At 37.3% G+C, this 115,343-nt stretch carries 95 protein-coding genes, 5 tRNA genes and 1 riboswitch (2 of these 101 cut by a window edge); of the genes, 67 read left to right on the top strand and 33 right to left on the bottom strand.

What is annotated here, in order from left to right; genetic code table 11:
• Nucleotides 1–581: the 3' end of a hypothetical protein gene (locus tag EO244_RS06310; RefSeq protein ID WP_129253807.1), read on the top strand. The gene continues 643 nt to the left of window position 1, outside the view; the window shows 581 of its 1,224 coding nt (coding positions 644–1,224); its start codon lies off the left edge, out of view; its stop codon occupies nt 579–581.
• 7 nt (nt 582–588) lie between these two features.
• On the opposite strand, the gene EO244_RS06305 is transcribed toward EO244_RS06310, so the two are convergent.
• From EO244_RS06305 to EO244_RS06295, 3 genes are all read right to left on the bottom strand, one after another.
• Complete coding sequence (locus tag EO244_RS06305; protein ID WP_129253806.1) at nt 589–1,053, bottom strand: RNA methyltransferase; 465 nt, start codon at nt 1,051–1,053, stop codon at nt 589–591.
• Nucleotides 1,054–1,183: 130 nt separating this feature from the next.
• Nucleotides 1,184–2,038, bottom strand: a complete 855-nt coding sequence (locus EO244_RS06300; RefSeq protein WP_129253805.1) for a restriction endonuclease — start codon at nt 2,036–2,038, stop codon at nt 1,184–1,186.
• 209 nt (nt 2,039–2,247) lie between these two features.
• On the bottom strand, nt 2,248–3,912 hold the full coding sequence (locus tag EO244_RS06295; RefSeq protein ID WP_129253804.1) for an NAD(P)H-binding protein: 1,665 nt from the start codon (nt 3,910–3,912) through the stop codon (nt 2,248–2,250).
• A gap of 322 nt (nt 3,913–4,234) precedes the next feature.
• Here EO244_RS06295 and EO244_RS06290 point away from each other — a divergent pair, with 322 nt between their 5' ends.
• Nucleotides 4,235–4,705 carry a PPC domain-containing DNA-binding protein gene (locus EO244_RS06290; RefSeq protein ID WP_129253803.1) on the top strand — a complete coding sequence of 157 codons (471 nt, stop codon included), beginning with the start codon at nt 4,235–4,237 and terminating at the stop codon, nt 4,703–4,705.
• Nucleotides 4,702–5,091 carry an FKBP-type peptidyl-prolyl cis-trans isomerase gene (locus tag EO244_RS06285; RefSeq protein ID WP_129253802.1) on the top strand — a complete coding sequence of 130 codons (390 nt, stop codon included), beginning with the start codon at nt 4,702–4,704 and terminating at the stop codon, nt 5,089–5,091. Before EO244_RS06290 ends, EO244_RS06285 begins: the two co-directional genes overlap by 4 nt.
• 87 nt (nt 5,092–5,178) lie before the next feature.
• Here EO244_RS06285 and EO244_RS06280 read toward each other — a convergent pair whose 3' ends face one another.
• Complete coding sequence (locus EO244_RS06280; protein WP_129253801.1) at nt 5,179–5,694, bottom strand: tetratricopeptide repeat protein; 516 nt, start codon at nt 5,692–5,694, stop codon at nt 5,179–5,181.
• A 738-nt stretch (nt 5,695–6,432) separates the two neighbouring features.
• Between EO244_RS06280 and EO244_RS06275 the strand changes: the two genes are divergently transcribed.
• The 6 genes from EO244_RS06275 (at nt 6,433) to EO244_RS06245 (ending at nt 10,889) form a co-directional block, all read left to right on the top strand.
• A complete protein-coding gene (locus EO244_RS06275) occupies nt 6,433–7,374 on the top strand; it encodes a pyridoxal-phosphate dependent enzyme (RefSeq protein WP_129253800.1) in 942 nt (313 codons plus the stop codon).
• Between the two features lie 73 nt (nt 7,375–7,447).
• A complete protein-coding gene (locus tag EO244_RS06270; protein ID WP_129253799.1) occupies nt 7,448–8,350 on the top strand; it encodes a PhzF family isomerase in 903 nt (300 codons plus the stop codon).
• Nucleotides 8,351–8,386: 36 nt separating this feature from the next.
• Nucleotides 8,387–8,644 (top strand): DUF202 domain-containing protein, encoded by a 258-nt coding sequence (locus EO244_RS06265; RefSeq protein WP_129253798.1) that lies wholly within the window; start codon nt 8,387–8,389, stop codon nt 8,642–8,644.
• 59 nt (nt 8,645–8,703) lie between these two features.
• Complete coding sequence (locus EO244_RS06260; protein ID WP_129253797.1) at nt 8,704–9,147, top strand: NUDIX hydrolase; 444 nt, start codon at nt 8,704–8,706, stop codon at nt 9,145–9,147.
• Between the two features lie 118 nt (nt 9,148–9,265).
• Nucleotides 9,266–10,138 carry an RluA family pseudouridine synthase gene (locus EO244_RS06255; RefSeq protein ID WP_129253796.1) on the top strand — a complete coding sequence of 291 codons (873 nt, stop codon included), beginning with the start codon at nt 9,266–9,268 and terminating at the stop codon, nt 10,136–10,138.
• Nucleotides 10,139–10,379: 241 nt separating this feature from the next.
• Nucleotides 10,380–10,889: a hypothetical protein gene (locus tag EO244_RS06245; RefSeq protein WP_129253794.1), complete on the top strand. Its 510-nt coding sequence runs from the start codon at nt 10,380–10,382 to the stop codon at nt 10,887–10,889.
• Here EO244_RS06245 and EO244_RS06240 read toward each other — a convergent pair.
• The 4 genes from EO244_RS06240 to EO244_RS06225 are packed head-to-tail and all read right to left on the bottom strand — an operon-like array spanning nt 10,886 to nt 14,161.
• The gene (locus EO244_RS06240) at nt 10,886–12,238 is read right to left on the bottom strand and encodes a peroxiredoxin family protein (protein ID WP_129253793.1); all 1,353 of its coding nucleotides are present in this window, start codon (nt 12,236–12,238) and stop codon (nt 10,886–10,888) included. The genes EO244_RS06245 and EO244_RS06240 overlap by 4 nt on opposite strands.
• Before the next feature lie 59 nt (nt 12,239–12,297).
• Nucleotides 12,298–13,071 (bottom strand): nucleoside triphosphate pyrophosphohydrolase, encoded by a 774-nt coding sequence (mazG, locus tag EO244_RS06235; protein ID WP_129253792.1) that lies wholly within the window; start codon nt 13,069–13,071, stop codon nt 12,298–12,300.
• A 30-nt stretch (nt 13,072–13,101) separates the two neighbouring features.
• Nucleotides 13,102–13,383, bottom strand: coding sequence for a putative quinol monooxygenase (locus EO244_RS06230; protein WP_129253791.1), 282 nt, complete (start codon nt 13,381–13,383; stop codon nt 13,102–13,104).
• Entirely contained in the window at nt 13,373–14,161 is a 789-nt protein-coding gene (locus tag EO244_RS06225) for an SAM hydrolase/SAM-dependent halogenase family protein (protein ID WP_129253790.1), read from the bottom strand. The genes EO244_RS06230 and EO244_RS06225 overlap by 11 nt, the downstream gene beginning before the upstream one ends.
• A 171-nt stretch (nt 14,162–14,332) precedes the next feature.
• Here EO244_RS06225 and EO244_RS06220 point away from each other — a divergent pair, with 171 nt between their 5' ends.
• From EO244_RS06220 to EO244_RS06205, 4 genes are all read left to right on the top strand, one after another.
• Nucleotides 14,333–15,307: a PhoH family protein gene (locus EO244_RS06220; protein ID WP_129253789.1), complete on the top strand. Its 975-nt coding sequence runs from the start codon at nt 14,333–14,335 to the stop codon at nt 15,305–15,307.
• Between the two features lie 87 nt (nt 15,308–15,394).
• Nucleotides 15,395–16,342 (top strand): phosphoribosylaminoimidazolesuccinocarboxamide synthase, encoded by a 948-nt coding sequence (locus tag EO244_RS06215; protein WP_129253788.1) that lies wholly within the window; start codon nt 15,395–15,397, stop codon nt 16,340–16,342.
• Between the two features lie 231 nt (nt 16,343–16,573).
• Nucleotides 16,574–18,979 carry an outer membrane beta-barrel family protein gene (locus tag EO244_RS06210; RefSeq protein WP_164977424.1) on the top strand — a complete coding sequence of 802 codons (2,406 nt, stop codon included), beginning with the start codon at nt 16,574–16,576 and terminating at the stop codon, nt 18,977–18,979.
• Between the two features lie 213 nt (nt 18,980–19,192).
• Nucleotides 19,193–20,203 (top strand): YitT family protein, encoded by a 1,011-nt coding sequence (locus EO244_RS06205; protein WP_129253786.1) that lies wholly within the window; start codon nt 19,193–19,195, stop codon nt 20,201–20,203.
• Between the two features lie 69 nt (nt 20,204–20,272).
• Here EO244_RS06205 and EO244_RS06200 read toward each other — a convergent pair whose 3' ends face one another.
• Both EO244_RS06200 and EO244_RS06195 read right to left on the bottom strand, forming a co-directional pair.
• Nucleotides 20,273–20,980 (bottom strand): YebC/PmpR family DNA-binding transcriptional regulator, encoded by a 708-nt coding sequence (locus EO244_RS06200; RefSeq protein ID WP_129253785.1) that lies wholly within the window; start codon nt 20,978–20,980, stop codon nt 20,273–20,275.
• A 138-nt stretch (nt 20,981–21,118) separates the two neighbouring features.
• Entirely contained in the window at nt 21,119–21,928 is an 810-nt protein-coding gene (locus EO244_RS06195; RefSeq protein WP_129253784.1) for an SDR family oxidoreductase, read from the bottom strand.
• Nucleotides 21,929–22,447: 519 nt separating this feature from the next.
• On the opposite strand from EO244_RS06195, the gene EO244_RS06190 reads away from it, so the two are divergent.
• From EO244_RS06190 to EO244_RS06170, 5 genes are all read left to right on the top strand, one after another.
• Nucleotides 22,448–22,520, top strand: a tRNA-Lys gene (locus EO244_RS06190).
• A gap of 39 nt (nt 22,521–22,559) precedes the next feature.
• A tRNA-Lys gene (locus EO244_RS06185) sits at nt 22,560–22,632 on the top strand.
• Nucleotides 22,633–22,671: 39 nt separating this feature from the next.
• Nucleotides 22,672–22,744 (top strand) — tRNA-Lys (locus EO244_RS06180).
• 41 nt (nt 22,745–22,785) lie between these two features.
• Nucleotides 22,786–22,858: transfer RNA gene (locus tag EO244_RS06175), tRNA-Lys, on the top strand.
• A 39-nt stretch (nt 22,859–22,897) separates the two neighbouring features.
• Nucleotides 22,898–22,970: transfer RNA gene (locus EO244_RS06170), tRNA-Lys, on the top strand.
• Nucleotides 22,971–23,025: 55 nt separating this feature from the next.
• Here EO244_RS06170 and EO244_RS06165 read toward each other — a convergent pair.
• Together EO244_RS06165 and EO244_RS06160 are read right to left on the bottom strand one after the other, a co-directional pair.
• A complete protein-coding gene (locus tag EO244_RS06165; protein ID WP_164977423.1) occupies nt 23,026–25,359 on the bottom strand; it encodes a TonB-dependent receptor domain-containing protein in 2,334 nt (777 codons plus the stop codon).
• 169 nt (nt 25,360–25,528) lie between these two features.
• Nucleotides 25,529–26,416, bottom strand: coding sequence for a LytTR family DNA-binding domain-containing protein (locus tag EO244_RS06160; RefSeq protein ID WP_164977422.1), 888 nt, complete (start codon nt 26,414–26,416; stop codon nt 25,529–25,531).
• Nucleotides 26,417–26,649: 233 nt separating this feature from the next.
• Between EO244_RS06160 and EO244_RS06155 the strand changes: the two genes are divergently transcribed.
• The gene (locus EO244_RS06155; RefSeq protein ID WP_129253781.1) at nt 26,650–27,693 is read left to right on the top strand and encodes a quinone-dependent dihydroorotate dehydrogenase; all 1,044 of its coding nucleotides are present in this window, start codon (nt 26,650–26,652) and stop codon (nt 27,691–27,693) included.
• Between the two features lie 94 nt (nt 27,694–27,787).
• Here the strand turns inward: EO244_RS06155 and EO244_RS06150 are convergent, their stop codons facing one another.
• Nucleotides 27,788–28,447 (bottom strand): hypothetical protein, encoded by a 660-nt coding sequence (locus tag EO244_RS06150; RefSeq protein ID WP_129253780.1) that lies wholly within the window; start codon nt 28,445–28,447, stop codon nt 27,788–27,790.
• Nucleotides 28,448–28,868: 421 nt separating this feature from the next.
• Between EO244_RS06150 and EO244_RS06145 the strand changes: the two genes are divergently transcribed.
• The 3 genes from EO244_RS06145 to EO244_RS06135 are packed head-to-tail and all read left to right on the top strand — an operon-like array spanning nt 28,869 to nt 30,778.
• Nucleotides 28,869–29,084 carry a hypothetical protein gene (locus EO244_RS06145; protein WP_129253779.1) on the top strand — a complete coding sequence of 72 codons (216 nt, stop codon included), beginning with the start codon at nt 28,869–28,871 and terminating at the stop codon, nt 29,082–29,084.
• A complete protein-coding gene (locus tag EO244_RS06140) occupies nt 29,068–30,522 on the top strand; it encodes a bifunctional metallophosphatase/5'-nucleotidase (protein ID WP_129253778.1) in 1,455 nt (484 codons plus the stop codon). Before EO244_RS06145 ends, EO244_RS06140 begins: the two co-directional genes overlap by 17 nt.
• Nucleotides 30,523–30,577: 55 nt before the next feature.
• Entirely contained in the window at nt 30,578–30,778 is a 201-nt protein-coding gene (locus EO244_RS06135; RefSeq protein WP_129253777.1) for a DUF3185 family protein, read from the top strand.
• Nucleotides 30,779–30,850: 72 nt separating this feature from the next.
• On the opposite strand, the gene EO244_RS06130 is transcribed toward EO244_RS06135, so the two are convergent.
• From EO244_RS06130 to EO244_RS06115, 4 genes are all read right to left on the bottom strand, one after another.
• The gene (locus EO244_RS06130; RefSeq protein WP_129253776.1) at nt 30,851–34,330 is read right to left on the bottom strand and encodes a hypothetical protein; all 3,480 of its coding nucleotides are present in this window, start codon (nt 34,328–34,330) and stop codon (nt 30,851–30,853) included.
• A 273-nt stretch (nt 34,331–34,603) separates the two neighbouring features.
• The gene (locus EO244_RS06125; protein ID WP_129253775.1) at nt 34,604–35,002 is read right to left on the bottom strand and encodes a hypothetical protein; all 399 of its coding nucleotides are present in this window, start codon (nt 35,000–35,002) and stop codon (nt 34,604–34,606) included.
• 25 nt (nt 35,003–35,027) lie between these two features.
• The gene (locus EO244_RS06120; protein ID WP_129253774.1) at nt 35,028–35,747 is read right to left on the bottom strand and encodes a M48 family metallopeptidase; all 720 of its coding nucleotides are present in this window, start codon (nt 35,745–35,747) and stop codon (nt 35,028–35,030) included.
• A gap of 60 nt (nt 35,748–35,807) precedes the next feature.
• Nucleotides 35,808–36,092: a hypothetical protein gene (locus EO244_RS06115; RefSeq protein ID WP_129253773.1), complete on the bottom strand. Its 285-nt coding sequence runs from the start codon at nt 36,090–36,092 to the stop codon at nt 35,808–35,810.
• Between the two features lie 630 nt (nt 36,093–36,722).
• On the opposite strand from EO244_RS06115, the gene hisG reads away from it, so the two are divergent.
• From hisG to hisIE, 8 genes are all read left to right on the top strand, one after another.
• Nucleotides 36,723–37,583: an ATP phosphoribosyltransferase gene (gene hisG / locus EO244_RS06110; protein ID WP_129253772.1), complete on the top strand. Its 861-nt coding sequence runs from the start codon at nt 36,723–36,725 to the stop codon at nt 37,581–37,583.
• Nucleotides 37,584–37,602: 19 nt separating this feature from the next.
• Nucleotides 37,603–38,886 carry a histidinol dehydrogenase gene (gene hisD, locus EO244_RS06105; RefSeq protein WP_129253771.1) on the top strand — a complete coding sequence of 428 codons (1,284 nt, stop codon included), beginning with the start codon at nt 37,603–37,605 and terminating at the stop codon, nt 38,884–38,886.
• Nucleotides 38,887–38,910: 24 nt separating this feature from the next.
• Entirely contained in the window at nt 38,911–39,972 is a 1,062-nt protein-coding gene (gene hisC / locus EO244_RS06100) for a histidinol-phosphate transaminase (RefSeq protein WP_129253770.1), read from the top strand.
• Between the two features lie 8 nt (nt 39,973–39,980).
• Nucleotides 39,981–41,120 (top strand): bifunctional histidinol-phosphatase/imidazoleglycerol-phosphate dehydratase HisB, encoded by a 1,140-nt coding sequence (gene hisB, locus EO244_RS06095; protein WP_129253769.1) that lies wholly within the window; start codon nt 39,981–39,983, stop codon nt 41,118–41,120.
• A 10-nt stretch (nt 41,121–41,130) separates the two neighbouring features.
• Nucleotides 41,131–41,721: an imidazole glycerol phosphate synthase subunit HisH gene (hisH, locus tag EO244_RS06090; RefSeq protein WP_129253768.1), complete on the top strand. Its 591-nt coding sequence runs from the start codon at nt 41,131–41,133 to the stop codon at nt 41,719–41,721.
• Nucleotides 41,722–41,724: 3 nt separating this feature from the next.
• Nucleotides 41,725–42,456, top strand: coding sequence for a 1-(5-phosphoribosyl)-5-[(5-phosphoribosylamino)methylideneamino]imidazole-4-carboxamide isomerase (hisA, locus tag EO244_RS06085; RefSeq protein ID WP_129253767.1), 732 nt, complete (start codon nt 41,725–41,727; stop codon nt 42,454–42,456).
• Between the two features lie 3 nt (nt 42,457–42,459).
• Nucleotides 42,460–43,215: an imidazole glycerol phosphate synthase subunit HisF gene (gene hisF, locus EO244_RS06080; protein ID WP_129253766.1), complete on the top strand. Its 756-nt coding sequence runs from the start codon at nt 42,460–42,462 to the stop codon at nt 43,213–43,215.
• Between the two features lie 270 nt (nt 43,216–43,485).
• A complete protein-coding gene (hisIE, locus tag EO244_RS06075; protein WP_129253765.1) occupies nt 43,486–44,103 on the top strand; it encodes a bifunctional phosphoribosyl-AMP cyclohydrolase/phosphoribosyl-ATP diphosphatase HisIE in 618 nt (205 codons plus the stop codon).
• 160 nt (nt 44,104–44,263) lie between these two features.
• On the opposite strand, the gene EO244_RS06070 is transcribed toward hisIE, so the two are convergent.
• The 4 genes from EO244_RS06070 to EO244_RS06055 all read right to left on the bottom strand — a co-directional run bounded on the left by EO244_RS06070 (nt 44,264) and on the right by EO244_RS06055 (nt 48,761).
• Nucleotides 44,264–45,577: a dicarboxylate/amino acid:cation symporter gene (locus EO244_RS06070; RefSeq protein WP_129253764.1), complete on the bottom strand. Its 1,314-nt coding sequence runs from the start codon at nt 45,575–45,577 to the stop codon at nt 44,264–44,266.
• A 237-nt stretch (nt 45,578–45,814) separates the two neighbouring features.
• Nucleotides 45,815–46,342, bottom strand: coding sequence for an FKBP-type peptidyl-prolyl cis-trans isomerase (locus EO244_RS06065; protein ID WP_129253763.1), 528 nt, complete (start codon nt 46,340–46,342; stop codon nt 45,815–45,817).
• A 136-nt stretch (nt 46,343–46,478) separates the two neighbouring features.
• A complete protein-coding gene (locus EO244_RS06060; RefSeq protein ID WP_129253762.1) occupies nt 46,479–47,156 on the bottom strand; it encodes an MORN repeat-containing protein in 678 nt (225 codons plus the stop codon).
• 366 nt (nt 47,157–47,522) lie between these two features.
• Nucleotides 47,523–48,761, bottom strand: a complete 1,239-nt coding sequence (locus EO244_RS06055; protein WP_129253761.1) for a radical SAM protein — start codon at nt 48,759–48,761, stop codon at nt 47,523–47,525.
• Nucleotides 48,762–49,316: 555 nt separating this feature from the next.
• On the opposite strand from EO244_RS06055, the gene EO244_RS06050 reads away from it, so the two are divergent.
• From EO244_RS06050 to EO244_RS06030, 5 genes are all read left to right on the top strand, one after another.
• Nucleotides 49,317–50,021 (top strand): RluA family pseudouridine synthase, encoded by a 705-nt coding sequence (locus tag EO244_RS06050; protein WP_129253760.1) that lies wholly within the window; start codon nt 49,317–49,319, stop codon nt 50,019–50,021.
• Nucleotides 50,022–50,163: 142 nt separating this feature from the next.
• Nucleotides 50,164–50,712 (top strand): cyclase family protein, encoded by a 549-nt coding sequence (locus EO244_RS06045; RefSeq protein ID WP_129253759.1) that lies wholly within the window; start codon nt 50,164–50,166, stop codon nt 50,710–50,712.
• Nucleotides 50,713–51,237: 525 nt separating this feature from the next.
• Nucleotides 51,238–52,053, top strand: a complete 816-nt coding sequence (locus EO244_RS06040; RefSeq protein WP_206734504.1) for an oxidoreductase — start codon at nt 51,238–51,240, stop codon at nt 52,051–52,053.
• A gap of 42 nt (nt 52,054–52,095) precedes the next feature.
• Nucleotides 52,096–53,004: a helix-turn-helix domain-containing protein gene (locus tag EO244_RS06035; RefSeq protein ID WP_129253757.1), complete on the top strand. Its 909-nt coding sequence runs from the start codon at nt 52,096–52,098 to the stop codon at nt 53,002–53,004.
• 6 nt (nt 53,005–53,010) lie between these two features.
• Nucleotides 53,011–54,162 (top strand): MBL fold metallo-hydrolase, encoded by a 1,152-nt coding sequence (locus EO244_RS06030; protein ID WP_206734503.1) that lies wholly within the window; start codon nt 53,011–53,013, stop codon nt 54,160–54,162.
• 473 nt (nt 54,163–54,635) lie between these two features.
• On the opposite strand, the gene EO244_RS17000 is transcribed toward EO244_RS06030, so the two are convergent.
• Entirely contained in the window at nt 54,636–54,920 is a 285-nt protein-coding gene (locus tag EO244_RS17000; protein WP_206734502.1) for a reverse transcriptase domain-containing protein, read from the bottom strand.
• A 341-nt stretch (nt 54,921–55,261) separates the two neighbouring features.
• Here EO244_RS17000 and EO244_RS06020 point away from each other — a divergent pair, with 341 nt between their 5' ends.
• From EO244_RS06020 to EO244_RS06000, 5 genes are all read left to right on the top strand, one after another.
• A complete protein-coding gene (locus EO244_RS06020; RefSeq protein ID WP_129253756.1) occupies nt 55,262–57,598 on the top strand; it encodes an ABC transporter permease in 2,337 nt (778 codons plus the stop codon).
• Nucleotides 57,599–58,245: 647 nt separating this feature from the next.
• A complete protein-coding gene (locus EO244_RS06015) occupies nt 58,246–59,094 on the top strand; it encodes an AraC family transcriptional regulator (RefSeq protein ID WP_129253755.1) in 849 nt (282 codons plus the stop codon).
• Nucleotides 59,095–59,172: 78 nt separating this feature from the next.
• Nucleotides 59,173–59,664, top strand: a complete 492-nt coding sequence (locus tag EO244_RS06010; RefSeq protein WP_129253754.1) for a DUF2938 domain-containing protein — start codon at nt 59,173–59,175, stop codon at nt 59,662–59,664.
• A gap of 191 nt (nt 59,665–59,855) precedes the next feature.
• Complete coding sequence (locus tag EO244_RS06005) at nt 59,856–60,836, top strand: methyltransferase (RefSeq protein ID WP_129253753.1); 981 nt, start codon at nt 59,856–59,858, stop codon at nt 60,834–60,836.
• Nucleotides 60,837–61,253, top strand: a complete 417-nt coding sequence (locus EO244_RS06000) for a GFA family protein (RefSeq protein ID WP_241687949.1) — start codon at nt 60,837–60,839, stop codon at nt 61,251–61,253. It begins immediately after the preceding gene.
• Nucleotides 61,254–61,685: 432 nt separating this feature from the next.
• Here the strand turns inward: EO244_RS06000 and EO244_RS05990 are convergent, their stop codons facing one another.
• On the bottom strand, nt 61,686–62,072 hold the full coding sequence (locus tag EO244_RS05990) for a hypothetical protein (protein WP_129253751.1): 387 nt from the start codon (nt 62,070–62,072) through the stop codon (nt 61,686–61,688).
• A gap of 287 nt (nt 62,073–62,359) precedes the next feature.
• Here EO244_RS05990 and EO244_RS05985 point away from each other — a divergent pair, with 287 nt between their 5' ends.
• The 3 genes from EO244_RS05985 to EO244_RS05975 all read left to right on the top strand — a co-directional run bounded on the left by EO244_RS05985 (nt 62,360) and on the right by EO244_RS05975 (nt 65,025).
• On the top strand, nt 62,360–62,806 hold the full coding sequence (locus EO244_RS05985) for a GNAT family N-acetyltransferase (protein ID WP_129253750.1): 447 nt from the start codon (nt 62,360–62,362) through the stop codon (nt 62,804–62,806).
• Nucleotides 62,806–63,885 carry an alanine racemase gene (locus tag EO244_RS05980; RefSeq protein WP_129253749.1) on the top strand — a complete coding sequence of 360 codons (1,080 nt, stop codon included), beginning with the start codon at nt 62,806–62,808 and terminating at the stop codon, nt 63,883–63,885. Before EO244_RS05985 ends, EO244_RS05980 begins: the two co-directional genes overlap by 1 nt.
• 186 nt (nt 63,886–64,071) lie before the next feature.
• Complete coding sequence (locus EO244_RS05975) at nt 64,072–65,025, top strand: CorA family divalent cation transporter (protein WP_129253748.1); 954 nt, start codon at nt 64,072–64,074, stop codon at nt 65,023–65,025.
• 56 nt (nt 65,026–65,081) lie between these two features.
• Here EO244_RS05975 and EO244_RS05970 read toward each other — a convergent pair whose 3' ends face one another.
• A complete protein-coding gene (locus tag EO244_RS05970) occupies nt 65,082–65,660 on the bottom strand; it encodes a peptidylprolyl isomerase (protein WP_129253747.1) in 579 nt (192 codons plus the stop codon).
• A gap of 259 nt (nt 65,661–65,919) precedes the next feature.
• Between EO244_RS05970 and add the strand changes: the two genes are divergently transcribed.
• The 4 genes from add (at nt 65,920) to EO244_RS05950 (ending at nt 71,168) form a co-directional block, all read left to right on the top strand.
• Nucleotides 65,920–66,975: an adenosine deaminase gene (add, locus tag EO244_RS05965; protein ID WP_206734501.1), complete on the top strand. Its 1,056-nt coding sequence runs from the start codon at nt 65,920–65,922 to the stop codon at nt 66,973–66,975.
• A gap of 1,656 nt (nt 66,976–68,631) precedes the next feature.
• Entirely contained in the window at nt 68,632–69,135 is a 504-nt protein-coding gene (locus tag EO244_RS05960; RefSeq protein ID WP_129253746.1) for a hypothetical protein, read from the top strand.
• Between the two features lie 218 nt (nt 69,136–69,353).
• The gene (gene rsgA, locus EO244_RS05955) at nt 69,354–70,412 is read left to right on the top strand and encodes a ribosome small subunit-dependent GTPase A (protein WP_129253745.1); all 1,059 of its coding nucleotides are present in this window, start codon (nt 69,354–69,356) and stop codon (nt 70,410–70,412) included.
• Between the two features lie 105 nt (nt 70,413–70,517).
• Nucleotides 70,518–71,168, top strand: coding sequence for a hypothetical protein (locus EO244_RS05950; RefSeq protein WP_129253744.1), 651 nt, complete (start codon nt 70,518–70,520; stop codon nt 71,166–71,168).
• A gap of 208 nt (nt 71,169–71,376) precedes the next feature.
• On the opposite strand, the gene EO244_RS05945 is transcribed toward EO244_RS05950, so the two are convergent.
• Both EO244_RS05945 and EO244_RS05940 read right to left on the bottom strand, forming a co-directional pair.
• A complete protein-coding gene (locus EO244_RS05945) occupies nt 71,377–71,901 on the bottom strand; it encodes a hypothetical protein (protein ID WP_164977421.1) in 525 nt (174 codons plus the stop codon).
• A 276-nt stretch (nt 71,902–72,177) separates the two neighbouring features.
• Complete coding sequence (locus tag EO244_RS05940; RefSeq protein ID WP_129253742.1) at nt 72,178–74,175, bottom strand: urocanate hydratase; 1,998 nt, start codon at nt 74,173–74,175, stop codon at nt 72,178–72,180.
• A 146-nt stretch (nt 74,176–74,321) separates the two neighbouring features.
• Between EO244_RS05940 and EO244_RS05935 the strand changes: the two genes are divergently transcribed.
• The 11 genes from EO244_RS05935 to EO244_RS05885 all read left to right on the top strand — a co-directional run bounded on the left by EO244_RS05935 (nt 74,322) and on the right by EO244_RS05885 (nt 86,526).
• Nucleotides 74,322–75,215, top strand: coding sequence for a LysR family transcriptional regulator (locus EO244_RS05935; protein ID WP_129253741.1), 894 nt, complete (start codon nt 74,322–74,324; stop codon nt 75,213–75,215).
• A gap of 28 nt (nt 75,216–75,243) precedes the next feature.
• Complete coding sequence (locus EO244_RS05930) at nt 75,244–75,810, top strand: cysteine hydrolase family protein (protein ID WP_129253740.1); 567 nt, start codon at nt 75,244–75,246, stop codon at nt 75,808–75,810.
• Nucleotides 75,811–75,910: 100 nt separating this feature from the next.
• Nucleotides 75,911–76,333 carry an OsmC family protein gene (locus tag EO244_RS05925; protein WP_129253739.1) on the top strand — a complete coding sequence of 141 codons (423 nt, stop codon included), beginning with the start codon at nt 75,911–75,913 and terminating at the stop codon, nt 76,331–76,333.
• 256 nt (nt 76,334–76,589) lie between these two features.
• Nucleotides 76,590–79,103 (top strand): S9 family peptidase, encoded by a 2,514-nt coding sequence (locus EO244_RS05920; RefSeq protein WP_129253738.1) that lies wholly within the window; start codon nt 76,590–76,592, stop codon nt 79,101–79,103.
• A gap of 390 nt (nt 79,104–79,493) precedes the next feature.
• Entirely contained in the window at nt 79,494–80,639 is a 1,146-nt protein-coding gene (locus tag EO244_RS05915) for a N(5)-(carboxyethyl)ornithine synthase (protein WP_129253737.1), read from the top strand.
• 175 nt (nt 80,640–80,814) lie between these two features.
• Nucleotides 80,815–80,987, top strand: a riboswitch (cobalamin riboswitch).
• Between the two features lie 93 nt (nt 80,988–81,080).
• A complete protein-coding gene (locus tag EO244_RS05910; RefSeq protein WP_241687948.1) occupies nt 81,081–83,225 on the top strand; it encodes a ribonucleoside triphosphate reductase in 2,145 nt (714 codons plus the stop codon).
• Between the two features lie 12 nt (nt 83,226–83,237).
• Nucleotides 83,238–83,897 carry an anaerobic ribonucleoside-triphosphate reductase activating protein gene (locus EO244_RS05905; RefSeq protein WP_129253736.1) on the top strand — a complete coding sequence of 220 codons (660 nt, stop codon included), beginning with the start codon at nt 83,238–83,240 and terminating at the stop codon, nt 83,895–83,897.
• Between the two features lie 143 nt (nt 83,898–84,040).
• Nucleotides 84,041–84,508, top strand: coding sequence for a hypothetical protein (locus EO244_RS05900; RefSeq protein WP_164977420.1), 468 nt, complete (start codon nt 84,041–84,043; stop codon nt 84,506–84,508).
• 125 nt (nt 84,509–84,633) lie between these two features.
• A complete protein-coding gene (locus EO244_RS05895; protein WP_129253734.1) occupies nt 84,634–84,852 on the top strand; it encodes a hypothetical protein in 219 nt (72 codons plus the stop codon).
• A gap of 17 nt (nt 84,853–84,869) precedes the next feature.
• Nucleotides 84,870–85,427: a hypothetical protein gene (locus EO244_RS05890; protein ID WP_129253733.1), complete on the top strand. Its 558-nt coding sequence runs from the start codon at nt 84,870–84,872 to the stop codon at nt 85,425–85,427.
• Between the two features lie 172 nt (nt 85,428–85,599).
• Nucleotides 85,600–86,526, top strand: coding sequence for an MBL fold metallo-hydrolase (locus tag EO244_RS05885; RefSeq protein ID WP_129253732.1), 927 nt, complete (start codon nt 85,600–85,602; stop codon nt 86,524–86,526).
• 91 nt (nt 86,527–86,617) lie between these two features.
• Here the strand turns inward: EO244_RS05885 and EO244_RS05880 are convergent, their stop codons facing one another.
• Nucleotides 86,618–89,980, bottom strand: a complete 3,363-nt coding sequence (locus EO244_RS05880; protein ID WP_129253731.1) for a methylmalonyl-CoA mutase family protein — start codon at nt 89,978–89,980, stop codon at nt 86,618–86,620.
• A 227-nt stretch (nt 89,981–90,207) separates the two neighbouring features.
• Here EO244_RS05880 and EO244_RS05875 point away from each other — a divergent pair, with 227 nt between their 5' ends.
• The 5 genes from EO244_RS05875 (at nt 90,208) to EO244_RS05860 (ending at nt 99,402) form a co-directional block, all read left to right on the top strand.
• The gene (locus tag EO244_RS05875) at nt 90,208–90,759 is read left to right on the top strand and encodes a sigma-70 family RNA polymerase sigma factor (protein WP_129253730.1); all 552 of its coding nucleotides are present in this window, start codon (nt 90,208–90,210) and stop codon (nt 90,757–90,759) included.
• Nucleotides 90,760–90,762: 3 nt separating this feature from the next.
• Entirely contained in the window at nt 90,763–91,026 is a 264-nt protein-coding gene (locus EO244_RS16890) for a hypothetical protein (protein WP_164977419.1), read from the top strand.
• 454 nt (nt 91,027–91,480) lie between these two features.
• A complete protein-coding gene (locus EO244_RS05870; RefSeq protein ID WP_129253729.1) occupies nt 91,481–94,468 on the top strand; it encodes an insulinase family protein in 2,988 nt (995 codons plus the stop codon).
• A 338-nt stretch (nt 94,469–94,806) separates the two neighbouring features.
• Entirely contained in the window at nt 94,807–97,302 is a 2,496-nt protein-coding gene (locus EO244_RS05865; RefSeq protein WP_129253728.1) for an IPT/TIG domain-containing protein, read from the top strand.
• Nucleotides 97,303–97,527: 225 nt separating this feature from the next.
• Nucleotides 97,528–99,402 carry a metallophosphoesterase family protein gene (locus EO244_RS05860; RefSeq protein WP_129253727.1) on the top strand — a complete coding sequence of 625 codons (1,875 nt, stop codon included), beginning with the start codon at nt 97,528–97,530 and terminating at the stop codon, nt 99,400–99,402.
• Between the two features lie 15 nt (nt 99,403–99,417).
• On the opposite strand, the gene EO244_RS05855 is transcribed toward EO244_RS05860, so the two are convergent.
• The gene (locus EO244_RS05855; RefSeq protein WP_129253726.1) at nt 99,418–100,758 is read right to left on the bottom strand and encodes a B12-binding domain-containing radical SAM protein; all 1,341 of its coding nucleotides are present in this window, start codon (nt 100,756–100,758) and stop codon (nt 99,418–99,420) included.
• Between the two features lie 204 nt (nt 100,759–100,962).
• On the opposite strand from EO244_RS05855, the gene EO244_RS05850 reads away from it, so the two are divergent.
• The 3 genes from EO244_RS05850 (at nt 100,963) to EO244_RS05840 (ending at nt 102,647) form a co-directional block, all read left to right on the top strand.
• The gene (locus EO244_RS05850) at nt 100,963–101,367 is read left to right on the top strand and encodes a hypothetical protein (RefSeq protein WP_129253725.1); all 405 of its coding nucleotides are present in this window, start codon (nt 100,963–100,965) and stop codon (nt 101,365–101,367) included.
• 27 nt (nt 101,368–101,394) lie between these two features.
• Nucleotides 101,395–101,775 (top strand): hypothetical protein, encoded by a 381-nt coding sequence (locus tag EO244_RS05845; RefSeq protein WP_129253724.1) that lies wholly within the window; start codon nt 101,395–101,397, stop codon nt 101,773–101,775.
• 266 nt (nt 101,776–102,041) lie between these two features.
• Nucleotides 102,042–102,647: a lactoylglutathione lyase family protein gene (locus EO244_RS05840; protein WP_206734500.1), complete on the top strand. Its 606-nt coding sequence runs from the start codon at nt 102,042–102,044 to the stop codon at nt 102,645–102,647.
• Here the strand turns inward: EO244_RS05840 and EO244_RS05835 are convergent.
• The 3 genes from EO244_RS05835 to EO244_RS05825 all read right to left on the bottom strand — a co-directional run bounded on the left by EO244_RS05835 (nt 102,623) and on the right by EO244_RS05825 (nt 108,276).
• Nucleotides 102,623–102,991, bottom strand: coding sequence for a winged helix-turn-helix transcriptional regulator (locus tag EO244_RS05835; RefSeq protein WP_129253723.1), 369 nt, complete (start codon nt 102,989–102,991; stop codon nt 102,623–102,625). The two genes, EO244_RS05840 and EO244_RS05835, sit on opposite strands and share 25 nt — an antisense overlap.
• Before the next feature lie 349 nt (nt 102,992–103,340).
• Nucleotides 103,341–105,308 carry a GNAT family N-acetyltransferase gene (locus tag EO244_RS05830; protein ID WP_129253722.1) on the bottom strand — a complete coding sequence of 656 codons (1,968 nt, stop codon included), beginning with the start codon at nt 105,306–105,308 and terminating at the stop codon, nt 103,341–103,343.
• A 334-nt stretch (nt 105,309–105,642) separates the two neighbouring features.
• Nucleotides 105,643–108,276, bottom strand: coding sequence for a DUF5686 family protein (locus tag EO244_RS05825; RefSeq protein WP_129253721.1), 2,634 nt, complete (start codon nt 108,274–108,276; stop codon nt 105,643–105,645).
• A gap of 563 nt (nt 108,277–108,839) precedes the next feature.
• Here EO244_RS05825 and EO244_RS05820 point away from each other — a divergent pair.
• Nucleotides 108,840–110,753, top strand: a complete 1,914-nt coding sequence (locus EO244_RS05820) for an LTA synthase family protein (protein ID WP_129253720.1) — start codon at nt 108,840–108,842, stop codon at nt 110,751–110,753.
• A gap of 104 nt (nt 110,754–110,857) precedes the next feature.
• Here the strand turns inward: EO244_RS05820 and EO244_RS05815 are convergent, their stop codons facing one another.
• A complete protein-coding gene (locus EO244_RS05815; protein WP_129253719.1) occupies nt 110,858–112,114 on the bottom strand; it encodes a cation:proton antiporter in 1,257 nt (418 codons plus the stop codon).
• A 388-nt stretch (nt 112,115–112,502) separates the two neighbouring features.
• Nucleotides 112,503–115,343: the 3' portion of a S41 family peptidase gene (locus EO244_RS05810; RefSeq protein ID WP_129253718.1), read on the bottom strand. It continues 432 nt past the right edge of the window; 2,841 of the gene's 3,273 nt are visible here — the last part of the coding sequence; the start codon falls outside the window, past its right edge; the stop codon is at nt 112,503–112,505.

Below are 115,343 nucleotides of genomic sequence, written 5' to 3'. Positions count from 1 at the left end.
GTTTACTGGCCATACATCATGCTCAAACCACCAGCCTAAAATTAGTCAATCCCAAATCAAAACTTTCTGATGAAGAAAGCTTTCAGATAGCAATAGAAAAAGGAGCAACTTCAGTTATTGCAGATGGGTATCTGGTTTTGGGAAATCTGGACGAAAAACAATATCATTTTCTTTACGAATATGGAGCTTATCTTCAAATACTCGATGACCTGCAAGATGCCAGGGATGATTACAATGAAGGTATCATGACTCATTTTTCCAAAAATCTACCCCATACTAAACTGGATCAATTGCTTTGTAAAACGTATTATTTAGGTAAATCCTTCTATCAGGATATTAAAAATTGGTATCCTAACGAACTTTCTTTTCAAGGCTTGATTCAGCGCAGTTTTGGTTTTCTTATTTTGGCTTCAGTTTTTCAAAATCAAGATGATTTTAGCGATCAATTCATTCAAACTGCCGAAAGACATGCCCCTTTTCGGTTCTCTTTTATTCAATCAAAACAAACAGAACTGGCTCCCTTTCGTCAGCATCTAATTAAGATGGCCGAAGCCTATAAAAACAAGGAATTGGTTTTCTAAAGTTCTATTACAAGTTTCCAAACTTCTGTTTCAAGTTTCTGTCATACATGATAATACTGCCTGCAACCGACACATTCACACTCAAACGGGTATCGAATTTGACCAAATGATGCGATTTCTCAATGGCGTTTTTGGTCAAACCATTATCCTCTGCTCCCAATAAATAAACACAACGGCGCGGGTGCTTAAACTCTTCCAAAGCAACCGCCTTTTCGTCTAATTCTACCCCAACTAAAACAGCTCCTTTAGGTAAATGCTGATAAAAATCCTCGAAATTTTCATAATGAAAATAGGGCATAGCTCCCACTGCCTTATGCGTATCACAAGCTTGCTTGGCATATCGTTTACCCACCGTAAAGATGAAGCTGGCTCCCATATTCTGAGCCGATCGCCAAAGCACTCCTAAGTTTTCGGGTGTTTTCCCGTTCTGTATGCCTATACCAAAAAATCCCTGCTCCAATGTATCTATCATCACTTGCTTGTTTTTTTTATTTGAGACGCAAATATAAAGCTATTCGGGCTTGATGAAAAAATTAAAAGCTGCACATTTTAGTACAGCTCTCAATAATATTCTCAACAAACTCTGATCTTCTCAAAAAAACTCAACGACAAATCGACTTCAACTCTTCAACTAAGGCCATCTGTTTCTTTTTATTTAATTGCAAGGGATTTAATAAATCCAAATTATTCAAAACCTGCATACAGGTAACTGTTCCCAAACTCATCAACAAGTCTTTATCTTTCTTAGTTAACTTGTGAAGGATAGTTATAGGATACAATTTCAACTCTTCAACCAAATACTTGAGGCCCTTATTCTGTGGATAATCCCAAGCCAACAGATGCAGACCATTTACTTCACCATATTGTATGGAATCGGGTGAAAAACGCGTGTTGGTCACTACCCATCCCTCAAACGATAACGCTCTGTACTCCTCCATCTTTTCTCTCTTCCGAACAATATCATTTACTCTTGAACGCACATACAAAGGCACCTGAACACTCACCTGCTTACCCTGATCTTTATGGTATTTGCATTCAACCAAATATTGTATTTGATTCTTCGTAGCAATCACATCCATTTCGTGCGTTACAGAATAGCCGTCAACCACAACTCCCACTTCTGTAGCATAACCTTGCTTTTCGAACAATTGCCCAATAAACTGCTCAAACGGATACCCCGTAGGGCCCAATGAAAAAATGGCTTCTTTCAACCTGTAACGCATGGCAGTATGAGCCTTTTCGCGGCGTAAAATTTTAAAGGCTCGCGAATAAATTTGCTTGGTTGTAACGCCCGAATAAATCCAAGCCTCAATATCGGCAATGATCATTAAAACAGAATCATTATCTGCCCCGGCATTATGTAAGGAACGTTTCAATTTATCAAGAGCAAAAGGCTCAAGATCACCTGACGCTTTTCTAATAAGAATCGGCTTATTATTTGGATCTGTTTGACTCATATAAGTTTTATGGATAGGTTTAGATTTGTTTTGAAGATTTTAAAAGTCCTGATTTACCAACTTCCATCAATCCTGATATAAATCTAAACAATCTTCTGATAAATTGAGACTGTTGAACCTGTCAATTTATATATTAAACAAACTAAGCTTATGATTGGCTGTGAGCATATAAAGTTCCATTTCTCGCCCCTTTTTATACACACTCAAGATCACCTATTCTGGTTCACACCCTTTTTAAATTTTTCGAATCGCCATTCGCACAACTGTTTAAACCGATGCATCACATTTAAAGTCACTCTATCGTGGATTGCTTCCCACATTCTGTTAATCAGATTTCTGTTGGACCACTTTTCTTTGCCATAAAAATTAAACCCCACCATCAAAAACAATTGAGACTGCTCTATTTCGTTTTGATTTTCAATAGAAGATCGCACATACATAGAGAAAACGCCAATGGGGTAACCGCCTCGACACTTATACAACAAATACCGAGCATTGTCTGTTTCCACAGGATCAGGAATTTTCTTTATAATGATGGCATTAAGGCTGAACAAAGGAATAAATTTTGTCCACCCAAATAAAAATATTGATAGATTCTCCAAACTATTGTTCCTGTTCACAACCCTGGCTATATGATTGGGCCAGCAACTCGAATCGCCATCCCATTTAAGCAATTCTTCAAAAACATATTTTGCCGGTGCATTAATCCCTATTTTATGAACATTTAAAATCTTGAAGGCAGTGACCTCAACCCCAAGTCTTTGTAAAATTCGATAGGTGTAATTTTCCCTATCTGAAAGATTGTCGAAATGAATCAGAGTATCTTTATCAGGTTTTGACAATAAAAAATATTTGATGTCAGAAAAAAATCCCTTGCTTTTAAGAGGAGGTTTTAGCTCCATAGTATCTAAACACTTTTTTTCAGAACCAGATAATAAAGCGTCTTTAAGAGCTTTTTTATAAGGAAGTGTTTCAAAAGGAATCATCTTTCTGATATCTGCATTGAGACAAACCACATCATTCACACAACTTTCCAAAAGAACCCTTATCAAATCAGAATCAACAGGCGTTAAGGCATTAATTATCCGCATATAAATCGACATGAGCGAAAATCCCGAATTCAGAAACAATCTTTTCTTTCTTAAAATTTGAGCCTCTATTTTGATGATATCCCGATAAGTCAAAATATCCTGTCCTCCAATATCCAGAACTTTTCCTGAAGTTTCCTCATTTTCAAGACAACTCACCAAATACCTGATAACATCGCGAATGGCAATGGGTTGACACTTTGATTTTGCCCAAGCAGGAAATACAAAAACAGGGCAATTCAAAACCAAATGATGAATGATTTTATAAGAAGCACTTCCCGAACCAATGATAACAGCTGCTCTTAAAAATGTGATCGGCGTTTTGCCTTTTTGAAGCTCTTCGGCCACTTTTAATCTACTCCGAATGTGGTTTGAAAGCTTGGCTTCAGGATTGCCCAAACTCCCCAAATATATAATTCGTTTTAGATGATTCTCTTCAGCGGCCTGCCTAAAATTGGATGCAGCCTGACTATCCATTTCCTGAAATTGACCAGATGAATGTAAAGAATGAATTAAATAATAAGCACAATCAATACCCTCCAAAGCCTCTTTCAATTGTGAATAATCGAGTGCATCAGCCACAACAATTTCAACAGAAGGCCACCGTTTTTTATACTCGCCTAAATTAGACCGAACCATCAATCTAAGCTGATACCCCCTTGCTATTAACTCAGGAATCAGTTCCCCACCAATAAAACCACTTGCGCCAGTTACCAAAATTTTATTCTCAGTAGCTGGCACAGTGGGTAAATCAATGCAATATTGATCAGAACGAAATGCCATCATTTATCAGTCTTATTTGAGATCCACACAAGTATAAGGGCTTCCCGGAATAAATATAGATTTCGATTAAAAGGAAATCTCTCTTTATTACTAAAATAGAATTGACCCAATACCTTATTTGAAGATTATAAGTCTTAAGTTACGAAATCGCACCTAAGCATCCAATTCTCATAAAAAAGACAGGCTACCCCTTTCGGAACAGCCTGACCAAATTTTCATAAATTAAATTCATTTAAGTCGTCATTTCCATTTTAAAAGCTAAACTATAAACAATGAAAAAACTTTTTATTTTCTAATTTTGCTAGCTTAAACAAATCACTCCTTTATGCTAAAATTAAACACGTGCATTATATTCCTTATTTTAATAGGTTTTAGCTCCTGCAAACAAAATTTGGTTGACACTTATGCCCTGCGATTGAAACCAGGCATGGATCTGAAACAAGAGATGGCTAATTTTGTTGAAGCCAATCAACTTGAATCGGCTTCCGTTTCAACCTGTGTGGGAAGTTTAAGAGACTTGGTTATTCGACCAGCCAACCAAAAAGAACTTTTGCATTTAAAAGGGCATTTCGAAATTGTTTCCCTTACAGGCACATTTGCCGATAAAGGCAAACACAACCATATTCACATAGCGGTATCAGATAGCACAGGTCATACCCTTGGCGGCCATTTGGTTGACGGTAACATCATCTATACCACAGCCGAAATTGTCCTTCTCAACAATAAAAAGCTGAACTTTACCCGTGTTAAAGATCAGGAAACAACATTTTACGAATTGGAAGTCATCAAAAAATGAAAAAACAAAATTTCAAACAGAAAAACGAAGAGGAAATCAAGGCCTATATAGCCAGGCATCAACTAGAGGCGCAGAGAACTGAAACAGGCTTATATTACCTGATAAACAAGGAAGGTAAAGGCGCACAACCCAACATCAATTCATATATCAAGATTGCTTATATTGGTTATTTTATCAATGGGGATACTTTCGACCAAAATGACAAATTGGAGATTAATCTGACTGAGGTTATTACAGGATGGATCGAAGGTTTACAATATTTTAAAGAAGGTGGAGAGGGCGTTCTATTTGTACCTTCGCATTTGGCTTATGGAAATAAGGACAATGGCCCTATCCCTGCCGGCTCGGTTCTTATCTTCGACATTCAGCTCATTGCTGTTACTTAAGCCTATTGCCTTTCTCATATAAAAAAAGACCTGACTGATTATCAAAATCGGTCAGGTCTACTTATTTTATCCCATAAGATGAAAGCCTTAGATGCGTTTCATCATGGCTTCTATTTCCTTAATTTGAGCAGATAACATTTTTTGCTTATCCAGTTTCTTTGCTTCTTTTAAATAGTAGCTGGACAATTTCTTATTCCTTTGTGACAGATAGATACCCGACAAATTCAATTTCGCCACAGCCTGATCTGTTTTTAATCGAAGACCTGTATTTAATGCTTTCTTAAAGTGTTTCTCAGCTTTAGAGCTGTTATTGCTTTGTGCCTCAACCAAGCCTGACAGGTAGTAATAATAAGCTTCCTGGCTTTTTATCATTGCTTCCGGATGTTTTACTCTTGCCAATACTCCTGCAGCTTTTTCAAACTTATTTTTCCTAACAAAATAAAAAGCAAGCAGATTCTTTTCGTTCTTGAAATGAAGTAAAACAAACAAACCAGAAAGCAAAATTCCCCAAACGCCCAATCCAACTGAACCTTTAACAATCAGCACGATGCTTCCTACCAACAGGATTCCGGCAATAATCAGCCGCAAGTATTTTCTCACCATAATAGATATTTTAAAAATTTACTGTTACAAAACAAACCATTTTTTAATATAAACCAGCATATTTGGCCTGTATTTTTCCAATTATATTTAACGGTATCATTCAACACAATCAGGCATAAATAAACAAAATACCTGTATTTGCCTCTGTACAATCAACTTGACCTAAAAGGCAGACTGAGAGTTCGAACTTAGAAAGAAAACACTTCAAATAAAAAGCCTCTTTACACAAGCACTTGATCACAATTATCAACAAGTATATTGAGCAATAATTATTTTCCAAAAAAGAGAAAGTAACAGAAAATTATAGTCTTAATGTTATCTCCAGTTATTTCTCCTTTCTATTTACTAAATCGAACTATTTCATCTATCCTGAGACCTGTCTAACCTGTCCCGATGCTGTGTCTCTACTCAAATTCGGTGTGACTCACCTATCCAATCAGTATAACTCTTTCCCAAATCGAACTGTCTCATCTATCCAATCACTTTACTCTTGTCACCAGAGGGATGTCTATTCTTTAAAAACAGATACACTGATACATTAAATAACTTAAAGCTTTCATTCCAAAAAAAAAAAAGCTGTCCCACTCAGAACAGCCTCTCCGTATTTTAATATCACTAACTTGATTACTTACCGATACAGAAAATTAATTAGATAGTTGACCATCTTAAATTAACTCTTATTCAAATTTTGTAGATTTACAATTCCCTTAAATCAAATAACAAACTCAAACCAAAATTATGCACATCAGTAAAGAGAACCTTCTCGAAACTCACAACCGAATTAAACCATATATCCATCGCACTCCTATTTTAAGTTCAAACCTGATCAACGAAATTGCAGGCGCACAGCTCTATTTCAAATGTGAGAATTTTCAGAAAATGGGTGCGTTTAAAATGCGAGGGGCACTCAATGCCGTTCTGCAATTGAGCGATGAGCAAAAGAAATGTGGTGTAGCAACCCATTCGTCAGGGAATTTTGCCCAAGCACTGGCTTTGGCTGCAAAAATGCAGAATATTAAAGCCTATATTGTGATGCCGGAAAATGCACCTGAAGTGAAGAAAAAAGCGGTAAAAGGCTACGGTGGCAAAATCATCGAATGTGAAGCAAATCTTGAAGCCAGAGAAACGACCCTAAATAAAGTCGTTGAAGAAACAGGTGCGACATTCCTGCATCCCTACAACGACTATCAGGTGATTCAAGGACAAGGAACAGCTGCTATGGAACTGATTGAGGACTACGCTGATTTGGATTTTATCATTGCCCCTGTTGGTGGTGGCGGTTTACTTGCCGGAACAGCCTTGGCTGCCCGCCATTTTTCACCTAAAACCAAGGTGATCGCCGGTGAGCCTTTGGGTGCTGATGATGCCTGGCAATCGCTTGAAAAAGGAGAATTGATTCCACAAACCAATCCAAAAACCATTGCTGATGGGCTACTAACATCATTGGGGGACAAAACCTTTCCCCTTATTCAGGAGTTGGTTGAAAAAATCATCCGAGTAGAAGAAGACGAGATTGTTTCTGCCATGCGACTAATATGGGAACGAATGAAAATCATCGTTGAACCCTCAAGTGCTGTTGCTCTGGCTGCTGTTTTAAAAGAAAAGGACAAATTTAAAGGCAAAAAAATTGGCATCATACTATCCGGAGGGAATGTGGATTTGGGAAATTTGCCCTTTTGATCTCAATTACTTTATCTGGCTAAAAGAACATTTTAAAATGATGTAATAGGCCCAACGCTAAATTGAAAAGAAAATGACAAAACGAATCATATATCAAATTGACTCTTTTACAAAGGAACGATTTAAGGGAAATCCTGCAGGAGTTGTTTTAAATGCGGATGGCTTAAATGAAACGCAGATGCAAAATATTGCCAGAGAATTAAATAATTCAGAAACATCTTTTCTTTTTTCATCAAATGATAGCAGCCACGATGGGAAAATAAGATACTTCACTCCCCAAAAAGAAGTTCCAACATGCGGGCATGCAACCATTGCTGCCATGTATGCTAAAGCCATAAAAGAAAATCTGGATTCATGTATTTTAAACTATAAAACCCAGATTGGAATTCTCCCTTTTGAGATTATTAAAGACGAAGATGACTATCAGATAGCTATGACGCAGGGGAAATTTGAATTAAGCCCTGCTCTTGATCTGGGGAAAAGGCAAAAACTAATTACAGCACTTGGTCTTGAAACATCTGATTTAGATGATCGCTGCCCAATTCAAATTGCTTCAACAGGACACTCAAAAGTCATGATTGGAATTAAAAGCAGGAAAAAACTCAATGCACTAACTCCTAATCTTAACGACTTAGCAAACTTGAGCCAACTGATTGATTGCAACGGGTATTTTGTATTCACCTTCGATTCTGACGATCAGGATATCTTAACATATGGAAGAATGTTTGCCCCTGCAATTGGAATAGATGAAGACCCCGTAACAGGTAATGCAAACGGACCTTTAGGTGGCTATCTGGTAGAAAACAAAATTGTGGATTATAAAGGCGATATCTTTGAATTTAATGGAAGACAAGGAGAGCAGATTGACAGACTTGGGAAAGTCAATGTTAGGGTTAAAATTCAAGATAATAAAGCTTCCTTGATTCAAATTAAAGGTCATGCAACTGTCATTTTTAAAACAGAGATAGAGATATAAAAGTCACAAAAATCATATATATCAAAAACAGATCATATGGACCAAAACAAAATCAACAGAACTGATCTCTTAGCTATAGAAAGAACAAAATTGGCGAACGAACGGACATTTTTAGCCTATTTTAGAACGTTCATTGTTTTTTTGAGTTCGGGATTTGCTATCCTGAAAATTGACATTCTGCACAATCTAATCCTATTAGCCTATTTCTTTATTGTCATCGCATTTCTGGTCATGCTAATTGGAATTGTGCGTTTTTTCCATGTCAAAACAAAAATCAATAAATATTACAACTAAAAAACAAAGGACGGCTTTACAGGTAAACCTTCATCAAGAATAAAAAAGATCTAATAAAAATGATAAAAGTTGATTTTCATCCATCAGGCGAAGTTACAGAGGAATTGTTAAAATATGCCGTGATTGTCACAGCTGATAATAAGGGTAATTGGATTTTTGTTAGACACAAAGAACGGACGACATGGGAAATTCCCGGTGGCAGACATGAACCTAATGAAGAAATAATAAAAACAGCTGAAAGAGAATTAATTGAGGAAACCGGAGCGACTCGCTTTAGTTTAAAAGCCATATGCATCTATTCGGTTAGCATCGATTCCAATATAACTTATGGTCTTCTTGCTTATGCTGAGGTTCAGGAATTTGGCAAAACCTTAACTCTCGAAATAGCTGAGAAACGTGCTTTTGGTGAACTACCTACTGAACTGACTTACCCAATGATTCAACCCCTATTATTTGAGCATGCCATTAAAAACAAAATGGTAAAACAAAACAACCAAACTTGACCGATCCCCAAATATGTAGTATCTTCAGCTATTTGAATAAAAAAAGGCCTTGCTAAAAGTATTATTGAAAAATAAGTCTTAGGAATCCAAAAGAAACTTAGCAAGACCATCAGTAAATATGAAGAAAAACAGTACCAAACCAAGCGAAAGTCATCTTGTCCCCAAACAACTCACTCCCACCCGTCTGCAGGAATATGGTGTCGGAATTTTTAATGCTGCATTAACCAAATCTGCCTTAAAAAAAGCCTTAAAGAAAAAACAAATTACGGTTGATGGCCATATTGCAAGCACAGCTACTTTTATAAAAGGTGCGGAAACTATTAATATTTACGTTCCTGAAGCAGTTGGTCCTAAGAAAAAACTGATCCTCCCACTTGACGTATTGTTTGAAGATGATTATTTAGCCGTAATTCATAAACCTGCAGGTATACTCGTGAGCGGTAATCGGTTTAAAACCATCGCCAATGCCCTGATTCAGAATATCAAACCAAGCCAGCATCCTGATGCTGCAAGGCCCCAACCTGTTCACCGATTGGATTATGCAACCACTGGTATTCTATTAGTTGGTAAAACGAATAGTAGTATTCGTGCTCTCAACAAAATGTTCGAAAACAAAGAACTGAACAAAAACTACTATGCAATCACTATAGGCGAAATGGAATCAAAAGGAGAAATCATTTCAGAAATTGAGGGCAAAAAATCACAATCGAATTACACAGTCTGCCAATCCGTTATATCAGAAAGATTTGGCAAACTCAATCTGGTAGAATTGGAGCCCAAAACAGGACGAAGGCATCAATTGCGCATCCATCTGTCGAGCATTGGAAATCCAATATTAGGTGACAAAACATATGGAATTGAGAATTTAATTTTAAAGGGGAAAGGTTTGTATCTGCACGCCTATTCTTTAAAATTTACACATCCGTTTACAAATGAAAATTTACATCTGAAAGATGAACTTCCCCAAAGATTTAAAAAAATATTTGTTTAAATTAAAATCGTCGAAATGATTTCAAACACAAGTTCAGATGTATCCCTACCACAATAAAATAAAACAGCGAATAAAAAATAATGAACTGAAAGATTACGAGTATGTTGATCAATACAAATCGATCAGTCCCTGTTTGTTGTTACACTTTACCACTGAACCCAAAATCCGTCCGATTAGGGAACATCGCTTTAAAGAATACGAAGAAATTATCAATAAGCTTACAAAAAAATAAAGACAATTTATGGATTTTAATGCAATCCTATCTACTTTCCCGGGAAAAGAAGCCGCTGTACTTATAGCAAAAGAGATATCCCAAAAGCCAAAGTATATGAAAGAACTTTGGGAGTATGCCATGCGCTCAGAAAAAAACACATGGCGTGCCACCTGGTTAATGGATAAAGTTTATGATGAAGCCCCCGAATTGATTCGTCCCTATATTCCACATATGATAAAGCTTTTTCCCAATCTGGAGTGCCAAAGTAAGCAAAGACAACTTCTGAAACTAATCAGTAATGAACCGCTTCCTAAGACGATATCCGGCGATTTTATTAACCGCTGTTTCGATTTACTAATCGCTAATGCAACGCCTGTGGCTGTGCGTGTTTATGCCATGCAAATCCTCTTCAATTTTTCTCAGCAAGAACCCGATATCAAAAACGAATTGGCTCTGATTATTGAAGAACATATGACGGAAGGAACGGCTGGGTTTAAATCCAGAGGGAAACGCATTCTGAAAAAACTTCAAGCCTAATCAAGAAAATGTTTAATATCTGTTTTAAGTTGAAAAAAAGTCAGAGGCTTTGATACCAATTTTTGATCAGCTGAAATCAAAAACATATTGGGTGTTGAGACAATATTATATGCCTTGGCAAATTCAGATTTCAATCCCGCCTTATCACAGGCATTTATCCATGTGTAATTGTTCTCTTCAACAAAATTTCCCCAATCCATAATATTGTGATCAATCGAAAAGGCTACAACTTCCAAACCCTTTTCCTGATAACTGTGATACAAATCGTTTATTCGTATCAACAAATCAAGAGATTCTTCACAATGAGCCGACCATACAATCAAAAGTGTCAGATCACTATTAACCTTTGAAAAAGATTCCAGATTGATATTCAAACAATTGCTTAAGATAAAATCAGGTACTTTTGCTCCTTTAGTAAAGCTTTTGTCATTTTCAACCCGATCTCTCATGCTTTTACTTGCCAAAACATATTCGCAGCTATTAGCCAACTTATAAGTTTTAACAACCTCTTCATATAATTTGGGATCCGTTTTAAAGGGGAATCTATTCAAGAGGTAATTTACCAAACATTCCTGCGCATGCTTATTCACTTCCGACAGCCAAAAAACCTGTTGAATCGCTGATTCGATCTCTTTTGATTCCTTGCTTTGAATTAAAGCTTTCATTTGCTTTGAATCAAAAAAACGTTCCAATTTGTCGTAAAAACATGGTGATCCTACAACTATGCTATCTGCAAAATCGAAATATTCAAAAAACTGATCGATAAATGGTCTTAATTTTATTTTCTGATCCAGATCCTGAAGTCTGTCTGCATTAGTTAGAGCAAGTTGTAAAGACCAATCATTCGCTCTTCTCGACCACAGATCTTTTATAAGATTCTCGTTTTCTTTTTGCAGATCTTTATAGGTCTTTTCTACTTCTTTCTGATCAGTAAGATTGGCCGACCTATACATTTGTGCTAATCTTTCTGCCTCAGCCTGATAATAATCAAACTCAGATAAATAGTATTGTACCTGGTTATTCTTATCCTCTTGATCAAAAACAAACTCATTTTCAGCAAAATTGCCTTTTATCTCAAAGGACAGATTCGGACGTATCATTCTAAAATCGATGAAATGCCCCTTTCCATCAGATAAGCGGTAAAGATTAGGTTTCCCCTCCCATTTAAAAAGAAGAATACCAAAAGCTTTTACACGGGAACTATCAATAGTCACAATGCCCATTTCATCTCCCGTTTGTAGATAAAACTGTTCGGAAATATGATTCTCAACTTTTACAGACAAAGTCATCTGCTGTTGAGAAAAGACATTCAGGCTAATCAGAAGAAAAATAAAACTTAAAAATTTCATAGAATAATAAGGCGTCGCTTTGGCTTAAAGTGTAATTAATTTAAAATCAAAATGTATTATTAGTCGAACTGCTTGGCTTCTTCCCAAATCACATCCATTTCCTCTAAACTCATTTCCTTTAGATTACGGCCCTGACTGATGGTTTGACTCTCTAAATAATTGAATCGTTTTATAAATTTACTATTTGTTCGTTCTAAAGCATTTTCCGGATTCACCCCATACAAACGAGCCGTATTGATGAGTGAAAAGAACAGATCACCAAATTCCTGCTCAATCTTATCCTGATTACCAGCCTTAATTTCAACCTCAAGTTCCGAAATCTCTTCCTTCACCTTATCCCATACCTGTTCTTTTTCTTCCCAATCAAAACCAACACCTCTGACTTTATCCTGAATACGATTGGCCTTTACCATTGCAGGTAACGATTGTGGAACACCTTCTAAAACCGTTCCGTTACCGCCTTTTTCCTTTAGTTTTAATTGTTCCCAGTTCTCTTCCACCTCGCGGGCATCGGCAACCTGCACATCTGAAAAAATATGTGGATGGCGATAAATCAACTTCTCACTAATGCCTTTACATACATCAGCAATATTGAAATCATTAGTCTCTGATCCAATTTTGGCATAAAAAACAATATGCAACAGCAAGTCACCCAACTCCTTCTTAATCTCCTGCTTATCATCTTTTAAAATGGCATCAGCCAATTCGTAAGTCTCCTCAATGGTTAATGTTCGCAGGCTTTCCAGCGTTTGTTTTTTATCCCAGGGGCATTTCAAACGCAGTTCATCCATAATATGTAGTAGCTCTTCAAAAGCTTTTAAATTCTCATTCATTCTTTCTAGTTTTATAACATTCTGTTATTTCTATCTCTCCAGACTCCAGGCCTCAGGTTTTGCGGCAAACCATTGTTTCACCTGTGTCCAGTTCCCTCTAAAAAAATCTGATTCTCTGTATTTATTCAGAGCATCTTCTGACTGCCAATGACTATGAGAGAAAAAAAGATTCTTATTATTCACATCCTGCAAAATTTCAAGAAAAGAGCAACCTTCAAAAGCCACAATTTCTTCTTTCTCCCCTGCTGTCAATGCCTTGAAATCAGCAATGTGCTGATTTTGTATTTCTAATTTAACAAATCTAACGATCATGAAATTTAACTCTAATATCTGAATTTGTATCTATCTGCAATAATTTAGACAGCTCCCCTTTATTCATTGCGATCTCCAGCATGCCCGCCGAATTAAATATTGCCAGAATATCACCCTCAGGCACATCGCTGTAACGCTGACTTATTTTCGTGATTAAATGTTGGTTACTCTGAACCAGTATTTCAAAATCACGGCCTTCCAAACTTGAATAAAAACGATCTTTTGAAATATTTACAACTGCATTGCTATATGAGTCTATATAAATCACCTTCCCTGTCATCGTATCTTGCTGAATCAATGCCCGAATAGGAACCATATTATAAAGCGTTTTGGTCTTTTTACCCAACTTAGATAATGGTTTCTTATTATAAAGATGAGCCGCAGCAGGAGCAAAAATGGCCAATTCCGGAAAATTCAAAAGATGAATATCTGTCACATCAGCCTTTAATTGAATAATTTCATCCGGCAAATCTCTAAACATTAAATTAAAAATGCCATTATCCGTTCCAATAAAATAATGCCCATTATTCTTCACCACCACATGTGGCTGCTCAGCTCCTTCTTCTGAATTGACTGTAATAATATGAATACTACCTTCCGGATAATAATGATAGGCATTTTTTACAATGAAAGCAGCCTGTGAAATATTATATAATTCGATATTCTGACCTAAATCAACAATTTGAACCCCCTCACAAAGCGACAACAAACGTCCTTTTAATGCACCCAAATAATAATCGCGATCATTCCAGTCGCTGCATATCGTAATAACTCCCATGAATAAAACCCTTTTCTTAAAGCTTCGTTTTTCATTCCATGAATAAACAGTGCCTGCTTATCAGTCAGGAATTTAAAGAAAGCCTACAAATGCTAATGGATAAAATCTGATTCAATCGAAAAAAAATAACTAATTTGTAAGCTCAAAAGTAATAAATATCGAACAAAATTTATGATAGAAAGAATAATATCTATAGGCTCAATCGATCCGCTGGACTTTTATGGTATAAACAATAGTAAACTTGATATACTTAAAGAATTATTTCCCAAACTACAGATTGTAGGAAGAGGAAATGAACTTATTGTAAAAGGTGAAATCAAAACTCTGAACCTGTTTGAAAACAAAATTAATCTCATCCTCCAGCATTACAACCAGTATAATGTTTTAACAGCTGCAAATCTAAAACGAATTGTACTCGAAAACACTAAAGAAATTGAAAATCCTGATGATCCTAAAAACCTGATTCTTTTTGGGAATAATGGTAAGATAATCCGTTCCAGAACACCCAACCAACGAAAATTGGTTGAAAAATCGAAAAAGAACGATATGGTTTTTGCTATTGGTCCAGCAGGGTCCGGAAAAACCTATACAGCAGTTGCTATAGCCGTAAAGGCTCTTCGCAACAACGAAGTCAAACGAATTATCCTTAGTCGTCCAGCTGTAGAAGCAGGAGAAAATCTGGGCTTTCTTCCTGGTGATTTAAAAGAAAAGATTGATCCCTATTTGCAACCCCTCTATGATGCTCTTCTGGATATGATCCCCCCCAGAAAGCTGGCTGGCTATTTGGAAGCTGAAGTCATTCAGATTGCCCCACTGGCCTATATGCGCGGGCGAACGCTCAATGATGCTTTTGTGATATTGGATGAAGCACAAAACACAACCAGTAAACAGCTTAAGATGTTTCTGACACGAATGGGAACAAGTGGAAAATTCATGATTACAGGTGATATTACCCAAATTGATTTACCTAAAAAGCAACAATCGGGCTTGGTACAAGCTTTCCATATTTTAAAGGGTATCAAAGGCATTGCTATGGTCGAGTTTGATAAGTCAGACATTGTCAGACATCCCTTGGTTAAGAAAATTGTAAGTGCCTACGAAATTGATGAAGAAAACGAAGCAAAAAAGTGGAAAAAAGAGGAATAAATCTTTTAAATTTGCAAGCAAAGGAGCAAGCGCACCTATTTAATTAAAAAATTACCATTTTATTAAATTATAAATCAATCTGTAAAGATGAACGAAGCAATTGTAAAAACAGATTTCAACTTTCCAAATCAAAAGAATTTATACGTAGGAAAAGTTCGTGACGTATATAATATCAACGATGAGTACCTTGCCATGGTTGTGTCTGATAGAATTTCAGCATTTGATGTGGTTCTACCCAAAGGCATTCCTTTTAAAGGACAGGTTTTAAATCAAATTGCGGCCAAGTTTCTGGATGCAACTGCTGATATTGTGCCTAACTGGAAGATCGCAACTCCGGATCCAATGGTAACAGTTGGACACCTTGCAGAGCCTTTCATGGTTGAAATGGTGATTCGCGGCTACTTAACCGGTCATGCCTGGAGAGAATATAAATCAGGAAAACGTTCCCTTTGTGGTGTACCACTTCCTGAAGGTATGGTTGAGAATCAAAAATTTGAGAAACCTATCATCACACCTACAACTAAAGCACATGAAGGCCACGACGAGGATATCTCAAGAGAAGATATTTTGGCTCAAGGAATCGTGAGTCAGGAAGATTACGAAAAACTTGAAGCCTATACCCATGCCCTTTTCCAAAGAGGTACTGAGATTGCTGCAGAGAAAGGCTTGATTTTGGTTGATACTAAATATGAATTTGGTAAAAAAGACGGTCAAATCTATCTAATTGATGAAATTCACACTCCAGATTCATCACGCTACTTTTATGCTGAAGGTTACCAGGAAAAAATTGACCGAAACGAACCTCAAAAACAACTTTCTAAAGAATTTGTTCGTGAATGGTTAATGGAAAATGGTTTCCAGGGTAAAGACGGGCAAGAAATCCCTGAAATGAACGAAGATCGTATCAAGCAAATCTCTGAACGTTATATAGAGCTTTATGAACAAATTATTGGCGAAAAATTTGTAAAAGCTGATACAACTAATATTAACACTCGAATTGAAAATGGAATTGCATCTTGTTTGAAAGAAATCTAATTCTTCAACAATAACAGTTTTATCAGGCTATTCTCTTTATTGAGAATAGCCTGTTTTCGTATGCGAATCATTATCGTCAATAGTAATTGGGTTTTATGTAAAAAAACACAAGCCGGTAATTAGGTTTAAAGAAAAACAAGCTTATATTTGTACTGACCAAATTTTAAACCCTTAACTAACTTAAATACCAATTAGCATAAACTTTTTATGCATTCGTCAATCTCAACATCTATGAAACGCCTCATTTTTCTATTTATTATTTTACTATCTACTTATCCAATTTTTGCTACTAAAACCACCAATACTGAAAAGTTTGGAGTTATAAATGGGTACATAAAAGACATGAAATCTAATGCATCAATCGAATATGCTACGGTCTCAGTATTTACACAGGATGATTCAAAATTAATCGATGGTACAATCACAAATAAAGACGGATTTTTCGAAATCAAAAAACTAAGAGCAGGAAACTATTATATCGAAGTATCTTTTATTGGTTATGAAAAAAAAATCGTTTCGGATATCGCCATCCGATCGTATAAACGAGAGAATAAACTCAATGACATAAAACTTGACCTTTCGACCAAAGCACTTCAAGAAATTGTTGTTAATTCAGATAAAGACGCAATAGATTATCAAATTGACAAAAAAATTGTACCTGTAAGTAACCAACTATCTGCTGAAGGTGGTACAGCTATAAATGTATTAGAAACTGTACCTTCGGTAAGTGTTGATGTGAATGGTAATGTTAGCCTAAGAGGGAGTACAGATTTTACAGTTTTGCTTGATGGCAGACCTAGCGTAAGAAGCGCTCAGGAAATATTAAGCCAAATTCCAACCAGTCAGATTGAGAATATTGAAATCATCACCAACCCTTCGGCAAAATATGAAGCTGAAGGTGGTGCTGGTATTATCAATATCATTAGTAAAAAAGTCAGTTTTAAAGGGGCCAGTGGTTTTCTAAACCTAAGTCCTGGAAGTCATGAAAATTTTGCCAGTACAGGTATGTTTAATTTTAAAAAGAAAAAGAGCAACTTTTACCTTGGGGCAAATTATAATGTTCGGGCTTATGGTGGGAAAAGAGAAAACTTCAAAACTATATTCTCTGGACCTCAATCGTATTTGAATGCTTTTGGTAAACTAGATTCTAAAGACAAGAGTCATAAGATATCTTCTGCGTATGATTTTGAGATCGATAGTCTAAATTTATTTAGCATCACTGCTGAAATTGGTCATTCCACAATGGATAAATTAGATAAGTTGACTTATGAAAAATATGAAACGCAAGACAATATCTTAATTGACAATAGTAAGGAAGCCACTAATGATGAATTGAATTATTATGTAGCAACCCTTACCTATCTTCGTAAATTCAATAAAAAAGGTCATCAACTTAATACTTTAATTGATTATTCTGGCAAAACATTTGACAAATCTATAACTAACGAGAACCAATCGGAAACTGAAAACAACACATATCTTTCATCTATTGAAGAAGATGCCAAAGGGATTGTAATTTCATCAGACTACACTCTGCCATTAGCTGGGAACGGAAAGTTTGAAGCGGGATACCAATACCTATCTTTCGACTTTAATAGAGATCGTTCGTTTGTGGAAAATACAAGTATAAAACCAAACTTTAGCAAACCATCTGATTATAAAAAAACAATACAAAGCTTGTATACGACCTATTCGGGGAAATTAAATAAAATTAGCTATCAAGTTGGATTAAGAGCTGAACATCTCAACAGAGAAATCAAATATGATGGTAACAAGTCTGATCTTAATCGTTGGGATCTATTCCCTTCATTTCACTCTCAAATGAGCATAAGTAAGGTCAGTAAAATATCCGCTAGCTATTCCAGACGTATCAATCGTCCTTCAAGCGGTCAACTAGAAGGATTTCAAATCTGGAATGATGTTTATAATAGAACAATTGGTAATCCTGAACTCAATCCTGAATTGACAAATTCATTTGAATTACAATACAATACAAAAATTGGAAAGCATAGCTTTTCATTGACATCTTATTACAGATCAAACGAGGATAAAATTGAACGAATTAAAACCCTTTCAGCAATTAACCCCGATGTGATCATCAGTAGTTATCAAAATGTAGGTACAGATCATGGTTTGGGGCTGGAAGCTTTCACAAACATATCAATTTCAAAATGGTGGCGTTACTTAATGTCAGTCGACTTTTCTCATTACAAAATTGATGGAGACTACACTGATAGTGCTGATTCAGGAAGCACTGAAAAACATAAATTTTCTACATCCAGCAACAATTGGAAAATAATAAGTGTTTCCAGATTCAAATTAAGTAAGCTGACTCAATTTGAGCTAAACTTAAAATATAATTCGAAAACAAAGTGGGCACAGGGAGAACAAGACGACTCCTTTGTAACAACAATGTCATTAAAACACAGTTTCTTCAAAAGAAAACTATCTGCAAGCTTTATTGTGACAGATGTCTTCAATACGGCTGATTTAAGCAAATCATATTACAATAATGATTACAGCTTGGTTAACAATTTCGATAGAGATGCTCCCACCTTTAAACTCAGTTTAAGTTATAAGATAAACAATTATAAAAGTGTCAAAAGAGTGAAAAGTACTGATATTGGCAACATGTAGAATTTTCTATCAAAAAAATATCATCTGTGAATTTGAAAGTCAATCAGGCTTCGGTTCACAGATTTTTTTTGCTTAATACTTTCCTGCCATAAGATAAATTTAAATTTCACGGGTTTAATATCTGTTATTTAGAAAATTCTTATTTGCTTTGTAGTGAGTAGACTGCAAACGGGTGCACATGCTCAGCTTACAACTTAAAAATCAAACTCTTTCATGGCATTTATTCAACACGACAAACTTTTCTCTGGCAAATGGTTTTATAATTATGTCCTGCTTGTGGCAGGGGCTCTTATTCTGGCTATGGGCTATGTCTTCTTTATTACACCCTATTTTATAGTCCCTGGAGGTGCTAACGGTATTGGAATTATCGTTCACAAACTTTCTATTGGTTTGTTTCCACACGGCCCCTTTAATGTTTTAGATGCTTCCGAATATTCAGGCTTTTTCTCCAATATCGCCTATCATTTTATGACATTTCAAAACGAAATGTTTCGTCAGTACGAGGGAGGTATACCAGTTGGCCTGACTGGTTTAATTATCAATATGGTTTTGGTTGTGGTAGGGATCAAAATATTGGGACCTCGTTTTGGATACAAAACCTTTTTCGGCTTTTTCCTTAGTGCATTGTTTATTGATCTTTTAACTAAATGGTGGGGGATCATCCCTTTAGTTGATGACGTTCTCCTATCCTGCGTGTTTGGGGGTATTTTTATTGGTTTTGGTTTTGGATTAATCTTGAAAGCCAAAGCCACCACTACAGGTACTGACGTCATTGGCATGAGCTTATCAAAATACACCAGCCTGCCTCTTGGACAAATGATTATTTACGTAGATTTGATTATCATACTATGCAGTTTATATGTCGAAATGGATTGGCAAATCCCCCTTTACTCTTTAATTGTTTTGTACATCTCAGGTCGGGTGATTGATATTACCATTCAAGGCTCAACATTTGAGAAAGCTTTATTTATCATCTCGGATAGAACCGAAGAAATTCGGGATAAAGTCGTGGTTGATATGAAACGAAGCGGCACCTATCTTAAAGGACAAGGCATGTATGACGGTGAAGACAAAAACATGATATTTATTGTAGTTAATCGCCGGGAATTGTCTATTCTAAAAGACTTTATTGAGCATATCGACCCCAAAGCTTTCATCACCGTTATGGAAACGAATGAGATTTTAGGTAAAGGTTTCAAATCGCTTACTGATACAATGGAATAACACAGCATTTCTTAAAAACAAAAAAGACCTTCATGTGAAGGTCTTTTTTGTTGTATAGCGATCTATAACTTAAGCCATATTGTGGAAAACATGTTGTACATCGTCATCCTCTTCCAATTTATCAAGCAATTTCTCTACATCAGCAATTTGTTCTTCGCTTAGCTCTTTAGTATCCATTGGAATACGCTCGAAACCGGAACTTAGGGGTGTAATACCACTTCCCTCAAGATAAGCCTGTATCTTACCAAACTCTTCGAATGGAGCATATAACATGATACCATCTTCCTCAGCAAATACATCTTCTACTCCCAAATCGATCACCTCAAGTTCTAATTCTTCAAGATCCTGACCTGTATTTTCGATTTTGAAATGACACTTATGCTCGAACATGAACTCAACACTGCCTGTTGTTCCAAGACTACCCTTTGTTTTAGAAAAATAGCTACGAACATTAGCAACCGTACGCATATGATTATCAGTAGCTGTTTCTACCAATACTGCAATACCATGTGGTGCATATCCTTCATAAACAATCTCTTTATAGTCTTTTTGGTCTTTTGAAGTCGCTTTCTTAATCGCACGCTCAACATTCTCCTTAGGCATGTTGGCCGCCTTAGCATTTTGGATTACTGCACGAAGACGAGAATTAGATACTGGATCAGGGCCACCTTCTTTAATAGCCATTACAATTTCTTTTCCTATTCGGGTAAAGGTCTTAGCCATTTTATCCCAACGCTTAAATTTGCGTGCTTTTCTAAATTCAAATGCTCTTCCCATGATTTATGATTATAATTTTGGGCAAATGTAATACTTGCCTTTTATTCTATAAAATTTTTCGAGGATTAATATCGCTGATCAAAAATCGCCACCTGTTGCAATTAAGTGTGAAAAACGATCAAACCTTCAGTATTTCAATTATTCCAGTCCTGAATTTGGCTCCTTAGCCATATGATTGTAAGTTAATTTCTCTAACAGAGAAGGAAACCATTTTTTCAACCAAACCGTAAATTTACCTTCTACAAAGGTAAGAATTAACTCACGTTTGCGTTTCACGACTGCTTTGGCAATATGTGCGGCACAAACTTCGGCTGTCATCATCTTAGCTTCGTCGCGCGGTGTTTCGCCCTGAGAGCTGCCATCAGCCGTTAAAGCTACGTTTCTAACATTCGAAGCAGTAAAGCCGGGAGCTGCCACCAAAACATGCACACCAGTCTTTAGGTTTTCAACCCGAAGTGTATCCAAAAATCCACGAATGGCATATTTCGAAGCTGAATAACCGGTACGACCAGGCAAACCCACATAACCGGCTATAGAAATAACCCCTACCACTGATCCTTTTGATTGCGTAATATAAGGCATAGCATACTTTGTACAATAAACAGTGCCCCAAAAATTGACATCCATCAGGTTTTTAAGAACGGAGAGCTCACAATCTTTAAACAGTGCACGCATCGAAATACCCGCATTATTAATTAGAACATCAATCCGTCCGAATTTAGCAACCGCTTCTGAAATCAAATTCTGACAGTCACTCTCTATGCTCACATCAGTTTTTACAGACAAAACTTCAGTCCCTTGTTCTGTTAAAGTCTTCTCAACCTCTTTTAGCTTTTCAATATTACGAGCGGCTAAAACCAATTTCGATCCGCGCGATGCAAATTCAAAAGCCAAAGCCTTCCCTATTCCGGATGATGCTCCAGTAACAAGAACAATTTTATCAATCATATACTTATTATTTCTTTTTTTATTGAAGTAATACCAGAAGATTCTTAAGCAATATTTAATTCACCTTCTTTTCAGAAGCACAAATTTAATTTTTTTAATCTTTATTATACAATTTCAGCCAAATTATAAGTTAAGACTCAGGAAATCGTGATTTCGACGCATTTTATGCTCAAAACGCTTAAATTAGTTAATATTCTATTCAATATTTTTCAAGCAAAATCGTCAGTTTATTCTATAACAAAGCTTTAGATAAAGCTAAAAAGGTTTTAACTTGCAGTAATCAAAATCAGATTTAATGCTCGATTTTAAATCTTATCATAAGGGCTAAATCAACCACAAAAAAAAATGCGCTTTTTTTTCAGTTTTTTTCCCTTCTGATATCATTTTACGAACCAGCGTTATAAGGGCACTTGCAGTGTTCCAACATTAAAATAACTGGGCATTACGAGCGTTTATGGTTTGCGTATTTAATTTAAAGGATCTATATTTGCAACGCTTTTGAAAACAAAGCTTCTTACTGATTCCTTAGCTCAGCTGGTAGAGCACAACACTTTTAATGTTGGGGTCCTGGGTTCGAACCCCAGAGGGATCACACAAAGACAAGCAAAAGTCTTTCGAATAAAATTAGCACGATTCCTTAGCTCAGCTGGTAGAGCACAACACTTTTAATGTTGGGGTCCTGGGTTCGAACCCCAGAGGGATCACTTAAAGACAAGCAAAAGTCTTTCGAATAAAATCAGCACGATTCCTTAGCTCAGCTGGTAGAGCACAACACTTTTAATGTTGGGGTCCTGGGTTCGAACCCCAGAGGGATCACTTTAAAGACAAGCAAAAGTCTTTCGAAATAAAATCAGCACGATTCCTTAGCTCAGCTGGTAGAGCACAACACTTTTAATGTTGGGGTCCTGGGTTCGAACCCCAGAGGGATCACTTAAAGACAAGCAAAAGTCTTTCGAATAAAATCAGCACGATTCCTTAGCTCAGCTGGTAGAGCACAACACTTTTAATGTTGGGGTCCTGGGTTCGAACCCCAGAGGGATCACTTTAAAACGAAGAGCTGCCAAAATATTGGCGGCTCTTTTTTTTGCACAAAATTTTCAAAACCCCTTCCCCTGCTTTTCCTCCTCCACTCGATTTTGTCTTTCAATTTTGGCTCTCTGCTTTCCCCATTTGAACTGGTAACTAGCCTGAAGACGAACAAAGAAGGTCGACACATGCACCTGCCCTTTTGTATTGGAATGGTAATCTGGTCCTGAACTTCTTACTGCCGAATAGGTAAAATCCTTTTTCAATGGAATGGTTGATGAGATTCCAAGTTTCAAACCACTTTTAAAGGACTGATTAAGCGAACACATGTAGATGGCATTATAGTAACGTCTGTTCTGCAAATCGTATGTGGGACTAATGTATTGAAAAGTACAAGAGGCAGAAAGTTCATTAGTCACGTTCACTCGCGATGAACAGCCAAATTCATACCCGGAACTGTTTTTCGCTGAAATATCCAATTGTCGCGCCAATGGATTCGGACGGTCAGACCGATGATACATTTTTAGGTAAGGCGTAATTCCAATGGATTTACCAAAACTAAGGGCTGCACTCAACTTTAATCCATATTCCTTTCTGTCTGCTAAATTGGCAATGTTATTCTCCAACAATTGTTCTTGATTGATAAAGGCATGGTTCTGTATCAAATCGTTTGAAATGCTGTGATACATTTGAACAGAAACATAACTCTTGCCTAGTGCGCTGGAATAATTCAAACTAATGCGATGATGTAAGGCTGGAATCAAATCGGGATTTCCACGTTTGATACTTACAGGATCGATTCGGGTAGCAATAGGCGATAATTGGTAAACATGTGGGCGAGTGATGCTTTTTCGATAATTGAATCGAAAACTCTGCTTCTTAGAAACTTGCCAAGTCAGTTGTAGGTTAGGCAGGAAGGAAATTTCATCTTTTTTCTCTCCCACATTTAAACCAGCGTAAGAATACTCACCTCGTAATCCAAGGCTGGCCTTCATTTTATTTTTTTTACCTGATAATGCCATGTATGCAGCATGTATATCCTCCTGGTAATTAAAATCTGTGGAATTGCGATCTTCCATATTTCGCAGTTGACTCTTCCATCCTGCATCCACTTTTAAATCTGATCCGACAGGAGACGTGTAATCCATACGAAAACCAACAAACTGATTCTGGGGTTTTATTCCATTAAGTTCCTTGTTTTCCTGATTTTCATACCAGATGGAATGCTCCCCTCGCAATCGAAAGTAATTTAAATCGAAAGCAATCTCTCTTCCTTTCCTGAGAAACAAATGTTTGTAATACATGGAATAATGCGACAAAATGTAGTCGTTTTTCTCTATCCTGGCACTTGTCTTTTTCAAATTGATCTGTCCATTGGTATTTCCCTCCATTTCTGCTCTCCCCTCAAAACTCTGATTCTCCGGACAAAGAAATGCATACAAACTAAACTGATTTCGTGAATCAAGATAATAATCGGCCCCCATATGGATATTGTGTTTCCAGTTTTTTTGCCTCAAATCCAGGGCCGAGTAAAAAGTGTGCAATCCATTTGAGGTATTTAGTATTTTGGTATTCTCTTCTGTATTGTCGAAATACCGTAGATTTCCGTTGTATGAAGTGTATAAATTCAATTTCTTATTGTTGAAATTCAACCCACAAGTTGGATCCAGGAATATTTCCTGCGTATTGGTCGGAATTTCAGAAAAAATATGTCCACTCATCCCCACCTCTCTTTCTTTTAGAATGACATGAATAACACCCGTAATACTCGCATCATATTTTGCTCCAGGATCTCGGATGATTTCCACTCTGTCAATCTGCCTGGCATCCAATTGCTCCAGGTATTGCTTATCACGCTCCTTTCCATCCACCAATATTTTAATATTCGAACTGCCTTCCAAACTGATATTCTTCATCAAATCTACCTGAACTCCCGGAAGCTGTGTTAGGATATCAACGCCCGAATTGGAGCTGTTATAGATTTTCTTATTCATAAAGAAACGTGTTCCGTTATCGATGGTCTTTGCTTTGATTCGCTCCCCCACCACTACAGCCTCTGCCATATGAAAATTTTCCTCACGTAAAGGAACAGTTCCCAAATTGAAATTATTCTTCTCACTAAGCCTGATGGGTAGCATGCATGTCTGGTAGCCTACAAAACTTATACGAAGTAGGTAATTCCCGTTTTCTACTTGGCCGATTTCAAAATAGCCATCCTGATTGCTTGTCGTTCCAGTTATTAAAGAGGTATCTCGCTGCTGATGCAAGGACACGGTAGCAAATGCAATCGGACTTTTATCCTTCTGGTCGCATACGACCCCATGCATTTTTTGTTTTCGTTCAGTAGCGTGCACTTTACATACTAGAAGAATAAAAGCTAACAAGACTAAGCTTTTTAAATTCATTCGATGGTAACAATTCATATTTCCTGACGGGTTTGTTTTTACAATTGATATTCATTGCAAAGTCAGTAAATAAAGGCTCAAGAGACAAAATTGTGGTACAGACATCAGGCTTTTGTGACGAAAAACAAAGCCTCTCTAATCTTATTTTGAAAGTTGTTACAAATGATCATTAATTGGTAGGAATGGCAAGCTGAGATTTCTTCAGTTTCTGTTCCTCCTGATCGTAGTTGGCAACATGTTGTCGTGAAACAGGCAATTCGCTGTCTGTTCCCACAAGTTGTAAACGATAACCGGAACTGTTTCCTTTTTTAAGAGTTACCTTTTTTAAATTCACAATAAATGCCCGATGTATTCTCATCAGGTAAGGCATCTCGCTCAATTGACTCTCAATGTCTCCTATCGAATTTCGAACCATTTCTTTCTCGATCTTGTCATTCTTAAGAAAATAGAAAATCACATAATTTCCATTTGATTCTGCATATAGAAATGATTCCGGATCGAAACGAATGTCTCCTTTTTTTAATTTAGAGTTGATGTGAATCAGTTCACTCGTCTCATTTATATGATTGTTCTCATTGGGATCGCAAGTACTTGCCGAAAGTAAATACCTGCTATTTTGAATGGTAAATAGAAAATATGGTAGCGTACCTGTAATAAGCGTACTTCTTACCGAATCAAGAAAAGTATAGATATTCCATCTTCCTTCTGTATTTTCCATTATAAATCCAAAAAAGTAATTCCATACACCTAAAATCAGAAAAAGTATTAAAGGAAATCCGAGTTCTTTTAAAAGGGTCCAATGCTCCTTGCTCTTAAAAACCGGCAATAGTTTTAATGCTCTAATTGTGATATAGAGCGGTGGCATTAGAGCAAACAGATAGATTGCCATTGTTACTTCATAACTAAACGGATCCGAACTGTTTGTATGCCGCGGTTTGTATAAAATGGTAAACAGGTAACAAAATACAGCAACAATTATAATTCCAATAAAAGGCTTGCGTAGAATGTAATTTTGCGGAAATTTCTGCTTGAGCCAATTTAAAGCACGATAGTTCATAGTTTGCAATGGTCGTTAGGTTTTACAGTATGTAAAGATAAGTAGAATATTAGAGAATTGATAAACACAAACTTTCCACGATAACCAATCCAAAAACTGGATTGTAAAAGGAATACCGAAGAGAAAAGATTGTTTATCAAGCAATCTCTTTTTTTATACCCACACCTCATAAATCAGACCCACTCGTCTTTTATTGTAATATTACTATTATCTTTGCATAAAAATTACAATAGATGAGTTTATACAAATTAGCCATTCGCCCCATTCTGCTTCAGTTCGATCCGGAAAGCATCCACAAGTTTACCTTCAGATGTTTTAAACTGTTTCAGAAATCAGCTTTGATGCGTTCCCTTGTTTCAGCACAATTCAATGTGAAACATCCCAAACTCGAAAGAGAACTCTTTGGTTTAAAATTCCCGAATCCGGTTGGCCTGGCTGCAGGTTTGGATAAAAATGCCGAAGCCTTCGACTTTTTAGGCAGCATGGGTTTTGGTTTTATCGAAATTGGGACTGTTACCCCAAAAGCTCAGGATGGAAATCCCCTACCCCGGCTTTTCCGCTTTGTTAACGATAAGGCTCTGGTAAACCGCATGGGATTCAATAACCAGGGCGTTGAAGAGGTTGTCAAACGCCTTCGCCAAAAGAAAACAGAGGTGCTTATTGGCGGGAATATCGGCAAGAATAAAATTACGCCAAACGAGGAAGCGACCAGCGATTACATTAAATGTTTCGAAGCCCTGTACCCGCTTGTCGATTATTTTGTGGTGAACGTCAGCTCGCCCAACACCCCTAATTTAAGAGAACTTCAGGATAAAGAACCGCTTAAGAATCTTTTAAACGAATTGATGCAAGTCAATCGTTCCAAAGAAAAAGCCAAACCCATTCTTCTGAAAATTGCTCCCGATGTCAATCAAAGCCAGCTCGACGATATTATAGAGATTGTGACCGAAACCTCAATCGATGGTATTGTAGCCACCAACACCACCATCTCGCGTGAGGGTTTGAGCTATTCCAAAGATCAGATCAAACAGGTTGGCGCAGGTGGACTGAGTGGTCAGCCCCTTCGCGACCGATCAACCGAAGTGATCAGATACATTCACGACGAATCGAATGGCAGTATTCCCATTATTGGTGTGGGTGGCATTATGAGCAAGGAAGATGCCCTGGAAAAACTGGAAGCAGGCGCTTCGCTTATACAGCTCTACACCGGTTTTATTTACGAAGGACCCGCTTTAGTGAAGGCCATCAATAAGGCCTTACTTAATAAGGAAATTTAAACCCGGAATTTATTTTTCGGAATACTTCAAACAAAAAATTGGCAAGCTCTGAAAGCTTGCCAATAATCTTTAACATGAGTCTGACCTTACGGCCTTAATTCCTGACAATCTTACCCAATGCCTCCAAGAGCTGCGGGTTATCTTCCAAACCAATTCGAGCCACGGCAAAAAACTCGCTCATCCAATCGTCAATTTTATAGAACGCAGCATCTTTGGCTTTTGTGGCATCCTGCGATTCCCCTTTTTCGATAAGATAGTGCGAACGGGCCGCTTCCAAATCGGCAATCAGAGCGGTAGCTGCGCTTAAATCTTCGGGAGTGATTTTTAATCGGGCCAATTGGCTTTGAATAGTGGTATCGCCTGAAGCCTCGCTATAAAATTTCTTAACCACTTCAATCCATTTGATGTATGTGCGGGGCAGTACACCCGAAATGGCCAGCTTATCGGCCGTTAAGGCATCCTTGCGAAAAACCACCTTGGCTTTTTTGCGGTGGACATTAAAAAGCGCTTCGAGCCTTGTTTTAATACCTGAAAACTCGGCAAAGGCTGCTGAGGTTTCATCGTCTTCAATTTTGTTGGTATCGAAAGCCTGGCGGGTGGCTGCCAAAATCGCTTTCCCTTCTCCTATTACAGCTGAATCGAAACCCAGGTCGGCCATGATTGCTGATATTTTGGGTTGGTGTTCGGCATTATGCAATGCGTTGCGGTACAGTTCCAAAGTTTCAACTTCGGATAGTTTTAAATTTGTTCCCATGACATTCTGATTAAAGGATTTATGTTTCTGAAAATTTAAGTTTCAAAGCCCCTTATTCATGCCTTCAGCCTGTATATCCGCACCTACAACTTACAATTGCATAAAATCGGCTTGCATGTCACCTCCTTCAATCTGCAATTGTGTTCCTTCTACCTGCATCTTCATTCCTTCCCTCCGCAGTGGCCTTCCTTCATCCCGCATTTCAAGTCCTGCCAACTGCTTTTGTCTAAATTACTGATACAGACTCAGTATAAGCGTATTAAATATAACAAAAAATATCCAAACCTGTAAAAATAAGTTGTGTCTCCTCTTCAAATTTCAATTCTTCCGGGGAGAATTCTGACATCGCATTATGTTTCTTTTACTAAAAAGGAACTAACTTTGTAGGCACCCCTATTGGGGGCAAAACACCATTCGTTTTATGAAAGTTTACATCAATCATATCGAAATCCAAACCTTTAATGGTGCCCGGTTATCCGACGCTCTGTTAAGCTATTCGAAGGACTGCTACAAGCAGTTGATGGCTAAACAGATTTGGCTTGAGGATGAGCGGGGCAACGCAATGGAATCTGATGGCAGACTTTGGGATGGCATTCAACTTTTTATAAAGACAAAACAAAATGATCAAAACATTTAAAAACCTTCTTTTTCTCCTTATCCTTCTGTGTATTGGAGCCTGCACCACCAACAACTCCAATGACGAACCGAACCAACCTGATCAGCCAAGGAGCGAAAACATCGTTATTCTTCATATGAATGACATGCACGCCACTATTAATAATTTTCCGAAAATTGCGGCCTACATCAATCAGGTTAGAGAAAACAACGACAATGTGTTTTTGCTGTCAGCCGGCGATTTGTTTAGCGGGAATCCTGTTGTCGATCAGTATTCCGAAAAGGGTTACCCCATGATTGATTTGATGAACCGATTGAAGTTTGACGCTTCGGCCATTGGGAATCACGAATTTGATTACGGACAAGATATTTTAAACAAACGCATCAGTCAGGCCGACTTTCCATTCATCTGTGCCAATATGGATACCAAAGGCGCCAACTTGAATCAACCGGAAGCCTATATCACACTTAAAACCAAAACCGATTTTCCCATTATCGTATTGGGGCTTATCGAAACCCAAACAAAAATTGGAGACCGCTACATACCATCCACTCACCCCGACAAAGTTGAGGGCATCCATTTTCCTTATTACAAGTACACAACAGGAGACTACACGGAGCTGAAAAAAAGCAACAATTTATTTGTTGTTCTCTCCCACCTGGGCCAGGGATCTGACCGTACATTAGCCGATACATACAACGAAATTGATCTGATCATAGGCGGGCATTCACACTCCGTCATCAGTTCGCCTTACCGTCAGAACAATGCCTTAATCTGCCAGGCGGGTTCGAATGGAAATTATATCGGTCGGATCGATATTAAAATTGAAGATGGCCTTATCCTTTCAAAAACAGCAAAACTCATCAAGGTGGAAAACTTAAGCGAAACAGATTCGGAAATAGGCTCAATAGTTAGCGAATACAATAAGAATCCGGTTTTAGATCAGGTCATCGCTCAAAATTTAGCTGAATTCAGCAATAAAGATGAGTTGGGCTCGCTGATGACCGATGCCATTAATTGGAAACTCAAAACGAATATTGCCTTCCAAAATTCAGGTGGCATCCGCAGCTGGTTACCTGTGGGTGATATTAAAATCGGAGATGTTTATGAACTCGATCCTTTCAACAATGAAGTGATTGTTTTCGAAATGACAGCCAGTGAAATTCGTTCCTTAATCAATAGTGCAAATTCTGGCGATTTAAAGGTGGCCGGTATAAATTATCGTTATCTGGGACAGGGTGAAATTCAGCTCGAAAACTACGATGGCAGTTTGCTCGACGAAACAAAAACTTATAAAGTTGGTTTGAGCTCCTATATAGCAAGTGCCTACACCTTTAATCACTCCGATGCAGGGCAAAACTCTTTTATCATCAGTGCAGATTGCCTGATCGATTTTTTAAGATACAAAGGAGAAATTAATTACGCGGGTGTGAAACGAATTTTTGGAGAGTCAAACTAAAAAGCGATCTTTACACTTTCAACAATCTAAACGATAACTAATCAAATATACAATTATGGACTTTAAAAAAATCATGGCAGCCATTCTCATAGTTCTGGGCATTATACTCGTTGTTTATGGCTTTACACATCTCAACAGCCTGGAATCGCAACTCACTCGTGCTTTAGGCCAAAAGGATAACAATGCAGTCGGAAGTATTGTTGTGGGGTCTATATCGGCAATATTAGGCTTATATCTCATTTTACGCAAACGCTAGACTTGAATCGTAAGACAGAAAAAGGGGATGAATCGTTTGATTCATCCCCTTTTCTAATAAATAAACCTGTGCTTATTTTTTAAACAAAGGATCTGCCCCAATGGTTCCCACCAGGCTTTGAAGATAAGCTTCCGATTTCACATGCTCCAAATCCGATTTCGCTTTTGTCAAACGGTCCTCAAGATTCATTTTCGCATTCCATTCTGTATTGTTCTTATCAGCAATAAACTGATTCAAATAATCAATCTGATTCTCGTAGTATTGGATATCGATATCCTGCTTACGCTTCAATCGAGCCTTATACCAGTCCGAATTAATCACCACATCACGATCGAACATCTGACGCAATTCAGGATCACTAATATCCTTACCATCATACTGTCCGAAAGCCATAATGCTTAACAAAACCTGTAGTGGCGGAATGGCTGCTGAAATACTATCATCATTAAAATAGTTTATCGCAACTTTCTCCTGTGCTTCTACGATATTCTTAATTCCATCGGCAAAAGCATCCATATCCTGAATTTCAGGCTTCAGCATTCTCTCGTTGAATACATTCTGAGGCTCATCGAAAATTCGATTCAAGTAACGGAACAAGAAGCCTTCGGTAATACGGTAACCCAAACGGCTCGCCATAATCTTCTCGCCTTTGTATTCAAAGTCATTCATCTTTTCAAGTGAACCTTCTGCAATCAGCAATTTAGGATCACGACTGTCTTCGCTCAAACGACACCACAATTCCGGAATCAAAAGAGACACATCATGATCGAAACGATTCTCCGATCCCACATAACCTGCTGCTGATGAAAAACCCTGATAGCCTGTAATGATATACGATAACAAAGCATTATTCAAATCAGTGGTTGGGCTCAGCATGTTGAAAGGCCCCTTGGTTAAGGCTCCTTCGGTACCAGCACCTGTTGTCGATGGCGATTTACCCGTTAATGAACAAATAAAGTCCATAAACAACTCAGGCAACTCCTGGTAATGAATCGGGTTATACACACTCAAGGCACGAATACCCGCTTCCTTATCAGCAGGATTGTTACGACGTCCCGGCAATACAGCATTCACAGGATGATGAACCGGTTGATCCATTGGAATTTTTCTGGCCAAACGCACTCCCACTTCAGCCAACTTATCATCGATAGGGTTTACCAAATCGGGACGAATTTGCAAGTAACGTGGATTCTGTGAAGGCTTTCCATTCACAATACGAGTATGCGATGGTGTGATAAAATAATTATCCTTCTCGCTGGTTGCTCCTCTGCGAATCAATTCCTGAATTGGCTTGGTATATAAATCGAAACCAATAGCATCAGCCATCAATTCCTGACCATCCTCTTTTGTCATCGGTTCGTAGTTCGATGTAAAGTTACCACGCATCGAAAGATCGGCCTCTGCCTCCTTATCGTATCCACGGTGAACCGCTTCATCAGGACGCTGGAAGAAACGACGCTCGCAGTTGGTTGTCAATTTTACAGACTTGTTATCGTAAGCCTCATTCAAATAGGAAAGACTGCTTGCAGGCAACACAACCGAAGCTGTAATATCATCCTCCATCTGAATTTTTGCAGAAGCAATAAAATCCTGACGTAGTTTGTGCAGAAACCATGAATTATCGGTTGCAAAACCAACACGCAGGTAACTGGCTACAATTTTACGGTTATTATAAAGTAGCTCATGGCCTTTTTTACCGTTCACCATATCCACCGAGAAATAGTTTCTCCAGTCGCGACCGGTACGTCCCTCACGGTAGAATCGTTTCACAAACAGAACCAAACCTTTTACATGATCCGGAATAGATGCCAAATAAGCATTGTACTCATCGGTATAGTATTTAGATGGTGTTAAAAGTTTCACCACAGATCCTAAAGAACGCTTCGAATTCAATAAGGGACGCGAAGGTTCTGAACGCTCTATATGTTTTTTCCATCGATTCGAATAGTCGTGTTCAAAAACCTCATCTGCCATATCAAAGTCATTATCCATATCCTGAATATAGAATGAACTGTAAATAATCGCATTTAATAAGGATTTCGAAATCTCAGACTTTCCACCACCAGAAACCGTACAAGGTTTATGACAGAAGGTTCCCTCTGCATAGGTACTCACCAAGCGCCAGGATGGAGCCGATGGGTGTTTTTCCATATGCAATTTGTATCCCGATGGGTGCACGTAGTAATGCTCAGGCAACAAACGAATGGATTGCTCTTTGCCATCTCTTACCCAACTAACCGTGCTTTTATACAAATCAATCTTGGCATGTCCGTCGATATAAATGATATTCTGATATTCTTTATCGATAGCGTAACCCTCAGGTTTTACCTCTACTGAGTCACCCAATTGTTTCACCACTTCATCAAAACTAAACTGCTTTTTAAGAATGTTGTTCATAAAAAGCGTTCCGTCGAAATTATCCCCCAGGTTTTTACGTGGGAAAGCAATTGCCCCGCCAGAGTGCTCCTCTTCGGCTAAGCCATATAGATTTGCAGAGAAACTAATCTGCGTTTTAATCTCTTTCTTTGAATAACCAAAATAGTTATCGGCAATCAAGGTAATGACAACCCCTTTTTCACTTCTGCAAGTTACTTTAAAAGGTTGTCCGCCATTATACAGTTCGCCTTCTTCTTTCCAGCAAACCCCATCGCGGCGCTGACGTTCAGTTGCATCGTCATAATGAGGTAAGCCAAGCTCTTTTTTGGTCATTTCCAAAAGCTGTGGAGCCAATACAACACATCCTGTATGACCTGTCCAGTGTTCGATATCCAAACCGGCATCATTCGATGGCAAATGAGGATCACCCGCATTTCCAAAGATCGATTCAACAAAGTCCAGATTACTTACAAATGAACCGGGTACAAAGAAACGCACCTCCATTGCTTTTTCTGAAATCACCCCTTTTACTTCAGGACAAACAACAGGACGCAATAATAGAGAAACCATCATCTTTGCTTTGGCATCCTGAGCAGCAGTAAACGGCAATGTTTTTAATTCATCACAAGGATTGAAAGCCGATTCCAAAAACTTTAGGAAAGCTGTTCTAGGCAATTCAATCTTATCCAATGGTGCCGGTAAATTCCCCTCCACAATATGAAAAGAACCTTTGGTTGTTCTTCTGTCATGCTTGGGGTTATGAAGCACACCTTGCTTAATACGGTATGAACTTAAATGTTCGGTTATATATTCATTCTTATTGGGTGGCAAACTTAACTCACGAGCAATTCCTTCCTGATCTAAAGTAAAAGTCGAGGTTGGGATTTGAGGAACTTCCTGATTCAAATCTTTAAAATAATCATTCAAAAAGTTCTGAATTCTCTGATCTGAGGGACAATGATGATCTGCTAACAAACGAGATTTAACACGATAATTCTGAATCAAACTATCAGTTAAAGCAATAAAGTTAACATCTGACAAATCGTTATTCTTTTCATAAAAGATGGGTTGTCCCATAGCTGCTAATTGCAGATTGATGTAACGAATCAGATCCTTTTGATCGACTTCTCCATTTTTCGATTGGATTTCGCGATAAGTTGTTTTAATATTCTCCATATCTTGAGTTTTATAATAGCTTTTAAGGGCTGGGTCCGTATCAAATTTACAGAAAAATTTCCTCCAATAAAATGTATAAAAAGACGCTTATATGCTATTTATCATTTAAAAAATCATTTTTTTTTTATAAACTAAGAGAGAGCTCTCCGAAAACGATTTAAGATTGGAAATAAAAATTTCATTTTTTGAGATTTTTTTCAAAAAAAAAAGTTTACCCATCTAAAATGACGAATAAACTCTTTATTAAAATTACAAACGAAGCGAAAATATATGTTATAAATCAGTTTCCATCTTCCCCTTAGTCTTAAAAAGCTTGGTTAAACCAACAAACAGAGTATAAGTTGCAAAGGCCACAATCAGAATTCTTAAAATCAGACTTTGATCGTAATTGCCTTCAGCCACCATGATATCGCGGGATAAGGCTGGTATCATGAAGATGATAATAAAGAACAAAACAACCAGTTGTAACCAAAGAAAGAAACGTTTGATTTTGGGATGTTTGCTTTTGGATTTCTGAGGTTTATCCTGAGTTAACTTGGCCATTTTTGAGCGTTGCGACTTGTGTATTTTAGGCGCTTCAACAGTTTTCTTAGACAATCTCTTTTTCAATTGCGTTCCCAATAAAAAAGCAAAAATGCTTAAACCAATCAGAATATATATTTCTCTGTTCATCTTCTGTTATATTAATCCTATTTTTCTAAAAATGTGTTGAGTACGCTTTCATTTCCTTTCGCTTTTCGGGAAGCTGATCACACACCTTAGCCAGTAAATCCCAAAACGATTTTGAATGATTTTTTTCGATGGTATGACACAACTCGTGAAGCAGCACCATGTCAATCAGATGCTCAGGCAAACGCATTAAATGCAAGTTTAAACTGATATTGTTATCTCCCGAACACGAACCCCAGCGTGTGCTGGCATTGCGAATACTCACCTTATTGTATTTAAAACCAAAACGAGATGCCAAGTCAGCTAAACGCTTGGGTAAAACCTGTCTGGCTTCCTTTCGAAGCGTTTCAATAATCATGTGTTTGATAAAATCCTGAAACCCCTCTGTATTTAAATCAAAGTTCACCGGGTAATTAATCTGAATAATCCCCTGCTTGACTGAAGCTCTGACCCGATTCTCCTGAGTCGGATTCATTTTCAACTCATGATACTTGGTTTTAAATACGGTATTCGAATCGAAAAACAGATTCTGCTTTTCCTTCGCTTGAATTCTTGATCGATTCTTTAGGATCCAGTCTTTATGAGTTTGGGCAAATTCAATTGCTGTTTGCCAGGCCAAATGATAAGGAACATTCAGCCATATTCCTTTGTTGGGTGCCATTCTTAAGGATAAACGTTTAAAACGTGAATCCTTTTTAAGCACCAATTCGCCCAAGCCATCAAGTTCAATTATCTTCTCAATCTTCATAAATAAAAAATAGCTTTACCCGGAAGGCAAAGCTATCAGAAATATTCCTTTTAGGAAAACTTATGCTTTAATCAATTCACTCAATTTTGTGAAAGATGCATCCGTATTATCAATAAGTTCTTTAAAAACTGCTTTGTAATGAGCTTTTACCAACTTAGCATTATCTTTTCCATCAGGATGATTAACACGAGCAACAAGTTTGTTGCGATTTGCAACGGTCTCTTTAATAATATCGATTACTTTTTCTTCGTTTCCCGGGTGCAGGTAAATATAATTGTAGCAATCAGAAATAACTTCAAAAGTCAAAAAGTCAATATCTTTTTTTAATTTTCTTCTACTCGCCATAGCTTCTTATTATTAATAGTTCTTATTCAAAATTCCATGCAAATATACTAAAAATGCAACAAGTTCACTAAAAAGAAATAAGCTTAAAAATCGTGTTTTTAATCCTTTCATTAATTTTATTTCAGAAAAAATCAAAAGCCACAACCCCTGTATTTATAGGTATTACAACACAATAGCAAAACAGAGAGAAAACCGAATTCACGAATTAAGATTTGTTTAAACGAATTTTAATATTAACCTTTGCCGCGGATAAAACGCAAAAACTATGATTTTTACAGCACAACATCATCATCATATTTACTTACCTCAGGTGAGCGGATAATGTTATGCAAAAATCTTAAATCATAAATTCATAACTATTAACGCCAACCTGAAATCAGGTTGGCGTTTTTGTTTGCCCAACTTCAAGAATAAATCTAAAAATATAACCCTGACAAGATTAAAACACCAAACATGATTTTTGTAACACAACATCATCATCATCATTTTTCCTTACCGCAGGTGAGCCGATGATGTTATGCAAAAATCTCAAGTAATCAATCCATAACTATTAACGCCAACCTGATTTCAGCTTGGCGTTTTTGTTTGTACCCATTTCTGGAATCAGGTTTTTAAAAACAGAAAAACAAAATGAGTACACGATTAAAAATTGCCATTCAAAAGTCTGGAAGACTTCAAAACGATTCGCTTCAAATTCTTAAAGAATGCGGCATCTCAATTGATAATGGAAAAGATCAATTAAAAGCACAAGCGCGCAACTTCCCTCTGGAGGTGCTTTATCTGAGAAATTCAGATATTCCCCAGTATGTGCAGGATGGTGTTGCCGACATTGCCATTGTGGGAGAAAATGTTGTGATTGAGAAGCAAAAGGAGGTTGAAATTCTGCAAAAGCTGGGTTTCTCGAAATGCCGATTGAAAATGGCTATCCCAAAAGATGAAGCATACACGGGCTTAGACTATTTCAATGGCAAACGCATTGCAACTTCCTACCCCAATTCGTTACAAGCCTTCTTAGATGCAAACAATCTGGATTCAGAAATCCACGTTATTTCAGGTTCCGTAGAAATTGCGCCAAACATCGGACTATCTGATGCTATTTGTGATATCGTCAGTTCCGGAAGTACGCTGTTTAAAAACGGTCTTAAGGAAGTTGAGGAAATTCTTTCATCAGAAGCCTGTCTGGTAAAAAACGTCAACATTTCAGAGGGCAAAAATGCGCTGCTGTCTGACTTGCTATTCAGAATGCGTGCCGTTTTAGCTGCCAAAAACAACAAATATTTACTACTAAACGCGCCGAACGATAATATTGAAGCCATCAATAGCATTTTACCGGGAATGAAAAGCCCAACAGTAATGCCACTGATGCAAGAAGGTTGGAGTTCTATTCACACCGTTATCAATGATAAAGACTTTTGGGAAGTGATCGATCAGCTTAAAGCCAATGGTGCAGAAGGCATCCTGACCATTCCAATAGGAAAAATGATTCTTTAATTTTTAAAACAACAAGACAATGCAAACTATAAAATACCCGCAAAAAAACGAATGGAACCAAATTCTTGCCCGTCCGACTATTGAATTGGAGGAAATGGAAGAAGTGGTCAAGCAAATATTCAAAGAAGTAAAAGCCGATGGCGATGCTGCCCTTAGAAAATACACCTGGTTTTACGACCGTGTTAAAATTGATGAGCTAGCTGTAAGTCAATCAGAAATAGATGGAGCAGAACAATTCATTTCTGATGAGCTAAAAAATGCGATACAAATTGCGGCTCAAAATATCGAGAAATTTCACAAGGCACAAAAAGTGGAAACGGAACTTATCGAAACCACTGAGGGCGTTAGCTGTTGGAGAAAATTCACTCCAATTGATAAAGTTGGACTCTATATTCCTGGAGGCTCTGCTCCCCTATTCTCTACCGTGCTCATGTTGGGCATTCCGGCTAAAATTGCGAACTGCCAGGAGGTGGTTTTGTGTACCCCCCCGGATAAAAACGGCCAGATTAATCCGGCAATACTTTACGCATGCAAGCTGGTTGGCATTACACAAGTCTTCCGTTTGGGTGGCATTCAAGCCATAGCTGCTATGGCTTTGGGGACAGAATCGGTTCCTGGTGTGTATAAGATCTTTGGTCCGGGAAATCAGTTCGTCACGGCTGCCAAACAAGCAGCAACTCAATTGGGGGTTGCGATTGATATGCCCGCAGGTCCATCAGAGGTTTTAATTATGGCCGATGAAAGTGCTGTTCCTGAGTTTGTAGCCGCTGATCTTCTGTCACAAGCCGAACACGGTCCGGATAGCCAGGTGATTCTCCTTTCATGGAACGAGGCATTGATTGAAAAGGTTCAGCTTGAACTAAGCAAACAACTTAAACAGCTTTCGAGAGAAGCAGTGGCAACAAAAGCGCTGAACAATTCCAGAATGATTTTAGTGCAGTCTGCTGAAGACGCTCTTGAAATCAGCAACATGTATGCTCCGGAACACTTGATTGTTTCCGTTAAGAATGAAGAAGAGATATTGAATGGTATCCAAAATGCAGGATCCGTCTTTATTGGCAATTACACACCCGAAAGTGCCGGCGATTATGCATCAGGAACCAATCACACGCTTCCTACAAACGGATACGCTAAATCCTATTCGGGAGTTGGCTTAAACTCTTTTATGAAGAGCATCAGTTTTCAGAAGATTACGCGTGAGGGCTTACAAAATCTGGGACCTGTCATCGAAATTATGGCAGAAGCTGAACAATTGGAAGCTCACAAAAATGCCGTTAGCATTCGATTAAACAAAACCTGTTAAGAATACGCTTAAACCCCAAATAAGATGAATACAACATTCAATTTAGAAAATCTAATTCGTCCAAATGTGAAAACGCTCAGTCCCTACTCTTCGGCCAGGGACGAGTTTTCCGGCACAAGTTCTGTCTTTCTGGACGCTAACGAAAACCCCTTTGATAATGGCATCAATCGGTATCCTGATCCGCAGCAATGGGATTTAAAAAAACGCTTGGCAGAGCTTAAAGGGCTAGCCAAAGAGAATCTGATTTTAGGTAATGGCAGCGACGAGATTATTGATCTGGTGATGAGAGCTTTTTGCGAACCCGCGAAAGATAAGGTCATTATTTGCAGTCCAACCTACGGAATGTACCGGGTTGCTGCGCAAATCAATGATTTGAAGATTTGTGACATAAAGCTTGATACAAACTTTCAACCCGATGTTGAGGCTATTCTTGAGAACAATGATGCCAAACTTTTATTTCTCTGTTCTCCGAATAATCCAACAGGGAATTTGATTGATCAGGGAATTTTAGAAGAGTTGCTGGCAAAGTTTAAAGGTTTGATTGTTTTGGACGAAGCCTATATCGATTTTGCTGCCGATGCAAGTCTGGTGAAGGAGCTTGATCAATATCCCAATCTGATTATCCTGCAAACCCTATCAAAGGCCTGGGCTATGGCTGGTATTCGTCTGGGGATAGGCATGGCTTCTTCTGAAATCATTCAGGTTCTGAATAAAATTAAGCCACCCTATAATATCAATACACTGAGTCAGGAGAAAGCTCTTGAACGCTTAAGTGACGAAAAGAAAAGTCAGAGAGAAATAAGACTCTTACTTGAAGAAAGAGATGAGTTGATAAGAGAACTAAGAAAGCTTTCTTTCGTAGAAAAGGTCTTCCCTTCTCAGGCCAATTTCATTCTTATTCGGGTTGTTGATGCCAACAAACTTTACAATTTCTTAATTGAGAAAGGTATAGTGATCAGAAACAGAAGCACTGTAGTACAACTTGAAAACTGCCTTAGAATAAGCATTGGAACCGCGGCAGAAAACCAAAGCTTATTTAAGGCCTTGAGAGAATTAGAAAAAGCATTTACAATTCAAACCCAATAAATCGACTCATGCAAACACCCACACAAAAGAAGAAGGTCCTTTTTATCGATAGAGACGGCACACTGATTATTGAGCCCCCCATCGATTTTCAGGTCGACAGCTTGGAAAAGTTAGAATTTTATCCCGGAGTCTTTCGGGGCTTAGGCAAAGTCGCGTCTCAACTCGATTTCGAATTGGTTATGGTCACCAATCAGGATGGTTTGGGAACGGATTCATTTCCCGAAGCGGATTTTTGGCCTGCCCAAAACAAAATGACAGAAGCATTTGCCAACGAAGGCATCACCTTTAATAACATTATCATCGATAAGACCTTTCCTGAAGACAATGCGCCCACTCGTAAGCCCGGCACGGCCCTATTAGAGCCGTACTTTTCTGATGAGTATGATTTAGCAAACTCCTATGTCATTGGAGACCGTTGGACCGATGTTGAATTAGCGAAGAACCTGAATGCCAAAGCCATTTTTATTCAGGCAGATCAACCGGAATCAGAAGATCAAAATGATTTAAAGAAACAAATCGCTTTGCGTACCACATCCTGGGAACAGGTATTTGAGTTTTTACGCTTAAGTGAAAGGACGGCCATTGTGGAACGCAACACCCTTGAAACACAAATCAGAATTGAATTGGATTTGGATGGCAATAGCCAAGGAAAAATCAATACAGGTTTGGGATTCTTCGATCACATGCTGGAACAAATTCTCAAACACTCAGGCATCAATCTATCCATTTTAACTGTAGCCGATTTAGATGTAGACGAACACCACTGTATTGAAGACACAGGCATTGCATTGGGCGAAGCCTTTAAGAAAGCCCTGGGAGACAAATTAGGCATAGAGCGTTATGGCTTTTGTTTGCCCATGGACGATTGCCTGGCGCAAGTGGCACTCGATTTTGGAGGACGGAACGAACTGGTTTGGGAAGCCGATTTTAACCGGGAAATGATAGGTGATGTGCCCACAGAGATGTTTGCTCACTTTTTCAAATCCTTTTCGAATGGGGCCTTGTGCAACCTGAATATAAAGGCCGAAGGGAATAACGAGCACCACAAAATTGAAGGTATTTTTAAAGCTTTTGCCCGTGCTATTCGGATGGCCATTAAACGTGATGTTAATAATCTGCAACTTCCTTCAACCAAAGGAATGCTATAAGACGATGCTTATGAAAAAACAAAATATTGTCATTATCGACTACGAAGCCGGCAACCTTCAATCAGTAAAATATGCCCTCGAACGTCTTGGTGTAAATGCTGAAGTCTCAAATTGTGAGAAGACTATACGGCAGGCAGACAAAGTGATATTCCCCGGAGTTGGTGAAGCAGCCTGGGCTATGAAAAAGCTAAGAGAAACTGGCTTGGATCAATTGATTCCTCAACTTAAACAACCTGTATTGGGGATTTGCCTGGGGATGCAACTCATGTGTGCCCGTTCGGAAGAAGGCGACACCAAAGGACTGGGGCTTTTTCCTGTAGATGCGCTAAAATTTCCTGCTGAAGACAAGGTGCCCCATATGGGTTGGAATCAGATTAAGCAATTGAAGGGCAAACTGTTTGAAGGCATTAAAGCGGAAAGCTATGTCTACTTTGTTCACTCATACTATGTTCCACTAAACGCATATACAAGAGCTGAAACAGATTATATCAAAGCTTTCTCTGCCAGTCTTCAGAAAGATAACTTTTACGCTTGCCAGTTTCACCCCGAAAAATCAGGGGATATTGGACAAGCGATATTAAAGAACTTTATTAAGCTATAAGACATGAATAAAATAGAAATCATTCCTGCGATCGACATTATTGGCGGACAATGTGTTCGATTAAGCAAAGGGGATTACGATACCAAAATTGTATACGATTCAAATCCTCTGAATGTTGCTCAGACTTTTGAAAAAGCCGGCATTAAACAGTTGCACCTGGTTGACCTGGAAGGCGCTCGATCGAATAACATTTGCAACGCATCTGTTTTAAAAGAGATCAGTGCAAATACCCATTTGAAGCTTGATTTTGGCGGCGGCTTAAAATCTAAAGCAGCCATCGATTTGGCTTTTGAATCAGGTGCCTCGCAGATTACTCTTGGGAGCTTAGCGATAAGTGATCCAAAACTCGTTGAGCTGTGTTTAGATGAATATGGTGCAGACCGCACTATTCTGGGTGCGGATGTTAAAAATGGATGGATCGCCACATCGGGATGGGAAAAAGATTCGGGCATTGAGCTCTTCAATTTTCTTGAAACCCATCTTAAAAAGGGAATTCGCAGAGTCATTTGTACCGATATTTCCAAAGATGGGATGTTACAAGGACCAGCTATTGAGCTCTATCAATCGATTTTAAAGCAATTCCCGGAAATACAGCTTATTGCCAGTGGTGGCGTATCCTGCCTTGAAGATGTGAGAGCGCTGAATGAAATAAGCTGTACGGGTGTGATTATTGGCAAGGCCATCTATGAAAATCGAATTAAACTTGAGGATTTAGTTAATGAATTTATACGCTAAACGATGCTGGCAAAACGAATTATACCTTGTCTGGATATTAAGGATGGACGAACCGTTAAAGGAATCAACTTTGTGGGCTTGAAAGATGCCGGAGATCCTGTTGAATTGGCTAAAGCTTATGCAGAGCAAGGTGCCGACGAATTGGTCTTTTTAGACATTACAGCCACTCACGAAAAACGCAAAACCTTACTAGATATGGTTGAAAAGGTTGCGAAGGTGCTCACTATTCCCTTTACCGTGGGGGGTGGTATCAGCAGTTGCGAAGATGTGGCTCAGATACTAAAGGCTGGTGCAGATAAAATCGCCATTAACTCATCGGCTGTTCGCCGTCCTGAATTGATTACTGAATTGGCCAATCGCTTTGGTTCACAATGTGTGGTTGTTGCCGTTGATGCCCGGGAGACTAATGAGAACTGGGAAGTTTACCTGAATGGTGGGCGAATTCCAACTGGAATCAAACTCATAGATTGGTTGAAGGAAGCAGAAAAGCGTGGTGCTGGAGAAATACTTTTTACGTCCATGAATCATGACGGAACAAAAAATGGTTTTGCCAATAAAGCCCTGGCTGAAATTTCTGAAATGATCAATATTCCTTTGATTGCTTCGGGTGGAGCCGGTGAGATGCGGCATTTTGCTGATGCGTTTACCGAGGGAAAGGCGGATGCGGCTTTAGCAGCCAGTGTTTTTCATTATAAGGAAATTGAGATTCCGGAACTTAAAACGTTTTTAGAAAAGAATCAAATCCCTGTCAGAATCTAATAATAAGGATTAAACAAATATTATTGTCCTTGAGCCGGACAGGCTTGTCCTTTTTTCTTGAAAAAAAAGGACCAAAAATTCAAGGCGGCGGCACTCAGTGACCCATCACGACTTGAAGGTTAAACAAACTGAACTCGTTCGTTCCTCACTCAAACAACAGTTTGTTTTTAACACCTTCTTCGTCTATGGGGACCCACTTGCGTTGCCGATGCCATTATCGTACTAGAAATGATAAAAACATCATAAACTCGAATATAAAAAACATAAAAAATGAACGATACAGAATTAATTAATCAAATCGATTTCAGTAAGGGTGATGGCCTCGTTCCTGCCATTATACAAGATGTTCAGACACAAAAGGTCTTGATGCTTGGCTATGTAAATAAAGCATCGTTGGAAAAAACACTGGCTGAAAAACGGGTCTGTTTTTATTCGCGAAGTAAACAACGCTTGTGGACAAAGGGTGAAAGCAGTGACAATTATCTGAATTTTATAAGCATGAGCCTGGATTGCGACCAGGACAGTCTGCTCATTAAAGTCAATCCTGAGGGGCCGGTTTGCCACAAGGGGACTGATACCTGTTGGAATGAGACCAATACACGATCGAAAATTGATTTTCTTTTGCAATTGCAGGATGTGATTGAAGAACGAAAAAAAAATCAATCGGAAAAATCGTATACCGCCAGTCTGTTTAAAAAAGGGATGAATACCATCGCTCAAAAAGTGGGTGAAGAGGCTGTTGAATTGGTGATTGAGGCCAAAGATGACAATAAAGACTTGTTTATGGGCGAAGCGGCTGATTTGATGTTCCACTATTTGGTGCTGCTATCGGCTAAAGGCTATAAGCTTGAGGAAGTTGTTGAGCTATTGACTCAACGACACAAATAATATTTGACTCAAAACCTGACAGGTTTAATTTACACCTCGTATATTAACCTGTCAGGTTTGAAAAGTTTAATAGGCTATCAATTTGCTTGTAACCTACAGCATTGATTTATTTCAATTTTCTAACGCCAACAGGTCTTCGACTCTGTCGGGTTATATCATCTTACTTTTTCACTTCAACAGTTTGAGGTATTAATTGGGGCTTGTAGTTTAATTTACCTTCAGATTGGGCCACAATGGTAGCGACGGTAGCATCACCAGTTACATTTACTACGGTTCGCAACATATCCAAAGGTCTGTCGATACCCAAAATCAAGGCTAGTCCTTCTATAGGAATTCCCACTGAGGACAGTACAATAATCAGCATTACAATACTCCCACCCGGAATACCCGGTGTCCCAATAGAAGCCAAAGTCGCCGTCATTACAATTAATAACTGATCGTAAATATCAAGGGGCACACCAAAGACCTGGGCAATAAATACAGCTGCAATAGCCTGATAGCAACTGGTCCCATCCATATTGATGGTCACACCTACAGGTAATACAAAACTGGCGACTTCGTTGGCAACACCCAAATGATTCTCAACCCGGTCAAGCGTAACAGGTAATGTCGCAGCTGAAGAAGAAGTTGAAAAAGCCAGTAACTGAGCCGGACTAATCTTTCTATAAAAATCGCGGTAAGAAACAGGTGTAAACAAACGCAAGAAAAGTGGATAAATAATGAAAATCATCACCATCAAACCCACAGTTACAGTTATGGCATATAAACCTAAGGCAGCAAACAAATCGACATCTGCTGAAAAATCAACGATCAAACCTGCAATCAAAGCAAAGACACCATAAGGCGCAAAAGCCATAATCAGATCGATTATTTTAAGAATAATGGCATCTATCCCATCGAAAAAATCACGAACCACCCTAACCTGCTTTTCTTCAAGCAAAACCATTGCGATGCCAAACAAAATCGCAAAAAAGATAATTTGCAACATCTTTGTATTATCACTGGCCGCCTGAAAAAAGTTGGACGGCACCATATCAACTAAAAATTGCAGAGGCGTTTCTTCTTTCACCTTAGCAGCCTGATCTTTCTTTAAATCAACTGTTGAATGGTATTTCTCCTGAAGCTCTATTTTCTTGGACTGAGGAAAGGTATTGCCCGGCTGTATGGTATTAACTAAAATCAGACCCGAACTCACCGCAATCACTGTGGAAATCACATAAAGCGAAATGGTTTTAAAACCTATTCGTGAAAGTTTTGAGATATTTGATAAACTTGAGATACCCTTGACTAAAGAAACAAAAATTAAAGGAACGGCAATCAGTTTCAATAGGTTTAAAAAGATAGCTCCCCAGGGTTTAATCCAATTAAAGGTAAATCGATCCCAACCCATCTTAACGGCCAAAAGACCTGCAAGAGCACCTAAAACCATTCCGATTAATATTTTCACATAAAGTGGCATCTTTTTCTTTGTCATATCTCCCGTTTTTTTAATGAAGCCTAAATATACAATAATTAGCGAAATACATAAATGAGAGGATGCGAGGATATGGAGATTTGTTAATGTATATATCCTCCTATTAATTTTAATTTGTGAAAATCTGTATAATCTGTGGTTAAAAATAGAGTCCAAAAGAAAACCCGAAAGTCAATGACTCCCGGGTTATATCTTTACAGAGTGAATGTATTCAACTCTGATTCTTTTCTTCGAGGATTAGCAAGAACATCCGCCACCGCAACCACCTGGGCTACACCCCTGAGCTTCAGCTTTAAGCGCATCCATTTCTTCCTGAGTTGCGTCACGAACTTCGATAACTTCACCTTTGAAATACAAATCGTCACCAGCTAATGGGTGATTGAAGTCCATCTTAACAGTAGTTTCACCAACTTCAAGAACAATACCATTCATACGACGTCCTGAGCTATCTTGCATAGGTACAACATTACCTTCTTGAATCATTTCTGAATCGAACTCACCGTTAACTTCGAAAATGTTCTTTGGCAAATCGATAACAGCCTCTTCAGAAGCAAGACCATAAGCCTCTTCAGTAGCCAATTTAAAATCGAATGATGAACCTACAGACAGACCCATTAGGTTCGCTTCGAATTTCTCTAACATTTGTCCTGCACCACAGTGAAATGTTAATGGAGTTTCAGCAACTGCTTTCTCGATGATTTCTCCTTCAAGATCAGTTCTTAACTCATATATAACTGATACTACTTTATCCTTAGCAATAGTCATAACTTAAATCTTTTAATAATTGATAAATTTTTGACAAAGAAACGCTTTTTATTTGGCAAGTCAAATAAAAAAAAAGAGTTTTTGGTCTAAAATTAAGAATCAATGTCCAAAAGAGAGAGATTTTCATTTCTTTTATCTAATTGTGTAAAAGTACTTCCCAATTTCCCATTTGTGTTATTTCAAATTCAAATATCACCGTATAACTATCCCTTCTGAGCTTATTTTGGGTAATATACCGGACAGAACATTTAAACGGAATCTCAAAATTTTCAAACCCCAACATATTACCATTATGGAATTTTGTACCACTATCTCCATCGATAATAAGATTTGTTATTGAATTATTAATGTTCCCATTCTGCATCATTTTTATACTCAAAAGGCGACCTTCACTAACTCGTTTAAATTGGTAACGATCAATACTCCTTTTGCAAAGAACTCTCGGATAAATAACTTTTGGTCCCAAATACTTATCATTTTTCCAAAGACCTTTATATAACGTATCCCGATTGTTAATTTTGGTATGGAATTCGCCTTCTCCACTTCGTAAGCCTTTACACCATTCTCCAGTATAGGAATCTCCATTTTCCCATATATAGGTTCCTTTTCCATCAGGATAACCCTTTTTAAAATGCCCCATATATGAATCTATTCCGATAGCCTCTCCATCACCATGAGCTAAACCCTTTTTTAATGCCCCTTTATAAGATGCAGATAAATTTGGAACTAAGACCTTTCCTGTACTCTGAGCTAGAGATTGCATGTCATAACAGCAAAAAAACAGGATAGAAAACAATAGAAATACCTTTTTCATAGCTTAATATAATTGTATATACTCCCTGAAAAGCATATTATAAAGCAAATTTTTGTAATATGCTTCATTATAACAAAGTTATCAGTTAATATAAGTATTTATTTTATGAACAAAAATTACAACAAAACATTAAACTTAATTTAGAAACAATCTATTATATTTCAATACATTCACATCTTTATTCATAAATAAAAGCCTTCTACTTTATATAGCAACATATATATCTTTTTCAAATATTAAATTTGCTAATAAAAAAGAGTTTGTAATTGTGCGTTTTCAGCAAATCACAAACTCTCTTTAGGTTAATACGTCGGTCTTATAAAACAGAACTTACTAAAACTCTTTAATTTAACAATAGAATTTCCATTAAAACTTACGCAGTTTATTTTCGATATGTTCTATTCGCCAAATCTGATACAATAACTCGTCCTTTGGAATTTCGGTCTCTCCTTTACTAATTAAAATTTCCACTTCCGATAACTGTTCAGGAGTCAGTTCGATATTCTTCATGATAACATCCCTCTTTACACTATATTTTTTGTACTCTAAATCCAGAGTCAAACCAGTTTGATTATCAAAGTCAGCAACCGAAATCCGTTCGTAACTTAACTGATGCCCTTTCAAATTGCGGACAAAACCATTGGTATTAATGATTTCAGAATCATCGGCTAAAGCATTGGCAATTTGAGAACGGAATCCTGCTTTCTGAAAACGATGTTTAAAATTGAATGAACAATAATTAATCCCTATTTCAAGATGAGCCTCCGTGGCATATTTTATCAGTTCCAACGCCATGATTTCCGATTCCAAAACCAGCGGTCGTTCATCGGCTACATAGGTATAATCTCTTTTTAAAAGTTTAGGAGCATTGTATTTTGTTAGTCTGAGCTGATGCAAATTCAGATTGCTCACTCCTGCTTTTATCATCTCAGGCAAGAGCAATTTCATTCTTTCCAATTCCTCAGGAATGGCAGGAATTTCAATGGTCACATTTTCAATAATCCCCTTAGCCATTTTCACCTTATCGAGACTAAAGTCTGTGGCCCCTATATCAAACCTTATTTCGTTTAAACCCAGCGAAGCCAGTTTCTTCAGCTTAATTTCATCAACCAGTATCCCATTGGTATAAAGCCAAATATATAAATCGGGAGAACACTTTTTTCTGAGCTTCTTGAGAAAATCGATGACTCTGTCGTAAACTAAGAAGGGTTCTCCTCCACTAAAGCCAACCCCTTTAAACTTAAAATGGTTGACATATTCAGCATAAGCCGATGCCGATTCGAAACTTAGCCCCTGAGTGGTAGGCAGATCGTCATGCGTTTGCGATGTGGGACAATAAAAACAATTTGCATTGCATCTGCCCGTGATAAACAAACAGCTCCAAAAACCTGCCCCGCAAAGCTTACAGCCCTTGGAAATTTGTTTATAAAAGGGTTTAGTCCCCTTAAACAACAGACTGTCTTTTGTAAAATCCAACAAGTCGGCTCTTCGGCTTAATAAGTCTTCATCCCTATAGGCATTAAGCCATTTAATTTGAGGGAATTCTATAAAATCTTTACAATTTCTATTAACAAGGTCATTGTCATAGATGTCTGAGGCTTCCATTGATTCAATTCGTTAAGTGAAATTAATAACATAAATATGATAAAGCACTGCAATTGAACAGTTCATCAAAAGAACCATCGCTTTCAAGAGAGAAATTCGACAAAGTCCTACCCAAAGTCAGTCATTAGAAACGACCTGTTCGTAAAACGAGTGAATAATCTATAGGATGGTAATAAATTAAAGCTCGGAAAAAATATACAAAAACATCAAGTGACCATCCAGATTTGGATAGCCTTTGGAAAGAATATATGTAATTGTTTTTGTTGACATGATTATAACAAATGTACGCTAAAATTTAATGCAGAAGCCTTATCCTAATTAAAAGTTAAGTTATAATAAAATTGAGCTCATTTTTAAGATTACACCCTATCAGATTCCATTTTAACTCTCCTCACTTTTTAATATGATTTAGAATCCTTCTAAAAAAAAATCAAAATGAAAGCGCAATCTTTGCAGAATAATAAATGAACCAAAATCATTTACTACCGGCGGAACCAATCGCCCTCGTTTTGTATAACGAGCAAACAAAAAACCTGGCTATTTATATTGATACATATGGAAGAAATTCAGAAGAAAAATAAAAAACCGTCGAATAAATACCAACCCAAAGGGCTAACCATACTTTACGAAGACCAGGATATTATTGTCGTAAACAAAGTGAGTGGTTTACTGACCATGGCAAGTGCCCGGGAAAGAGAAAAAACGGCCTATTTTCTTTTAAGTCAGTATGTGAAGAAAGGCAGTCTGAAATCGAAGAACCGAATTTTTATTGTACACCGTTTGGATAAGGATACCTCAGGCGTATTGGTCTTTGCAAAAACAGAAAAAGCAAAATTTTTCCTTCAGGATGAATGGCAAAGTTTTAGTAAGAGTTATGTAGCGGTGGTTGAAGGTAAAATGCATGAGAAAGAGGGCATCATTACCTCCTATTTGGCTGAAAATAGTATTCATCGTGTTTTCTCAGTCAGAAATGCTGACAAGGGCAAGTTCGCCAAAACCGGCTACAAGGTTGTTAAAGAGTCGGAACGCTTTAGTTTATTGAATATCCATTTGTATACAGGACGAAAAAATCAGATTCGTGTGCATTTTGCCGAACAAGGCTGTCCGGTGGCCGGTGATAAGGTTTATGGTGGGAAAAGCATGGGAATCAAACGCCTAGCGCTTCATTCTGCAAAATTAACCCTCAGACATCCCCATACCAAAAAGGAAATGACCTTTGAAGCCAATACGCCCAGCTATTTTAAGCAGCTGATTAAATAAGCAAATGAGCTAAAATAATTTTGAGGTAGATTTTTAATGATTGAAATAGAATTAATAATAAGACTATTCTGAAAGTCATCCCCCTCGCAACCACAATATTATATCGTATAGCCCTCTTGTATCGATTATTGACAAGAAAAAAATGAAACATCAATTAAATCTTAATCTATCAGAAGATCATCCCGCCTACCAATGGGCTAAAAAGCAATCCGATTCGGTTAATGCCTTTGGTCATATAGGCACTCATATTGACTGCTATTCAAAGGTTCCTGAGGAATCTCACTACGAATTGGATTTTCTCCTTATTAATTGTTTAGATGGCATGCCATCAGCAAGCGATATTGAAGACTTGGAACTCGAAAATAAAGCCCTTATACTTTACACCGGCGTTTTGGATAAGTACGGCTACGGTACAAAGTCCTACGGAGAGACAAATACATTCTTATCAGAAAATGTTCTCGATCGTATTCTTTCAAAAAAACCACAATTCATTTTAATTGATGCTTGTGGCATCGGCAATCATGGAGAGGAACATATCCGATTTGACCAAAAATGTGAACAAATGTCCTGCTTTGTTATCGAGAACATTTTGATTAACTCAGATATGGCAATGCCCTTAAACAAACTTGAAATTATAATCGATATCTCAAGCAGGTCAACAGGTAAAACCTGCAAAATTTATGGCTATTAGGCTTGATAATGGAACAGTGGATTAGACCCTGATACTTTTAAGATCTGTCTTTAAGTATTTATTATGAAGAGCGATTCTATTTTACATTTGTTTATGGTTTTACTTGTGGTCAGAATATTGTTTAGTTTAGATAATTTATAATTATAATGCGCCAACACTCAGAAGTGTTCTTATCCCTCCAATTAGGTCAGGATAACAACACCTTTTCAGAAGAGATATAGGAAATAATAGCCATATGGTTGTTTTAAACAAGTACCAGCAAGCCTAAGAAAGAAAAGTCAGTGATAATTTTGCAGTGATAAAAAAAGAATAAACGCACAAAGCAACAGTTTGGCAGTCCTTCCCTGAAGCCTCGCTGCTAAATACTTACTTTTTTTCCACAGCACCCGCTTCGTTGATAGATTCTGCAATAATTGATTCAGAAAACTTTAAAACCGTAAAAACTATACAACTATCGTGGATTTGTATTAACACCCGCTGTCTTTTTTGTCGGACTTTTGTATCATAATTATAAAATGAATGGATATGACAAAAGTAGTATTTGTAACAGGTGCATCTTCCGGAATGGGAGAATCCACGGCAATTTTATTAAGCAAACAAGGTTATAAAGTTTATGGTGCTGCACGAAGTGTGAATAAAATGAAAAAAATAGAAACTCATGGAATATCAATTATATCGTTAGACCTGACAAATGATGAATCCATAGTAAAATGTGTTGAAACAATTCTTTCAAAAGAAGGGAGAATTGATATATTAATAAACAATGCAGGATATGGTTCGTACGGAGCGATTGAAGATGTGCCAATTGATGAAGCCCGTAGGCAGTTTGAAGTAAATATCTTTGGTTTGGCACGCATTACGCAACTAGTTCTGCCAAGTATGCGCAAAAACAAATACGGTCGAATCATTAATATTTCTTCGATGGGTGGTAAAGTTTATAGCCCTTTCGGTGCATGGTATCACGCTACCAAACACGCCCTTGAAGGTTGGTCAGATTGTCTAAGGCTTGAAACAAAACCATTCGGTATCGATGTTGTTATTGTTGAACCAGGTGGAGTAAATACTCCTTGGGGACCAATTGCAGTAGAAAACCTAAAAAAAATATCGGGCAAAGGAGCTTACTCTGAAAGAGTTAATAAAACTCTAGCATTTATGAATAAAAGCTATGGTTCTAACAAACTTACAACCCCAGAAGAATTGGCAAAAGTTATTACTAAAGCGGCTACCACTAAAAAACCAAAAACTCGATACGCAGCAGGTTATATGGCAAAACCATCATTGTTTATGAGGAAATGGTTAAGTGACAAAATGTTCGATAAAATGATACTAAGTTTGGGCTAAGTATTTTTTGTATATTTTACATTTTTTTTAACATAAATTAAGATGAAACCGATTATCCAATTTCGAAGCATAAATGACATTAATAAGTTTGGCTCAAATAAAAGTGTTAAACATCCACTGATTACCATTGTTGATTTTAGCAAAATTGACCAATCTATTGAAGAAGGTACTCAAATAACAATGGATTTTTATTGCATCATGTTTAAAAACTACTGTACAAATCACATTCGCTATGGTCAGCAAAAGTGTGATTTCCAAGAGGGAAGCCTTCTTTGCATAGCTCCAAAGCAAGTAATTGTAATGGATAGCCAGATAGAAAAGAAAGAAAATATGACAGGTTGGGGTTTGTTATTTCACCCCGACCTTATTCGAGGAACTTCTTTGGGCGCAAAGATGAAGGATTATACGTTCTTTTCTTACGAAACTTCAGAAGCATTGCACCTGTCCGACAAAGAAAAGCAAATCCTTTACGATTGCATTCTTAAAATACAAAGCGAACTGGACGAGAATATCGATACACATACACAAAATCTCATTGTTTCGAACATCGAGCTGCTTTTAAATTATTGTTCACGCTATTACGGACGGCAATTTATCACCCGCAAAAACTCGAATAAAGATATTCTCACACAAGTCGAAACGCATTTGCAGAACTATTTTTGTGCAGGTTCAATAAAAGAAAAAGGCTTGCCTACGGTGAAATATCTAGCCGAAAGCGTTCATCTTTCACCCAATTATTTGAGCGATTTATTAAAAAAAGAAACAGGGATGAATGCACAAGACCATATACATTTCTTTTTAATCGAAGAAGCCAAAAATATATTGATGAACTCCGATAGCACAGTTAGCGAAATAGCTTATAAGTTGTGTTTCGAGTATCCTCAATACTTTTCAAGGATATTTAAATCCAAAACAGGAATGTCGCCTTTAGAGTTCCGAAACAAGAATTAACAGGCAATGAAAAACAAATATAATTTGAAAATTGTAAAATCAATTAAAGTGAAACATATCATGTGGACTATACTTATTTTAATAGTTGCACTTCTTAGCACATCATTAGTCGTTTTCAGCGAATCGAAATACGGTAAAAATCCAAATGACAAGCGGCTTGAACGAATTAAAAAATCGCCCAACTACAAAGACGGTAAGTTTGTAAACCTGTCTGAATCTCCTATTTGGGCTGGTGACAGAAGTGTCGTAGTTGAAGCGTATAGATTTTTCTCTAAAAAAGTTGAATACCGTAATCCTGTCAACACAATTCCATTTGTTAAAACCGATTTAAAGGCTTTAGACCCCAAAACCGATATTTTGGTTTGGCTGGGTCACTCTTCTTATTTCATGCAAATTGCAGGAAAGAAAATACTTGTTGACCCCGCATTAAGTAGTAATGCAGCCCCTTTTAAATCGATGAACAAAGCTTTTAACGGAACCGATTGGTACAAGGCTGAAAACATGCCCGATATCGACTATTTAATTATCACGCACGACCATTGGGACCATCTTGATTACGAAACCGTATTGAAACTAAAAGACAGAACAAAACATATTATTTGTCCTCTGGGAGTAGGTTCTCATTTTGAATACTGGGGATTCGATACAACCAAAATTTCCGAACTCGACTGGTACGAGAAAGCAGTTTTAGATTCAGCATGGGAAATTCACGCAACTCCAGCCCGACATTATTCTGGCCGAGGACTTGTAAGAAATAAAACTCTTTGGGCTTCATTCGTCCTCAGTACTCCTTCAACCAAAATATTTATTGGCGGAGACAGTGGTTACGATACATTCTTTGCCGAAATCGGCAACAAATTTGGCCCGGTAGATTTGGCTATTCTCGAATTGGGACAGTATCATGACAATTGGAAATTCATACATACGTTACCCAGTCAATTTTTTCAAGCAGCAACCGATTTGAAGGCGAAAAGAGTAATGCCCGTTCATAACTCAAAATTTGCATTAGGAAAACACGCTTGGTTCGATCCATTGAAAACAATCACCGAACTTGGCAAAAACAGCAAAATCCCACATTTAACTCCAATGATTGGAGCACCGCTAAATCTAAACGATACCAATCAAACATTTACGAACTGGTGGAATGATCTAAGATAGAAATCATAAAAAATGGACAAGCTAGGGCAGTAGCAACCACCCAGCCCTTCCCACGCAGACGCACTTTGCGAGGGAAGCACTTCGATTGTAAAGATTGATTATATATGACAAAAAATAAATCGCCAGTGCCTAATCGAGTAGGCTGCCGCTAGGCTAATGGCCTAGCGGAGAATATTTCGGCAAGCTCAACAACCACCTCTCACACCGCCGTACATACGGGTCTATTCACTAATAATTTTATAACAAGGCATTCATGAATTCGTTCCTCATTACGTGAACGTGACCATGTATAGGATTGTCCAGCTTCAACTCCCAACTGAATAAGGCTACGCCTTTTCTTTTCGGGTTTTTTATTCACGAATTCTATTAAAAAAGGTGTTCATAATCTCACTTCGTTCGGTACCAGTGATGATTTTTAGCTTTTGTTTGAGCTTCTTCCAACTCTTTTCATACACCACCAATTGATACTTGCCTCATTCACCTTTCTTGTAGGTTGGCACAAAACCAAAACCCAAAACTGTAAAATGAACGGGTCGCCGAATACCACTCTTTCCCCGATTAATAGTCAGCTTGAGTTTATTTTGTAAAAACGTGTAGCCCCTGTTGCCTACTTTTCGGGCGGTAGTTTTTGATTTAGTATAAATACTAAAATCGTCAGCATAGCAAATGAACCGCAAACCCTGCTTTTCCAATTCCGTGTCCAGTTCATGCAACATGATATTGGACAATAAAGGACTTAAGGGACTGCCTTGAGGCATGCCTTCCCTATTTAAATGCTTTCTTTATTTAACAACACAAGCGTTCTATAATAAAATAATATATAAATTTATTCGGCTTGCTTACTTGGCGGTTTACTCACTTCGTTTCATGAGCTCCCCTTGGTCAGTGGATAAAATAACTCTTTGAATCGCCCACTAAACTTAGCAGGATTGTTAGCCTTCATGCTAAACGATCCTATACAATGTCCAAAACATTGACAATGATTGTATGATAATTTGACACATTAAATTATTGTGTTTCTTTGATAAACATTTGATTTTGTGAATGATAAAAAAAGTGGGGTGATTCTTGTATTTTCCTGTGAAAAAAACGAATTATTATGTTGAAGTACAATATCAGAACTGCTTTAAGAAAAATTTCCCTGTTAAAAAACCATACGGTAATTAGCTTAATTGGATTAACCATTAGCTTAGTTTGTGTTTTTGTAATTACTGCCTGGACGATTCAAGAATTACAATATGATAGCTTTCATGATCATTCAGAGTCTATTTATATGGTGACAACTGAGATGAAGATTGAAAATGGGGATAATGTGACCTTAGCAGAAACGCCAACGGCCTTAGCTCAGGAACTCAAAAACAGAATACCTTCTGTTGAACACAGTTTCAATTTTATGTACCTATATGGGCAGAGAGTATTAAAAATTGGAAACAATAAATATCCAGAAAGTGGCGTAGCAGCAGATTCAAAAATGCTGGAGGTATTAAATTTCCCCTTACTATATGGAAGTATAAACGATTTAGACAAGCCGAATTCTATTTTTATAACAGAAAAACTTGCTAAAAAGCTTTTTCCGGCTGAATCGCCGGTGGGTAAAGTCATAGAATATCCTAATAATAACCTATTAACGGTGAAAGGCATCCTTAGGGATATCCCTGAGAACTCGAGTTTAAAGTTTGATTTCATTGTTTCGAATCAAATCGAAGAGGGGAATGATTCAAGCTGGTGGCCGCTTTCGACGAACACTATTATTAAAACGATCCCCAACACTGACATCGAAAGCACCAAACAAATGGCAAATACGATTTGGAGAGAAAATATTAAATACGAACAATTTAGTATTGATCTGTTGCCTATCGAAAAGTACAGGTATGGCGCTAATTTTGGGGCTTTTAATGCGAAGCATGGTAATTACCTGAAGTTATTTTCATTTATTGGGATTGCTATACTGATATTACTATTAGCTTCCTTAAACTACATCAATCTGGTGTCCGCTTATCTAATTAAAAGAACAGGGGAAGTGAGTATCCGAAAAATTCACGGGGCAAGTTCCAAAACTATTTTGAAATACTTTCTTGTAGAATCCGCTATTAATTCGATTATTGCGAGTGTAATGGCTATTCTTTTGTCTGCATTGTTCATTCGTTATTTTAAATTAATTTTAGATGTTAATATTTCTTCAAGGTATCTGATAATTAGTTACATTTTAGGGACGATTGGAGCATTCCTGATGATTGGAATCATCTCGGGCTTATATCCTGCACTGCTTACGAGCTCCTATTCGCCTTTCTCTAAAATTCAAAGCAACAGGTCTTCGGTTTATCAAGGCCGGTTAAGAAATGCTTTCGTAATCAGTCAATTTATCTTATCAATTTCACTGACTATCGTTTGTTTGTTTATCATTCGGCAAACTAGCTACTTAAATAATTTCGATTTAGGATACAATTCTCATAATATTGTTGAAATTTACTTGCCCCCTCAGGGCGAGAAAGATTTTGAGACCATAAAAAATAATCTTCTGTCGAATCCCAATATCACACAAGTTTCTTTTGCGGGGAATTCACCTGTTGATGTGAGCCCGTTTTTCATGACAGACAACTGGAAATGGGATGGATCAGAGGAAGGAGCTTCAACCTCCATTTATCGTTTGACTGTGGATGATTCCTACCTAAACATTTTCCAAATCCCACTTTTGGAAGGAAGGAATTTCTCAGGAGCAAAAACGGATGAAACTAAAGTGATAATAAATGAAAAGCTATCGCAATTACTTGGCTTTAGCAGTCCAATTGGTAAGATATTATGGCAAGGTGAAAATAAATTTGAAATTATTGGAGTTGTTAAAAATTTCCATTTTCAGAACCTTTCCAACACTATTCAACCACAGTTATTCGCCTACAGCGCTACAAAGAATAGAATGTTTGTGGAAATCAATCAAAACACAGAACCAGGACTAAATGCCATAAAAAATCAATTTACTCAGTTTTACGACCAACTATTCAGTTATAGTTTTATCGATGATCAGGTTAAAAGTTTGTATGTAAATGAAAATAAAATTTCACTTGGAATTATTGTGTTTACCATTTTAACCATTCTCCTATCCTGTATCGGACTGATTGGTCTAATTACCTTTAACACTGAATTGAAAACGAAGGAAATTGGTATAAGAAAAGTATGTGGTGCAAAAATTACGGAGATTGTTGTTTACCTTAATCAAGATATTCTGAAATGGTTCCTAGTAGGAGTTGTGATTAGCGCTTGGATATCCTGGTATCTCATGACAAAATGGCTCGGGAATTTTGCATACAAAATCTCATTAAACTGGTGGGTATTTCTATTGGGTGCACTCATAATTTTTACGATTACTGCACTTACAATAAGTTGGCAATCCTGGAAAGCTGCAAGAGCAAATCCTGTAGAGACATTGAAATATGAGTAGAATTCAAAAATATGGCAATAAGAGGTTCAGTCCTACCCCTTGCTGGTTGACGAGATCTCTTCTTGTCATTAGCTTTTGAAAGAAATGAAAAGTCAATCCGCCGCGCTATTAATTACTCATCACTAAAATGCATTCTGTTTGCTTTAGGCTATTCCTAGTTCATATTTCACTCTATTGCACATCACGTACATGATTTCTCCGGGCACTTTTACAATGGCTTATTTTGCATTGCCTTTCAGGCATCTTTCCTGATAGCATTTCCCCTCTCCCATAGCTTTTTCTATATCAAAGGTCTGATGTCCTAACTAAACGAGCCCTGGCTTGCAGCACGAGCAAAGATGCCCAATATGTTTATAACAAAAGTAACCGTTGCACAACTCGACAAATTGAATAATTCACTACCTTTTTCCAGCTTGAAAAAAATCAACACCTATAAATCAACTCGTCCTATTTGTATGAAAATAGTATATTATGCGGTTTTCTATATTTTTGAGTTACGTAACAAACACAAATGCTAAATTTCATGGGTTCTGATGAACAGTGCCAAAGTTTAGTACAATTAACAAATACCGGTGGACTCACCTACCTTATTTTAGGGGTATGTGATTAAACTGAGGTCTGTCCAAAATATAAACGTCATATTTCGAATGCAAGAAATTCAGGTAAGAAACCTTAAAGAGCCCAATTTGTCAGGTAGTTTTGCGATGAGTCATCTCGATGCTTTACTCGCTGAATGCGATATGCTTGAAAGAATTCACCGTCATAATTTCTATTTTATACTGGCTATTGAAAAAGGAGACGGCGAACATCAAGTTGATTTTGCCAACTATCCAATTAAGGATTACTCCATTTTTTTTCTACGTCCCGGACAAGTTCATCAACTTCTATTAAAAGCAGGAAGCAAAGGCTACTTAATGGGATTCGTCCCCAGTTTTATCTCTACTGAAAATAAGCAGAAAAGACGAGCATTTCGCCTCGCAAGCCTGAATAACTATTACCAGCTCGATGCTAAAACTTATCGAAAATACATTCCTATTTTGGAATGTATTTTTAATGAGTATGCTAATAAGGAGCTAATGTACCTGGAAAGCATTCGGGCAAATCTGGATCTTTTGTTTATAGAATTGTTCCGACATACCAAAAACGCTAACATTTCAACGGGCAACAATGCATATGTCCAGGCGCTCCTTGAAGATCTTTTAGAGATGTTAGAAATTCATATTTATGAGAATAAACAAGTGAGCTATTATGCCCAAAAGCTAAAACTAACTTCCTATCAGATCAATGCCATAACAAAAAAGACTTTAGGAAAAACCTGTTCTCAACTAATCAATGAGCGCATTACACTTGAAGCTAAGAGAAACCTTATGGCAAGCTCAAGCCAAGTCAAAGAAATTGCTTATCATTTAGGTTTCGAAGACCCCTCCTATTTCATTCGATTCTTTAAAAAGCAGACAGGACAAACACCCGAATCCTTTCGGCAGAATTTTAAATAAGTCCTATTCATCTTGAGTTTTGTCCTATTAGTGAGCTTATTTCCTGATCTATTTTTGTTGGAAATAAAAAACATCAATATGAATTCAATCGTACAAACAATTTTAATTGGCATAGGAGCTACGCTTACCATGGATGGATATGCCTTGATTTTAAAAATCCTGGGTGTTAAATCTCTTGATTATCAATTTGTGGGGCGCTGGATAGGCCACTTTCCTAATGGTAAATTTTTTCATCAGAAGATTACAGATGCACCACCTGTTTCCCATGAGCAAATTTTGGGCTGGATCGCTCATTACCTTATCGGGATCACCTTTGCCTTTTTATTGCTATTCGTTTTTGGCGAAAAATGGTTCCAGACCCCAACATTTACTCCCGCACTACTTGTGGGTATAATCACCATTATTGCTCCTTTTTTTTTGATGCAACCTGCTTTTGGTTTTGGCATAGCAGGTTCAAATTTACCTGATCCCAATAAAGCAAGACTGATGAGTCTTATCACACACTCAGTCTACGGATCTGGTTTATACCTAAGTACTCTGATATTAAATCAAATAACAAAACTCTTTTAAACGTCATTCAAAAAATGAATGCCATTCGAAGTTTACTGTCAAAAACAAATTCTGGATATTTATTCAGAATCATAAGTCTATAAATATTTAATTAAGAATCATTAAATTAAGCTTCATAGAAATATAATTTAAGTAAATTTATTACGCACGACTTGCTTGATAATAATCCCATCTCTTTAAAAAAAAAGCTTATGAATCCAATGGCACTCAGAGAAATGACAATGGCATTTCAGAAGAGCAGAATAGTATTAACGGCTTACGAATTGGATCTTTTCACATTTATCGGTAAAAACGATTACAATTCTGAAACAATTTCAAAAGCCTTAAACTCTCATAAAAATGCTACAGAACGATTGTTAAACGCTCTTGTCGCTTTAAACCTATTGATAAAAACCAATGGGAAGTACAGCAATACAAAGGAAAGCTATCAACAGCTTTCGAAAGACAGTCCGGATTATTTGGGTGGATTGATGCATATGAATCATTTATGGCATACCTGGAGTCAGTTGACTGATGTGGTGAAAACCGGAAAGCCTGCCCAGGCAACTGAAATTAACCAAAGAGGTAATGAATGGCTGGAGGCATTTATCAGTGCCATGCACGATAGAGGAAAAAAGCAAGCCCCCTCTCAAATTTCAAAACTCAACTTACAAAATGTAGAATCGGTATTGGATGTCGGTGGAGGTTCGGGTTGTTTCTCTATGGAATTCATAAAGAGAAAACCGGATTTAAAAGCTGCAATTTTCGATTTACCCAATGTCATCCCGATTTCAAAAAGAATTGTTGAAGAAGAAGGTTTTTCCGGTAAAATTGAACACTATAGCGGCGACTACACGAGGGATGAACTTCCCCTAGATTTCGATTTGATCTTTTTGTCGGCCATCATTCACAGCAATTCATACGAAACCAACCAGGCCTTAGTAAAAAAGTGCTACAATTCTTTAAATGCCGGTGGTCAAATAATCATTCAGGATTGGATCATGAACGATGCAAAAACAGAACCTGCACAGGGGGCTATTTTTTCGATTAATATGCTGGTTGGGGTTGAAGGTGGTAATTGTTATTCCGAAAATGAAGTCAGTCAATGGATGAAAAAAGCCGGTTTTACCGATATCTCAAAACGGGTATTGGAATCAGATATCGCACAAGTAATTGGGTTTAAAAAGAATTAAATGATGAAACATACAGGATCATGCCTTTGTGGCAAAATTAGCTTCGAGATAGATGGCGATTTTGAAAGTTTTTTTCTTTGTCATTGTGAATATTGCCGTAAGGATACCGGCTCTGCTCACGCTGCAAATTTGTTTTCTTCAACCGCACGCTTAAAATGGTTATCAGGTGAGAATCAAGTCAAAACATTTCAATACAAATCAACCAGGCATTTCAAAAGCTTTTGCCCGAACTGTGGATCTGCACTCCCAAATATACAGATAGATGGTAAACATCTGGTTGTTCCCGCAGGCTGTCTCGAAACTGATGTTCCCATTCAAGCTCAGGCTCATGTCTTTTTAAAAAGCAAAGCAAACTGGGATACTAACTTAGAAAATCTTCCCAAATTCGACCAGTTCCCAAAGAAAGATTGCAACTGAACCAAGATTACAATGGGGCAACTATCACAAATCAATTAAAAGAATGCCAGAAAAAAACTCAAGAACAAACTATATTGAACATCCTTTTATCAAAAAAGACAGTCGATATAATACTCAAAACAACGAATACTCATCATAAGAGATCGTTCAATCCTGTTCGCAATGGGAACAGAATGGCTATAGTAGCTCCAATATCTTCATGGGATGGTGTTTCGAGACGGAAGATGAAATTGTTCCCGGGCAGTATCACATGGCGGCTCATGACACCGATGAGAACTTAATCGTAGAAAAGCGCTTTGTGGTGGAGTAGCGTATTTTTCAACATTAAACTGTAACAATTTAAAAAAGGCTGTCCATACAATAAGATGGATAGCCTTTTGTTTGACTCCTGCAGATTTATTATCTGCTCGCCCGAGTTGACAAAAACAATCCTTATAACTTATTCGTCGGATTCGCGTTCAAGCCTGAGCTGCCATCCGTATGACTTCCGCTCTTCTCATTCAAATCTTTACTATCAGACTCACTTTTCGTAGGTGCATCTGTTCCCTCCACCTTCATTCCTCTATAATCTTTAGGATCAAGAATCACACCGGTGCGATAAACAATAGACAAACGACTGGAGGCAAATTCCAAAATAACCATCTCATTATTCTCCAAATCGATTACGGTTTGGTAAAGAGAAGACTGAGTTCCCGATTGAGAAAGAAACAGAACCTTTTTAGGCATATCAACACTTTGGGGTACCTGAACAGTATATTGCTTCACTGCGCAACTTGTGAACAGTAAAGCAAAAAACAAAACTAAAAATGCATTTTTCATCAGTAGAAGCATTAGGTTATCATTAATGTATATACAACTCCAGCGTGTCAAAAATCATACCATTAAACCAATATCACACTAATTCTCAAAAAATTTAAACCAAGATGAATACATGCACTTCCTAATATCCTAATTAACTGTTAATCTACTAAATACAGTCTATTCAGAGATGAAAAAAGCCCAATCACCACACTTGCAAAACCCAGGAAAATGCCTTTAAACTTGGATTTCTCAAATATTTAATTATAATGGACTACGATATTTTAATTTAAAAAAGATAAATTTTTATGGTTGAAACAAAAGTATTTAATACTAAGAACAAACCGAATTTAGAAGAAAAAAGTAACCTAATTAACTTCCTATTTGACAACTTGCAGGAATACGGAGATCCCAAACCCGATATTGAAAAAGCAGTTGCTTATGCATTGAAAGAAAGCGTTTCTTTTGGTGGATTCATTTTGGTGTCGTACTTACACGATGAGATTTCAGGTGCAGTAGTCGTTAACCAAACCGGAATGAAAGACTATATTCCGGAAAATATCCTGGTTTATATTGCAACTCACAAAAACCACAGAGGGAAAGGAATAGGAAAAGCCCTAATGCAAAAAGCCATCGACTCCGCAGAAGGAAGCATTGCTCTACATGTTGAACCCGAAAATCCAGCACGATTTTTATACGAAAAAGTTGGGTTTAGCAGCAAGTATATAGAAATGCGATATAAAAAGGAGAAATAATGGCGTTTATAACATTAGATATAAAAAAACTAGAAGCAAATTTTAACTACCTCAACACACTGTTTAAAAAGAATAATATTGAACTGTCTATCGTTTCAAAAATTTTGAGTGGAAACAAAACGTTTTTAAGCGAATTATTGAAATTTGATATTAAACAGGTGTGCGACTCTCGTGTTTCGAATTTACAGGTTATAAAATCCATCAAACCTGATATTGAAACAATTTACATTAAACCGCCTGCTAAACGTTCAATAGCAAGTATCGTAAGATACGCGGATATCAGCTTAAATACTGAATTTGAAACCATAAAGCTCCTGTCAAAAGAAGCCAAAAAGCAGAATAAAACTCATAAAATCATTATTATGATTGAATTGGGCGAGCTTAGAGAAGGTGTTCTCGGTGAGGATTTTATGGATTTTTATGAAAGTGTGTTTCAGTTGGAAAACATACAGGTTGTGGGAATTGGAGCAAATCTGTCGTGCTTGTATGGTGTTTTACCCAATCACGACAAGTTAATTCAGCTCAGTTTGTACGAACAACTGATTGAAGCTAAATTTAACAAACAAATCCCCTATGTTTCAGGGGGTTCATCTGTAACAATCCCCTTGATTTTTCAAAATCTTTTACCTAAGGGGATTAACCATTTCAGGGTAGGCGAAACCTTATTTTTAGGGACAGACATTTACAACAATACCAAATTTAAGAAAATGCATTCGGATGTGTTCCGTTTGTATTCTGAGATAATTGAACTCATCGAAAAGCCTGTTGTTCCGATGGGCGAATTTGGGACAAATGTTGAAGGTGAAAGCTTTGAATTTGACCAGTCGAATATTGGAAAAACATCGTATCGGGCAATTATTGATTTGGGTCTGCTCGATGTGGAACCAGATCATCTTGAATTGATTGATAAAAACATCAAATTTGCAGGTGCAAGTTCAGATATGATTGTCATTGACCTTGATGAAAATAAAAAGAACTATAAGGTTGGTGATTTAATTGAATTCAAATTAGATTATATGGGTATTCTCAGAATCATAAATTCTAAGTATATTGATAAGAAAATTAAAAACGGGAATTAAATTCCGGTTTAGGCAAAAATAAGGTATAACAGTTGGAACGGTCCTGGCCGTTCCAACTTTATCCTAAGCTATTAGAGATCACCTGAAATCCGGTTCAGTCCATATGCAAAAAAACCGAATCTAAAATTTAAAGGTCGTATCAAACTGAATGCATGAGTCCATTGATTTTAAAGTAAATAACCAAGCATGATTGAAATCTACTACAAAAACAATGAGGTACAAACTTACGAGTCTGTAAATGAAATTGAATACCAAGCCGATTCCATTTTTAGTATTCGGTTTATCGGATTCCATCATTCCGATTTGGAAACAATTGCCCAAAAATTCGATCTGGACTTAACTTCTTTCAGTAAAAAAGAGGATATCGAAATCAGTTCGCATTATATCGAATCCAACACGCAACTATCTTTAAACTTTACGATTCCAAGCTATTCAGCCAACACTTATTTTGAAGAAAAGGATATTTACATTCTGATTAAAAACAATATTGTTTTTACATTTCTTTCACCTGATATCGAGGAAAGTTTAAATCAATTAACCCAGTATATCTACAACCTTAAGAGCACTTCATTTGAAAGCTATCATCAACTCTTTCTGTTTCAGATTGGTGTCATCTCGGACTACTATGCCGATATCGTTGAACTGATTTCAAAAAAAATAAAGGATCTTTTTCAAAAAACGCTTCAATCCAAACAATTTAAAGAGAATGATCTGGATTATATTGCAGCCTTAAAATTCAATAACCTGCTCATTAGAGAGTCCCTCTCTGAATTTCAAAAAATCCTTCTCTTATTAAAAAAGAGCAGTAAGTATAACGACACTTCATTCGATAAGATAAACGAAGAAATAGACGACCTGACAGTCATTGCAGACTATTTACGCTATAACTTCAACCGATTGGATGACTTGAGTGGGAATATCAATAGTAAAATCGAATTGGAACAAAACAAGATTTTCAAAATCCTGACCATCATCACCGTTTGTATTTCCTTACCAACCCTGATTGTCGGCATCTATGGCATGAATTTTAAATACATGCCCGAATTACAATGGGTTTTGGGATATCCCCTTATTATTCTGCTTCTGATTTTAAGTTTTATCTTTCCATTAATCTATTTCAAAAGGAAAAAATGGTTTTAGCCTGAAATCGGCCCTAACCAGGCATAATTCCCTCTCAATTAAAGAGAAAGATCTTGTTATCTTATCCGTTTCATCGAAAGAATTGGAATGCGTTCAACGAGCATCTGGTTCTCTTCTTTTTGCATTTGAATTTTCCGAACCACATCCATTCCGCGGATGACTTTTCCAAAAGCGGCAAACCCCTGCCCATCTGGATTTCGAAGTCCGCCTGCATCCAATTGAGGCTGATCGCCTACGCAAATAAAAAACTCGGTACTGGCCGAACCCGGCAGATTGCGCGCCATCGAAATCACACCATCTTTGTGTAGAATGCCCGTTTGATCGGTTCGTTCGTGACGGATGGTCGGCATGCTATCGACAATAGAATCGTGAAATAAACCGCCCTGTATCACCTCAATCTTAATCTCTCTCCCCTCCTGATTGTTCATGTGCACAACCCTATAGAAACACGCCTCAGCAAAAATACCCTTGTCTACATTGGCTAAAAAATGTTTGGCTGTAATCGGTGCTTCGTTTTCATAGATCTCTAATTCTATCATCCCCAAATCGGTTTTAATTTCAACAAGGGGGTATTGCGGTTTTGAACAGGCAAACAGGCAGCAACAAAGAAAAATAAAGGCAGTGCAGGGTTTCATTCTTAAATCGGGACTTTAAATTAGGTTAGACATTCGGTCATGCAATTTGCTCTCTTTTATTGAATTATACAAGCCTAACCCCCAAATAAAATCTGAAAACAGCATCTTATTTAGACTGACTCTATCATTTCAAAAAATTAGTGATACCTTTGTGAAACGTTAAGTAATAACAATCATCCAATCTCTGTTGACAAGATAAATACACAACCATTTTATTATTAGAAAGCTTGCTATTTTCTATTAACAAAATCATTTAAAATTGGAACTAACACGAGAATTTATAAAAAGCTTACCCAAAGCAGAACTTCATTGCCATTTGGATGGATCGATGCGCGTTGAAACCATTATCGATCTAGCCAAGCAGAATCAGGTTGAATTACCCGAAAAAGATCCTGAAAAATTGCGCAAAATACTGGAAGTCGGTCACAATTGTAAAAGCCTCACCGATTATCTACGACCATTTGATATGACCTGTTCGGTTCTGCAAACCAAAGCTGCTTTGGAACGGGCCACTTACGAACTGGCTGAGGATTGTGCCGAAGAAAACATCAGATATCTCGAGATTCGCTTCTCTCCTATTCTTCATGTTGAAAAGGGCCTGTCGCTAAGTAAAGTGGTTGAAGCCGTGCTCGATGGTAAAAGCCGAGCCGAAAAGGATTTTGATATCACCATTGGGATCATCATCTGCGGGCTGCGTCATTTAAGTCCTGAAACAACCAATATCCTGGCCGAACTTTGCGTTGCCTATAAGAATTACGGCGTTGTGGGCTTCGATTTGGCTGGTGCCGAAAAAAACTTCCCTGCCAAAGACCATAAAGAAGCCTTTTATCTGATCATCAATAACAATATCAACACAACGGTGCATGCGGGCGAAGCCTACGGACCGGAATCCATCCATCAGGCCTTGCATCATGTAAGAGCCAACCGAATTGGACATGGCACCCGACTAAAAGAAGATGGCGATCTGCTCAACTATGTGAATGACCATCGTATTCCGCTTGAAATGTGCATCACCTCGAATCTTCAAACCAAAGCGATTGAATCCTATTCCCGACACCCCATTCGTTTCTATTTTGATATGGGGCTAAGGGTCACCATCAATACGGATAACCGATTAATTTCGAAAACCACACTGACCGACGAATACATGTTGGCCATTAAGGAATTTAATTTCTCTCCTAAAGAAATAAAGTACCTGATTACGAATGGTTTTAAATCGGCTTTTCTTCCCTTAAATCAAAAAGTGAAGTTATTAAGACGAATCAGTCAGGAACTGAAAGAAAAAGGCCTGGAAATCCATAAGGATTATATTTAAGCTCTTTATAAGGATGCAATAGTTTTTTTTAAACGCCATTATTGCATCCTTTTTCAACAACAGATCTCAATTTTAAGACAGCTGATCAGGATTTTAGTGCAGGTTATTTGAATTCTGAAACAACTTATTAAGATTTTAGAGCAAGTAATTTAAATTTTAAGACAACTAATCAGAATTTTAGAGTAGGTTATTTAGATTTTGAAACGACTTACTAAGATTTTAGAGCAAGTAATTTAAATTTTAAGACTACTGAGCAGAATTTTAGTGCAGGTTATTTGAATTTTGAAACAACTTATTAAGATTTTAGAGCAAGTAATTTAAATTTTAAGACTACTGAGCAGGATTTTAGTGCAGGTTATTTGAATTTTGAAACAACTTACTAAGATTTTAGAGCAAGTAATTTAAATTTTAAGACTACTGAGCAGGATTTTAGTGCAGGTTATTTGAATTTTGAAACAACTTATTAAGATTTTAGAGCAAGTAATTTAAATTTTAAGACAACTAATCAGGATTTTAGCGCAGGTTATTTGAATTCTGAAACAACTTACTAAGATTTTAGAGCAAGTAATTTAAATTTTAAGACTACTGAGCAGAATTTTAGTGCAGGTTATTTGAATTTTGAAACAACTTATTAAGATTTTAGAGCAAGTGATTTTAATTTTAAAGCAAGTGGCGTATCTTTTAAAGCAACAGATCTAAATTTTAGTGGAGCAAATTTGATTTTGAATCAAAGTGAAAAAAACGAACACTGCCCTATCCTTCGAAAAACCCGGGACAACGCACTCAGAAACCCCTTAATAGAGAAATGCGTAGAGAATTGAATTGTTATACTCTGATTATGAGTAAGCTGTAAATATCAGAGTATGACTAAACCCCATATCTGTTCAGACTTGAATCGGGGTAACAATTTCCTTCTCCCGGTTCCTGAGCTGTTATATCGAGACGCCGCACTGAGCGTAGTCGAAGTGTTGCCGAGATGCTGTCGAAGGATGAGGGGTGGCAAACTCTGCTTGGCGGGGTGGTGAAAACAAGTGATTTTTTGAGTTTTTAGAAGAACTAATAGATGAGGTTAAAAGAACCACCTCGCCTTCTCCCGATAATTCGGAAGAAGGCACTCCTCCTTAAAAAGGAGGAGAAAGAAGAGCTCTTTAATTTATTGAAAACTCTCTCAAAATCAACTAACAGTTTCCCCTCCTTTATGAGGAAGGGTGGCGAGTTTACTCGACGGGGTGGTGTTTCCTTTTTGCTTCATAAGCCCATGTGATTTAAACCTCTAGTTTTAGCCCCACAAAAGATAGCGAAAACACCAGGCTTCCAGACTGAAAATTGTCAGAGAGCCAAATCAAAAGCTATCCCCGCTATATAAATCACATTTTATCTCTTAAGAACCTCTAAGACTTTTCTGATTTTCCCTTCCCAATTTGACATTTGCTCTTTTATTATGAAGAGTCATTCTATTTTACATCTGTTTATCGTTTTACTTAGCTCCATCATCCTGTTTCGTTCAAATAAATTTTAAATTTAGTGTACCCTATTCAAAGGGGTTGTTATCCTGCATATTGGAATGACAGCAGTACTTTTTTAATAGAACATAAGAGAAATAACATTAATATTGATGTTATACAATCGTTGTGTTTAATAATAAACAACCCAAATATGAAAAGAGTTCTAAAGATCAAGTGGTTAATATCCTTTGCTGTTATTAGTTCCGTATTTTTATCCCTTAGTTGTGAAACCATTACTGAGCGAGAATTTGATATTGAATTTGTATATCGCAATAATTCAAAATCTCAATTAGAATTAGTTTTAATGGGTATAATACAAGAATCCGAAACTTTATCAACCTCTGAAGGTTCTTTGAAAAGTATATTAATTTCTCCCAATGATGAAATCGTAATTAAAGGTACTTTTCCCACAAATAACAAAAATGTAGAAAGGCCAATAGGTATATTGAAACAGAACAACTTACTTGGAGATTCAATAAAGATAATCTTTAATTCAGAACTACTTTTAATTTTTAAGAAAGATGAAGCAGGGAAAGATGGCCTCTACCTTGAATCAAATTATCAATATGAAAAATTAGATGACTTATCATTTAGATATTCATATTTTTTTACCGACGAGGACTATACTAATGTCACGATATTAGAGGAGAATTAGAAATTACTAAACAAACAAAAGCTAAATTGTCATGGGCGGTGATGAGCAGTTTGATAGTTTAGTCCAATTAATAAAAAGCAGCAAGCCATAAAATTGGTTTGTTCAAAAATATAAACAAATTTACTCGGCTTGCTTCTTTAGCGATTTGATAAGATTACTCTTTGAAATCGCCCACGAAAACTTATCAAGACCGTTGTGGTTAATGCAAGAGAAAATAAATGACACTTGAAGATTTAGGATATAATTTAGAATTAGAAAACTACAGAAAAGACCAAAATCTTGAGTGTTTTGGTGTGGGACGCGTTATCTCAGAACACAAGGAAAGATATGTTGTGAAAACCCCTGAAAAAGAATATGAAGGTGAAATAGTTGGAAACTTGCGTTTTACAGCACAGAATAGGTCTGATTTCCCTGCTGTTGGTGATTGGGTCGCAATATCTGAATATGACAACAATAAAGTGCTTATTCATTCTGTCTTCCCAAGAAAAACAATTATTGAAAGACAAGCGGTGGGAAAACAAGGAGAAAAGCAAATCATAGCAACAAATATTGATTATGCCTTCATTGTTCAAGCTGTTGACAGGGATTTTAACATTAACAGAATTGAAAGATATTTGACCCTTTGCAATACATCCAAGGTAAAACCAATTATCATTCTCAATAAAATTGATTTGATAAATGATAGCAAATTATCAGAGTTGGTTAGTAAAATTCAAGAAAGGATAAAACAAGTACTGATAATTCCCATAAGCAATGAGTCTCAAAAAGGATTTGAAAAATTCAAAACAATTATTGAAAAAGGTAACACCTATTGTTTATTGGGCTCATCAGGAGTAGGAAAATCTACCTTGTTGAACAACTTATCAGGTAAACAGTTGATGAAAACCAATACGATTAGTGCAAGTACAAACAAAGGGCGACACGTTACAAGTCACCGTGAACTATTAGTTCTCGAAAATAGTGGGATTCTAATAGACAATCCGGGAATGAGAGAAGTTGGAATTGCAGATTCTAAGGATGGATTAGAAATTACATTCAACGCAATAATTGAATTGTCCAAAGACTGTAAATTTAAAGATTGTACACATACCACTGAAGTAGACTGTGCCGTTTTAAAGGCCGTTGAAAGTGGCGAAATAGACAAATCATCCTACGAAAACTTCTTGAAAATGGAACGGGAAAAAGAGCATTTTGAATCAACCATTGCAGAAGCGCGTAAAAAAGACAAAGATTTTGGAAAAATGATTAAAAACTATAAAAAATCGAATAAGGACTAAGCACAACAATGTATATACAAATAAAACTAATTACACATTTATAAGAACCTGGTACAACTAATGCGTGACCTACATAAAAAACATATCAAAATTTAACAATTTACAATGAAAAAAATCTACTATCTCTTACTACTTGTTTTAATTTCTTGCAGTTCAAATGAAGAAAGTATCTCACCAAATGAAGAAGAATATACAAAAGAAGAAATCCTAATAGAGAAAATTAAAAAAATTAAAATCGTTTCTGAGTTTGGATTACAATCCAACGAATTAGAAGAGAAACTTAAATCATATGGTTACACACTATCACAGGACGAGGATAATATATTAGTTATAACACCAGAAAATACTTATGGAAAATATCACACATTAATTAAGTATAATGGAGATATCGTTTGTCCAATAAAAGGTTATTCTTTTAAGATTTATGAAAATACAGAGGGTGACGGTGAGCCTTCTATTGTACAAGAGTTTTTCTATGAAAACAACCAAAATTATTCAACAAACAATCCATTTTTCCAAGTACAAATCTCATTTGAAAAAGTAAGTGAGAATACCTATGAATTAGTTAAAAATTGGATAAAAGAACTTGGAATAGTTACAGCCAGTTTTGAACAAGTTAATAATTTAACATATACAAAAGAAAGAGCTTCACAATCCAATTTGATAGTTGAGATTGGAGAACATTCAAACTTTGTTTTTAAAGATGTAGTTTTCGTAAGAATTTATGAAAACAAAACTCCCATTTATGCTCAATAATTTTAAATTATTAAATAGCAAAATCCACGCAAAACCTATAACATGACCATTTTTGATAAGATTAAGAAAAATTAATAGTGGCTGGAAGAAAATCACTAACAGAAAAGTGGACTCAGAAAGATTCTGAGTCCACTTTTTTGTTTTTGGCAAACCGATCTGAATAAATTGAACCGAAGCCTGATTAGTTCAGATTCATTTTATATCGCATTTAAACTTTGGTAAAGGTTTCCCCTTCTTCAACCGGATCAAATACACCATCATCATTATCATCAGATATCACCGTCAGTTTGTTACCTGAAACCACAAATTTAACTTCAAACTGGTCCTCAATTTCAAACTCATCATCTAAAAGCAAATCCCATTCAGGATCATCGGGGGTATAATAAACCATTTCATAGGTCTCTTCATCAGCAATTATACCAAGCCTAGTAATCGTAAGCATAAAAATATTTCCAAGCTCCGAATAGTTCCCCTGAACCGACATAATATCGACCCATTCCTCATCGATATACAAGGCCAGGGTCATTTTAAACGTAGTTTCGGTAATAACCAGCACTTGCTTTTCAAGCCCTGATTCATCGGTTAACTGCCAGGTTCCCACATAAGATGGTATCACATGATTACCATTACCATCATCATCGTCATCATCCTTACAGGAATTCACGCTAAACATGAGGCACATCATCAACACCACTGTCAGCCATCTCATCGACATTTGTTTTTGAATAAGCATAATTTTAAAATTATGGAGTGAATATTGTTTTTTCTAAACACTTATGCTTTATCGAGGATGAATCACCTATAAATTTACGCCAATTCCTGCAATATTTAATTAAGAAAATACAGATTTAATCATGCCAAACAGGTCTGTACAAAGAAGTTAGAATGTATATAAATAAGAATCCCGACCAGAAAACCAGCCGGGATTAATTCTTAAGATTTAAGCAAAGTTATAAAAATGAGTTCAGAACGTACCTGAACCCATTTTCCCTTTACACAAAACTAATCTTTAAAAAAGATCAGCTAACAAATTATCTTCAACAAGGTTAGGCAAAGTAACCTTTAAGTCAGGACGACGTTCCATCTCACGCTTGATAGCGAACATGGCCTCATCGTTTCTCGCCCATGAACGACGGGCAATACCATTGTTTACATCGTAAAACAACATGCTCTTAAGGCGGGCATCCGCTTCAGGTGTTCCGTCAAGTAACATACCGAAACCACCGTTCATCACTTCACCCCAACCTACACCACCACCATTGTGGATAGATACCCAGGTTGCGCCTCTAAAGCTGTCGCCAATCACATTGTGGATCGACATATCAGCTGTAAACTTAGAACCATCGTAGATGTTTGATGTTTCACGGTATGGCGAGTCAGTTCCACTCACATCGTGATGATCACGACCCAATACAACGGGACCAATCTTTCCGGCAGCAATAGCATTATTGAAAGCTTCTGCAATTTTCGAACGACCTTCAGCATCGGCATACAAGATACGAGCCTGTGATCCCACCACCATCTTATTTTGTTTCGCTTCTTTAATCCAGGTAATATTATCCTGCATCTGCAATTGAATCTCTTCAGGAGAATTCTCTTTGATTTCCTGTAAAACCTGCATTGCAAGTTCATCAGTCATATCCAAATCTTCAGGCTTACCCGAAGCACATACCCAACGGAATGGTCCGAAACCATAATCGAAACACATTGGGCCTAAAATATCCTGAACGTATGATTTGTAACGGAAGTCGATGCCATTTTCTGCCATAATATCGGCACCGGCACGTGAAGCTTCAAGCAAGAACGCATTTCCGTAATCGAAGAAATATGTACCCTTAGCTGTGTGATTGTTCACCGCAGCCGCATGACGACGCAAGGTTGCCTGTACTTTCTCTTTAAACACTTCCGGTTCTTCACGAATCAATCGGTTTGATTCCTCGTATGAGGTATCAACAGGATAGTAACCCCCGGTCCATGGAATATGAAGAGAAGTCTGATCGGACCCCACATGAATGAAGATATCTTCCTGATCAAAACGTTCCCAAACATCAACCACATTTCCAATAAATGCAATCGAAACAACCTCTTTCGCTTCCTGAGCTTGTTTTACACGTGCAATCAGCTCGTCCATCGAATCAATTAGGATATCAACCCATCCTTGCTCGTGACGCTTGGTCGCCGCCTTAGGATTCACCTCAGCAGCAATTGTGATACAACCCGCAATATTACCTGCTTTAGGCTGAGCACCACTCATACCACCCAAACCAGCTGTCAGGAAAATTTTACCCGCAGGGGTCTCACCTTTTTTCAAAATCTTACGGAAGGCATTCATAACGGTAATGGTTGTTCCGTGAACAATCCCTTGTGGTCCGATATACATGAAAGAACCCGCAGTCATTTGTCCGTATTGTGACACACCCAGCGCATTAAATTTCTCCCAATGATCAGGCGACGAGTAGTTCGGAATAACCAAACCATTGGTTACAATCACACGAGGGGCTCCTTTTGATGAAGGAAATAAACCCATTGGGTGACCCGAATACATATGAAGCGTTTGCTCGTCAGTCATGGTTGCCAAATACTGCATAGTTAGCAAATACTGCGCCCAGTTTTGGAATACAGCACCGTTTCCACCATAAGTAATCAACTCTTCAGGATGCTGAGCAACAGCCGGATCCAGGTTGTTTTGCATCATCATCATGATACCGGCAGCCTGCTGCGACTGAGCAGGATACTCTTCGATTGGACGAGCATAAATTTTATAATCAGGCTTGAAACGGTACATATAAATACGACCATAATCCAATAGTTCCTGGGCAAATTCAGTGGCTAACTCCTTATGCCAAGGCTTTGGAAAATAACGCAAGGCATTGCGAATGGCCAATTGCTTTTCTTCAACAGTTAAAATATCTTTTCTCTTGGGTGCCCGGTTGGCATCCTTCGGATAAGCTTTCTTTACAGGTAATTCAGCTGGAATCCCTTGTAAAATTTGTTCTTGAAACGTCATATTTTTAGCTTAAGTTTTGTGTTATATCTTTACAGTCTTTAAAGTTAATTCACTTTTAAAACCAAATGTTATTCTATTTTATTATTTGCAAAGATATTCTTAGTTTTGATACCTAACAATACTAGTTTTGTTAAGATTTAATAACTATGAGTAATCAAATAGAGTTTCGGCATTATAAATACTTCTTGGCTTTAGCCAAAGATTTGCATTTCAGAAAAGCGGCCGAACGCCTTTACATTTCGCAGCCGGGCTTAAGCCGTCAGATCAAACAAATGGAAAATGACCTGGGCATCAGCTTGTTTGAACGGCATAACCGAAAAGTGGAGCTGACGAAAGCCGGTTTGTACCTTCATCAAGAACTCACCAATACATTTAAAAGACTGGATGATGTGATTGCACACGCCAAATTATTAAATGATGGTATAGATGGAAACCTTAAACTGGGCTATGTGGGCTCAGCCATGCAAAAGGTGATCCCTGATCTGCTTCTAAAATACAAAAGCAAACACCCACGGGTTCTTTTCAATTTAAATGAAATGGACAACAACAAGCAGATTCAAGCCCTATTGAATCATGAAATCGATGTGGGTTTTGTGAGGATGGAACGCGTCCCAAGGGGAATCAATATTCAATCGGTTTTCGAAGATACGTTCTCGCTGGTCCTTCCAAAGGATCATGTCCTTAACGAATCGACCTTTGAAAATTTAAGTCAACTTAAAGACGAATCCTTTATTCTTTTTGATTCCTCATACAGTGAATCGTATCACGAAAAAGTGATGCAGATATTCGATCAAAGTCAGTTCACTCCTCTGATTTCACATTATACGGTTAATGCCAGTTCTATTTTCAGACTGGTTGAAAACAAATTTGGAGTGGCCATTGTTCCCACATCTTTGAAATTGGGCTACGATATGGGAATTAAATTCATCGAATTGAATAATATCCCGCAACGCACAACTTTAAAAATGGTTTGGAATAATATGAATACGAATCCGGTTCTTGATAATCTGATCAATACCCTTATCACTGAGAAGAAATAATTTATTTTTAACCCATAAAACATCGCTTATGAAGTTAAGAGAAAGCAATCCGGCTCTGTTATTAATTGATTTTCAGAAAGGTTTTGATGATGAAGCCTATTGGGGTGGAAACAGGAACAATAAGGATGCAGAAGTAAAAGCTGCTGAAATACTTTCGATATGGCGAGAATTAGATCTTCCCATCTATCACATTATTCATAGCTCGCAAGATCCCAAATCCCGATTACACCAATCGCATGCCGGATTCGAAATCTGCGATCAACTTAAACCTGTAGAGGGTGAGCCTCTCATTATTAAGAATGTAAACTCGGCCTTTATTGGTACCGACTTGAAAGAAAGGCTTGATAGTAATGGAATTACAGATTTGGTTATAGTGGGCCTGACAACCAACCACTGCATATCAACCACAGCCCGTATGGCTGGAAATTATGGCTATAAAGTCATTCTCATCGAAGATGCCACAGCCACATTTGATCGGATGGGTATAAAGGGTGAAAAATACCCGGCAGAGATGATTCACCAAATTTCGCTTTGCAATTTAAAAGACGAATTCGCAAGCATAATGAACACAGCACAACTACTTAAAACAATATAAAATACACGAGAATATGAAACGAGCCATGAGCAGTCCCTTTTCACACTCGGGATGATTATTGGCGACTTCCATATGACCTTAAAAAGAAAATTATAAACATATGAAAGTAAGTATTGAAAGAATAAATGACGACTATTTGATGGAAGCTAAAGGTGCCAGTGGTGTTCCCGTATTAATGGATAACTCGACACTTGAAAAGGTTCAGGGTGCCAGTCCTATGGAACTCCTGTTAATGGGCGTTGGCGGTTGTTCCGCCATTGATATCATCAACATCCTGAAAAAACAACGCCAGGTAATCAAATCCTATAAGGTTGAAATAGACGGCGAAACCCGGGAACTTGGAGATGCCAAACCTTTTAAAGCCATAACGCTTGAAATCTATTTGGAAGGTGATATACCTGCCGAAAAAGTCATACGTGCAGCAGCCTTAAGCTTTGAAAAATATTGCTCAGTGTCTATCACTTTACAAAGTTCCGTTGATATTCAGTACAAGCTCTTTTTAAACGGAGAGGTAATAATATAGAGTCTAAACCGTACAAAAACTCAATTTAAACGGTTTTCTTTAAGAAAGTGGCATTTCCTTATCAGAGGATCTGTCACTTTCTTTTTTCTATCCCATAACTAAACTGTTTTCTTACCCTTACAACCCGCCAATTCTATTTTTTATCGAAAACTGAACTTTGTTAGTGTTTTATGTTGGGCAGTTATCTATTTTAGTGGGCTTAAATGAGAATCTCTCACAAAGAGGGATTGGACAACTCAATCATAAACCAACAAACATGAAAAGAAACCTACTCACGCTCCTATTCGTTTTGATAGGAATTGGTGTGTTTGCACAGGAAACGCCTGTGACAAAAGCAAACTTTGAACTGGCGGCCAAATTTTCGCCAAACCGATTAAGAAAAATGGTCTTCTCGACCAGTGTAAATCCACACTGGTTAAAAAATGGTGAAAAATTTTGGTACACCTACCGCACTCCGGAAGGACAATTTTACTATTTAGTAGATCCTGTAAAAAACACAAAAAGCAAATTGTTCGATGTGGTTAAAATGGCTGCTGACATGAGTCGCCTGACCGGTGATCCATTCGACGCTCAACATCTTTACATTGATAAAATCAAATTCATCAATAATGAAAAAGTTCTTCAGTTTCAGGTAAAGAGTAAACTGGTTGAAGAAGAGGACAAAGATGAAGAGGGCGACAAGCAGGAAGAAAAGAACGATAAAGAGAAAAAAGATAAAGCCAAAAAGAAAATGGTTGCGAAAGTGTGGCACTTTGAATACACACTGGCTTCGAAAAAACTGAATTTGCTTGACGATTTTGAAAAGCCCCTTGAACAAAAAGACTGGGCATCTGTAGCACCAAACCAGGAATATGTGATTTTTGCCAAACAGCATAACCTATGGTGGATGGATGCTGAAAACTACAAAAAAGCTCAGAAGAATGAAAAGGACTCAACCATTGTTGAGCACCAGCTTACTACTGATGGTGTTGAGCATTACTGCTACGGCACCAACTCATATAGCAAAACCAATAGAGAAAAAGAAGAAGATAAAGACAAGAGAAAAGAGGCTTATGTCACCTTCTCTTCCGATTCGAAAAAATTTGCTTTAACCCGTGAAGACGAACGCGAAGTAAAAGATCTTTGGGTCATCAATTCGGTTGCCAAAGGCCGACCAACATTGCAAAGCTATAAATACCACATGGCTGGCGAGAAAGAAGCGCCTCAATACGAGCTCCAAATTTTCGACTGGGAAAGCAAGAAAGCGGTTAAAGTGAAAGCCAATGCTTTCAAAGATCAAACAATTTCTATCCTGACAGCTCCAAGACAAAAACGTAACGAAGCGGATGATGTCAAATTCTCGAAATGGATGAATAAGGGAAGTGATTTGCTTTATTTCAAACGCACAAGTCGTGATATGAAACGTGTGGACATTTGTACCGCAAATACCACAACTGGTGAAGTAAACATCCTTATAGAAGAACGCTTAAACACCTATATCGAAGGCAGAAGTCCTTTTGCATTGGTAAATAACGGAAAAGAACTGATTCATTGGTCAGAGCGCGATGGTTGGGCTCATTTCTACCTTTACGATGAAAAAGGAAAACTAAAGAATCAAATCACTTCAGGTCCTTGGCATTGCGATGGAATTCAAGGAATCGATGAGCAAAACCGTGTGCTTTATTTTACAGCCAATGCCCGCGAAAAAGGTGAAGACCCTTATTACTCGCATCTTTACCGTGTGAATTTCGATGGTACCGGCTTACAGATTCTAAATAAAGGCGACTTTAATCATGATTCGGATTTAAACGATCAAACTCATTATTTTGTCAATAATGCCTCCAGAGTAAATACCGCTCCCGTATCTGCCCTTTACAATTCAAAAGGGAATAAATTGATGGATCTTGAAACAACAGATTTAACCCGTTTATTCGAAACAGGATATCAATTCCCTGAAACCTTTAAAGTAAAGGCAGGCGACGGTATTACGGACATTTATGGCGTGATGTACAAGCCATTCGATTTCGATCCAAACAAAAAGTACCCCATCCTAACTTACGTTTATCCCGGTCCTCAGACAGAAGCGGTTTACAAAAGCTTCTCTGTGCGTATGGATAGAGCCGATCGTATGGCTCAACTGGGTTTCATCGTTGTAACTATGGGAAACCGTGGTGGTCATCCTGCCCGCTCGAAATGGTACCACAACTACGGTTATGGCAACCTAAGAGACTATGGTTTGGAAGACAAAAAAGTAGGTATCGAACAATTGGCTGACCGATACTCTTTTATCGATATCAATAAGGTCGGAATTTACGGTCACTCAGGTGGTGGATTCATGTCAACAGCTGCCATGTTGGTTTATCCCGATTTCTTTAAAGTTGCCGTATCTGCAGCAGGGAATCACGATAACAATATTTACAACCGCTGGTGGAGCGAAACGCATCATGGTGTGAAAGAAGTTGTGAGCGAAAAGGGTGATACCACTTTCCAGTATAAAATTGACACCAACCCTAGCCTGGCTAAAAACCTGAAAGGGAAATTGATGATTGTAACGGGTGATATTGATGACAACGTACATCCGGGCAACAGCATCAGAATGGCCAATGCCCTGATTAAGGCGAACAAACGATTCGATTTCTTCTTATACCCTGGCCAACGTCATGGTTTTGGTAATATGAGCGAATACTCATTCTGGTTGCGTGGCGAATATTTTTGTAAATATCTGATCGGTGATTTCAGATCGTCTGCAGATTATGTCGAAATGCAAAAAGATCAGCCCCAAAAAAGATAGTCCTAATATCTGAAAAGACAATGATATCCCGACTTGCACTGGCAGGTCGGGATTTTTTTTCATATAGAATAACCGTAAGCGTTACTACCTGACAGGATGCAAGCTGGAATCAACCCAATCACACAAACAACTATAAGTTCCTTATAATAATTAATCTAAGAAGATATTTACCAAACAGAATGTAATAAATTGACTACCTTTGAGAATTCGATATTTTAAATCGACCTCAAACAGACGGATAGAGCAAACCACATAACCATCCTCCATCACGACTCTATCCATATGCACAAAGCATGCCTGTCATTAATAATGTTAGAAAGTGTGTGGTATGATATATACCATATGAAGCAGATATGAAATATTTTATTTCTGTAATCAACACCCAATAATATGTCAGAACTTTTAACTGTCGGCATTGTCGGCAGCTCACTAAAAGAAAATGAAGAACGCGTTGCAATTCATCCGGAACACATCGAACGTATTCCTCTGGAATTACGAAAACAAATGACTTTTGAAAAAAGCTATGGCTTAAGATTTGGTGTAGACGATCAAACTATTGCTCAACTCACATCTGGGAGAGTTGCCTTAAGAAAAGAAATATTAAACAATTTCGATTGTGTTCTTATGCCTAAGCCATTAGCAGCTGATCTGTCTCAAGTACGAGAAGGTGCTATTGTATGGGGCTGGCCACACTGTGTGCAGCAACAAGAAAATACCCAAATTGCCATTGATCGAAAACTAACCCTCATCGCCTGGGAAGAAATGTTTACCTGGAGCCGTTCTGGTGATAAGAACATGCATGTTTTTTATAAGAACAACGAAATGGCTGGCTATGCCGGAGTCAACCACGCATTAAGCCTTGTCGGAATTGCGGGTAATTATGGCAAAGCTCGAAAGGCAGTCGTGCTGAGTTTTGGCTCGGTAAGTCGAGGGGCTGTCTATGCCTTACAAGGTCAGGGTATTCAGGATATAACTGTTTATACCAACCGAATATCAACAGATGTGAGTGATCAACTGCCTGGTATATCGTTCAAACAAATGAAAAATGACAGCTTAGGAAATTTACATTCAGTTGAACCTGACGGTAATACACGCCCTTTTTCTGAAGTTTTGTCAGATACTGATATTATTGTTAATGGTATCCTTCAGGATACAGAACATCCTATTATGTTTGTCCCCAAAGAAGATGAAAATAAATTAAAAAAAGGCACTCTTATTATCGATATCAGTTGCGATGAAGATATGGGCTTTTGGTGTGCCAAGCCAACAAGTTTTGAACATCCTATGTTTGAGTCAGAAGGCAAATTCTATTATTCAGTCGATCACAGTCCCAGTTATTACTGGCAATCTGCATCATGGGAAATTTCAGAAGCCTTACTCCCCTTTTTGCCCATTATTATAGGCGGTTCTAAAGTCTGGGAACAAAACGATCCAATTTCCAAAGCAATTGAAATAAATAAAGGGGTTATCCAGAATTCAAAAATTCTGTCGTTCCAAAACAGAAATGAGAAATACCCACATAAGTTGCTGAATTAAGATCGGCTTGTACACTTAATATATTCAAATCCCGACTTGCACTGGCAGGTCGGGATTTTTTTTACCCCTGCCCACTGAAAATCCAAAATCCTGGAATCTTAAATTAATTTCAATTGTTCATTACTTCTTAATAAGTATAATGGATTTTTCATTTAACATGTCAATTTTCATTCTACTTTTATAAAGCAAAATTGATCAAGGGAATACTGTTAAAATCAGTAGCTGTCCCCGCAGCCGTAAATTGCCTATAGGTTTTACCTTTTCAAAAGCCACTGTCCGCCTCAAGCGAATGGGAAGGCCAGGTAAAATGCAATAAGCCGGAAGACCTGTCATTTTTGATCGTAATTCGTAGCTTTCGGGAGAAAAAGCTTAGGAAGACTTTACTGCTTTCTTGTATTTTACCCCCAGCTACCATTAATTCTTTAATTTAAAATTTAAGACATGATGAAAATTAATGGTGCTATTAAAACAGTACAAAAACGTGACGGTCGCATCGTCAACTTCGAATCGGAAAAAATCAGCTTTGCTGTGTTCAAAGCCTTACGTGCCGTTGGTTCGCCCAACCGAGCCCTTGCCGATCAAATCACGCAAAGTGTCATCGCAAAACTTAAAACGGATGCCCCAAGTGTCGAAGACATTCAGGATGCGGTCGAGTTTGAACTCTTCGAGCAGAAACACTATCAAGCTGCCAAGGCTTATATCATCTATCGAAAACAACACGAGAGTATCCGGGATGTCAAAGAACTTTTTTCGAACATCGACATTATTGATGACTATCTGAACAACAACGATTGGCGAATAAAAGAAAGTGCCAATTCTTCCTATTCACTGCAGGGAATGAACCAGCATATCTCCACCATTATCAGCTCGCAGTACTGGCTAAATAAAATTTATCCAAGTGAAATTGGTCAGGCGCACAAGCAAGGGAAACTCCACATTCACGATTTGGGATTTGTAAGTGTCTATTGCGTGGGATGGGATTTACAAGAACTAATTCGGCTTGGTTTTAAAGGCGTACCGGGCAAGGTTGAAAGCAAGCCTGCCAAACATTTAAGAACCCTTTTGGGGCAAATCGTCAATTTCTTTTACACCATGCAGGGCGAGGCTGCCGGAGCCCAAGCCTTTTCCAACTTCGACACCTACCTGGTTCCCTTTATTCGCCACGATAATTTGTCGTATAAGGAAGTCAAACAAGCTCTTCAGGAGTTTGTTTTTAATATGAATGTACCCACACGTGTGGGGTTTCAAACCCCCTTTACCAATATCACTCTCGATTTGGAAATTCCCAACAACATGAAGGATACGGCGGTAATTATTGGCGGGGAACTACAGGAAACAACCTATGGCGACTACCAGCACGAAATGGATATCTTCAACAAAGCCTTTGCCGAAGTAATGACTGAAGGTGATGCTTGTGGCCGTATATTCTCCTTCCCTATACCCACCTACAACATCACCAAGGATTTCGACTGGAATAACGAATACCGTCAACCCATTTGGGAGATGACAGCCAAATATGGGATTCCCTATTTCTCAAATTTCGTGAACTCCGATATGTCACCCGACGATGTGCGTTCGATGTGTTGTCGCCTGCGTTTGGATACCACCGAATTGAAATCACGTGGTGGCGGCTTGTTTGGAGCCAATCCCCTAACGGGTTCTGTGGGTGTGGTGACACTTAACCTGCCGCGCCTGGCTTACGAATCGAAAAACGAAGACGAACTTCTGCAAAGAATCGACAAATTGATGGATCTGGCTAAAGATAGTCTGGAAATCAAACGCAAGGTAATCGAAAAACTTACCGATAATGGCTTGTATCCCTACTCCAAGTTCTATTTGCGAAACATCCATAAAAAGAATGGTGCCTATTGGGACAACCATTTCTCGACCATAGGTCTGGTGGGCATGAATGAATTACTGTTAAACTTTCTGGGAATGGATATCACAACAAAAGAAGGACATGCTTTTGCAGAAAAAATCATGGACTTTATGCGTGACAAATTGCAGGCCTTTCAGGAAGAAACGGGACATATTTACAACCTGGAAGCCACACCGGCAGAAGGCACTACTTATCGCCTGGCTAAACTCGATAAAAATGAATTTCCTGATATCATTGTAGCCAACGAAAGTCAGGTGAAAGAACAGAACGCAGCGCCCTATTACACCAACTCCACCCAGTTGCCCGTGGGTTATACTGACGATATTTTTGAAGCACTGGAGTTGCAGGACAGCTTGCAAACCAAATACACAGGAGGAACCGTATTCCATACCTTTGTAGGCGAAAGTCAGTTGCCTCCCGAATCGGTAAAAAAATTAGCCAAAACCATTTGCGAAAACTTCAAACTGCCCTACTTCACCCTGTCTCCAACATTCAGTATCTGCCCAGAACATGGCTACATCTACGGCGAGCACAAAACTTGTCCCAAATGTGAAACTGAAGGAAAGCATCATATCTGCGAAGTTTATTCCCGAATTGTGGGGTATTTACGTCCCGTTGATCAATGGAACAACGGCAAACAAGCCGAATACAAAGACAGAAAACTCTTTGATAAAATGATTGAAATAGAAGAACCGGAACTTGTTTAAACTTTTATCTCAATGAAAATAGCAGGATTCAAGAAACAAAGTCTTATCGACTATCCTGGAAATATCAGCTCTGTGGTTTTTACACAGGGCTGTAATTTTCGCTGTCCATACTGTCACAACCCCGACCTCGTCTTACCCGATAAATTTGGCTCATGTTATAAGGAAAGTGAACTATTCGCCTATTGGCAAAAGTACCAGCACCTCCTGGATGCCGTTTGTATCACGGGAGGAGAACCTTGCATTCACAACGATTTGCCTGACTTCATCCGTAAAATTAAGAATATGGGCCTAAAGGTCAAGTTAGATACTAACGGAACCTATCCCAATCAGATTAAGTATCTCACGGAAAATAAACTGATTGATTCCATTGCTATGGATATCAAACACGTATTGGACTTTGAGAGCTACAGACAAGGTGTCGGTTATGCTTTGAGCACCATCGGCTTCAAAAACGTTATGGAATCCATAGGACTTATCGAAAATTCAGGTATTGCTTATGAATTCAGAACAACTATCGTAAAGGGACTTCATAAAATCGATCAAATTAACAGCTTAAAGAAACGTTTTAATCAGCATTATAAGATTCAAAACTACAATCCCGAAATCACGCTTAATGATAATCCGGAATTTGAGCCTTTTTCAAAAAGTGAACTCGAAGCAATCAAGCTTTAGTATCTAAATAATAGACATTAATTTGATTAATCTTAGAAATAACAGTCAGTCCACAATATTTCAACCATCAAATAGTTTGTGTATAAAGATTCAAAATTGTTTACTTTTACATTTAGATATAAAAATACATTTAACTGAAAATTATGAAAAAACTGTTATTAATTGTTTGCCTGTTTTGTATTGGCACTTTAGCTCAGGCGCAAGATTATGGTACGGGAATCGGTATTAGAGGGGGATCAGCAAATGGATTGACGATCAAACATTTCATTAAGAATAATGCTGCCCTTGAGGGTATTATTTCATCGAGATGGCAAGGTGTGAACCTAACCGGTTTGTATGAAATTCACGCTAGGGCTTTTAACGAACCAGGTTTTAATTGGTATTACGGCTTTGGTGGTCATATTGGCTTTTGGGATGGTGATCATGCGCATTGGGGAGATGATGGTAAGGACTACACAGTACTTGGATTAGATGGTATTTTAGGTTTGGAATACAATATTCGTGAAATTCCGATTAATTTAAGTGTGGACTGGAAACCTGCCTTGAACCTGATTGGCTATTCAGGCCTTTGGGGTGATGGGTTTGCACTCTCAGTCCGATATGTATTCTAATAAGAACTGAAAAACAATAGAAATCCCAACCTGCAGGCTTGCAAGTTGGGATTTGTTATTTATTGACAATCAACACTTTTTCATTAACTTTAAAGGATGAGAAGTAAAATTTAAATCCCCCAAGTATGAAAAAAAGTATTTTTATTCTGGCAATTTCATTTCTGTTTCTGTTCAGCTGTGCTGATAAGAAAACGAAGAATGAGAAAAAAATGACTGCTCCCAAACTCGAGAATTCAACAAACGAAATGAATCAAATCGACTCTGTCACCCTTCAATTAGAAAAAGCAAAGGATGATATTGATAAAGCTGCCAAAGAAGTTGACGAATTATTAGACGAATTATAATCTAAACAAGAACAGTTATGAAAAAGTATATGATAATTCTATTGTCCTTTTTTCTAATGGTTTGTACAAGCCAGATAACACTTGCGCAAAAGGGAAAAGACAAAAAGGAAAAAGCAAAAACTGAAAAAGCAGTGAAGATGAAAAAAGACTCTTTACAAAAAATGAGTAAAGAGAAAAAAGAACATCTGGAAAAAAAAGAGCATGCCGAAAAAGCTAAAATGAATAAGGATAAGGAAGAGCTTAAATCCGAAATGGATAAAGAAGGACATGCTTATGGTAAAAATAAAGAACTTAAAGGAAAAGAATTTGGACAAGAAAGAGCTCGTCAGGCAAAATTGCTAAAAGAACAAAAAGCTGAAGAGCTTGACAAAGCGATTAAAGAAAAAGACAATAAAATAAAAACAGCAAAGGAAAAAATTAAACAGTCGAAGGAGCAACTCGAAAAAGACAAAAATGACAAAAAGCTTTCTGAAGAACAATACAAAGAGAAAAAAGACAAAATTAATCGAGCTGAAGAAAAACTAAAAGAGCTTAAAGAAAAAGTAGAAAAAGCGAAAGTTCTTAATGAAGATTAAATTATTTTAGAAAAGGCTCTACTCCAACACTTAAATCCCAACAAGTTACAGAAACAGGTTGGGATTTTTTTTGTCCAAACATAAAAACAAAAATACGGGTACAAAACAAGGTTATATGACATTTTCACTATTTTTAGCAATCCAAAACCGAACCTGATAAAAACAGTAACTTATGAAACAACTGACTTTTTTTACTCTTCTATTTATTTTATCTTCTGTTAGCCTATTGGCTCAAACCGACTATTCTGATTCCAAAACAACTCAAATTGTGATGCTTGGATCGGGCAACCCCAATCCCAGTCCGTCACAGTCAGGTTGCTCAGTAGCCATCGTTGTAAATGACACCCCATATATTGTCGATTTTGGTCCGGGTTTAATTAGACAGGCAGCTGCCATGAGTCCCCGGTATAAAGGCAAAATAAAAGGGCTTGATATCAAGAATATCAAACACGCTTTTCTCACCCACTTGCATTCTGACCACACGACGGGTTATCCCGATCTGATTCTCACTCCTTGGGTGATGGGACGTAATGAGCCTCTTGAGGTATATGGCCCCGAAGGTATTAACAAGATGACCAATCATATATTGGAAGCTTACGAAGATGATATCAAATACCGTTTATATGGATACGAACCAGCCAATAATCAGGGATGGCGCGTCAACAGCCACGAGTTTACAAAAGAAGGACTTATCTATAAAGATGAAAATATTAAAGTTGAAGCCTTTCCTGTACCACATGGAACATGGCCTAATTCCTGGGGATTCCGGTTCACAACACCTGATAAAGTCATCGTATTATCAGGTGATTCCGCTCCATCTGATAAAGTCGTTGAATATGCTAAGGGTGCAGACATCCTGATTCATGAAGTTTATTCCAAAAAAGGATACGATACTAAAAATGATTTTTGGAGAAACTACCACAAGCATAATCATACTTCGACCCTTGAGCTTGCCGCTATTGCGAATCAGGCCAAACCGAAACTTATCGTGTTATATCATATTCTATTTTGGGGTTCTGACGACAAGAAATTACTTGATGAAATTTCAACAACTTATAAAGGGAAAGTCATTGTAGGTAAAGATTTGGATATCTATTAAAATTTGGAAGTGCATACAGAATTAATCCCAACCTATTAAGCCAGGTTGGGATTTTGTTTTTGTACAGATTGTAGCTTGGCAATAAGGCCGATTACATATTTCTACGGTACTTACCTCCGACTTCGAAAAGAGCATGGGTAATTTGCCCAATAGAGCAATACTTAGCCGCATCCATCAAAGTTTCAAAAATGTTCTGATTGGCTATAGCTTTCGCTTTTAAATCATTCAGACTATTAGCCGCCTCTTCCGAATAGGTTTCATGCAAGCCTTCTATCGAAGCAATCTGGTATTCTTTCTCTTCCTTAGTTGCCCGAATCACCTCTTCGGGAATAACTGTAGGAGAACCTGTACTTGATAAAAAGGTATTCACGCCAATAATAGGCAAATCGCCCGAGTTTTTAAGGCGTTCGTAATAAAGCGATTCTTCCTGAATCTTATTTCTCTGATACATGGTCTCCATTGCTCCCAACACACCGCCACGATCGGTAATTCGATCAAACTCGAGCAAAACGGCCTCCTCAACCAAATCGGTCAGTTCCTCAATAATAAAAGAGCCCTGCATGGGATTTTGATTCATGGCCAAACCCAATTCGTGATTGATAATCAACTGAATAGCCATAGCCCGTCGAACCGATTCCTCAGTTGGTGTGGTCAAGGCCTCATCATAAGCATTGGTGTGCAAGGAATTGCAATTGTCGTAAATGGCATAAAGGGCCTGCAAAGTGGTTCGAATATCATTAAAATCCATTTCCTGAGCATGCAGCGAACGACCCGAAGTCTGAATATGGTATTTTAGCTTCTGAGAGCGTTTGTCAGCCCCGTATTTAAACTTCATGGCCTTGGCCCAGATCAAACGGGCAACGCGGCCTAAAACGGCGTATTCGGCATCCACACCATTCGAGAAGAAAAAAGAAAGATTGGGTGCAAAGGCATTCACATCCATTCCCCGCGAAAGGTAATACTCCACATAGGTAAAACCATTAGCTAAGGTAAACGCCAATTGACTAATAGGATTAGCCCCCGCTTCAGCAATGTGGTAACCCGAAATAGAAACCGAATAGAAATTACGTACCTCATGATCGATAAAATAAGCCTGAATATCCCCCATCAACTTCAATGAAAAATCCGTTGAGAAAATGCAGGTATTCTGAGCCTGGTCTTCCTTCAGGATATCAGCCTGTACAGTGCCACGCACACGGCTCATGGTTTCTGCCTTTATCTTTTGATAAACCTCTTCAGGCAAAACCATATCTCCGGTCACACCCAATAGCATTAAACCAAGCCCGTTATTTCCTTCAGGAAGCGGCCCCTGATAGCTGGGTCGTTTGGCTTTTCTTGTTTTAAATATGGCTTCAAGTTTTTCTTCAATTATCTTCTCTAAACCATTCTGTTTAATATACAATTCGCATTGCTGATCAATAGCTGCATTCATAAAATAAGCCACCATAGTAGCCGAAGGACCATTAATGGTCATCGATACAGAAGTGATGGGTGACATCAAATCAAAACCGGAATACAATTTTTTCGCATCATCCAGACAAGCAATTGAGACCCCTGCATTTCCAATCTTACCGTAGATATCCGGGCGATCATCGGGATCTTCACCATAAAGGGTTACCGAATCGAAGGCTGTAGACAAACGAATGGCCGGCATTCCTTTTGACAGGTAGTGAAATCGCTTATTGGTTCTTTCGGGACCACCTTCGCCTGCAAACATTCTCGTTGGATCTTCCCCCTCACGTTTAAAAGGGAAAACACCTGCTGCGTAAGGAAATTCACCAGGCACATTTTCTCTTAAATTCCATTTCAGAATGTCCCCCCATGACCGATATTTGGGTAAAGCAATCTTAGGTATTTTATTATGCGATAAGGTCTCACCACAGGTTTCAATTTTAAAATCTTTTCCCCGAACCTGATAGGTATAATAATCAGCCGAAAAACGTTTCTGCTTCTCAGGCCAATTGTTTATTAGTCTCAGATTTTCTCTGTCCAGCTTCTCTTCATATTCTCCAATTAACTGATCTAATTTTCCAGTCAAAAGCTTCTCATCTTTTCCCCCCGAATGAATGCTTTCCTTTGATTTGTGCAGCGAATACAATTTGTCTGCTGTTACAGATTGCTCTTCGCTGCGTTTATTATACAATCGAACCGTTTCTGATATCTCTGAAAGGTAACGAACCCGAGAAGGTGGAATCACCTGAATCTTTTCACTAACCCCCAATTTATTGGCCCCACTCAAATCAAATTGACCCGAACTAATCGCATTTAATTTCTCACAAATGGATAAGAAAAGGGCATTTACTCCCGGGTCATTAAACTGAGAAGCGACCGTTCCATATACAGGCATACTCCCTGGCTCAGATTCCCATAACAAATGATTCCGCTGATACTGCTTTCTCACATCACGCAAAGCGTCCAAAGCTCCTCGCTTGTCCGACTTATTTATGGCAATGATATCTGCATAATCCAACATATCGATTTTCTCCAATTGTGTGGCTGCACCAAACTCCGGCGTCATCACATAAAGAGAACAATCCGAATGATCGATAATCTCGGTATCCGATTGCCCAATACCAGAGGTTTCCAGAATAATGAGATCGAAACCGGCATTTTTAGTGATACAAAGCACATCCTTTATATGTTTGGATAAAGCAAGATTGGATTGACGCGTACTTAATGAGCGCATAAAAACCCGAGGGGAATGCACCGAATTCATGCGAATACGATCACCCAAAAGTGCGCCACCCGTGCGCCGACGCGAGGGATCTACCGAAATAACAGCCAGTTCCTTATCAGGATAAACCTCCAAAAAACGGCGAATAATCTCATCAATCAACGAAGACTTACCGGCTCCCCCCGTACCTGTAATGCCCAAAGTTAAAGCCTTTGAAGCATTTTCAGATTCCCGAAGAATGGACATGATATCTGCCACGCCATCGGGATAATTCTCAACGGCCGATATCAGTTGCGCTAAAGCAAGATGATTGTGCTTATCTACTTCCTTTGCAGATAGATAAACATCTTTTCCTGTTGGAAAGTCACAATTCTCAAGCAGATGATTAATCATCCCCTGCAAACCCAATACACGCCCATCATCCGGGGAATAAATCTTAGAAATACCATAGGCTTCCAATTCCTCTATCTCAGAAGGAAGAATCACACCACCTCCGCCTCCAAAGATTCGAATATGTTCGGAATCCCGCTCAATCAATAAATCTCTCATATACTTGAAAAATTCATTATGCCCTCCCTGATAAGAAGTTACAGCAATTGCCTGAACATCTTCTTGAATAGCACAATCGACTATTTCCTGAACCGAACGATTGTGTCCTAAATGAATCACTTCGGCACCTGAAGCCTGAAGAATGCGACGCATAATATTAATGGAAGCATCGTGACCATCGAATAACGAAGCTGTGGTCACAATTCTAATCTTATTTTTGGGTATGTACATAGATATTTGCTTTGGTTAATAGCATATTTCGATTTATAATATACAATAAAAATATGAATCCATCCAGTTGTCAAAATTGAATATCCTACTTAATAACAAACTCTTAGCATTCGCGAAAAAATAAAAGAGTTTTTGGTATTTTATTCTTACCTTTAAGCTTACTCCTACACATACTAAAAACTGCTGCCATCATTATTTAATGAATAAAGTTTATCTAACCGATACTCATGGACAAAGCATTTTTAGAAACACTCGTTTATCTTCATACTAAAGATCTCTACTCTTGGGCCTTTCATAATACTTTCCGGACAGATATAGCCGAAGACTTGGTACAAGAAACCTTTCTGACCGCTTTAGAGAAAACACACCAGCTTAAAGAGGATAGCTCACCCAAAACGTGGTTGTTCTCTATACTGAATCTCAAAATCATCGATTTTTATCGCGAAAAACTCAACTCAGACAATTCAGCTAAAATCAATGGATTACCCATTTTCTTTAATCAACAAAAAACCTGGTATTCTCACAAGAAGCCACAAGCTTGGCATAAGGATGAAAAAGAGGTGCTTAACGACGAAGAATTCCAATTTATTCTCAAAAGATGCCTTGAGACTTTACCCGAAAATTGGCAAACCTGTGTCAAACTGAAACATCTATCAGAAAAAAAGGACGAAAACATTTGGCAGGAAGTGGGAATAAACACGACTAATTTTTGGCAAATCGTTCATCGGGCAAAGCTCAAACTCAGAAATTGTATTGAAACCCACTGGCTAAAAAAATAAATGATGATAACAAAGATAAAACACCTGTTTTTCCTCTCTTGCCTTAAAGCAAGCGAACTGATAGAAAGAGATATTCATTTCAAATTAAAGCATAAAGAAAAGCTTCAACTAAAGATCCATAAACTACTATGTAATAAATGCAAACAATACCACAAACACAGTTTATTAATCGAACAATGCATTCATAATTTGAAGAACAAAGAAGCTATGACTGTTGATTTTAAGAAACTGGAAAAACGGATTATTATCAAGATGAGGAATATCTAAATTCACTCTAAATGCTTATCAATAAATTGCTCCCATTCCGTCAAAATTCATTGAAAAAGTCAGAATGTCTCGTGCTTTCGTTCAAAATTCAATAAAATCTAGTTATAGAGCCACCAAATAAAATTATAAATTGAAGTATATCTATTTATTTAATCCCCAAAGCTCATTTTTAAAAGGCATAAAATCATCTTTTGATTATTCCAATATGCTTCATACTGAAAAACCCACTTAAAGTAACACGTTTTCTATCTTATGTTTTTTTAACAATTATATCATCTGCTTTAAATTCAAGTTATATCAGGCATTAATCTGATTAAACACATAATTTAAACATTAATCAGCAGAACACAGATCTAAAGCCAATTTGAATTTTACTATATTTACTACAGTTTGTAAAATATCATATTTTATAAATACCAAACAAATCAAAATAACAATCACTAAAACATTTAACATGAAAAGAAACATTGCATTTTTCTTTCTGGTGGCAGTATTAGCTGTATTTACAGCCTGTAGCCCCAAAGAGAAATTTCAATCAGGCGAAAAGTACCATGGATTTACTCTGGTCGAGAAAAAATTTGTGGAGGAGGTAAATGCCAACTGTCTGCTATTTAAACATGACAAAAGTGGGGCTCGATTGCTAAAAATTGCTGCCGACGATCAGAACAAGTTGTTTAATATCGCATTTAAAACAACCCCTCAAAACGATTGTGGCACACCTCACATTATGGAGCACTCAGTATTGAATGGCTCAAAAAATTTCCCTGTAAAAAGTCCTTTCGATATTCTGATAAAAGGTTCCTTAAATACCTATCTGAATGCCATGACGGGTTCTGATTTTACTACTTATCCGGTAGCAAGTATGAACGATAAGGATTATTTTAACCTGATGCATGTTTATCTTGATGCGGTTTTTAACCCCAATCTTCGTACAGATCCGAAAGTTCTTCAGCAAGAAGGCTGGCACCACGAACTGGCCAGTAAAGATGAGGATGTGGTTTACAAAGGTGTGGTTTATAACGAAATGAAAGGGGCTTTCTCGAATCCTGGTAGAGAATTGGGCTACCAGATTAACAAAATCCTTTTCCCGGATAATACCTACGGCGTTTCATCGGGAGGTTACCCCAAAGCAATTCCAAATCTAACTCAGGAAGCATTTGTAGCCTTTCACGAAAAGTATTACCACCCGGGTAACAGCTACATTTTATTATATGGTAATGGCGATTTAGATAAAGAACTGCAGTTCATCGATACGGAGTATTTATCAAATTACAATTTATCAACTGAAAAAATAGAGATTCCTTTGCAAAAGCCTTTCGATAAGATGAAGGAAGCCGAGAAAACCTATGCCATTTCGGATGGAGATTCAACTAAAGATAAAACGTTCTTAAACATGAGTTTTGTTGCTGGCGAAGGAATCGATATTGCTTTAGGTTTAACTTTCGATGTTTTAGCTGATGCACTTGTCAATCACGAATCAGCTCCCCTACGTCTGGCTCTACAGGAAGCAGGCATTGGTCGCGACGTGAGTGCTTATTACAACCAGACAAAACAAGGTGTTTTCGATATCACTGTAGAAAATGCCAACCCTGAAGATAAAGACCGCTTTAAAGAAATTGTTCTTTCAACGATGAAAACGGTTGCCGAAAAAGGCTTTGATAAAACCATGATTGAAGGCATTCTGAATCGTATGGAATTCAATATGAAAGAAGGCAATACACCTCAAAAAGGGATGATGTATTTGTTCCAATCTTATCAAAGCTGGATGTTTGCTGATAATCCTTTCCTTGGCCTTGAGTTTAATAAACCTCTGGAAGAGGCTAAAAAAGCGCTGACGACAAATATTCTTGAAACAACTACAAGCAAATATCTGGTAAACAACCCACATGCCTTATTGATGGTTTTAAAACCAGAACCTGGTTTACAAGCAAAATTAACTGCTGAAACAAAGGCTGAATTAAAAGCATTTAAGGATGGCTTAAGCGACGAAGAAAAAGAGAAGTTAATTGAGCAAACACAAGAATTGATTGCACATCAAAAAAGAGAGGATACACCTGAAGCGATAGCGACTATCCCAATGCTTGAATTGGCAGATATCAATAGTGATATTGAGTGGTTTGGCATCGATAAAAAGAATATTTCAGACGTAGAGGTCTTACATCACAACACCTTTACCAACAATATTCTATACAGCAACTTATATTTCGATATCCGCACATTACCTCAGGATCTCATTCCTTATGCAGAACTCTTATCTTCCTTCTTAGGTAAACTGAATACAGAAAATTACACCTACGGCGAACTGGATAATGCTTTGAATATTCAAACAGGTGGTTTCAACACATATACAACCACTTTCTTGGAAAATCACTCTGATGACAAGATCATTCCAAAATTTGCCGTTTATACTAAGGCTACAGCTGAAAAGGCTGAAAAAATGTTTGAATTGGCTAATGAGATCATTAATCATTCAAAACTAAATGATAAGGATCGTTTAAAAGAACTGCTTACTCGTCATCAATCCAGAGTTGACTCTGACATTAAGAATAATGGTTTAGGTTATGCTATGACTCGCCTTCGTTCTTATTACTCAACATATGGTGCTTACAGTGAAGAAACCAGTGGATTGGATTACTACCGTTTCGTAACTGATTTATCAGAGAATTTCGAGGCAAAAAGCGACGAGCTTATTGCAAATCTTGAAAAAACAGCCGCTTTACTTTTCACCAAAGAGAATATGATTGGTTCAGTAACCTGTGATGAAAAAGATTTTATAGCCTACACAACAGGCATTAAAAACCTTGCAGGAAACCTTAAACAAGGATCTCTTAGTCTAAACAATTGGAAATTTGACTTCAAAAAGAAAAACGAAGGTTTAAAAACGGCGTCGAAAGTACAATATGTCGTTAAAGGTTACGACCTGAAAAAACTGGGATACGAATACACTGGTAAAATGAAAGTTCTAAATCAAGTGCTTTCAACTGACTGGCTTCAAAAACAGATACGTGTAATTGGTGGTGCTTACGGTGGTTTTTCAGGGATCTCAAATAGTGGCAATGTTTATTTTGCTTCTTATCGCGACCCTAATTTATCAGAAACCATCAATAATTATAACAAAACTCCGGAGTATTTGGAAAAGTTTGATGCCGATGCAAAAGAGATGACTCGTTATATTATTGGTACAATTTCACGAATGGATGGCCCTATGACAGCTTCACAAAGAGGAAATCGTGCCATTCAGTATTACTTCGAGAAAACAACACCCGAAGAGTTAAAAGCTGAGCGCGCAGCCGTTTTGTCAACCACACCGGAAGATATTAAAGAAATGAAAAAAATGGTGGAAGACATTTTAGCACAGAATGCTATTTGTGTGTATGGTAACGAAGCAAAAGTAAACGAAAATGCAAAACTTTTTGGCAAAGTAATCAGCCTTAAAGAATAAATAATTGTTTATATTTCTAAAACAAAGGAGCCTGTACAGGCTCCTTTATTTTTTCACACTCTTCAAACATTTAAAACAAAATCGAACGCGCTCCCTCTCTCCCTCGCATATTGAATATTTATTGAGAATCAAGATATTGAAACCTCAAAAAAAAGAAAATGTCATGAGAAAACGATTAACCTATCTATGTGCCTATCACTACTATACTTATAAATTTATTTTTCATTAAAATCATCCTACTAAACCTTTCATAATATTAATATATGTAATTTTGTTGAAAGAAAATACTAAATCAAAATTCAACTATATTCGTACTAAACTAGAATATACTCTCTGATATGAAAAGCTCATTCCTCATCTCAATTCTATTATGTTTTATCTTTATTTCTTGTAAAAATGACACGGAAAAACAAGAAATCAAGACAACTTCAGTTAAGACATTATTAGTTGAAGAATCGAATACTAATGGAGTTTGGGTTACTGGTACAGTTGAAACACCAATAGGTGAACTCATACAGGACTACGGATTCATTTATTATTTAGATAATTATTTCTTTGAAATGCCAGATGAAGCATTAGTTGAAAAATTATCATTGGGATCACCATCAGACAACAATTTTGAGTTTGAGGGTATTTTAACGGAAAATTTACTTGAGAATAGAAGATTTGTCGTTCGGGCATTTGCTAAAGTTAATGATATTATAAACTATGGTGAAGAAGTAGAGTTTACTAGCTATAGAGGATCTAGTGAGGATAAATTAACTTTTAGTCCTGACTCAGCAAATATTGGTGATACCCTAATAATCAAAGGACACTATTTTGGAAACAGAAATTTTGTGGAATTTGATCTCGTTAAATCAGTCCCTTTTTCGGTTTGTGATACCTCTATGAAAGTAATTGTTCCCAAAGGAATGGAAAAATGTAGTTTTAAACTAAAACTAAATGTTGCTGGCCAAAACGTATATACTAATAATTTGTTCACAATTAAAGCTCCCAGAATTGATTCTGTTTCGAAATCTAAAGTGGTTTCCCGCAATGAAATCAATCTCTATGGAGTAAACTTTAGTACAATTAAACAAGTAAAAATTAATGAGCATAAAGTTAATACATATCAATACACTATGGATTTGGTAACTGACAGCCTTTTAAAAATCAGAATACCAATGAATATACCTTTGGGTAAACTATCCATTTCCTTTGATTATTTAGATCGCGAAATTACTTACCCTGATCAACTTGAAGGTATTCTACCAATAATTGAATCTTTTTCTCCAAAGAAGGTTTGGTATAACGACACACTGCTTATTAAAGGAACAAACCTACTAGGAATTTACGATTTTGAGCACCCTAAATTAGATAAATATGATAACTCTAATAAGATCATACAACAAACTGATAGTTTAATTCAGATACTAATTAAAAGACCTGTACTAAAACAAAAAATTAAAGCAAAGTATAATAGGCATATTATAAACTCCGATAAAGAGCTGTGTTGGCTAGAACCAAGTATCGAATCGGTAAATAAACAAACAATTTATGGGGATGATGAAATTTTAATAAAAGGTGAAAATTTCATTAAAGAGACTGAAGTAAAAATTGGGGATAAATATTGTGCTGTAACATTTATAAATGAAAATACTATTTCTGTAAGAACATTAGCCTATCCTGGTCCTCAAAACATATCACTTCATTATGAAGGTTTCTTCGACACCATAACACCATTCGTCTTGAATGTGCTACCTGCGAAAATTCTCGATGTTCAGCCTAAAGTACTCATGCGTGGACAAGTTTATACAATTACAACAGAAAACGTGAATCCTAATTCAGAACCTCATATTGAAATCCTGAATAAATACACAACACAAATAGAAAAAAGTGATAATAGCTATAAAGTCCTATTTGATTCTGATCATTATATTTCTATTGATACTAAACCCGAAATTAGCTTACAACATGGTAGCCAACTTGCAGAATTTACTGAAGGGCTAGCCTATAAAAATCCCTGGGAACCAATAAAAGATAAAAGTTATCACGATTATGTCACATACCTGGGAAATATAAATGAATCCCCTCTCATTTTTTCAGATAGGAAGCTATATCTTTTTAATCCCATTAGTGAAGAATGGGAATTTAAATCTGATTTTTCATATCCTATGAATGGATTTTATAGAACCATATTTCAAGATAAGTTGATAATATTACTGCGAAATGATAATAAAATAACACTTAAATCATACGCCATATTCGATAAAGAATGGAAAACAGAATTTATAATTAGTGATAGTGAAGAGTTTAGTGGAAACCTTTTCTCATTTGAAAAAGGGGATGAATTATTTATTGGGAATAAAAGCATGCTAAAATCATTTAATCTAAAAACTTTAAAATGGAAGAATAAAACTCCTATCCCTTCAATCTCAAAATGGCAGAGCAAACCGTTAACATTCGAAATTGGGAATAAAATCTATTTCGCAGTTACTACTTATTATGATCCATACGGAAAACAAGAAGAACAAGAAAAATCTTTCATATATGATTTCACAAATGACTCCTGGGAAGAAAATTATAATTTCACTTTGAATATTCTTTCAAAAAAAACCGTTGCTATTAAAGATCAAAAGGCGTTTATAATTTCTAAAGGATGGAACCGAGTCCATTTTCTTCATATTTTTAATTCTGTAGACAACACATACGATTCATATGTACCTCCTACTGGAGCTGGGACTAATTCTGCTTGTTTTATTTATAATGAATTTTTATATTTCATGAACTCCTACAACAACAATATATTTATAAATAAGTGCCACATTAACAAACTAATACCAATAGACAATTAGTATCTTTCAAATGTATTTTGTATGAATTCTATCACTAAATTACAATACGCAAACATGTAAATAAAACGGCATAATTTTTATATATAAAAAAAACTAAGGAGGTAAATCAAATTAAAAACTATGATTCGCATTATTTTTTCACATCACAAAAAAACCTCCCCAGTCGAATTCTTATTGTATCTTTAATGGAAATCAAGAGATTGAAATCAAAAAAAACAAGATGCCATGAGACAAATATTAATCTGGGCGTACTGCCTACTTCTTATAATTCCCTTAAAAGCTCAGGAGGTTCCTGATGTTTATTCCAATATAGGATCTGATGAGAAGGGTGTCTTTCTACAAATATCCAATCAGAAGATATACGCACAACCCGCCGACGATTATTTCCGATTTACCAATTTCTACACCAATATAATAGGAACAGAGACAGGACTGGAATTCAATTTTAGAATTCCTGATCTAAATGGAACACTCTACTATGGTTTTATCAACTATGAGGATGGTCAATATCCTCAACCTGTCTATTTTAGGGAAAGTACTCCCATTGCTAATGGTAAAACCAATATTCCCATAGCAAGGAAACTATCAGACAGATACGACATGATTGGTTGGCAAAAATCCGGAAAAGGTATCCTTGGCTACCGAATAATAACCGATAAAGGTATGATTCTCTATGATGGAAAAGCAGCATTCATCTATAAGGATAAACTGTTCACTGCTACCCCAACTGCCATCGAAGGACCATTTGTCAATAAATTGACTCACAAAAGCTGCGTGATTTCATTCACTACGTCTCAAGAGGTGAAGGCAAGTATAAAAGTGAACGATAAGACTTTCAGAGACAAAAAGGCTAAATTAGTTCACGAAATTGAAATCAACAATCTGGAAGCTGGAACCAGATACAAGTATAAGTTATCACTGGGCGAATTTGAGTTCAATTATAATTTTGAAACAGCACCTATACCCGGAAGCCGTAAAAAGTTTACCTTTGCTTATGGTAGTGATTCCCGCTCGGGACAAGGTGGCGGTGAACGGGATATTTTTGGCACCAATGCCTATATCATGAAACGCATTGCTTCGCTTAGTATGGCTGAAGGAGCCAAATTTGTTCAGTTTACAGGCGATCTGATAGATGGTTACGAGGTGAGTCGCCAACGCATGAACCTGCAATATGCCAACTGGAAACACGCAGTAGAAGCCTATTGGCATTATATCCCTTTTATACCGGGATTCGGAAATCATGAAGCCTACAACTATATCTTTCATGATACCATCAGGGATTTTAATTATCTGATCGATCATTTCCCCTTTGCAAATGATTCGGGAGAGTCTCTTTTTCAGGATAATTTTGTATTGCCTGAGAATGGTCCCCGAAGCGAAGATAATTCGCAATACGATCCTGATAAGAGTAAGGATGATTTTCCTTCCTATAAAGAATCGGTTTTTTGGTATACCTACGACAATGTAGCCATGGTTGTACTGAATTCAGACTACTGGTACAGCCCACAGGGCTTGAGCGTTGTCAGTGGCAACCTGCATGCCTACATTATGGACAATCAGATGAAATGGCTGGAAAGAACCTTGAAACGTTTAGAGAAAGACGAAAACATTGATCATGTATTTGTGACAGTACACACCCCCTTTTTTCCAAACGGGGGGCATGTAAAAGATGATATGTGGTATAATGGCGACAATCGAATGAGACCTACAGTCAATGGAAAAACATACGAAGAAGGTATCATTGAACGCAGGGACAAACTACTGGATATCATTGTAAATAAAAGCACAAAGACTGTAGCCGCACTTACGGGTGATGAGCATAACTACAACATGCTTACCATTACCGAAGAAATGGATCGCTATCCGGAAATCTATAATCATAAGAAAGTGAAACTGTCAAGAACGTTTTACCAAATCAACAACGGTGCAGCGGGTGCACCCTACTACGCCCAGGAAAAAACACCCTGGATGAAACACTTACGCAATTTCTCCACTCAAAATGCACTTGTGCTTATTGATGTAGACGGAAATAAAATAAAAGTTAGAGTAAAGAACCCCGATACACTCGAATTGATAGATGAATACGACTTGAGAGAATAAAACATACAAATAATATTAAGACCTAACGAACTTTCTTCTATTCAATAAAGTTTGTTTAAATATGTCCTTCCTTTTCTTCACCAAATCGTCAGAATAAACCTTAGTCATGAGATTTTGAAATTCATCTTCTAATTCCTCAACACTAAAATTTTTAGGTTGATAAGTGACATCGAATAAAGTACACTTATCCCAATAATCAGTCAATAATCGCCCCTCATTTTTTAATTGCTGATATAAATCAGTACATGGGAAAGCTGTCAGAATTGTAATTTGTACATCCGACAAATTACTTTCCTTTATAAACTTTTCAGTCTCTATGAAAGTTTCTTTCGTATCAGAATCGAATCCCAGTACAAAGCATCCGTTTACTGTAATTCCATATGACTGTATCTTATCAATGGCCTTCGAATAATTTTTAAATTGCTTAGACTTCCATCCGCCATCTAAGCCCTTAATACTATTAAAATTGATTGATTCAAAGCCAATAAGAACTTGTATACAATTGGTTTTTGCCAATAATTCTAAAAGTTCATCATCGTAAGCAATAGAAATATCCGTTTCGGTAAACCATTTCATCTTATAATTAGCAAAAAGCCTAAGCAAATCCTTAGACCATTCTTTATCCACAAAAGTATTATCATCAGCCAGTTCGATAAAAGGATCATCCCATATCTCGAAGATCTTATCCAGTTCCTTTTTGATTAATTTAATAGGCTTCTTTTTATAATCACTAATACTTCTTGATGCTGCACAAAAATGGCAATCATGCGGACAACCTCTGGTGGTTTGAATGGTTAATCGGTTATACTTGCTTATATCCAGGAGATCATAAATTGGCACTTTTGAATCCTCAAGCTGAAAAGCCATTTGAGGCTCGTTCAAAGAACTATATAAACTTTTTAATGCCTTATTCTCATAATCATTTAATAAAACTTCCCAGAGTCTTTCGCATTCCCCTTGAACAACCGCATCCGAATAAACCATAGCCTCATCAGGTAATGCAGAGGCGTGTAAGCCGCCAATAACAACAGTTATGCCCTGTTTCCTGAACCGTGATGCGAGTTCATAGGTTTCATTAATTCGGGCAGTTAAAGCCGAGAAAGCAATGATATCTGGCTCTTCACTCAATATTTCCTCAATATCATTATCGGAGTAACGATCCAACTCGCGATATATAACGTCCCAATTTTCGGGTGTATGAGCTGCAAGGGTTAATAAACCCAAACTTGGCAAGCTCGCAATTACACGGCTACGATCAACAAAACCTGGCAGGGTTAATCCAGTCTTAAATAATTTTTCATTGAACACCCGTACACCACTCATTGCAATTAATATGACTTTGTATTCTTTCTTCATTTTACGAGGTATTAAAAAGAAGGTGATTACGTTCTATAAAGTTAAAGCATTTATGGTAAAACATTTTCATTACAGACAGCCGATCATTAATCAAAATCATGACTGTTAGCTATTTATAATCACTCTGGATTATATCAAACCTAGAGAAAAAGACACAAGTTCCGTAACTTTATAAGTCAGGTTTACGAACTAAATTATAATGTTATGAGCAAATTAAAATATTACAAAGGCTTATTTCTGGTAGCGGCAATCTATGACCTTATTTTAGGGCTGGTTTTTACCTTCTTTCCAAAATCCGCCTTTGATTTAATAGGTATTCTGGAGAAAGCACCTGGCTTTATGGGTTATCTTAGTTTGATAGGTGCGTACTTACTTATCATTGGCATTGCTTATTTATTAATCTACAGAGGTAACCTGAATAAAAATCTGGATTTGATTCTTATTGGTTTACTGTACAAATTCGCCTACTGTTCTATCGTTTTTTATTATTTTATAATTGGTGACTTACCTCACATCATCTTTTTGGTTCTTTTTGGATTTATCGATTTAATCATGCTTATTCTGATGATTGAATGCTATGTGACGGTGAAAAGGAAGATTGAGATTTAATTATATTCTCACCATAAACTTCGACTAATGACTGAGATAAACTTATACGCAGCATGGATTGGCATGTTGTTAGGTGGAATACTGGGTGCTGTTCAAGGTCTTTTCTTTCACAAGGAAGAATGGTTAGGAGGCTATGGCTCTTGGCAAAGAAGAATGATGCGTCTGGGGCACATCTCGTTTTTCGGCATTGCCTTTATAAATATTGCTTTTACTTTTACGGCTAAGAGTTTAAATATTGAGCAGGAAGTGCCCCTTCCCTCGGCACTGTTTCTAATTGGAGCCATTGGAATGCCTCTAATTTGCTATTTATCTGCCTTTAAGAAACCCATTAGACATCTTTTCTTTATTCCTGCACTTTCTATTATTGGTGGAATAATGAGTCTGTTATGGATCATTTATAAATATTAAATTTTTGAAATTAGTCTGGAAGCAAAAGGTTCTACTTTTAAAAATACCAACCGACTTTAAGTGATATCTCTCCTTGAAACCTTTTAATTCTACTCAACAGTACTAACATTCATATCTATTCAATAAAAGACAAAAAAAAATTACTCCCAAAACGGACTCCATTACAGTATTATACACATTCATGTAACTATGCGCAATAGTTGTAACCTATAGGATTTCAATAACTTGAATTCTATCTTTGTCGAGAAATAAAACGTAAATACATCATGAATATCAAAACATTTTTAATCGGAACCTTATTATTACTTTCAGGAATAAATAGTAAGGCTCAAATTAATAAGAGTAATATGAAAAATGAAAAAGAAGTAAAAGAGCAGGTATTCCCAAGAACATTCTCACACATTGGGATTACCGTTCCTGATTTAGATAAAGCCGTAAAATTCTATACTGAAGTAATGGGATTTTATGTAATTATGCCGCCTACAGAGGTAAAAGAAGAGAATGAAACCGCAATCGGTAAAATGTGTATTGATGTCTTTGGCAAGGATTGGGGTACATTCCGAATTGCACACTTGTCAACTGGTGATCGAATTGGGATTGAGCTGTTTGAATTTAAGCAAAGTAAAGATTTAAAACCTCGTTTTGAACCTTTCCGTACGGGATTATTTCATTTTTCAGTTCAAGATCCAGACGTGGAAGGTTTGGTTGAAAAGATTGTTGCAGCAGGTGGTAAGCAACGCATGCCCATACGCGAATATTATCCTGGAGAGAAGCCTTACCGCATGTGCTATGTGGAAGATCCATTTGGCACTGTCTTCGAAATCTATTCGCACTCCTACGAACTTCACTATTCTGAAGGCGCATATAAGTGATGCTCCTTTGCAAAATCCTGACCCCATTTATCCATCGAAAGGATGATGGGGATTAGTGATTTTCCACTTTGGGTTAATTCGTACTCCACTTTTGGAGGGCTTACCGGGTATACCGTTCGTTTAACTAAGCCGTCCTTTTCCAATCCTCTTATCGAATAAGTAAACATCCTGTTGGAGATATCCGTAATACTTTTCTGTAGGTCTCCAGACCTCATGCCACCATCCTTAAGATGAAAAATAATCAAACTCTTATATTTATCACCAATCAACTGTAAAACAAAGGCTAAAGAGCAATAGTAGTCTTTATCTTTATAGATTATCCTTTGGGAATGTTTGTTTTCCATTCGTTTCTAAGTAGTCTTAATTTTTAATAAAGTGTCAAGATAGCACTATTGAGCGTAAGCACTCTTATAGACTCATGTTTTGATATTTATTTGAAACTAAGATAACTATTTTAGTATGATATTTAATATCCCAATTCAAGGGTCTAAGCCTTTCGATATCCTTTAACACAGATGAAAGATTAAAGGTTTGAAATAGACAAGTCCGGGGAATTCTATTGATAAAAAAACACTCACTATGGAACGAAAAAGGGTCAGACTAAAAGTCCAACCCTTAAAATTTAATCGAGCTTACTTATGAAATATTGTTTCTTTTAAAAAATTCAGTTTCAGCAACAGATCTTTCGAACAACTACTTTTGTTTATTTCTAAAATCTATTCTCTGAACATTTTTAGATATTTCAATTCGATTATAAATGGATTCTATAATCTGATCATACAGTTTATCCTTCAAGACCAAATCTTCAATGTCTGCATCAATATTAGGATTGTCATTGACTTCAACGACATAAACCTTTCCATCTATCATCTTCAAATCGACTCCATACAAACCATCACCTATCAAAGCAGATGCTTTTAGTGCCGTTTGAATAACAATATCAGGCACTAATTCAATACTGAGAGTTTCGGAATCTCCGGAATTTTCTTCTCCGTCACCTTTCCAGTTATATATTTGCCAATGATCTTTTGACATATAATACTTACATGCAAACAGGGGGGTATTATCAATTATGCCAATTCTCCAATCAAATTCCGAATACATGTATTCCTGACAAACAAGCATATCGGAAATCTTAAAAAGATCAGTAATTGCTTTCAGGGCTTTATCTTCATCGTCTACCTTTATGACTCCTAATGAGAAAGCACTATCGGGTTGTTTGAGAACCAAAGGATAATTCATCTGCTTTAAGACCTTTTTATCAAATAAATTTTTGGTAAGAATATTGGTCTCAGGCGTTAAAATTTTGTGCTTTTTAAAAATTTCATTCTGATATATCTTATTGGAACATCTTAGTATCGACCAGGGATCATCTAAAACCACAAGACCTTCGGCATAAGCCATTCTTGAGAATTCATAGGTGTGATTATTTACACAGGTTGTTTCCCGAATAAATAAAGCATCAAATTCATTAATTTTATCAATATCTTTTTTTGTGATAAACTCTAAGTATAATCCTTTACGATTGGCAGCACTTTTAAACTTCTCCAATGCCTTGGGGCAAGATGGTGAATTGGCTTCCTTAGGATCTACAAGTACTGCAATGTCATACTTATAATTAATCAACTTTGTATTGTTAAACCTTTTCTTATTGAAATACTTTTCTGCGAATTCGTACACAGAATTTAAATCAGGTTCAGGCACCTTATTTAAGGTTAATACCTTTAATTTTTTAATCATCCATTTTTCATCATGCTTAATGAAATCGACTTTAAAAAGTGGGGCTTCAAATAATTGATGGAGTTTTGATGCCAAAAAATTATAGCCTTTAATCTTCGTCTGCCCAAAATAGATATTTAAAGTAAAGGCATTCCCCTTCTCTTTATACAATGAACTGTTAATCTGTTCTTCAATATCATAAGCTGCAGAATGAATCACATTTAATATTCCAAAATCACGAATTGTAATAGTACTTGGTATAATTCGTTGACCACGAGCAGATGCAAGTAAGGAAACGTAATAACCATAAGTTTGATATTTATAAGAACTGCACAGGTTAAATATTCTAAAATCTGTGTTTGTCTGATAAATAGGGTTATTAATGTATTCTTTAACCGAAATAACCTTCGCGTTTATATCTTTAAATGTCCATTTGTAAGGCTGGTTGATCACAATAACATTACTTGTTCTTTTCAAACAAGGCATGCCCCTGGTCTTTAACTCCATTTTTAAAGCAGCTTCCCCTTCGCAGTAATAGTCATCAATAATTCCAAGAGGCTTAAATCCTTTAGTTTTATACCAATCAATTAAGGCTGTGTTTTTGGCACTGACTTCGATTAATATTTTTTCATAATGTTGACGGTTCGCAAATTCAAGGGCGTGTTTAAGCAAATAATCACCATATCCCCTCTTCTGAAATTCGGGCAATATGGCTATGGAGTAAATTCGCAGCGACTTGCTGTACTTAAATAAAACTAAAGCTCCAACCTGGTTCCTATTCATATCATCGGTTTCAGCAATTAAAATTTCCTGAAAATCACTTTGAATACCATGTTTTAGACTCTGTTTTGTACTTCTCTGAAAAGAAGGAAAAGATTCCTCCTCTAATTTTAACAAAAAACCAATATCCTCAATATCGGATTTTCTTACCCCAATATTCATCTTCTGCATAAAGGATTAAAAAAGCTAATTAAAGCTCATTATATTATTATTCTAGTTCTTAAAAAAATAGTATTTATTTATACAAATTAAACAATAAAAGTAATCTCTTTATCAAAGCAGCAAAAATTATTTCATCTTATCATAAACATAACACCTCACCTCAGCAACACTTAGATAATCAATACTTAAAACACATCACAAAATAAGAAAAATCTAAATCAAGCAACTGAAAATCACATAAAAAAACAGAGGTTTAGACTATAAAAGTCCAAACCTCTAAAACTTATTGCGACCCCCTCTAAAATCTGATCCTAAACTTACATAAAACGATCTTCTAGAAATTCAACTTAATTTTAATTCCCGTGTCTTGATGTCGATTGCCATCAAAACTCCAAACCACTTCGAGATCAAGTAACAAGAAAATCTGCGACAAACCATAGCCCACTTCCCAATAGTTCTTGCGTCCTGCATGAGTTAAATAATTGGCAAACACCCTTTCCTGTACCGTTAAAGCATTGTTCAGAATTGGCAAACGCTTCAATATAAAGCGATCCGAAGTATATTGGACATGTGCCTCAGCATAATCGTTTGTACTTGAGTTTGTATAATAATCCAAGAGGCGGAAAGTGTTCAAGTCCCCACCCAACATCAATGTCGGTTTACTGGTATTAAAATGATGATAGTCGGCAAAGAATACCTTATTTTTATTCAGATAGCTCCCTGCTTTCACTGAGTAAGACAGATAATCGTTGAAACCCAGAGGGAATTCCTGTTTGACAGAAGCCTGTAACATAGCATAATCAGCATCCGAATCCAGAAGATTTTTAATTCCCATTCGATAGGCTAAAGCAAAAGTGGGTTGTTTATGAAATGCAGTCATTCGTTTTTCACCCTTCACAACTGAATAACGATGACGTGGCGTATACGCCAAGCTGGCCATAAATGTCAAGGCTTTGTTATCGCCAACTAAATTAGCTGCAACACCCTCCGGAATATTCGGGCTGTAAGCCTTATGATCAGGATTGGAGATAGATAGATTGGAATGGTTTATTAGATGTTTACGGTTTGCATATTCCAATTTGGTGGATAAACTTAAACCATTGGCCAAATCAGTCTGATGCCATATATTCACAAAATTCTTATCGTAAAGCTTTAGATAATTATCCTTAAAATAAAGCGAAGCCATTGCGTTCAACATCGGATCAATCCCCGTTTGTCCGTTAAAATCGATGGTCTTACTGCCTGCTTCACCACCTATCCAGGCTCGTTTCATGCCATTATAGCGGTAACGGCCTCCCACCGAAAAATCAAGATGTTCTCTTGAAAAGCCATAGGTAAAATCACTACTAAGATTTAAATAATGCCCCAATGTATCCTTTTTTGTAAACGAAAATGGCGCACTAAAAGTAATCCCTTGCACCGTATTGAAGGAAAGCTTATCAAAACTCAGCAAACCCGGAGTAGACAATTTAGAATGACTCTCTTTGTACTTATATGTTTTTCCAAAGAGTAAATGATTGAATTTAAACTTCCGATTGGCCTGACGGACTGAATCCTTATACTCAGGACTGTTTCGAATCAGGCTGATAGAATCTTTCTTTATAAAACTGATTTTTTCATCGCTGGATAAAGGAATCGGACGCATCTCTGCCCAATACAAGGAATCTTTCTCCTTGGCATCCTTGGCCATTTTTACCTTTTCAATCTTAATTTCCAAAGGCTCTTTCACTTTTATTTTTTGATCTTTCTGATTATCCTTCTCCATTAAACGATAAAGTTTGCGCATTTCAGCATTACTCATGTCATTTTTGTCCAATAGGGTTTGAATCTCATCTTTCCGCTTTTTCTCCTTTACCGATAATACTTTCGATTCAGCCTGATTGGTCAATTCGGCAACTGCTGCTGCCTCCTGTTTTTTAGCAAGCTCCTCTTGTTTCAAATAGTCATGATTCAAATCAGGATTCAATACGACCTTATAATCCTTTATGGAAGCGACATACATCCCGTTCATACCAAAACCCATCCCCTCAAACTTAATACTAAAATCAAAACTCACAGGCATCCAAACATCATCAGTCACAGGAGCATACATCTGACGCATGTGCACATCGGTCATGGGCAGTTTCAATTTTAAATCGGCAGAATGAATATTCCAGTAATCTTCTGCAATATTCAAATAGCCCTTAAACAAATCCTTCCCCTTTCGTCTGGGGATAACTTTGATGCGATTAATCGTTCGTCCCTGATCCTCAAATACCGATTCCAGTCGAAACTTATAAACCGAGAAGGCCGTTTTATCCAATGGCGAGATAAAACCATCATCACGGGTATTATACAAATTGGTTGTGATAAATTGCATGGGATTGGCCTCATTATCCAAACCCGAAGAACGAATAGAAATCACTTCCTCCTCCACCTTATCGGGCAGAAGAAAATGAATTTTAGAAATATTCTCTGTTACAAAGGTTTTGTTAGCTGTGATGCCCTCCTCGGCCAGTTTCTTTTTTAAAAGTCCCGGAACCTTAGTCACCTTACCCGAACCTTTAAGATAAACCATATTACTGTATTCACACACCTGCTTGCTGTAATAGTCCCCCATCACAATAGCCTTTCTCATCACAAAATAAGCCGGATCCTCACCACTGGCCAAAACCTTAACTTCTTTCAATTGGTAAGTTTGCGAAGCAAGTGAGACATTCATCTCCAAATCATTCTTCGGCATGTTCACTGTTACCTCTTTGGTTTTATAACCCAAGTAACGATAAGAAAGATGCCACTCTCCTTCAGGCAAGGCCAACTGGTATTCCCCATCGATATTCGATGTGGTTCCTGTAGCGAGTTCCTGAATATAAATATTTGCAAAAGAAATAGGCTTCCCCTCAGAATTGCTGATAAGCCCGGATAATTGTTGTGCATGCCCCCATAGTGAGCAGAAGAGTAAAAGAATACTGAATAGAGTTCTTGCCATAATCGATTTATTGTTTTTTTATGATGTCAAAACGAATGAATAATGAAAAAGTTACAGATCATTAAATTTTATATGTATTGCAAAATCGCCATTATCAATTCATCATAAACTTATCAAAAAAAACAAAAGCACAAGTTAACTATAATTTAATGTTTTGTATTTTTAACAAATCATTACAAGCCAATTTCAAAGCAATATTTATAAGTAAAAAGCAATAAACATAAGCCTTGGGATAAATCATTACAATAATCGTATCTTCTCACACATTAAATCTCACAAGCTAAAATTTTAATCAAATTAACATTTCAAGCCGTCCTTATTTTCAGGCAAAATTCTGTCAACATTATCTTCAAGTATTTATAGTCTTAAAATGATATCTAAAATTGAAATCTGACAATCCAACTTATTATTAAAGCCCTTTTCTACTAACTTTTCCTGATCCTATTTTCCCTTATTTTAAGAGATATTAGTCTTTTTTAGCTAGCAATCCCGGGTAATATTCGCTTTTTATCAAAAAGACGATGTATATTTGGGCCACATAATATAAATACAAATTATACAGTATGAGATTTAAAAATATTCTGCAATCACGCTACGGAGGCCTGCTCCTATTCAGTTTGATATTTATAACCCTCTCCTTTCTCATCCGAACGATACTTCTGATTGGTGATTTTCAAAATACAGATCCTGGTTTAATTCACATCTTCCAGATTTATCTGTATGGCTTATTCTACGACCTGGTTACCATCTCGTACTTTATAATCCCCTTTGTATTTTACCTGCTAATTGTTCCGGATCGTATATTTAGTTCGAAAATACACAAATGGATTTCTTATGTGTTTTTTATTATCACGATAGGCATACTTGTATTTTCAGGTATTGGTGAGTGGTTTTTTTGGGAAGAATTTAGCGTGCGTTACAATTTTATTGCCGTTGACTATCTGGTTTATACACATGAAGTAATTTCGAACATCCGTGAATCATACCCTATGCCCATTATCATTTTAGGCATGTTGTTGCTTTCGGCAAGTATCTTTGCCCTTGTTAAAAAGCATTTCGATAAAAGTATCAATTCGGAGTCGCGTTTTGTTTCGCGTTTAAAACTCAGCCTGATTTTATGGCTCATTCCCCTTCTGGCTTTCTATTCTGTGAATAAGAGTACAGCCGAGATCATGGACAACACCTACTCCAACGAACTGGCCCACAATGGTATTTACCAGATTTTTTCTGCTTTCAGAAACAATGAGTTGGATTATAAAGCTTTTTACAAAACCATAGATAATAAAGAAGCTTTCAGCCACCTGCGTCAGCTATTAAAAACCTCAAACAGTGAGTTTGTCAGTGATGATGTCTTTGATATCACTCGTCAGATTACTTACACAGGTGAAAATAAACACTATAATGTAATGCTGATAACGGTTGAAAGTTTGAGTGCATCCTTTTTTACGCGTTTTGGTAACACAAACAACATCACCCCTAATTTGGATAGTATTGCCCTGCAATCCTTATTTTTCACCAACTTTTATGCAACAGGAACACGTACGGTTCGAGGCATGGAAGCGCTTACACTATCTTTACCGCCAACACCCGGTTTTTCTATCGTAAAGCGCCCGCATAACGAAAACATGTTCACCTTAGGGAATGTTTTAAAATCGAAAGGCTATGCCAATAATTTTATCTATGCAGGCAATGGCTATTTCGATAATATGAACTATTTCTTTGGAAATAGCGGGTATGATATTATCGATCACAAAGATTTCTCAAGTGATGAAATTACGTTCGAAAATGCCTGGGGAGTATGTGATGAAGACCTGTTTGCTAAAGCAACACAAGTCGCTGATAGCTTATATAAAAAAGGACAGCCTTTCCACAACTTCATCATGACAACGTCCAATCACCGCCCTTATACCTATCCTGAGGGTAGAATTGACATTCCATCTCACTCGGGAAGAAATGGCGCTGTAAAATACACCGATTATGCGATAGCTAAATTCTTTCGCGAGGCGAAAAAACATCCCTGGTTTGAGAACACCATCTTTGTTGTAGTTGCTGACCATTGTGCATCGAGTGCAGGAAAAACATCGCTTCCGATCAAGAAATATCACATTCCACTAATCGTTTACGCACCGGCTATTATTACACCGGGGGAAAATACCACATTGGCTTCACAAATCGATTTTGCACCTACAATTCTGGGCCTATTAAATATGGATTACAAATCGAAATTCTTTGGTAAAGATATTCTGTTGGATCAGCCTAATCGTGCTCTTTTGGGAACTTACCAAAAAATTGGTTTGTTGCAACACAATCAACTAACACTTCAAGTTCCAACAAAAAGAACAGAAGCCTTTCAGGTTGACAATTTGGAACAACAAACAACAAAACTGAATCAAGAGGAATTAAGAGATGCCATTACCTATTACCAAACGGCGAGTTACCTCTTCCATAATAAGCTTTACAATTTCACAGAGGAATAAATCATTTTTCTAAAAGAAACAGGTATAAAAAAATCCGAACTCATATGAGTTCGGTTTTTTTTGTGAATCTTAGAAAGCTATTGACACAGATTCAATCAGTTTTATTACTTCACATCTTTCAGATTAACCAGATTCAGTTTTTTCACCAACTTACCAATTGTTAATCCTTGAATAATAATTGAAAATAAAGCTACGGAATACATCAGAAAGACAAATAAGTCACCAAAATGTTCCGGAGGAACGGCTAAAGCCAGGGCAATCCCCAGTGCACCTCGCAAACCACCCCAAGTCAGGATCAGAATCGTTTTTCGGTTTACTTTTTTATTCGAATGTTTAATTAACTGGAAAGGAACTAAAACTGAAATATACCTTGCTATTAAGACCACAAGTATTGTAATGATTGCAAATGGGATATGAACCACTGAAGGGTTGATTAATGTTATAAAAAATCCAAGCATTACAAATAAAACCCCATTTAAAATTTCATCTAAAACATCCCAAAAGGTCACCAATTGCAACATATTCTTTTTGGAATAGTCCTTACTATGTATCATATTCCCAAGATATAAACCAGCAGCAACCATGGCCAAAGCAGGTGACACATGAATATTTTCAGCTAAAGAATACCCTCCCGATGCCATAACTATGCTCAGCATAACATGCGTCTTCGCATTGTTTTCGGTTCTTTTTAGAATCTGAAAGCCTAAAAAACCAATTAACAATCCAAAAGCAATCCCACCAACAGCTTCTCTCAGGAATAAAAAGATCACTTCATCAACCTGTACATTCATATATCCCTTGTTTATTACCTGTAAAATCACAACAAAAAGAACCATACCCACACCGTCATTAAACAAAGACTCACCTTCGATATTCATTTGCAAATCTTTTCTCACACTGTAATTTTTTAAAATACTAAGTACAGCAATGGGATCAGTAGGTGAAATGAGCGCCCCAAATAAAAGAGAATAGACATAAGGGATGTTCAATGAAAACAAATGAGCCGCATAAAATGTTAGGGTTCCGACCAAAAATGTCGAAATAAGGGTTCCGAAGATCGCAAACACAAAAACGGCTTTTCTTTGCTTTTGCAAATCTTTAATATTGATGTGCATTGCCCCCGCAAAGAGTAAAAAACTCAGAATAATCTCCAGCAGAAACTCTCTAAAGTGAATATCTCTTTCAAAGGTTGGGATAAATTGATAAACTGAAGGTGCAAACTCTTTAACTAAAAGAATAAAGACAGACATAATAAGTGCCAATATCATCATCCCAATAGTCGGACTTAACTTCAGGTATTTGGTGTTAATAAGACTAAAAAGTGCTGAAAAAGCAAGTACGATGACAAATGAATCAAACATTTTAAATTAATTAATATTAGTTATATAATGAATCCTCGAACGGGATTCAGATAGAAATGCAATAGAATATTGACATCACATGAGAATAAAAACCTACAGATTAGATACAACAAGGCAAGAAGCAAAATGCTCCAAACTTAATCTAACATGGTTTCTGAATTCTTTTGATTGGGAGTGCGAAAGTATAAAAACTATAGAAAAGATAACACTAATCTGATGGGTTTATTTACGAGTAAATTCCACCGACCATAAAACAGTATAAAATCAAATACACACTTATCTCATAATCATAACACTAAAAAATAACACAGAATAAATTCCCCATAAAAAAGCCGAATCTGAAAAACCATTTTCAGATTCGGCTAAATATTCAATACCTATTCCCGTTCTACTTCTTAAGTGCAGGTGTTGAGAACGGTGGTGGTGTTATTTTCCTTTTTGTCTCAGGTAAACGAGAAAGGGCTTCCTTTACTGCACGCTCAAGCTGTGGATCGATACCCTTATTTAATGATTTTGCATCCTGACGAACGTCTATCGTTGGAGCGATTCCCTTGTTTTCGCCAACCCATTCGTTTTTGTTTGGATCAAATACGGCATTATCAGGAGCTGTTAGTGCACCGCCATCGACCAAGCGATAATGAACAGATGATTTCACCAAACCACCCCAGGTGCGTGCGCCGACCACAGGACCAATTTTCTGATGCTTGAATACCCATGGGAAGAAATCACCTCCTGATCCGGCAAGCTCATTAATAATTAAAACCTTTGGACCAACAATTCCTGCAGGCAAACGAATCGGATCGCCATTGGGTACCTCGTTGGTTAAACAGGCTCTTGTTTCCCGTTTCATCAAATCAACCATATAGTCATCCAATAATCCCCCGCCATTGAAACGCTCATCAATTACAGCCCCTTCCTTATCTTGCTGAGCAAAATAATAGCGATTGAAGGAGATAAAGCCATTACTTGAGGTATTCGGTACCCAAATGTAAGCCAAACGTCCGCCGGAAAGCTTATCAACCAAACGTCGGTTGTCTTCAACCCAGGCGCGTTGACGAAGGGCTCTTTCGCTACTTATAGGCTTCACAGTAATTTTCCAGGAGCCTTTAAAATCAGACTTGCTATTGATATGAAGAACGGTTTGCTGACCAGCAGTTCCATCCAAAGCCATATAAGGATCCTGCTTGTTACTGATTTCCTTACCATTAACTCCCACAATATAATTGCCCTCTTCCACTTTCATTCCGGGACGATCCAATGGACTTGACAATTCAGGATTCCAACTCTCCGAAGTATAAATGCGTTTGATCTTCCAATGCTTGCCATCAGCAACCAAATCGGCTCCCAATAAACCTACCGATGGACGATCGGTTTTAGGAAAATCGCCACCAAAGACAAAACTATGACCTACCGAAAGTTCACCATTCACCTGATCGAGCACATAATTTAAATCGCTGCGATGCTTGATGTAAGGAATAAGAGGCGTATAACGTTCGTAAACCTCATTCCAATCTCTGCCGTGCATATTCGGATCATAAAAATAGTCGCGCTGGTATCGCCATGCCTCTTCAAACATCTGATTCCATTCCGCCATACGATCGAGCTGTGTTTTCAGGTTTATCTTTAAAGCTTTTGCGCTTTTTCCGTTAGGTCCTTTGGTTCCAATCACTTTCCAGGCTGATCCTATTTTAGTCAGCATTTGGTTCCCATCGGCAGAAATCGAAACAGATCGAACACCGGAAACAAACTCCTTCGCTTCTCTTTCTTTTAAATCGAATTTATGCAGTGTAGAGGTTCTCCCTTTAGGACTGGCTTCAGCAATAAACACAGTGCCTTTGGTTCCAGCCAGAATGAAACGATATTTTCCTTTTTCCATAGGCAGAGGAATAATTCTTCGCTCAATACCGTTAAAATCGATTTGCATCAGGCTATCGGCTTTTTCCTTGGCTTTCGCTGATTTATCATCCTTTTTCTTATCCTTAGTTTCCTTTTTATCCTCTTTTTTAGGCGCCTTTTCTTCATCGCTTCTTGGCTCAAAAGGTGAAGCATCTTTCTTAAGCAGGTTAACCACATAAGCCTCGTAATTAGGTGCTTTTGCTCCCATTACCGAAGTGTTTACATAACCCGACAGCAATGCTAAATCGGTACTTGCCAAAAAGTACAGGTGATGCGTATCGGCATCCCAGGCAGGTGAAAAAGCATCGGCTAATACATTGGTAATAGGTCTTACTCTATCATCAGCCATCGACCAGATGCAAATACGTCGGAAATTGTTGGCTCCCGACTTGGCATAAGCCAGCCATTTGGAATCCTTCGACCAGGTCAGGCCAAGATCACCACGTTCCAGATTATTGCCCCCTACATCAATGGTCTTAATGCTCCTGGCTTCAATATCAATCAAACGAATACGCACATCATCATCGGTAAACGCAATATATTTCCCATCAGGTGACCAGGCGGGTTCCCAGGCCATTTTCGATTCACCAATCGATATCGCTTCAGGCTCTGACAAGCCATCCTGATTGGTAATCATCAATTGGTAGCCTTTTCCATTTACATCCGAAAACCAGGCAATTTTATCACCTTTAGGCGACCAAATAGGTGCGCGATCAGCTGCTGCTGAATTATTGGTGATGTTTCTCGCATCGCCATGCTCAACCGGAATGGTAAACACTTCGCCACGAGCCGACATAATGGCTCGCTTACCAGTTGGTGACAATGATGCCGAAGCGACACGATCACTCACATCTTCCCATCGGGTTGCAGCCCAGGGGAAATCACCACTAAGCTCAATTTCAAGTTGTGTTGTTTTTCCTGAAGCCAAATCATAAGTATGCAAATAGCCATCTCTTTCGAAAACAAGTTTGTTCTTATAACCCGAAAGCGACTTGATATCAATATCTTTGAATTTGGTGATTTGCTCTAATTCGCTGGTCTTTGTATCATACATCCAAATATTCATCGCCCAGTCTCTGTCCGAAAGGAAATAGATTTTATCCCCTAGCCATACCGGCTGAACATCAGTGGTCGATTCGTTGGGCAGTAGTTTTTCACTGGAATCATCAAGGTTCAGAATAATCAATGGGGTATTTTGTCCGCCACGGTAGGCACGCCATTCCCAATCCCAACGACGCACCTTATCAATTACAATTCGTTTAGCATCCGCAGAAAAAGACGCTTTGGTTCCCCATTGCGCGTTCAGCATGGTCGAAACACCCCCGTCTCGTGA

It is taken from the genome of Ancylomarina salipaludis, from assembly GCF_004122035.1.
Classification (GTDB): Bacteria; Bacteroidota; Bacteroidia; order Bacteroidales; family Marinifilaceae; genus Ancylomarina; species Ancylomarina salipaludis.
Note: the sequence above shows the minus strand (reverse complement) of the source record. Positions and strands in the feature narration are given on the sequence as shown.

What these genes read in the sequence shown, in the direction of transcription:
- EO244_RS06305 (WP_129253806.1), bottom strand. Translation starts at nt 1,053, where the DNA reads ATGATAGATACATTGGAGCAGGGATTTTTTGGTATAGGCATACAGAAC.
- EO244_RS06300 (WP_129253805.1), bottom strand. Translation starts at nt 2,038, where the DNA reads ATGAGTCAAACAGATCCAAATAATAAGCCGATTCTTATTAGAAAAGCG.
- EO244_RS06295 (WP_129253804.1), bottom strand. Translation starts at nt 3,912, where the DNA reads ATGATGGCATTTCGTTCTGATCAATATTGCATTGATTTACCCACTGTG.
- EO244_RS06290 (WP_129253803.1), top strand. Translation starts at nt 4,235, where the DNA reads ATGCTAAAATTAAACACGTGCATTATATTCCTTATTTTAATAGGTTTT.
- EO244_RS06285 (WP_129253802.1), top strand. Translation starts at nt 4,702, where the DNA reads ATGAAAAAACAAAATTTCAAACAGAAAAACGAAGAGGAAATCAAGGCC.
- EO244_RS06280 (WP_129253801.1), bottom strand. Translation starts at nt 5,694, where the DNA reads ATGGTGAGAAAATACTTGCGGCTGATTATTGCCGGAATCCTGTTGGTA.
- EO244_RS06275 (WP_129253800.1), top strand. Translation starts at nt 6,433, where the DNA reads ATGCACATCAGTAAAGAGAACCTTCTCGAAACTCACAACCGAATTAAA.
- EO244_RS06270 (WP_129253799.1), top strand. Translation starts at nt 7,448, where the DNA reads ATGACAAAACGAATCATATATCAAATTGACTCTTTTACAAAGGAACGA.
- EO244_RS06265 (WP_129253798.1), top strand. Translation starts at nt 8,387, where the DNA reads ATGGACCAAAACAAAATCAACAGAACTGATCTCTTAGCTATAGAAAGA.
- EO244_RS06260 (WP_129253797.1), top strand. Translation starts at nt 8,704, where the DNA reads ATGATAAAAGTTGATTTTCATCCATCAGGCGAAGTTACAGAGGAATTG.
- EO244_RS06255 (WP_129253796.1), top strand. Translation starts at nt 9,266, where the DNA reads ATGAAGAAAAACAGTACCAAACCAAGCGAAAGTCATCTTGTCCCCAAA.
- EO244_RS06245 (WP_129253794.1), top strand. Translation starts at nt 10,380, where the DNA reads ATGGATTTTAATGCAATCCTATCTACTTTCCCGGGAAAAGAAGCCGCT.
- EO244_RS06240 (WP_129253793.1), bottom strand. Translation starts at nt 12,238, where the DNA reads ATGAAATTTTTAAGTTTTATTTTTCTTCTGATTAGCCTGAATGTCTTT.
- mazG (WP_129253792.1), bottom strand. Translation starts at nt 13,071, where the DNA reads ATGAATGAGAATTTAAAAGCTTTTGAAGAGCTACTACATATTATGGAT.
- EO244_RS06230 (WP_129253791.1), bottom strand. Translation starts at nt 13,383, where the DNA reads ATGATCGTTAGATTTGTTAAATTAGAAATACAAAATCAGCACATTGCT.
- EO244_RS06225 (WP_129253790.1), bottom strand. Translation starts at nt 14,161, where the DNA reads ATGGGAGTTATTACGATATGCAGCGACTGGAATGATCGCGATTATTAT.
- EO244_RS06220 (WP_129253789.1), top strand. Translation starts at nt 14,333, where the DNA reads ATGATAGAAAGAATAATATCTATAGGCTCAATCGATCCGCTGGACTTT.
- EO244_RS06215 (WP_129253788.1), top strand. Translation starts at nt 15,395, where the DNA reads ATGAACGAAGCAATTGTAAAAACAGATTTCAACTTTCCAAATCAAAAG.
- EO244_RS06210 (WP_164977424.1), top strand. Translation starts at nt 16,574, where the DNA reads ATGAAACGCCTCATTTTTCTATTTATTATTTTACTATCTACTTATCCA.
- EO244_RS06205 (WP_129253786.1), top strand. Translation starts at nt 19,193, where the DNA reads ATGGCATTTATTCAACACGACAAACTTTTCTCTGGCAAATGGTTTTAT.
- EO244_RS06200 (WP_129253785.1), bottom strand. Translation starts at nt 20,980, where the DNA reads ATGGGAAGAGCATTTGAATTTAGAAAAGCACGCAAATTTAAGCGTTGG.
- EO244_RS06195 (WP_129253784.1), bottom strand. Translation starts at nt 21,928, where the DNA reads ATGATTGATAAAATTGTTCTTGTTACTGGAGCATCATCCGGAATAGGG.
- EO244_RS06165 (WP_164977423.1), bottom strand. Translation starts at nt 25,359, where the DNA reads ATGAATTTAAAAAGCTTAGTCTTGTTAGCTTTTATTCTTCTAGTATGT.
- EO244_RS06160 (WP_164977422.1), bottom strand. Translation starts at nt 26,416, where the DNA reads ATGAACTATCGTGCTTTAAATTGGCTCAAGCAGAAATTTCCGCAAAAT.
- EO244_RS06155 (WP_129253781.1), top strand. Translation starts at nt 26,650, where the DNA reads ATGAGTTTATACAAATTAGCCATTCGCCCCATTCTGCTTCAGTTCGAT.
- EO244_RS06150 (WP_129253780.1), bottom strand. Translation starts at nt 28,447, where the DNA reads ATGGGAACAAATTTAAAACTATCCGAAGTTGAAACTTTGGAACTGTAC.
- EO244_RS06145 (WP_129253779.1), top strand. Translation starts at nt 28,869, where the DNA reads ATGAAAGTTTACATCAATCATATCGAAATCCAAACCTTTAATGGTGCC.
- EO244_RS06140 (WP_129253778.1), top strand. Translation starts at nt 29,068, where the DNA reads ATGATCAAAACATTTAAAAACCTTCTTTTTCTCCTTATCCTTCTGTGT.
- EO244_RS06135 (WP_129253777.1), top strand. Translation starts at nt 30,578, where the DNA reads ATGGACTTTAAAAAAATCATGGCAGCCATTCTCATAGTTCTGGGCATT.
- EO244_RS06130 (WP_129253776.1), bottom strand. Translation starts at nt 34,330, where the DNA reads ATGGAGAATATTAAAACAACTTATCGCGAAATCCAATCGAAAAATGGA.
- EO244_RS06125 (WP_129253775.1), bottom strand. Translation starts at nt 35,002, where the DNA reads ATGAACAGAGAAATATATATTCTGATTGGTTTAAGCATTTTTGCTTTT.
- EO244_RS06120 (WP_129253774.1), bottom strand. Translation starts at nt 35,747, where the DNA reads ATGAAGATTGAGAAGATAATTGAACTTGATGGCTTGGGCGAATTGGTG.
- EO244_RS06115 (WP_129253773.1), bottom strand. Translation starts at nt 36,092, where the DNA reads ATGGCGAGTAGAAGAAAATTAAAAAAAGATATTGACTTTTTGACTTTT.
- hisG (WP_129253772.1), top strand. Translation starts at nt 36,723, where the DNA reads ATGAGTACACGATTAAAAATTGCCATTCAAAAGTCTGGAAGACTTCAA.
- hisD (WP_129253771.1), top strand. Translation starts at nt 37,603, where the DNA reads ATGCAAACTATAAAATACCCGCAAAAAAACGAATGGAACCAAATTCTT.
- hisC (WP_129253770.1), top strand. Translation starts at nt 38,911, where the DNA reads ATGAATACAACATTCAATTTAGAAAATCTAATTCGTCCAAATGTGAAA.
- hisB (WP_129253769.1), top strand. Translation starts at nt 39,981, where the DNA reads ATGCAAACACCCACACAAAAGAAGAAGGTCCTTTTTATCGATAGAGAC.
- hisH (WP_129253768.1), top strand. Translation starts at nt 41,131, where the DNA reads ATGAAAAAACAAAATATTGTCATTATCGACTACGAAGCCGGCAACCTT.
- hisA (WP_129253767.1), top strand. Translation starts at nt 41,725, where the DNA reads ATGAATAAAATAGAAATCATTCCTGCGATCGACATTATTGGCGGACAA.
- hisF (WP_129253766.1), top strand. Translation starts at nt 42,460, where the DNA reads ATGCTGGCAAAACGAATTATACCTTGTCTGGATATTAAGGATGGACGA.
- hisIE (WP_129253765.1), top strand. Translation starts at nt 43,486, where the DNA reads ATGAACGATACAGAATTAATTAATCAAATCGATTTCAGTAAGGGTGAT.
- EO244_RS06070 (WP_129253764.1), bottom strand. Translation starts at nt 45,577, where the DNA reads ATGACAAAGAAAAAGATGCCACTTTATGTGAAAATATTAATCGGAATG.
- EO244_RS06065 (WP_129253763.1), bottom strand. Translation starts at nt 46,342, where the DNA reads ATGACTATTGCTAAGGATAAAGTAGTATCAGTTATATATGAGTTAAGA.
- EO244_RS06060 (WP_129253762.1), bottom strand. Translation starts at nt 47,156, where the DNA reads ATGAAAAAGGTATTTCTATTGTTTTCTATCCTGTTTTTTTGCTGTTAT.
- EO244_RS06055 (WP_129253761.1), bottom strand. Translation starts at nt 48,761, where the DNA reads ATGGAAGCCTCAGACATCTATGACAATGACCTTGTTAATAGAAATTGT.
- EO244_RS06050 (WP_129253760.1), top strand. Translation starts at nt 49,317, where the DNA reads ATGGAAGAAATTCAGAAGAAAAATAAAAAACCGTCGAATAAATACCAA.
- EO244_RS06045 (WP_129253759.1), top strand. Translation starts at nt 50,164, where the DNA reads ATGAAACATCAATTAAATCTTAATCTATCAGAAGATCATCCCGCCTAC.
- EO244_RS06040 (WP_206734504.1), top strand. Translation starts at nt 51,238, where the DNA reads ATGACAAAAGTAGTATTTGTAACAGGTGCATCTTCCGGAATGGGAGAA.
- EO244_RS06035 (WP_129253757.1), top strand. Translation starts at nt 52,096, where the DNA reads ATGAAACCGATTATCCAATTTCGAAGCATAAATGACATTAATAAGTTT.
- EO244_RS06030 (WP_206734503.1), top strand. Translation starts at nt 53,011, where the DNA reads ATGAAAAACAAATATAATTTGAAAATTGTAAAATCAATTAAAGTGAAA.
- EO244_RS17000 (WP_206734502.1), bottom strand. Translation starts at nt 54,920, where the DNA reads ATGCCTCAAGGCAGTCCCTTAAGTCCTTTATTGTCCAATATCATGTTG.
- EO244_RS06020 (WP_129253756.1), top strand. Translation starts at nt 55,262, where the DNA reads ATGTTGAAGTACAATATCAGAACTGCTTTAAGAAAAATTTCCCTGTTA.
- EO244_RS06015 (WP_129253755.1), top strand. Translation starts at nt 58,246, where the DNA reads ATGCAAGAAATTCAGGTAAGAAACCTTAAAGAGCCCAATTTGTCAGGT.
- EO244_RS06010 (WP_129253754.1), top strand. Translation starts at nt 59,173, where the DNA reads ATGAATTCAATCGTACAAACAATTTTAATTGGCATAGGAGCTACGCTT.
- EO244_RS06005 (WP_129253753.1), top strand. Translation starts at nt 59,856, where the DNA reads ATGAATCCAATGGCACTCAGAGAAATGACAATGGCATTTCAGAAGAGC.
- EO244_RS06000 (WP_241687949.1), top strand. Translation starts at nt 60,837, where the DNA reads ATGATGAAACATACAGGATCATGCCTTTGTGGCAAAATTAGCTTCGAG.
- EO244_RS05990 (WP_129253751.1), bottom strand. Translation starts at nt 62,072, where the DNA reads ATGAAAAATGCATTTTTAGTTTTGTTTTTTGCTTTACTGTTCACAAGT.
- EO244_RS05985 (WP_129253750.1), top strand. Translation starts at nt 62,360, where the DNA reads ATGGTTGAAACAAAAGTATTTAATACTAAGAACAAACCGAATTTAGAA.
- EO244_RS05980 (WP_129253749.1), top strand. Translation starts at nt 62,806, where the DNA reads ATGGCGTTTATAACATTAGATATAAAAAAACTAGAAGCAAATTTTAAC.
- EO244_RS05975 (WP_129253748.1), top strand. Translation starts at nt 64,072, where the DNA reads ATGATTGAAATCTACTACAAAAACAATGAGGTACAAACTTACGAGTCT.
- EO244_RS05970 (WP_129253747.1), bottom strand. Translation starts at nt 65,660, where the DNA reads ATGAAACCCTGCACTGCCTTTATTTTTCTTTGTTGCTGCCTGTTTGCC.
- EO244_RS05960 (WP_129253746.1), top strand. Translation starts at nt 68,632, where the DNA reads ATGAAAAGAGTTCTAAAGATCAAGTGGTTAATATCCTTTGCTGTTATT.
- rsgA (WP_129253745.1), top strand. Translation starts at nt 69,354, where the DNA reads ATGACACTTGAAGATTTAGGATATAATTTAGAATTAGAAAACTACAGA.
- EO244_RS05950 (WP_129253744.1), top strand. Translation starts at nt 70,518, where the DNA reads ATGAAAAAAATCTACTATCTCTTACTACTTGTTTTAATTTCTTGCAGT.
- EO244_RS05945 (WP_164977421.1), bottom strand. Translation starts at nt 71,901, where the DNA reads ATGCTTATTCAAAAACAAATGTCGATGAGATGGCTGACAGTGGTGTTG.
- EO244_RS05940 (WP_129253742.1), bottom strand. Translation starts at nt 74,175, where the DNA reads ATGACGTTTCAAGAACAAATTTTACAAGGGATTCCAGCTGAATTACCT.
- EO244_RS05935 (WP_129253741.1), top strand. Translation starts at nt 74,322, where the DNA reads ATGAGTAATCAAATAGAGTTTCGGCATTATAAATACTTCTTGGCTTTA.
- EO244_RS05930 (WP_129253740.1), top strand. Translation starts at nt 75,244, where the DNA reads ATGAAGTTAAGAGAAAGCAATCCGGCTCTGTTATTAATTGATTTTCAG.
- EO244_RS05925 (WP_129253739.1), top strand. Translation starts at nt 75,911, where the DNA reads ATGAAAGTAAGTATTGAAAGAATAAATGACGACTATTTGATGGAAGCT.
- EO244_RS05920 (WP_129253738.1), top strand. Translation starts at nt 76,590, where the DNA reads ATGAAAAGAAACCTACTCACGCTCCTATTCGTTTTGATAGGAATTGGT.
- EO244_RS05915 (WP_129253737.1), top strand. Translation starts at nt 79,494, where the DNA reads ATGTCAGAACTTTTAACTGTCGGCATTGTCGGCAGCTCACTAAAAGAA.
- EO244_RS05910 (WP_241687948.1), top strand. Translation starts at nt 81,081, where the DNA reads ATGATGAAAATTAATGGTGCTATTAAAACAGTACAAAAACGTGACGGT.
- EO244_RS05905 (WP_129253736.1), top strand. Translation starts at nt 83,238, where the DNA reads ATGAAAATAGCAGGATTCAAGAAACAAAGTCTTATCGACTATCCTGGA.
- EO244_RS05900 (WP_164977420.1), top strand. Translation starts at nt 84,041, where the DNA reads ATGAAAAAACTGTTATTAATTGTTTGCCTGTTTTGTATTGGCACTTTA.
- EO244_RS05895 (WP_129253734.1), top strand. Translation starts at nt 84,634, where the DNA reads ATGAAAAAAAGTATTTTTATTCTGGCAATTTCATTTCTGTTTCTGTTC.
- EO244_RS05890 (WP_129253733.1), top strand. Translation starts at nt 84,870, where the DNA reads ATGAAAAAGTATATGATAATTCTATTGTCCTTTTTTCTAATGGTTTGT.
- EO244_RS05885 (WP_129253732.1), top strand. Translation starts at nt 85,600, where the DNA reads ATGAAACAACTGACTTTTTTTACTCTTCTATTTATTTTATCTTCTGTT.
- EO244_RS05880 (WP_129253731.1), bottom strand. Translation starts at nt 89,980, where the DNA reads ATGTACATACCCAAAAATAAGATTAGAATTGTGACCACAGCTTCGTTA.
- EO244_RS05875 (WP_129253730.1), top strand. Translation starts at nt 90,208, where the DNA reads ATGGACAAAGCATTTTTAGAAACACTCGTTTATCTTCATACTAAAGAT.
- EO244_RS16890 (WP_164977419.1), top strand. Translation starts at nt 90,763, where the DNA reads ATGATAACAAAGATAAAACACCTGTTTTTCCTCTCTTGCCTTAAAGCA.
- EO244_RS05870 (WP_129253729.1), top strand. Translation starts at nt 91,481, where the DNA reads ATGAAAAGAAACATTGCATTTTTCTTTCTGGTGGCAGTATTAGCTGTA.
- EO244_RS05865 (WP_129253728.1), top strand. Translation starts at nt 94,807, where the DNA reads ATGAAAAGCTCATTCCTCATCTCAATTCTATTATGTTTTATCTTTATT.
- EO244_RS05860 (WP_129253727.1), top strand. Translation starts at nt 97,528, where the DNA reads ATGAGACAAATATTAATCTGGGCGTACTGCCTACTTCTTATAATTCCC.
- EO244_RS05855 (WP_129253726.1), bottom strand. Translation starts at nt 100,758, where the DNA reads ATGAAGAAAGAATACAAAGTCATATTAATTGCAATGAGTGGTGTACGG.
- EO244_RS05850 (WP_129253725.1), top strand. Translation starts at nt 100,963, where the DNA reads ATGAGCAAATTAAAATATTACAAAGGCTTATTTCTGGTAGCGGCAATC.
- EO244_RS05845 (WP_129253724.1), top strand. Translation starts at nt 101,395, where the DNA reads ATGACTGAGATAAACTTATACGCAGCATGGATTGGCATGTTGTTAGGT.
- EO244_RS05840 (WP_206734500.1), top strand. Translation starts at nt 102,042, where the DNA reads ATGAATATCAAAACATTTTTAATCGGAACCTTATTATTACTTTCAGGA.
- EO244_RS05835 (WP_129253723.1), bottom strand. Translation starts at nt 102,991, where the DNA reads ATGGAAAACAAACATTCCCAAAGGATAATCTATAAAGATAAAGACTAC.
- EO244_RS05830 (WP_129253722.1), bottom strand. Translation starts at nt 105,308, where the DNA reads ATGAATATTGGGGTAAGAAAATCCGATATTGAGGATATTGGTTTTTTG.
- EO244_RS05825 (WP_129253721.1), bottom strand. Translation starts at nt 108,276, where the DNA reads ATGGCAAGAACTCTATTCAGTATTCTTTTACTCTTCTGCTCACTATGG.
- EO244_RS05820 (WP_129253720.1), top strand. Translation starts at nt 108,840, where the DNA reads ATGAGATTTAAAAATATTCTGCAATCACGCTACGGAGGCCTGCTCCTA.
- EO244_RS05815 (WP_129253719.1), bottom strand. Translation starts at nt 112,114, where the DNA reads ATGTTTGATTCATTTGTCATCGTACTTGCTTTTTCAGCACTTTTTAGT.